Annotated in this window: 72 protein-coding genes and 2 pseudogenes; 34 read left to right on the top strand and 40 right to left on the bottom strand. The window is 60.9% G+C overall.

Annotated features, from left to right (window positions below):
- The 6 genes from EOS_RS24925 to EOS_RS24900 all read right to left on the bottom strand — a co-directional run.
- Positions 1-582, bottom strand: a 582-nt coding sequence (locus EOS_RS24925; RefSeq protein ID WP_268760354.1) for a thiamine pyrophosphate-binding protein, incomplete at its 3' end; no start/stop codon positions are given.
- Entirely contained in the window at positions 582-1439 is an 858-nt protein-coding gene (locus EOS_RS24920) for an HpcH/HpaI aldolase family protein (RefSeq protein ID WP_047849389.1), read from the bottom strand. The genes EOS_RS24920 and EOS_RS24925, both read right to left, overlap by 1 nt.
- Positions 1440-1507: 68 nt before the next feature.
- Positions 1508-2353, bottom strand: coding sequence for an amidohydrolase family protein (locus EOS_RS24915; RefSeq protein ID WP_047849388.1), 846 nt, complete (start codon positions 2351-2353; stop codon positions 1508-1510).
- Positions 2350-3405 (bottom strand): amidohydrolase family protein, encoded by a 1056-nt coding sequence (locus EOS_RS24910; protein ID WP_047849387.1) that lies wholly within the window; start codon positions 3403-3405, stop codon positions 2350-2352. The genes EOS_RS24915 and EOS_RS24910 overlap by 4 nt, the downstream gene beginning before the upstream one ends.
- Positions 3406-3427: 22 nt before the next feature.
- Positions 3428-4399: an ABC transporter substrate-binding protein gene (locus EOS_RS24905; RefSeq protein ID WP_047849386.1), complete on the bottom strand. Its 972-nt coding sequence runs from the start codon at positions 4397-4399 to the stop codon at positions 3428-3430.
- Positions 4400-4637: 238 nt separating this feature from the next.
- On the bottom strand, positions 4638-5648 hold the full coding sequence (locus EOS_RS24900) for a LysR substrate-binding domain-containing protein (RefSeq protein WP_082163509.1): 1011 nt from the start codon (positions 5646-5648) through the stop codon (positions 4638-4640).
- Positions 5649-6058: 410 nt separating this feature from the next.
- Here EOS_RS24900 and EOS_RS24895 point away from each other — a divergent pair, with 410 nt between their 5' ends.
- The gene (locus EOS_RS24895) at positions 6059-7075 is read left to right on the top strand and encodes an ABC transporter substrate-binding protein (protein ID WP_047849385.1); all 1017 of its coding nucleotides are present in this window, start codon (positions 6059-6061) and stop codon (positions 7073-7075) included.
- Between the two features lie 158 nt (positions 7076-7233).
- Here EOS_RS24895 and EOS_RS24890 read toward each other — a convergent pair whose 3' ends face one another.
- From EOS_RS24890 to EOS_RS24850, 9 genes are all read right to left on the bottom strand, one after another.
- A complete protein-coding gene (locus EOS_RS24890) occupies positions 7234-8373 on the bottom strand; it encodes a porin (RefSeq protein WP_047849384.1) in 1140 nt (379 codons plus the stop codon).
- 376 nt (positions 8374-8749) lie between these two features.
- On the bottom strand, positions 8750-9967 hold the full coding sequence (locus EOS_RS24885; RefSeq protein ID WP_047849383.1) for an ABC transporter substrate-binding protein: 1218 nt from the start codon (positions 9965-9967) through the stop codon (positions 8750-8752).
- A gap of 105 nt (positions 9968-10072) precedes the next feature.
- Positions 10073-10792 carry an ABC transporter ATP-binding protein gene (locus tag EOS_RS24880; RefSeq protein ID WP_047849382.1) on the bottom strand — a complete coding sequence of 240 codons (720 nt, stop codon included), beginning with the start codon at positions 10790-10792 and terminating at the stop codon, positions 10073-10075.
- Positions 10789-11577, bottom strand: a complete 789-nt coding sequence (locus EOS_RS24875) for an ABC transporter ATP-binding protein (protein ID WP_047849381.1) — start codon at positions 11575-11577, stop codon at positions 10789-10791. The genes EOS_RS24880 and EOS_RS24875 overlap by 4 nt, the downstream gene beginning before the upstream one ends.
- A complete protein-coding gene (locus tag EOS_RS24870) occupies positions 11574-13496 on the bottom strand; it encodes an ABC transporter permease (RefSeq protein ID WP_047849380.1) in 1923 nt (640 codons plus the stop codon). The genes EOS_RS24875 and EOS_RS24870 overlap by 4 nt, the downstream gene beginning before the upstream one ends.
- Before the next feature lie 367 nt (positions 13497-13863).
- Positions 13864-14346 (bottom strand): MarR family winged helix-turn-helix transcriptional regulator, encoded by a 483-nt coding sequence (locus EOS_RS24865; RefSeq protein ID WP_047849379.1) that lies wholly within the window; start codon positions 14344-14346, stop codon positions 13864-13866.
- Positions 14347-14402: 56 nt separating this feature from the next.
- The gene (locus EOS_RS24860) at positions 14403-17156 is read right to left on the bottom strand and encodes a c-type cytochrome (RefSeq protein ID WP_053064033.1); all 2754 of its coding nucleotides are present in this window, start codon (positions 17154-17156) and stop codon (positions 14403-14405) included.
- A 10-nt stretch (positions 17157-17166) separates the two neighbouring features.
- Positions 17167-17673, bottom strand: a complete 507-nt coding sequence (locus EOS_RS24855; protein WP_047849378.1) for a (2Fe-2S)-binding protein — start codon at positions 17671-17673, stop codon at positions 17167-17169.
- A gap of 71 nt (positions 17674-17744) precedes the next feature.
- The gene (locus tag EOS_RS24850) at positions 17745-18905 is read right to left on the bottom strand and encodes an FAD-dependent monooxygenase (RefSeq protein ID WP_047849377.1); all 1161 of its coding nucleotides are present in this window, start codon (positions 18903-18905) and stop codon (positions 17745-17747) included.
- 313 nt (positions 18906-19218) lie between these two features.
- Here EOS_RS24850 and EOS_RS24845 point away from each other — a divergent pair, with 313 nt between their 5' ends.
- The 4 genes from EOS_RS24845 (at position 19219) to EOS_RS24830 (ending at position 24188) form a co-directional block, all read left to right on the top strand.
- Positions 19219-20046, top strand: coding sequence for an alpha/beta fold hydrolase (locus EOS_RS24845; RefSeq protein WP_047849376.1), 828 nt, complete (start codon positions 19219-19221; stop codon positions 20044-20046).
- Between the two features lie 49 nt (positions 20047-20095).
- Positions 20096-21130, top strand: coding sequence for a M29 family metallopeptidase (locus tag EOS_RS24840; protein WP_047849375.1), 1035 nt, complete (start codon positions 20096-20098; stop codon positions 21128-21130).
- 25 nt (positions 21131-21155) lie between these two features.
- Complete coding sequence (locus EOS_RS24835) at positions 21156-21800, top strand: N-carbamoylsarcosine amidohydrolase (RefSeq protein WP_047849374.1); 645 nt, start codon at positions 21156-21158, stop codon at positions 21798-21800.
- Positions 21801-21914: 114 nt separating this feature from the next.
- Complete coding sequence (locus EOS_RS24830; protein ID WP_047849373.1) at positions 21915-24188, top strand: xanthine dehydrogenase family protein molybdopterin-binding subunit; 2274 nt, start codon at positions 21915-21917, stop codon at positions 24186-24188.
- Between the two features lie 40 nt (positions 24189-24228).
- On the opposite strand, the gene EOS_RS24825 is transcribed toward EOS_RS24830, so the two are convergent.
- From EOS_RS24825 to EOS_RS24815, 3 genes are all read right to left on the bottom strand, one after another.
- Positions 24229-24699 carry a MarR family winged helix-turn-helix transcriptional regulator gene (locus EOS_RS24825; protein ID WP_047849372.1) on the bottom strand — a complete coding sequence of 157 codons (471 nt, stop codon included), beginning with the start codon at positions 24697-24699 and terminating at the stop codon, positions 24229-24231.
- Positions 24700-24903: 204 nt separating this feature from the next.
- Positions 24904-25212 (bottom strand): hypothetical protein, encoded by a 309-nt coding sequence (locus EOS_RS24820; RefSeq protein ID WP_047849371.1) that lies wholly within the window; start codon positions 25210-25212, stop codon positions 24904-24906.
- Positions 25213-25464: 252 nt separating this feature from the next.
- Complete coding sequence (locus EOS_RS24815; RefSeq protein WP_047849370.1) at positions 25465-26475, bottom strand: hypothetical protein; 1011 nt, start codon at positions 26473-26475, stop codon at positions 25465-25467.
- Between the two features lie 429 nt (positions 26476-26904).
- Here EOS_RS24815 and EOS_RS24810 point away from each other — a divergent pair, with 429 nt between their 5' ends.
- Positions 26905-27888 carry a GlxA family transcriptional regulator gene (locus EOS_RS24810; protein WP_047849369.1) on the top strand — a complete coding sequence of 328 codons (984 nt, stop codon included), beginning with the start codon at positions 26905-26907 and terminating at the stop codon, positions 27886-27888.
- 127 nt (positions 27889-28015) lie between these two features.
- Here EOS_RS24810 and EOS_RS24805 read toward each other — a convergent pair whose 3' ends face one another.
- The 13 genes from EOS_RS24805 to EOS_RS24745 form a co-directional block, all read right to left on the bottom strand.
- Entirely contained in the window at positions 28016-29659 is a 1644-nt protein-coding gene (locus tag EOS_RS24805) for a glycoside hydrolase family 55 protein (RefSeq protein ID WP_235442956.1), read from the bottom strand.
- A 221-nt stretch (positions 29660-29880) separates the two neighbouring features.
- Positions 29881-30777 carry a WecB/TagA/CpsF family glycosyltransferase gene (locus EOS_RS24800; RefSeq protein WP_235442955.1) on the bottom strand — a complete coding sequence of 299 codons (897 nt, stop codon included), beginning with the start codon at positions 30775-30777 and terminating at the stop codon, positions 29881-29883.
- 86 nt (positions 30778-30863) lie between these two features.
- Positions 30864-32291 (bottom strand): mannose-1-phosphate guanylyltransferase/mannose-6-phosphate isomerase, encoded by a 1428-nt coding sequence (locus EOS_RS24795; RefSeq protein ID WP_047849366.1) that lies wholly within the window; start codon positions 32289-32291, stop codon positions 30864-30866.
- A gap of 301 nt (positions 32292-32592) precedes the next feature.
- Positions 32593-33528, bottom strand: a complete 936-nt coding sequence (locus EOS_RS24790) for a KpsF/GutQ family sugar-phosphate isomerase (protein ID WP_047849365.1) — start codon at positions 33526-33528, stop codon at positions 32593-32595.
- The gene (gene kdsB, locus EOS_RS24785; protein ID WP_047849364.1) at positions 33525-34325 is read right to left on the bottom strand and encodes a 3-deoxy-manno-octulosonate cytidylyltransferase; all 801 of its coding nucleotides are present in this window, start codon (positions 34323-34325) and stop codon (positions 33525-33527) included. Before kdsB ends, EOS_RS24790 begins: the two co-directional genes overlap by 4 nt.
- Positions 34309-34857, bottom strand: coding sequence for a KdsC family phosphatase (locus EOS_RS24780; protein WP_047849363.1), 549 nt, complete (start codon positions 34855-34857; stop codon positions 34309-34311). Before EOS_RS24780 ends, kdsB begins: the two co-directional genes overlap by 17 nt.
- Positions 34854-35702, bottom strand: a complete 849-nt coding sequence (gene kdsA, locus EOS_RS24775; protein ID WP_047849399.1) for a 3-deoxy-8-phosphooctulonate synthase — start codon at positions 35700-35702, stop codon at positions 34854-34856. Before kdsA ends, EOS_RS24780 begins: the two co-directional genes overlap by 4 nt.
- Before the next feature lie 127 nt (positions 35703-35829).
- A complete protein-coding gene (locus EOS_RS24770; protein ID WP_047849362.1) occupies positions 35830-38070 on the bottom strand; it encodes a polysaccharide biosynthesis tyrosine autokinase in 2241 nt (746 codons plus the stop codon).
- 53 nt (positions 38071-38123) lie between these two features.
- Positions 38124-38561 carry a low molecular weight protein-tyrosine-phosphatase gene (locus EOS_RS24765; RefSeq protein ID WP_047849361.1) on the bottom strand — a complete coding sequence of 146 codons (438 nt, stop codon included), beginning with the start codon at positions 38559-38561 and terminating at the stop codon, positions 38124-38126.
- Between the two features lie 3 nt (positions 38562-38564).
- The gene (locus EOS_RS24760; protein ID WP_047849360.1) at positions 38565-39725 is read right to left on the bottom strand and encodes a polysaccharide biosynthesis/export family protein; all 1161 of its coding nucleotides are present in this window, start codon (positions 39723-39725) and stop codon (positions 38565-38567) included.
- A 78-nt stretch (positions 39726-39803) separates the two neighbouring features.
- Positions 39804-42773 carry a YjbH domain-containing protein gene (locus tag EOS_RS24755; protein ID WP_082163507.1) on the bottom strand — a complete coding sequence of 990 codons (2970 nt, stop codon included), beginning with the start codon at positions 42771-42773 and terminating at the stop codon, positions 39804-39806.
- Between the two features lie 4 nt (positions 42774-42777).
- On the bottom strand, positions 42778-43503 hold the full coding sequence (locus tag EOS_RS24750; RefSeq protein ID WP_235442954.1) for a YjbF family lipoprotein: 726 nt from the start codon (positions 43501-43503) through the stop codon (positions 42778-42780).
- A 3-nt stretch (positions 43504-43506) separates the two neighbouring features.
- Positions 43507-43758, bottom strand: coding sequence for a hypothetical protein (locus EOS_RS24745; RefSeq protein WP_053064032.1), 252 nt, complete (start codon positions 43756-43758; stop codon positions 43507-43509).
- Between the two features lie 534 nt (positions 43759-44292).
- On the opposite strand from EOS_RS24745, the gene EOS_RS24740 reads away from it, so the two are divergent.
- The 11 genes from EOS_RS24740 (at position 44293) to EOS_RS24690 (ending at position 55913) form a co-directional block, all read left to right on the top strand.
- Complete coding sequence (locus EOS_RS24740) at positions 44293-45708, top strand: undecaprenyl-phosphate glucose phosphotransferase (RefSeq protein ID WP_075645395.1); 1416 nt, start codon at positions 44293-44295, stop codon at positions 45706-45708.
- Positions 45709-45842: 134 nt separating this feature from the next.
- Positions 45843-46745 carry a glucose-1-phosphate thymidylyltransferase RfbA gene (gene rfbA, locus EOS_RS24735; protein WP_047849358.1) on the top strand — a complete coding sequence of 301 codons (903 nt, stop codon included), beginning with the start codon at positions 45843-45845 and terminating at the stop codon, positions 46743-46745.
- Positions 46742-47317 (top strand): dTDP-4-dehydrorhamnose 3,5-epimerase, encoded by a 576-nt coding sequence (gene rfbC, locus EOS_RS24730; RefSeq protein ID WP_047849357.1) that lies wholly within the window; start codon positions 46742-46744, stop codon positions 47315-47317. The genes rfbA and rfbC overlap by 4 nt, the downstream gene beginning before the upstream one ends.
- Positions 47318-47348: 31 nt before the next feature.
- A complete protein-coding gene (gene rfbD / locus EOS_RS24725; protein WP_047849356.1) occupies positions 47349-48236 on the top strand; it encodes a dTDP-4-dehydrorhamnose reductase in 888 nt (295 codons plus the stop codon).
- On the top strand, positions 48236-49252 hold the full coding sequence (gene rfbB / locus EOS_RS24720; RefSeq protein WP_047849355.1) for a dTDP-glucose 4,6-dehydratase: 1017 nt from the start codon (positions 48236-48238) through the stop codon (positions 49250-49252). Before rfbD ends, rfbB begins: the two co-directional genes overlap by 1 nt.
- Entirely contained in the window at positions 49249-50376 is a 1128-nt protein-coding gene (locus EOS_RS24715) for an NAD-dependent epimerase/dehydratase family protein (protein WP_047849354.1), read from the top strand. The genes rfbB and EOS_RS24715 overlap by 4 nt, the downstream gene beginning before the upstream one ends.
- 59 nt (positions 50377-50435) lie before the next feature.
- A complete protein-coding gene (locus EOS_RS24710; RefSeq protein ID WP_047849395.1) occupies positions 50436-51320 on the top strand; it encodes a glycosyltransferase family 2 protein in 885 nt (294 codons plus the stop codon).
- Positions 51321-51374: 54 nt separating this feature from the next.
- Positions 51375-52652: a capsular polysaccharide export protein, LipB/KpsS family gene (locus tag EOS_RS24705; RefSeq protein ID WP_047849353.1), complete on the top strand. Its 1278-nt coding sequence runs from the start codon at positions 51375-51377 to the stop codon at positions 52650-52652.
- Positions 52649-54031 carry an oligosaccharide flippase family protein gene (locus tag EOS_RS24700; RefSeq protein WP_082163506.1) on the top strand — a complete coding sequence of 461 codons (1383 nt, stop codon included), beginning with the start codon at positions 52649-52651 and terminating at the stop codon, positions 54029-54031. The genes EOS_RS24705 and EOS_RS24700 overlap by 4 nt, the downstream gene beginning before the upstream one ends.
- A 3-nt stretch (positions 54032-54034) precedes the next feature.
- A complete protein-coding gene (locus EOS_RS48800; RefSeq protein ID WP_047849352.1) occupies positions 54035-54625 on the top strand; it encodes an acyltransferase in 591 nt (196 codons plus the stop codon).
- A 34-nt stretch (positions 54626-54659) separates the two neighbouring features.
- Positions 54660-55913, top strand: a complete 1254-nt coding sequence (locus EOS_RS24690; RefSeq protein WP_235442953.1) for a hypothetical protein — start codon at positions 54660-54662, stop codon at positions 55911-55913.
- Between the two features lie 30 nt (positions 55914-55943).
- On the opposite strand, the gene EOS_RS24685 is transcribed toward EOS_RS24690, so the two are convergent.
- The 3 genes from EOS_RS24685 to pdxR form a co-directional block, all read right to left on the bottom strand.
- A complete protein-coding gene (locus EOS_RS24685; protein ID WP_047849351.1) occupies positions 55944-56981 on the bottom strand; it encodes an acyltransferase family protein in 1038 nt (345 codons plus the stop codon).
- A 43-nt stretch (positions 56982-57024) separates the two neighbouring features.
- Positions 57025-57273, bottom strand: coding sequence for a hypothetical protein (locus tag EOS_RS24680; RefSeq protein WP_047849350.1), 249 nt, complete (start codon positions 57271-57273; stop codon positions 57025-57027).
- A 429-nt stretch (positions 57274-57702) separates the two neighbouring features.
- Positions 57703-59190, bottom strand: coding sequence for a MocR-like pyridoxine biosynthesis transcription factor PdxR (gene pdxR / locus EOS_RS24675; RefSeq protein ID WP_047849349.1), 1488 nt, complete (start codon positions 59188-59190; stop codon positions 57703-57705).
- Between the two features lie 123 nt (positions 59191-59313).
- Between pdxR and gabT the strand changes: the two genes are divergently transcribed.
- Positions 59314-60597, top strand: a complete 1284-nt coding sequence (gabT, locus tag EOS_RS24670) for a 4-aminobutyrate--2-oxoglutarate transaminase (RefSeq protein WP_047849392.1) — start codon at positions 59314-59316, stop codon at positions 60595-60597.
- The gene (locus EOS_RS24665; RefSeq protein WP_047849348.1) at positions 60594-62063 is read left to right on the top strand and encodes an NAD-dependent succinate-semialdehyde dehydrogenase; all 1470 of its coding nucleotides are present in this window, start codon (positions 60594-60596) and stop codon (positions 62061-62063) included. The genes gabT and EOS_RS24665 overlap by 4 nt, the downstream gene beginning before the upstream one ends.
- Positions 62064-62336: 273 nt before the next feature.
- Here the strand turns inward: EOS_RS24665 and EOS_RS24660 are convergent, their stop codons facing one another.
- On the bottom strand, positions 62337-63290 hold the full coding sequence (locus EOS_RS24660; protein WP_047849347.1) for an IS5 family transposase: 954 nt from the start codon (positions 63288-63290) through the stop codon (positions 62337-62339).
- A 499-nt stretch (positions 63291-63789) separates the two neighbouring features.
- Here EOS_RS24660 and EOS_RS24655 point away from each other — a divergent pair, with 499 nt between their 5' ends.
- The 12 genes and pseudogenes from EOS_RS24655 to EOS_RS49335 all read left to right on the top strand — a co-directional run bounded on the left by EOS_RS24655 (position 63790) and on the right by EOS_RS49335 (position 78001).
- Positions 63790-64944: a porin gene (locus EOS_RS24655; protein WP_047849346.1), complete on the top strand. Its 1155-nt coding sequence runs from the start codon at positions 63790-63792 to the stop codon at positions 64942-64944.
- 414 nt (positions 64945-65358) lie between these two features.
- Entirely contained in the window at positions 65359-66006 is a 648-nt protein-coding gene (locus tag EOS_RS24650; protein WP_047849345.1) for a cysteine hydrolase family protein, read from the top strand.
- Positions 66007-66136: 130 nt separating this feature from the next.
- Positions 66137-67063, top strand: coding sequence for an alpha/beta fold hydrolase (locus tag EOS_RS24645; RefSeq protein WP_047849344.1), 927 nt, complete (start codon positions 66137-66139; stop codon positions 67061-67063).
- Positions 67064-67514: 451 nt separating this feature from the next.
- A complete protein-coding gene (locus EOS_RS24640; protein ID WP_047849343.1) occupies positions 67515-68504 on the top strand; it encodes a LysR family transcriptional regulator in 990 nt (329 codons plus the stop codon).
- Positions 68501-69976, top strand: a complete 1476-nt coding sequence (locus tag EOS_RS24635) for an NAD(P)-binding domain-containing protein (RefSeq protein ID WP_047849342.1) — start codon at positions 68501-68503, stop codon at positions 69974-69976. The genes EOS_RS24640 and EOS_RS24635 overlap by 4 nt, the downstream gene beginning before the upstream one ends.
- Positions 69973-70947, top strand: coding sequence for an ABC transporter permease (locus EOS_RS24630; RefSeq protein WP_047849341.1), 975 nt, complete (start codon positions 69973-69975; stop codon positions 70945-70947). The genes EOS_RS24635 and EOS_RS24630 overlap by 4 nt, the downstream gene beginning before the upstream one ends.
- Positions 70944-71873, top strand: a complete 930-nt coding sequence (locus EOS_RS24625) for an ABC transporter permease (RefSeq protein ID WP_047849340.1) — start codon at positions 70944-70946, stop codon at positions 71871-71873. Before EOS_RS24630 ends, EOS_RS24625 begins: the two co-directional genes overlap by 4 nt.
- Positions 71870-72907: an ABC transporter ATP-binding protein gene (locus EOS_RS24620; protein ID WP_047849339.1), complete on the top strand. Its 1038-nt coding sequence runs from the start codon at positions 71870-71872 to the stop codon at positions 72905-72907. Before EOS_RS24625 ends, EOS_RS24620 begins: the two co-directional genes overlap by 4 nt.
- A gap of 24 nt (positions 72908-72931) precedes the next feature.
- Positions 72932-73945 (top strand): ABC transporter ATP-binding protein, encoded by a 1014-nt coding sequence (locus EOS_RS24615; RefSeq protein WP_047849338.1) that lies wholly within the window; start codon positions 72932-72934, stop codon positions 73943-73945.
- A 40-nt stretch (positions 73946-73985) separates the two neighbouring features.
- Entirely contained in the window at positions 73986-75554 is a 1569-nt protein-coding gene (locus EOS_RS24610) for an ABC transporter substrate-binding protein (RefSeq protein WP_047849337.1), read from the top strand.
- Between the two features lie 7 nt (positions 75555-75561).
- A complete protein-coding gene (locus EOS_RS24605; RefSeq protein WP_047849336.1) occupies positions 75562-76896 on the top strand; it encodes an acyl-CoA thioester hydrolase/BAAT C-terminal domain-containing protein in 1335 nt (444 codons plus the stop codon).
- Positions 76893-78001 (top strand): annotated as a pseudogene (locus tag EOS_RS49335) (CMD domain protein). The gene EOS_RS24605 and the pseudogene EOS_RS49335 overlap by 4 nt, the downstream one beginning before the upstream one ends.
- A gap of 74 nt (positions 78002-78075) precedes the next feature.
- Here EOS_RS49335 and EOS_RS24590 read toward each other — a convergent pair.
- The 4 genes from EOS_RS24590 to EOS_RS24575 form a co-directional block, all read right to left on the bottom strand.
- Complete coding sequence (locus tag EOS_RS24590; protein WP_047849333.1) at positions 78076-78732, bottom strand: DapH/DapD/GlmU-related protein; 657 nt, start codon at positions 78730-78732, stop codon at positions 78076-78078.
- A 61-nt stretch (positions 78733-78793) separates the two neighbouring features.
- Positions 78794-79594 (bottom strand): phosphonate ABC transporter, permease protein PhnE, encoded by an 801-nt coding sequence (gene phnE, locus EOS_RS24585; RefSeq protein WP_053064031.1) that lies wholly within the window; start codon positions 79592-79594, stop codon positions 78794-78796.
- The gene (phnC, locus tag EOS_RS24580) at positions 79591-80451 is read right to left on the bottom strand and encodes a phosphonate ABC transporter ATP-binding protein (RefSeq protein WP_235442952.1); all 861 of its coding nucleotides are present in this window, start codon (positions 80449-80451) and stop codon (positions 79591-79593) included. The genes phnE and phnC overlap by 4 nt, the downstream gene beginning before the upstream one ends.
- On the bottom strand, positions 80448-81347 hold the full coding sequence (locus EOS_RS24575) for a phosphate/phosphite/phosphonate ABC transporter substrate-binding protein (protein ID WP_047849331.1): 900 nt from the start codon (positions 81345-81347) through the stop codon (positions 80448-80450). Before EOS_RS24575 ends, phnC begins: the two co-directional genes overlap by 4 nt.
- Before the next feature lie 409 nt (positions 81348-81756).
- On the opposite strand from EOS_RS24575, the pseudogene phnF reads away from it, so the two are divergent.
- The 3 genes and pseudogenes from phnF to EOS_RS24560 all read left to right on the top strand — a co-directional run bounded on the left by phnF (position 81757) and on the right by EOS_RS24560 (position 85653).
- Positions 81757-82516 (top strand): annotated as a pseudogene (gene phnF / locus EOS_RS24570) (phosphonate metabolism transcriptional regulator PhnF).
- 133 nt (positions 82517-82649) lie between these two features.
- Positions 82650-84014, top strand: coding sequence for a TAXI family TRAP transporter solute-binding subunit (locus EOS_RS24565; protein WP_407639182.1), 1365 nt, complete (start codon positions 82650-82652; stop codon positions 84012-84014).
- 223 nt (positions 84015-84237) lie between these two features.
- Positions 84238-85653, top strand: coding sequence for a YeiH family protein (locus EOS_RS24560; protein ID WP_047849390.1), 1416 nt, complete (start codon positions 84238-84240; stop codon positions 85651-85653).
- 316 nt (positions 85654-85969) lie between these two features.
- Here the strand turns inward: EOS_RS24560 and EOS_RS24555 are convergent.
- Positions 85970-86813 (bottom strand): LysR substrate-binding domain-containing protein (locus EOS_RS24555; RefSeq protein WP_047849329.1); only part of this gene is annotated, 844 nt, incomplete at its 5' end.

Here is an 86813-nt window from a genome sequence, read left to right as displayed (position 1 = left end):
GCGGGCGACGTGCTCGATGCGCGCGGCGCTCGGGGTCTTGCGCGTGGTCGCAATGGGTGGCGGCAGCACCGGGGCACCGGTGACCTTCTGCCAGGAGGTATCGCCGGACAGAATCAGCGTGGCGATCTGGCCCGGATGCTCGCTGGCCCTGGCTACAGCCTGGGCGGCGTCCCAGGCGATGGCGTTCGACGATTCGGCGCGGCGCACCCAGTGGCTCAGCGGCCGCGCCAGCCCCTCGATGTCCGAGGTCAGCGGCGGGTCATACTTGAGGTGCGACACCGAATGCTCGCCGACGACGTTGACCATGCCCGACGAAGCGCGCTTTGCGTTGTGGATGTTCGCGAGACCATTGGCCAGGCCCGGCCCCAGGTGCAGCAGCGTCGAGGCCGGCTTGTCCTTCATCCGGTACCATCCGTCGGCGGCGCCTGTGGCCACGCCCTCGAACAGGCACAGCACGCTGCGCATTTTCGGGTTGTCACCTAGCGCCGCAAGGAAATGCATCTCGGAAGTGCCCGGGTTGGCAAAACAGATGTCCACGCCCTGGTCGACCAGGGTCGCGACGAGACTTTCCGCGCCGTTCATCAGTAACCCGCCATTTCGCGAGCGAGACCGACCACGCCATAGGTCCGCTGCGGCGCCGACAGAAGAAGGCGGTAGCCCTCGTCGATCAGGCGGCGATGATTCTTGGCCGTGACGTGCGGATTGCCGACGACAACCTTGTGCTTGTGGCAGGTCTCGACAATCTGGCGCATCGCATCGACGACCTCGGGGTGCTCATACTGGCGCGGGAAGCCCAACTCCTGACTGAGGTCGCCCTCGCCGATCAGGATGAAGCCGATGCCGGGTACGTTGGCGAGGATGTCATCGAGATTCTCAATAGCCAGCGTGCTTTCGCACATCAGCCCGGCGAGGATCTCGCCCTGCGGCGCCAGCGGCCAAACGTCAGCCTTTTCGTAGTACTCCTGCATCGAAAGCCCCCAGTAGCGCGCCGCATTGGCCGGGCCGTCGCCGCGCACGCCCTTGGGCTCGTACAGCGGCGCGTTCTTCGGCCGCGCATAACGGCAGGACGCGACAGCGTTGTAGGCCTGCTCGACGGTCGCCACATGCGGCCAGATCACGCCGTAAGCGCCGCGGTCCAGCACCTGCTTGGCAAAGCTCTGGTTCATCTCGACGCCGTTAGCCGGGATACGCGCCAGCGGCGTCACCTTGGCCGCCACCGATGCGGACTCGGCGATCTGCTTGCGGCTGAGCATGTACTGCAGAGCGTCGCCGAGCGCGCTCACGTCATACGGGTTGTGCTCCATCTCGAAGACGATGCCGTCATAGGGCGAATCGCTCATCTCGATGGCGGTCTGCTTATCGAGCTTGGCGAAGGCGGTATGCGCGGCCTTGCCCGATTCGAAGGCGCGAATGATGCTATTGAGGCGGATGGTCGACATAGGAATCTCTCTTTCTCGTTGCGGCGCCGCTTCAGCCGGCGGCACACGCGGTTGGCAAAATTCGAACCTCAGCTCAAGGCCGGGTACAGCTTCTGCGCAGTCTTGCCGAAGATCCAGGCGCGATCTTCCTCGCCGAGGCAGGCCAGCCCTTTCTCAGCCGTCGCCAGGATCTCCTTGAGTGCGCCGGGCGAGGTCGGGAAGTTCGAGCCCCAAGCCATGCGCTGCGCGCCAAACAACTCGACGACGCGCGGGAAGAAGGTCTCGGCACTGGCCCTCTCCTTCTTCACGTCGCCGAAAATGCGTGGCGTGAGTTTGAGGTAGACGTTGGGCAGGTCCGCCAGAGCGAACAAGCTGGCGGCGTTGGCATAGGGTGGGCCGTCGAGCACGTCAGGGCGGCCGAGGTGGTCGAGGATGATGTTCACGGCCGGGAACTTCCCGGCCAGCATACGCACCTGCGGCAGGCCAATCGGCCCGGTCTGTATGCACATGGGCAACTTCAGTTCGGCCAGCATCTCCCAAGCCTTAAAGGACTTGGGGTTGTCGAGCTCACCAGGGTCAAAGTCCTTGGTCGAGCCGCCGGTGAAGATGCGCAAGCCGGCGAGGCCCTTGCCGACCCAGCCCTTGATCACTGCCGGCACGTCGTCGGCCAGCATATCCACGGAACCGACGGCGATGAGCCGGTCCTTGTATTGGTCGCAGCCGTCCACGACATAGCTATTGTCGAAGCCGTAGGTCGTCGATGAATGCACGACGGCGGCCTTGGCGACGCCAGCCTCATCCATGGCCATGATCAGCGCCTCGACCGTGTTGGGCCGCTCCTGCGACCAGTCCGAGCGCTTGCCGAACAGCGGCGCGGGCGGGTAGCGCTTCTCGTCGTCCGAGATGATATGGGGATGAATATCGATGATGTTCATGGTGTCCGTCCAGCTATCGGCTTACTTACAGGCCCCGGGGCCTTGAGGTGCTTGTCCAGGCGCGGATAGACGCGGCGCGCATTGCCCTCGAAGATGGCATGCCGCTCGGCCTCGCTCAGCGCCGCACAGGCGTCGATGTAGCGCTTGGTATCGTCGAAGTACTCGCCGGTGTCCGGATCGCGGCCGCGCACGGCGCCGACCATTTCGGAGCCGAACAGCACGTTGCTCGCCGGCACAACCTTGGTCAGCAGTTCCACGCCCGGGTGGTGGTAGACGCAGGTGTCGAAGAAGATGTTGTTCAAGAGGCCTTCGAGCGGGCGCTTGGCGATCTCCAGCGACATGCCCCGGTAGCGGCCCCAGTGGTAAGGCACCGCGCCGCCGCCGTGCGGGATGATCAAGCGCAGCGTGGGGAAGTCCTTGAACAGATCGCCCTGCAGCAACTGCATGAAGACGGACGTGTCGGCGTTCAGGTAATGCGCGCCAGTGCCGTGATGGCACGGGTTGCACGAGGCCGCTACATGGATCATGGCCGGCACGTCCAGATCGACCAGCGCCTCGTAGAGCGGGTACCACTCGCGGTCGGTCATCGGCTTGCCGGTCCAGTAGCCGCCGCTCGGGTCGGGATTCAGGTTGCAGCCGACGAAGCCCATCTCCTCGACGCAGCGGCGCAGTTCAGCAACGCAGTTTCCGGGCGGCGCCAGCGGCGACTGCGGCAGCTGGCAGACGGGTACAAAATTGTCAGGGTAGATGTCGCAGACGCGGCGCACGAGATTATTCGAAACCTCCGCCCACTCAAGGCTCGTGCGCTCGTTGCCGAGGTGGTGGCTCATCAGGCCGGCGATTGGCGAGAACAGCGTGAGGTCGCCGCCGCGCTCCTTCTGCAGGCGAAGCTGGCCGTTGCCGACGCCCTCGCGGATCTCATCATCGGTGACCTGCGCACCCGAGATCGACGGCGCATTGGCCGGGTCGTTGGCAAACTCGATCTGCTTGGCGCGCCAGTCGCGGAAAGAAGCAGGGACGGTCGTGAAGTGGCCGTGGCAATCGATGATCATATTTCTTTCTTCCATGCGGGATTCAGACGCGGGGATCGACAAACAGCTCGCTCATGGACATGCGCCGCGGCGTCAAGCCTTGCTTGAAGGCGGTGGCTTCGAGCGCCTCGATAGTCTTGCGGTTCTCCTCAATGCCGTAGGGCAGCGGGTCGTGGCCGACGATCTTGCGCAACTCGAGATACTTCGTATTTTTCTTGTCGGTGAGCTCACCCGCATCGAGACGGGCCAGCCACTCCTTCTTGGCGCGATCGAAAGCGTCGTAAATAGACTTGGCCACCCAGGGATGCTCGGCGAGCACCGAATCCTTGACGACGATAGTGCCGTGCATCGGGTACACACCAGTGCGGGCGTAGTACTCGGCCTCCAGTTCGGCCGCATTCGGGAAGAGATCGGGATAGTCGGCTTCGACTTCCTTCCAACCACCCGTCGGCGCGCCGGTGCGGCCAATGCCGGCGTTGGCGCCAAAGCCCGCCGCCAGTTCGCCCTTCTCCATCATCTCTGCCAGCGAGCTGCCAGCGGGAGCATGGATTACGTTCGGCGGCAGCTTGAGCTGCGTGACATGCTCCTCGTCATCCACCACCCAGGTCACCTTCGACGAATCGAGGCCGAATTCGTCCATCAGGACCTGACGCGTCCATGCGCCAGTCGTGACCGAATAGGCGCGCACCCCTACCTTCTTGCCCTCAAGATCCTTGGGGGTCCTGATCCCCGCGTCTGGGCGTACCAACAGCCCGGCATGGTGGAAGCGCCGTACGACAAAGATGGGAAGCGCGACGAAAGGCGCGCCATATGCGCGGGCAATGATGTAGGTCGTCGGCGCCAGTTCGCACACGTCGAACTCGACGTCGCGAACCATGCGGCGAAAGGCGCCGATCTGCGGATGAACTGTGATGAACTCGGCGTCAACGCCTTCGATAGGGATGGAGCCGTCACGGATCGCAGAGGTGTGCGGATGCTCGGCAATTGCGATCTTGAGGTGCACTTTTTCGGTCAACTTAGTCTCCTTTGAACTAGACAAACTGATCAACCTGCTTCTGTTCACCACTTCAATGTCGAGTGCGACAAGTTGCGCGGCTGTTCAGGTGATTTCGTTGACTACATGATCTTTCCGCCATCGCTTTCCGTCTATTGAAATAAGCAGCGGATGCCTTAACCAATTGGTAAAACCATTGATGAGCCAGCGGGAGCGCCGGACCGCGTCATCGGCACTCAGTGCTGCGCCACGCCGCCCCTCACTGCGCGTCCGGGGTTTGATGGACCCGGTTCGCTTTGGCCGGGGAGGACACCACGCGTGACGTGGTGCCGTGGCCCTTCAGCAGACGTTGAGCCGCCTCTTCCAGGCACGAAACCATGAGTTGCGCGCTGGGCGTCAGGCCGCGGTTGCGATTCCACAGCACGCCGGCTGGGCGGAGCAGTCGAGGCAGGCTTAACGGAAGCGTATGAAGGGGCTGCGCGGTGTCGTTGGCGGACGTGTCGGCCATTACGGCAATGCAATCCGAGACTTGCAGGTGTGCACGCACGACGTGAATCGAGAGCGTTTCGATGTAGTTGTTGGTCAGCGGCACGTCGTGCGCTTCGAGTGCCCGCTCCAGGGGATCGCGCAGGATCGAACCGGGCGGCGGCAAGATCCACGGATAGGGGTGCAGGTCCGACCATGCCAGGGTTTTCCTGCGCGCCAACGGATGATGACGGCCTGTTACCAGCGTCACCGGTTCCTCGAGAAGCTCCTTCTCCTCGAAGCTGCCGAGCGTATCTGGCGGTGGTGGCAGCCGGCCCACCACCAGGTCGAGGCGACCTTGCCAGAGTTCAGGCAGCAGCGTGGCCGTCGTGCCCTCGATCACCACCACGTTGGTACCCGGCGACCGTTGCTTCAGCAAGCTCAGCGCCTGCGGCAGCAGCACGGAGGCCGAAGCAGGCAACATGCCGATGTGAACCTTGCCCTCCGTCCCCGAACTCAGGGCCTTCAACTCGTCGCGGGCCTGGTGCAGGATCGTCAACATCGCTCGCGCGTGACGAATGAGGCAATCACCATACGGCGTCGGGACCAGGCCTTGTGCAGTGCGCGAAAACAACGTGAGTCCGAGTCCCCGTTCGAGTTCGGCCAGTGACTTCGACACGGCCGGCACGGTCACATGGGTGACCTCGGCCACCTGGCTCAAATTACGGTACGTGTCGATCGTCACAAGCAGGCGCAAGTGCCGCGCCTTCAGGTTGATCTGAAGGTACCAGTCAAGCGCTGACACGTCGTGTGCCTCCCCGGGGTTTTACCAATTCGTTAAGTCTAAGGCAATTTTACTCAATCGACCGGAGGGCAACGCGCAGGCAAACTCTGGATGCGCGCGTCGAGCGATGCGCCGAAACATGCGCCAGTGCGGTTTCGCACCTGACAGTTTCGAGCCTTGCACGCACGCAATTGGCACTTGCCTCGCTCAGCATCTGGAAACCGCCTCAGCGGGCCGCTCCCGCCGCAACGCGTAAACCCTGGCAAGGGCGCCATCGCCGCTCGGCTGCACGCAATCCCACCGTCATTTAGCACTCCGGCGCGCAACTACCTCTTGATCAGCCGCGCGGGGCCACTCGCTGCGAGGGCTTTCACACAGGACTTTTGCATTCACTACAACTTGCCGGTTCGACCGGCGTACGGAGACAGCCGATGACCCACACCTTCGACCGCCGCCGCTTCCTGCGCAGCGCCGGGCTTCTCGGGCTGAGTGTTGCTGCGGGCGGACTCGCCGCGCCGTATCTCGCGCGAGCCGCCGCCGCCCAGATTCGGATCGTCAGCAACCCGGGGCTGGAGAACGCCACGCTGAACGCGCTCATGGACGAGCAGGGCTATTTCAAGCAATTCGGCGTTGATGCGGTGATTGTCCAGGTGCCCGGTGCCACTGGCCCCTTCGATGCCATCTCCGCCGGAGCCGCGGATGTCTGCATGGTATCGGGTTACAACATGGTGTTATCGCGAATTGCGCAAGGCGCCGACGTCAAGATCGTCGGCGCCGGTATGAAAAAGTGCGCGCTGACGGTCTTTGCAAGGCCCGATGGGATGAAGACGCTCGCCGATCTGAAGGGCAAGACGGTCGCGGTCGGCCCGAGTCTAGGTTTGCTCCATACCCTGATGCTGCAGCTCATGAGAGAAAAAGGCATCGACGCTTCGCAGGTGACTTTCGTCGACAAGGGAAGCAACGATCAGTGCCATGAGGCGGTCGTAAAGGGCGAGGCCGACGCCTGCTGCTCAAGCATCTCGCATCTGAACGACAAGGACGGGCTTGTAGTAATCAGCGAGGCCAACATGTGGCAGGCCTTACCAAAATGCATCTTCCAGACCGCCTATGCCTCCGATTCCGCGATCAGGGGCAAGCATGAGGGGATGGTCGCGGTGATGGCCGCATATGGCGCACTCTACGACTACCTGATGTCGCCCGCAGCGCACGACGCATTCTTCGAAGCACGTAGGCGGGCCCAGAAGAAATTCGACAAGGCTTCGGCTCAGGCAACCTGGGATTTCAATCAGGTGCAGCGGCCCTATTCCAGGGACCTGTCGCTCACCGGTGGTGACATCGGCTATCTGCAAGATATGTTCATTGGTCTCGGTAGCCTGAAGCAGAAACAACCCTTCGCCGCGGTGGCCGACATGTCGGCGGCGAAAGCCGCGGCGAAGCTGACCATCTGAGCGCTCGCCCGGGTAAGCCCGGACTTCCCTGCCAAAGCCGTGTCGAGGCGATATCCAACACTGAGAAGAGCCTCGGCCATGTAAATCACCCCAAGGCTTGGTGTCCAACGTTTGGGGTGCAAGTTCACCGGAGCCGTGCACGAACGCTCGCGCGGGAATCAGAATGTATGCCTGATACCGGCAATGATGGAGATCTGCGATCCGCCGGCAGTGGGGGTCGGGACGGGCGTAATGGTGGTCGCTGAAAGAGCGAGTTTGCCGTAGTTGTGAATGTGCTCACCCGTCAGGTAGAGAAATGTGCGCTTGGACAGCAGGTATTCGCCGCGCAATACGACAATCAGCGCCTTGTTGGGCGAATGGTCGTATTTAAGCTGCGCCAGCATGCTGTCGAAATAGATGAACGGGGTCACGGGCACTGTGCTTGTCAGCCAGAACAGGTTGCTCTTCGGTGTCGAGATGCCTTCGTCATCGCGCCTGATCCAACCCACGCCGACCTTGGCTTTGCTTATCTTGAAGTAGCCGCCCAAGGTGAACCGGCTGTCAGTGAGCTTCGGTGAGGTGAGACCGCCAAATGTTGCGGAGGTGCCGCCATAATTGCGCTCGTAGGAGCTGGCCACGCCCCAGGTGTGTCCCTCGTATTTGACCATTGCAGAATATTCCCGGCATTGGTTCGAGGGTGACGTGTCGCCTGGGCAATTCGACGCGGCGGCGCTATTTCCATTGACAGCATCGCGGCCGAAACTATAGTTCACTCCCGTTTCGAAATCGCCAAGGAAATAGCGGTAGCTGATGGAATTATCAGCCCGAGCATTAGCAATTCCGTTATCGAGCGTGGTGAGACCTTGCGCGCCCGTACCGAATGGATTAATGAACGAGGTGGCAAAAAACCGCATGGTGTATTGGCGGCCGAACGTCAGACGACCGAATGTTCCATCGAGACCAACGTAGGATTGCCGCCCAAACAGACGCCCGCCTTGCCTCGAGGTTCCGTTGTTTGGCATAAAGCCGCCTTGCAAGTCAAATATGGCCTTCGTGCCCCCGCCAAGATCCTCGCTACCGCGAATTCCGAAATAGGAGGTTGCAGTCCCGTCCCCCGTGCGAAAAACATTGGTGGTAGCGGTTTTACCCTTGGCTACGTTGTTGACGTACTCCACCCCTTGATCGATCAAGCCATATATAGTGACCATGCTAGGACCTGCGGCCTTACTGGGGGCCGCGCCCTCGTCTTCATCCTGCGCCCACGCTGGTGCAATGCATATCAACGCGGCGCAGGCACAAACTGCGGTCTTGTAATTCATGATCGTCGCTGTCTCCTGTAGTGTGTCCACGATTTGCCCTGGTAGCGAGCTCGAGACAGTCGCCGTCCCGGTGTGAACCACGTTTTTCGTTTGTTTGTAACGCACTGAAATTTTGACAGCACGTCGGCGCCGGTCTATTGAATAAAACTGCGTTTGGCTTGAGCGAATGGTTAAGGTTCGCTCGGCGCACGGGTATCTGGATCTGACTGGTCCAAGGATGAGCCTCTATCTTGTGTGGCCGCACCTTCGCCGACGACCGCCGCCAGGCGGCGAGGACCCACGATGCCAGAAACTTTCGAAATAAAGTCCCTCGTCGGACACCCCAATAAAAAAACGGCCCGCTAATGCGGGCCGTTGTCATTTTTAGCGCGACAGCTTAATCCACTGCCCGCAGCTTCGCCACTTCCGCGTCGGAAGGCTGGACGCTCGCGCCATCGATGTATCGATAGTTCGTCATGATGCCCTTGCCGTCCTTCAGCGCGGTCGTGCCGACATAGGCGCCCATCGTCGACTGATTGTCTTGCGCGCGATACGTGATCGGACCAAAAGGCGTGTCGACGGACAGGCCCTTGAAGGCCGCGGCAAGCTTGTCCGGATCGGTCGACTTGGCCTTCTTCAGACCATCCGCAATCGACATCAACGCGGAATACCCCACCACCGATCCAACGCGCGGATAGTCGTGATACTTCGTCTCGTAGGCCGCGACAAATTTACGGTTAGCGGGTGTATCGATCGAGTACCACGGATACCCCGTCACGATCCAGCCAACCGGCGCCTCGGCTCCCAGCGGATCGAGGTATTCCGGTTCGCCCGTCAGCAACGACACCACTGAACGATCCTTGAACAAGCCACGCGTGTTGCCCTCACGCACGAACTTGCCAAGATCGGCGCCGAACTCGACGTTGAAGATTGCATCGGGCTTCGCATCGGCAAGCGCTTGCGTAACCGCGCCGGCGTCGAGCTTACCGAGCGGCGCAGCCTGGTCGGCAACGAACTCGACATCAGGCTGGGCCGCCTTCAGCAAACGCTTGAACGTAGCCACGGCGGACTGACCGTATTCATAGTTCGGATACACCACCGCCCAGCGCTTCTTGTTCAGCTTGGCGGCTTCGGGCACGAGCATCGCGACCTGCATATACGTCGACGGACGCAGACGGTACGTGTATTTGTTGCCATCCTGCCAGACGATCTTGTCGGTCAGCGGTTCGGCGGCAAGGAAGAAAACCTTGCGCTGCTTCGCGTAATCGGCAAGCGCCAGACCGGTGTTCGACAGGAAACCGCCGAACAACATCGAAACCTGTTCGCCGGTCATCAGCTCCTGCGCCACGCGAACCGTATCGCCCGGGTTCCCGTTGTCGTCGCGCGAGACCACTTCGAGCTTCTTGCCATTGATACCGCCCGCCGCGTTGACTTCGTCGAGCGCCATGTTCCAGCCGTTCTTATACGGGCCAAGGAACGCCGGCTGCGCTTTATAACTGTTGATTTCGCCTATCTTGATGGTCTGTGCAGAAGCGCCCATCGACACCAAGGCGGCGGCCAGGGGCGCAACCATGAAGACGGTTAAGCGCAGCAACGATCCAACACGCGTGGTCATAGTTTTTCTCTCCGGATAAAGCGGCTAGGTTGAATGCTAATTGGCATGGCTAAGGTTGATGGAAGGATACCCCTGGTCGATCTTCCCTGACTGAACAGAACGCGCTTAAACACTCAGGTAAGCGCGCCTCACGGCTTCGTCGCGGGAGAGTTCGTCTATGGTGCCGCTAAAACGAATCTGTCCTTTTTCGAGCACATAGGCGCGGTCACTGACGAGCTCGGCGAAATGCATGTTCTGCTCGGACAGCAGGATCGACAGCCCTTCGCGCTTTAACTCGAGAATCATGTTCGCCATCTGCTCAACAATGATCGGCGCCACACCCTCCGACGGTTCATCGAGCAGGACGAGCGTAGGGTTCCCCATCAGCGTACGCGACACCGTCAGCATCTGCTGCTCACCGCCGCTCATCTGACTGCCTGGGCGATTCGGCATCTCGCCAAGGTTCGGGAACAAGCGGAACAGTTTTTCAGGTGTCCACCGGGGCGCGTTCTCACGCGGCGGCTGGCGGCCGGTATCGAGATTTTCCATCACCGACAGATCGCCGAACACGCGCCGGTCCTCCGGCACGAATCCCATGCCAAGTCGCGCGATACGGTACGGCGGCAGCTTGGCGATATCGTGCCCGCAGAAATTGATCGCTCCGTGCCGCGACGGCAGCATGCCCATCAGCGCTTTCATCGTGGTCGATTTACCCGCGCCGTTGCGGCCCATCAACGCGACGACTTCGCCACGCCCTACTTCGAGTTCAACGTCGTAGAGGATCTGCGCTCGACCGTAGAACGCGTTCAGGCCGGAGACTTTCAGCATTGTGTTGTCGAGCCTCATGGGGCCACTCCATCGGCAGCAAGCGATGCACGCGGCGTGAAGGATTTGCCCGTGCCGAAATACACTTCGCGCACGCGTGGATCGTTGCGAACCGTTTCCGCATCGCCCTCGCCTATCAGCTTGCCGCGCGCGAGCACGATCAGCTTGTCGGCATACGCGAACACCACGTCCATGCTGTGCTCGGTGAACAGCACGCCAAGCTTGTGGTCGACCACCAGTTGTTTTGTCAGCGCCATCAGGTCGTTGCGTTCCTTGGGCGCCATGCCCGCCGTCGGTTCGTCCATCAGCAGCAGTTTCGGTTTGTTGGCCAGTGCAATGGCCAGTTCGACGCGCTTCACATCGCCATAAGCCAGCACGCCGCAAGCACGCTTGGCATGCGCTGCCATGCCGACCTGTTCGAGCAGCGCGATCGCTTCATCGGCGTGAATGGACGATGCCGGTTTCCACAAGTTGAATAGCTGACGGTCCCGCGAAACGAGCGCCATCTGCACGTTTTCAATCACCGTCATCGAGTTGAAAGTCGCGGCAATCTGGAAGGTGCGGCCGACGCCAAGACGCCAGATATCGCGCGGACGTTTGCCGGCGATCTCGTGGCCATCGAAAAGAATCGAGCCGGAGCTTGGTTTCAACTGTCCGTTGAGCATGTTAAAGCAGGTCGACTTGCCGGCGCCGTTCGGGCCAATCAGCGCCAGCAACTGGCCCGCGTTCAGGTCGAAGGACACGTCGTCGACTGCCTTGACGCCGCCGAACGACTTCGCAAGATGGGATACGCGCAGAAGAGTCACAGGGCCTCCTTCGCAGGTTGTGAGGCCACGCCTGTATCCGCGGTTTTATGCGACCCGAACTTGTCCTGCACGAACCCTACAATCCCCTGCGGGAACGCAATCACCAGCAGCAGGATTGCCGCACCCAGCAGTGCTTCCCAGTAGTCGGTCTGACGTGCAACCGTATCTTGCAGCCATGTGAACACCGCAGCGCCGACTATCGGCCCGGTGAGCGTCTGCAAGCCGCCGAGCAGCACCATCACGAGACCATCGACCGAGCGCCCTACGCTGATCGCTTCAGGCGATATCGACCCCTTCGAGAACGCATACAGCGATCCGGCAAGGCCGCAGAACAATGACGCGATGATGAAAGCGACCCACTGGACGCGCTTCACATCGATACCGATTGCCTCGGCACGCAGCGTCGAATCCCGCGAGGCACGCATGGCATAACCGAGCGGCGAGAACAACATTCGCCGCAAAAGCCAGACGCCCAAAACCGCGAACAGCAAGGTCACGTAGTAATACGCGACGGTCGAACTAAGCCAGGTCGATGGCCACAAGTTGAGAATACCGTTACTGCCGCCGGTCACGGCGTCCCACTGGAACACGATCGACCAGACGATCTGCGCGAAGGCCAGCGTCAGCATCGCGAGATAGACGCCCGACAAACGCACGCAGAACCATCCGAACACGAGCGCGCCCACGCCCGCAAGCAAGGGGCCAAGTACGAGCGCCGCTTCCATCGGCAGGTTCAGGACCTTCAGGAACAGCGCTGCGCCATAGGCGCCCAAGCCGAAATACGCGGCGTGACCAAACGAATGCATGCCGCCCGGACCCATGATGAAATGCAGGCTCGTTGCAAACAAAACCGCAATCAGGATTTCAACGAGCAGCACAGGCATATACGGGAACACGCCTGACAGCAGCGGTGCGAGCACAAGCACGGCGAGAACAACGCCCGCGAATATCTTCAGCCGTGTATCGGCGGGACGCAGCGGCGTTTCTGCGGCCGCCATCGTGCGAACGGCAGCCTGGGCACGGCCAAGCAATCCCCAGGGCCGCACGACGAGCACGATCGCCATCACCACGAACTCGGCCACCAGCGTGAACTTGCTCAGCGAAAACACCACGCCGCCAATGGTTACGTCGCCTATGCCGATGCACAGCGCCTTGATCTCCGCGATCAGCAACGCCGCCACGAACGCACCCGGAATCGAGCCCATGCCACCAACCACCACTACGACAAACGCATTGCCAATGGTGTCTATATCCAGCGACAGATTCGCCGACATGCGCGGCACCTGCAGCGCGCCGCCGAGACCCGCGAGGAACGCGCCGATAAAAAACACGCCCGTGAATAGCCACGCCTGGTTGATGCCAAGCGCGCCGAGCATTTCGCGATCGCCGGTCGCCGCGCGCACCAGCGTCCCCCAGCGCGTTTTTGTCAGACCGAACCAGAGCACGGCAAGCACGATGGGACCGATCACGATCAATGCAATGTCATAGGTGGGCAGCGCATGACCGAGCAGATTGACTGCGCCGCCGAGAAGGGGTGCACGCGGCCCGAACAGATCTTCCGGGCCCCAGATGTACAGCGCGGCATCGCGAAAAATCAGCACCAGCGCGAAGGTTGCCAGCAAGTGGAATAACTCAGGTGCCTGATAGATCCGCCTGAGCACGATCATTTCGACCAGTGCACCAAGCACGGCGACGACGAGCGCTGCTGCAAGCATCGAAAGCCAGAAGCCCGCGACGGTCGAACCGAACCGGCTGGCGATGCTGTAGGCCACATACACGCCAAGCATATAGAACGAGCCGTGCGCGAAGTTGACGATCCGCGTCACGCCGAAGATCAACGACAAGCCGGACGCGACAAGAAACATCGCGCACGCGTCCGCTAGTCCGTTGATAAGTTGCACAGCCAGATTCGAAAGCATCGATGCCTCTATAGCTCGGGTTTCATCAAGGTGTTCGCGCCGACAAGGTTTCTGTCCGCCGCGCCGTCTCTGTCTACCGAGACAAAATGTACACACTCTAATTCTAGTCTTCTATGCAATGACCATGCCCACTTTACAGATAGAGACTTGTACTAGGTATCATGGTGTTTAACCCTTGTTTTATCCGGCCTTTCTGCTTACTCAAAGCTAACGACCGTGCAATAACACTTGCTCGACTGCACCTTATAAAATCAGCGTACACACCATAATCGCTTTTCCGGTGCGATGGTCCCGCTATTGGTGCAACGCAATCAGGTGCGTCAGACGGAGTGGCTAATTAACAAGAGGCGCATCGCGCGAGCCGCGCTTACTCAGGCTCGGTCGCACTTAGCTTACGCAGCAAATACAGCACGGCCACGCGCTCCGCTTCATTCAGCTCACCCATGGTCAACTCGCTGATGCGCAAAGCGGTTGGCGTCACTTGTTCGACCAGGCTTTCGCCCGCTTGCGTCAGTTGAACCGTCACCTTTCTGCGATCGTCGGGATTCGTCTGCAACTCAATCAACTCGCGCGCTCGCAAGCGTTCAATGATGCCGCGCACCGTCGCCGCATCTATCGCGGTCGCTTTGCCCAGGTCGCTCATGGAAGACGGCCCGAGCCGCCGGCTGGCGCTCAAGACCGCAAACTGCACGGCGGTCAGTTGAGGATCCGCGATGGTCTGGCTGAAGATGGCGAGATGGCGCTGATAAGCCTTGCGAAGAAGATGCCCGATCTGCTCCGACACCTCATAGCGGGACACGGCGTCCTGTGCAGCTTGCGATGAATCGGAAGGAAGCTTCGACGGCGCCATGATAGTTCGAATGTTGGTGTTGGTGGAATGGGAACGGGCGTCGCCCGGAGTAGCCGCTAATGCGCGTGTTTTCGAATTCGCGCCGATGCTTGCTCAAGGTCTTTCCACGGCGCTTCGTTCGGTGCGAAGTTCGAGCGGATATAAGACACAAGGTCGGCAATCTGACGGTCGTCGAACGAATCCTTGAAGCCCGGCATGTAGCCGAGCGCATCGGTGGCTGGGGCGTCGATACCGTTCTGAATCACCTTCAGCAGATTATCCGGTGTGGCTTCGCTCACGCTCGTGTTTAGCGCGAGCAGCGGACGTACCCCGAAGTTGCCGACACCGCCGGTCGCGGCATGACATACCGCGCATGCGCCTTCGAAAATCCGACGGCCGCTGTCGAGTCCTTGCAGCGTCACTGCGTCATGTTCATGCACCGGCAGCGGCTCGGCCGGCTTGACCAACCCAGGCTGCGGTGACAGCGACGCCACGTAGTGCGCCATCGCGCGCACATCCTCTTGCGGCAGCGTCGACAAGCTTGCGACGACAGGCGCCATAGGACCGGCCGCGACGCCATGCTCATGCGAGAAACCGGTCTTGAGATAGTCGAAGAGCGCCTGTTCGGTCCACTTCACCGGCGCTTTCGAATTGGCGACGAGCGACGGCGCCACCCACCCCTCCGCACTCCCGCCAGTCAGGTACAAGCGCCCACCCTTCTCCGCCCCGAGTGCATTGCGCGGCGAATGACAGGCGCTGCAATGCCCTACGCCATCTACGAGATACGCGCCGCGATTCCACAACGCCGAGCGCGTCGGGTCCGGCTTGAACTCGCCCTGCTTCAGATACAGCGCGTTCCATCCCGCGACCAGCCCGCGCTGATTCAGCGGAAACGGCAGGCGCGTGGCCGGCGGCGTATTCTCGACCGCCGGTTGCGACATCAGATACGCGTACAGCGCGGTCATGTCGGCATCGCTCATCTTCGTGAACGCGGTGTACGGGAACGCGGGATAGAGATGATGGCCGTCGCGCGAGATGCCTTGGCGCATGGCCCGATCGAATGCAGCGAACGACCAGTTGCCGATGCCGGTCTTCGGATCAGGTGTGAGATTGGTCGTGTAGACCATGCCGAAAGGCGTTTCAAGGCCGAGGCCGCCGGCATTGATCATGCCGCCGGGAGCGGTATGGCAAACCGCGCAATCGCCGAACTCGGCGATCTGGCGGCCGCGTGCGATGGTGGCGTCGGACCACGTCGATGCAGCCGGCCGGGCGATCGGTTCAATCGGGGCACGCATGGGCCACAGCGAGCACGCCAGCCCGATCAGGCTAAGTGTGCCGCCGGCGGCGAGCGCGGTCCAGAGAGAACGTTTGGTGCGCCTTGGCGCGCCCGCAGCCGACCCCTTCGTCCCTTCAAGCGCCGCAAGCACGCGCTCCGGCGTGAACGGCGGCGCTCGAAAACGCACGCCGGTCGCATCGTAAAGCGCATTGGCGATAGCCGCAGCGGCCGGAGAGACGTCGATTTCCAAACGCTCCGTGGCCGCGCCTTGCGTAGCAACTTCGCTACTCGCGGCCGCCGTGGGCGCAAGCTCATGAGACACCGCCTGGGCGTCCTGCGTCTCGTCGTGCGAGGGCCGCGCGGTGAGTGGCAAGCCCAGGGCACGCGAAGCCGCAGCAGCGATCTGCCGGGCCGACACTCCACTGATGCGCCCAATCCTGCGCCGTCCGCTTGCTCGCCCCGCTACCACGCGCTTGAGCTCAACGTCGCCGGTCAGGCGGTTCACATCGAGATCGACGATCCACGCCGAATAGTCGGGCGTCGGGTTATCGCCGGATGCTGTGTCGTGTTTGTCGAACGCAAACCCGCGGCCATGGGTGACGTCTCCGTTAGCGCGGCGCGTCTTGCGAGTCTGCTCATGCGAGTCCCACGCTGCCCGCTCCGCCACCGTGCCGATCAACTCCCTCGCGCCGGCGTACTCCACCGGGTCGAGATGATCGAGACGAAACGAAACCGGATCGCGATGGTTCCCGCGCGCAATTTCGTCGACGAAAGATTCGCGCGCGAAGGTATGCGCCGCGCCGGGAATCAACGCGGCGGCATCGTCGACCAGCGACGTCGAATGGGATGACGAATAGGGGCTCGGATCTTGCGTGACTGCTTCACCGGCCGTAAAGCCGGGCGTTCGCGCGACATAGCGCCAGTCGAGCAGCGCGCCTTCATCGTCCAACGATGCAGCGACGGAAACCGTAGCTTCCCTAACCGGTGATACCGCCATATAACCGTCAACGCACACAGCACGGCCGGTCGCCGCCATCAACGCGACCGCGGCGAGCGCGGCGCGTGGGGCGATCAACGGATCGGTGGGGTCATCGAGTGAATGCAGCGTGAAACGATCGGCCGGGAGGCCCGTCATGCTCACAAGCTTCGCCAGCAGATCGGCGGTCACAGGAGCACCGCTCCATACCGCGATGCTGCCGTTGTCATCACGCGCAATGGCCTCGCACGGCAAGAACCTTTCCGTCGGAATAGGCCAGACGTATTGCGCTTCCTGCTGCAAACCGGAGGGGTGCACGGGTAACGCAAGCGTATCGCCGGATGACTCCACGCGGGCCGACAGCATCAGCCGGCAAGCAGCATCGCGTGCAAGCTCGAAGCGCTCTGCAACGAATGCAGCCACGTTCCCCGCGACCACCCAGCGCACGCCCGCCTCGACCTCAAGCGCATGCCCGCGCGCGAGCAACGCAGCGCCGGAATCTCCCAGAACGCATGCGTGAAGCATCGACTCGGGCATCAGCACGGGTCCGTCGGAACTTCCTTCGCGCATGGCGTCCATTGAATCAGCGTTATTGTTCGCGTTTCAGATAGTCGGCAGCGCGATGCACTGCCTTCATGATTTCAATGTGCGTGCCGCAACGGCACAGGTTGAAGCGCAGCGCGTCGCGGATATTGTCGTCATCAGGCGCAGGGTTGCGATCGAGCAGCGCTTTCGTGCTCATGATCATGCCGTTGAGACAGTAGCCGCATTGCGCCGCTTGTTCGTCGATAAAAGCCCGCTGGATAGGATGCAGCGCGTCCAGCGTTCCAAGCCCCTCCAGCGTGAGCGTTTCCCGTCCTACCGCCGCCGCAACCGGCACGACACAGGAACGTGCGGGACCACCATCCAGCAACACCGTGCAGGCCCCGCACTGGCCCAGGCCACAACCGTATTTCGGCCCGTTCAGCTCGAAGTCGTTGCGTAACACATAGAGCAAGGGGGTGTCGCGGGTCACGCCCGTGATCGTGCGTGTACAGCCGTTGACGGTCAGCGTCAACGGTTCGGAAGCCTGTGCTGCGGATGCGGACACGCTCATTTTTCAGTCATCGAATCAAGACCGCACGGGGCAACCATCCAGGCACCGCCGCGCGCGATCGGGTCGAAATATCAAGCCGCCGTTGCCGAAGCCTGCTTCGCCAACGGCGACTTCAACGGCTCGTTGAATACGTCGTAAGCGAACACCCACGCCGGATCTTCGTTGGTGCGCAGCCACGTGTTGTTGTGCGAGACCAGTTGCACCTTCGAAGCACGCTCAGCGCGGTTCGCCTCGTACAGCGCGAACGCGTTGGCGTAATCGGTCGCGCCGACCTCGTCCAGGCAACGCGTAAGCATGGCTGCATCTTCAATCGCCATGGCCGCGCCCTGCGCCATGTGCGGTTTCATCGGATGACAGGCGTCGCCGAGCAGGACCAGGCGGCCACGGCTCCACAACGGCAGCGGATCGCGCTCCAGCAACGGCCACTTCGTGACTTCGGGCGTGGCGTCGATCAGCTTCTGCACCGACGGATGATAGCCCGCGAACGCCTCGCACATTTCGTCGCGGCTGCTCGGCGCAACCGACTGCCCGGCCGGCCACTCAGCCTGCGGAACGCCGGTCACGTAGTAGATTTCATCGCGCTTGGAGGTCACGTAATACACCATCATGTGGCGGTCTTCCGACCACCACTTTACACACAGATCGAAAGGATCGGTGCCGAGCAGCGACGCGGGAAACACCGCGCGATGCGCAACATAACCCGTGTAACGCGGCGGTTCCGCACCCAGCAGATGGTCGCGGATCTTCGAGTTCACGCCGTCCGCGCCAATCACGATATCCGCGGTCTCGACGCTGCCGTCGGCAAACGTCAGGCGCACTTCGTTGTCGACCTCTTCAATCCCGCTCAGGCACTTGTTGAACTCGATCGTGCCGGGCGCGACGGCCTCGGTCATCAGCGCATGGAAGTCGCCGCGATGCACAGTCAGGTACGACGCGCCGTATTCTTTCAAAGCGAAATCCCCGAACGGAATCTGCGCGATGGCTTCGCCCGTTTTCCAGTCGCGGCTGTACCAGTAGTCCGGGTGCGAGCCCATGACATTCAGCGCGTCTTCGCAGTCCATACGGCGCATGATCTTCATCACGTTGGGACCAAGGTGAATCCCCGCGCCGAGACGCGAAAACGCGGGAGCCTGCTCGTACAGACGAACCGAATAACCGGCGCGCTGCATCAGCGCCGCCGCTGCCGTTCCTCCAAGGCCCGCGCCAACGATCGCGATACGGGGTTTGCTCATGATGACCTCTCCATGTCTGGCGCTCGCCGAAAGTCGTTCAGCCGAGCCTGTTAAATGAACCTATATCGAGTGTACACATTGAATTTTTTTGAGTAAAGAAAATTTGCATTGAGTCGAATGAGGTGCGATTAATCCCTTTATATGTGCATTTTATAAGGGTTTTCACCAATCTAAAGCACACTTGCACCATTAAAAAATGTTTTCGGAATCTTGTTAAATTCAAACGTGTACACTAGACTTGATCGAATCAATCTGCCGCATCGTTTGCCACAAAGCTTTACTGATAGCTTTCGACTCATCAACGGACTCCGCGATGAACTCAACTTTTCTCTACGGCGCGAACGTCAACGCCAACGGCATCCGCCAGCATTACCTGCGCTACGGCGGCACGGATGGCGTGCGCGCCGGCCGTCCCGCCGTGATCCTGATTCCGGGCATCACCAGCCCGGCGGTCACGTGGGGTTTTGTCGGCGAGACGCTCGGCCGCCAGTTCGATACCTACGTGCTCGACGTCCGCGGCCGCGGTTTATCGGAAGCGTCGGCCACGCTCGACTACAGCCTCGACGCCCAAGCCGCCGATGTCATCGCGCTCGCGAAAGCGCTCGGCCTCGAACACTATGCGCTCGTCGGCCATTCGATGGGTGCGCGAATCGCGATCCGTTCTGCACGCAGCGCGCCGAAGGGCCTGACGCGCACGGTGCTAGTCGACCCGCCGGTGTCCGGTCCGGGCCGCCGCGCGTATCCTGCGAAGCTGCCGTGGTACGTCGATTCGATCCGCTTGGCTTTGAAAGGTATTGACGCCGACGGCATGCGAGCTTTCTGTCCGACCTGGACCGAAGACCAGTTGCGTTTGCGCGCGCAATGGCTGCATACCTGCGATGAACGCGGCATGCTCACATCGTTCGAAGGGTTCCATACCGACGACATCCACGCCGACCTGCCTCTGCTTCGCGTGCCTTCGCTGCTCATCACGGCCGCTCGCGGCGACGTGGTGCTGGACGAAGACGTGCAGGAAATGCAGACCCTGGCACCCGGCATGCTGCATACCCGCGTGCCCGATGCCGGCCACATGATTCCGTGGGACAACGAAGCCGGCTTCTATGAAGCATTCGGCGATTTCCTCGGTGCAAAGCTCGTCTAAAGCCAAGCACGACCCAAGACGAGCCGACACTCACTCTTCAGGAGTCAACATGCCAATCAGCGATTACGAAATGATCGCCGCATGGAAGCAGGTACTGACGTTGTCGAAGCTGCAGGCCGGCCAGACCGTCACCATCCTCACCAGCGCGTCCACGCATCCGCAAACACTTTCAAGCGCTTTGATCGCCACGCAGTCGATGGGTGCGATCGTCAACCGGCTCGACCTGTTGCCGGTGAACGGCGAAAAGGCTCTGAGCCGCGACTCGCTCGCGTATCTCGGCACCACGCCGCTGACCGGCAATCAGGCCGCCATTGCTGCGTTGAAAGCGAGCGATCTCGTGCTCGACCTGATGACCCTGTTGTTCTCACCCGAGCAGCACGAGATCCTCGCGACCGGCACGAAGATCCTGCTGGCCGTCGAACCACCCGAAGTGCTCGCGCGGCTCGTGCCGACCGAAGCCGATCGCACCCGCGTGCGGGCTGCGGCTGCGCGGATCGTGGCGTCGCGGGAGATGCGCGTGACATCGAAGGCAGGCACGGAACTCGTATGTCCGCTGGGAGAGTTTCCCGCTATCTCCGAGTACGGTTTCGTCGATGAACCCGGTCGCTGGGATCACTGGCCGAGCGGCTTCGTGCTGACGTTCCCGAACGAGGGGCAAGCAAGCGGTCAGATCATGATCGACCGCGGCGACATCTTGCTGCCGCAGAAAAAGTACGTGAATGACCCGATCACGCTGACGGTAGAGAATGGTTATGCAACACGCATCGATGGCGGTGTCGACGCGGCCTTGCTGAGCGACTACATGGCCTCGTTCAACGATCCCGAAGGTTATGCGATCTCGCATATCGGCTGGGGGCTGCAACCTCGCGCGCGCTGGTCGACGCTCGGCCTGTATGACCGCGAGGCGACTATCGGCATGGATGCCCGCGCGTTCGAAGGCAACTTCCTGTTCTCGCTTGGGCCCAACAACGAAGCGGGCGGCAAGCGCACGACTACGTGTCATATCGACATCCCGCTACGTCATTGCGACGTGATGCTCGATGGCGAAGCCGTGGTCCGCGATGGCGTGGTGATGGACCGATAGCTATTGACCCCTTGGAGCAATCTGAATGAGCGACATCCAGAGCCACGCCGAATCGGGCGTGTACAAGCAGCAGGGATTCGGCACGCCGTTACCGGTGCAAGGCAATATCGGCTTGCTGATTGTCGACTTCGTTGTCGGCTTCGCGGACCCCAAGACCTTCGGCGGCGGCAACATTGCACCGGCTATTGAACGCACGGTGCATCTGCTCGCCGCCGCGCGCCGGCATGGCTGGCCGGTTGCACATAGTCGCATTGTGTATGCAGCCGATGGCAGCGACGACAACGTATTTTCGCTGAAAGTGCCGGGCATGGCGACACTCACCGAAGACCATCCGAACAGCGCGATCGTGCCGGAGCTGACACCTGCACGCGGTGAGCTCGTTGTGCGCAAGACCGTGCCTTCGGCGTTCTTCGGCACGCAACTCGCGCCGTGGTTATCGCAGCGTGCCGTGCAGACGTTGATTGTGGCGGGTGCCGTCACGAGCGGATGCGTGCGTGCAAGCGTAGTCGATTCGATGTCGCACGGCTTTCGTCCACTGGTTGTTTCGGATTGCGTCGGCGACCGGGCGATCGGACCGCACGATGCAAATCTCTTCGACATGCAACAGAAATACGCCGCTGTCATGACGCTCGACGAAGCGCTTTCGACGATCGAAAAACGCCAGGCCTGATCACCTTCGGCATCTGCATGCTGGCGGGCTGCCTCTTGGTATTGGCGATGCCGAAGCGTATCGTCAATGGTTGAAGCGGTTTAGTCGAACAAAGCGGCATTTTCAGGAATCGTCATGCCTACCGCAGCAGCGCTCACCCGAAATGAACTGCTCGCGCGCAACGGCTGCCTGACCATCTTCAGGCAACCGCTCGCGCCGGTAAAGCCCGCGCCCGGTCAACCGGGCAGCGGGTCTTCTTACGTTCAGGACACGCCGGAGATTTTCGTCGCGGTGCTGGACGATGGCCGCATCCTCGCGTTCAACGGCCACGTCGATCTCGGCACCGGCATCCGCACCTCGCTCGCGCAGATCGTGGCTGAGGAACTCGACGTACCGGCCGCGCGCGTCCAGATGATCCTCGGCGACTCGGCCGACGTGCCCAACCAGGGGCCGACCATCGCGAGCGCGACCATCCAGATTTCGGCCGTGCCGCTCAGGTTCGCCGCGGCGCAAGCGCGGCTTGCATTGATCGGGCTCGCTGCAGAGCGCTGGGGGTTGGAAGCCTCTCGCCTCACGACCGACGACGGCTGCGTCATTGCCCCCGACAACACCCGACTCACCTTCGGCAGCCTGCTTAAAGAGCGGCGTCTCTCGCTTCCCATCGACCATTCCGTTGCAGTGAAGGACCCGTCGACCTACCGGATCGTCGGCCGGGCGACACCGCGCGTCGATCTGCCCGCCAAAGCCACCGGCACGCTGACCTTCGTTCACGACATGCGCGTGCCCGGCATGCTGCACGGCCGTGTCGTGCGGCCGCCGTATGCCGGGCATGATTGCGGCGCGTTCGTCGGCAAAACACTGATCGACGTGGACCGGTCATCGGTCGAGAGGCTACCGGGCGTGCGCGGCGTGGTCGTCATCGGCGACTTCGTTGGCGTGGTGGCCGAGCGTGAGGAACAGGCAATCCGCGCGGCGCGTGCGCTACGCGTCCGGTGGCGCCCCCTGCCGCCGCTGCCGTCCCTCGATAACCCCGCCGAAGCTATTTCTAACGCTCCGGCTCGGCGTCGCCTTCTGCTGGAGGAAGGCGACGTCGAGAGCGTGCAGGGACAGGTGGGCACGACCACGCTGACACGCAGCTATGTCTGGCCGTATCAGATGCACGGATCGATCGGGCCGTCCTGCGCCCTCGCGGACTATCGGGACGGGCGCATTACGGTATGGTCCGGCACGCAGAACCCGCAGACCTTGCGCTACGACTTGTCGCGCCTGATCGAGCGCGCTGAAGCGGATATCGATGTGGTCCGCATGGAAGCCTCCGGATGCTACGGCCGCAATTGCGCCGACGATGTCGCCGGCGACGCGCTCCTGCTCTCGCGTGCAATGAGGCAGCCGGTGCGGGTCCAGCTATCGCGCGCCGACGAACATCAATGGGAGCCCAAGGGCACCGCGCAGGTCGTCGATGTGACCGGCACCGTGTCCAGCAGCGGCGACACGCTGGGTTATACGTTCGCTTCCCGCTATCCATCGAACGACGCGCCCATGCTTGCCCTTCTGCTCACCGGCACGACGCCGGCCGAGCCGCGCGTCTTCGAAATGGGCGACCGGACCGCCGTCACGCCCTACACATTCGCGAATCGCCGCTTCGTCTGCCACGACCTCGCGCCGCTGGTCCGGGCGTCGTGGTTCAGAGGCGTGTCGGCGCTGCCGAACTCGTTCGCTCATGACGTATTCATCGATGAACTCGCGTTCGAGACCGGCGCCGATCCGCTCGCATTCCGGCTGCGGCATCTCAAGGACGAGCGGGCGGTGGAGTTGCTAAAGGCGGTAGCGGAACGCGCAGGCTGGCAAGCCCGCGCTGCTGGCAGCCGCACAGCTCGCGATACCGGCGAACGGGTGCTTCAAGGGCGCGGCGTTGCGTACGCACGATATGTGCATAGCCGCTTCCCTGGTTTCGGCGCAGCATGGTCGGCGTGGATCGTCGATCTTGACGTCGATAAAGTCAGTGGAGAAATCCGCATCAGGCGAGTGACGGTCGGCCAGGACACCGGCACCGTGATCAATCCTGACGGCGTGCGCCATCAGATCCACGGCAATGCCATCCAGACCCTGAGCCGCACGTTGAAAGAGCGTGTGCGCTTTACTGACGGTCTGGTGGCAAGCAGGGAATGGGGCAGCTATCCGATCCTGACGTTCCCCGAATTGCCTCCCGTCGACGTGGTGCTGGTGGACCGGCAAGGAGAACCGCCGCTTGGCTCCGGCGAGTCCGCGTCGCTTCCCGGTGCGGCCGCCATCGCCAATGCGTTATTCGATGCAACCGGTGTGCGATTCCGCTCACCGCCATTCACGCCGGACGCGGTCAGGGCCACGCTACAGGCCGTTGCGACGTTGACGCCCGCCGAGCACCGATGACCGCGTAGCAGCGTCGCCATCGGCCTATACGCGCTTTGAATCAGCTATCTTCCGCGCGCGTCATCGCGCGTAGAAGATAAACGATGGCGACGCGCTCGGCCGGATTCAGCCCCGCGTAAGTCTGCTCGCTGACCTGCCGCGCAAACGGCACGGTCTGGTCGATCAACGCCAGGCCTTCCGGTGTTGTGCGCACCAGCAGCTTGCGACCGTCGAGCGGGTCGGGCGAGACCACGATCAGCGAGCGTGCTTTCAAGCGCTCGACCACGCCGCGGATGGTGGCCTGGTCGATTGCCGTGGCCTTGACGATGTCGTTGAGCGAGCAGGACTGCTGCTGCTTGACCGCGCACAGCGTGACGAATTGCGCCGCGGTCAGATCCGAGTCCGGTATGGCCGCCTGGAAGATGGCGACGTGGCGCTGGTATGCCCGCCGCAGCAGGTGGCCGATCTGTTCGGAGAAGTGATACTCCTCGCTGCCGGGATCAACCGGAGGGTGGGATGGCTTTTTGGGCATGGGAAGAATTGTAGGGTACACGTTCTATTATGCTTCGATTACGGTCACGCACCGCGTTCCTCAGTCCTACCGTGCTTCCCTTTTTATCATAGTCCGCAGCGTGCCCTCCGCGGTCTTGCGAAGCGCCGGACGGCCTTGGCGCTTGCTATACCCTACCCTGTCTTCCCTCCAGTCAGCCGGCCGCTGAGCCCGGCTCCCACGCGCCTAGTCGCGAAGCCGGCTTCTTTCCATCATGACGCGGCCCGCCAGATCGGAGGCGAAGGTGTCGCGTCCATCCGCGTCCGCATTGCAGCCGTTCGCGACGCACCAGTCGGGGAACAGATCCGGATCGATATACGCCTGGATTACGCCAATGCCCTGGCTGACACACCGTTCGCGAAAGCGTTCCACCTGATTCTTCCAGTCCATATACGAAAACGGCAACACCTCCCCATCGATGAACATGGCACGGCATCGGTCATAGTCCTCCTGCCTGTACCACGCAACGCCCAACAAACGGAACTGCGAGTTCATGGATTCCTTTTATACATACAAGCTCACAAGGGAGCGGGAGCAATTCACGCGGGTTGAAGCAAGCGTCGATCACCCGAACAAGGGCCGCCATCGGCGATGGCGTGCCCCGTCAGCCAGACTCGACGTTGGCAGGACTGCATCGGCGATACAAGGGACGCACTCGACAGGACCGGATGGAGAAAGCACCGGTGGGTTGGACCACCCGGCCGCGGCCGGACAATCGCGCTTAACTAGCCTGCTTATCTAACTCGCTTATTCAACCTGCTCACTGACCTGCTTAACTGCGTAGTACAAACTTCTTCCGAACCGCAAATCCATCTTGGCTTGCAGGGTCTTGATCAACGAACCCCGAAGCATCTCTACCTCCCGGCTCGCCCGCGAAGGCAGAAGACCCACCGCCAGGATGAAGTCGTCCACATCGTGCGTACCCATGTATTCCTCCAGCACGATCCTTCGATGTCCTTGCTCAGCAGGCATCGTTGCTTCCTCAGCGCTTGCGGCGCAAGGCAGCGAAGGCGCTGTGCCGTGCTCGCCTCCCGGCATGAGCAATACATCCGCGGCGTCGGTGTCGCACGCACCGGCCGCGCACGCACCCATGATCCGCACCCGGCCGGGAAACGTTGCCGACAAATCGGCGAGCCATGACGCTGCCGGTTCGTGCCCGATGCCTGCTATGAGCAGCCGCGAGCTTTGCGCCTGCATCAGTGCGCGAATCAGCGCAGCCTGCCGGACACTGCCAGCCGATGAAACGTCGTCACTGATCACCGCCAGTGCGAAGTCGTGGTCCGACACATTCATCCTGGCGCGAGCGCGCTGCCTTGCTGCGAGCGAGACTTCACCACGCCGCGGATCCGGCAAGACCTTGACCGGTGCACCGCCAACCGTCCCGGCGTCGAAGCGCGAATCGAACGTAAGCAGGGTCGCACGCGACGCGAGAGAGCGACGGGCACTCCATTCGCTATCGACGGGAAACGCGGCGGGGTTCTCGGGGCGCAGGTCCAACGCAAAGACCGATGCAGGCCCGAACCATCGTCTCAGCGCGAACGCACACTCGGCGAAGGCATCGCCATAAGCCTCGACACCCACGAAGACATAGAAATTGCCGGCAGCGCCCGCCGGGCTACCCGCATGCGCCCGCTGCACCATCGCAAGCAGATAGGCCGAGCTAATGGCCGTTGCCTTTTGCGAGCCCCCGCGCGGCTCGACATCGATGAACTCGACGTTCGCAAACGTGTCGGCCCGCACGCCCCGCCATAGCGCCATCGACCTGCTCAAGGGTGCGACCACCTTTATCGCCACGCTCGAAAGCGAGCGAATGCCATTTACTGAGTCGACAATGATTTTTATCGATTCTGGCTGTGTTACCGGCGTTAACAAAACGATAGACGAATGCAATGCCATCCCAATTAGTATGAGGATATTAGAACCATATCGAATGTTGCTTTACGCCTTGATAAACAACATCTTTAGTCGATTTTCTTATTGTCAAGTTGTGACCCATTAAGTAGCAATTATTTAAGCATTTTTTATCATTATAGATACGTCTCCTTAACCAATTCAGACAATACATATCCCTTTTGAGACAGCCGGCAAAGGAGCTTTTCATTGTTGGCTAGAATGATTTTTAGGGCACACACAAACGAGAAAAAAATGAACTTAGAGGGTGCAAGATCCTGGACTAACTCGAGGCGAGTGGTCTCGATCGAGCAAGGGAACCGCCGGCACGGACACGCGACCAAGAAACGAATCGCGATCCTGGTCTACGAGAACTGCTCTTTCGTGGAGGTCGCATTGATTGTAGAGACCTTCGACCTCGCCAATTTGGCCGCGACGACCGAGTACGGTCAGGCCCCACATTATTCGATTTCCTTACTGTCGAGCAGGGGCGGTCGTGTGCAGTGTTCCAACGCCATCAGCATGGACACCCATCCGCTGGACGCTTCGTCATCGTCCGGGTACGACGCGCTGTTCATTGCAGGGGGTGAAGGCGCCGCAGCGGCAGCTCACGACAGCAGGAACACGGACTGGCTCAAGCGCGTGTTCCAGACTGTCCGCGTGGTACAGGCGGCGGGCAACGGCACGCTTCTGCTCAAGGGCGCCGACCTGCCCAACGCGCGCGGCATGATCATCCCGATACGGCCGTCCGGTAAGCAGCACAGCCAGGCGCCGAGCAACGATGTGGTTATCGACGTCAACGCGGGTTCGCCAGTCATCACCGCCCTCTCGCTCATCAAGAGCGACTTCGATTACGAAACCGCGGAGAGCATTGCCGAGCGCCTCATGCCCTTTTCCGGCCGCTGGCTCGAGCCGCTTCTCGGCGATCCGCCCAACGCGAACGTTGCCTCCACGATCAAGGAAGCGACTCGCTGGATCGAAGAACATTGCGCCCGTCCGATCACGGTAGATGATATTGCCCAGAGCGTGTCTATGGGCGAGCGCACATTTCTCCGGCATTTCAAGGCCGAAACGGGCATGCCACCGTCCGAGTATCTATTGCGTACCCGCCTCGACATTGCGTGCAGGTTATTGATCACCACGACCCTGCCTATCGATAAAGTGGCGCGCCGGTGTGGCATGCGCAGCGGCACCCGGCTGGCGAAGATCTTCAAACGACGCTTGGGCATTTCCGCCAGCGACTACCGTAACTGCGCACGTGCCGACTTCAGCAATACCTGAAGTAAATATCAGCAAAATAAGATCAGGTTAAGGAATGCCGCGCCGGGAGACACGCGGTATATCCAGGTGTGTCGTAACGTGTCGTGGCGTCAGTAAGCCTGCCGAGCCCTTCGCCGGGAAACAAAGGTCAACCCATATACCAGTTTCCACCGTATTGCGTGAAGGCGTACACGGTGTGATTCGCCAGCACGACACTCTTGCCGGTCGACGTGACAATCCCTGCGCCGGGTACGATCGTTACCTGAGAATTGCCAAGTACGCGAATGCTTGCGCCGTCTACGCCGCCGGTGAAATTTCTAATGTTGGCGGGCGCGCTGTAGCCTTCGAGCACGATCAGGCTATTTCCGGTTATATCGACCACGGCTGTGCCGTCGGCGGGACGGATTGCCTGCGGCGCCGCCAATACGCCGGAACCGCCTCGCTGCTGAGTAAGAAACAAACCGGACTGGTTATACGCGCCGCTGCAACCGGTATAAGTATTACGGAGGTAAGGGTCCGAGCGGCTTACGTGATCTTCAAAGCCATATTTTTGCAGGCGGTCGGACGTTCCCTGCGAGCGGCACCCGGTAAGCAAGTTCTCTCTCGACAATGCCGACATGTAGAAGCCGCTGTACTGCCCTACGTTTCCCGAGCTATTGAAGTACGCGAAGCATGCAGCCCACAACGCACTGCCATCGACGTAAAAACCATGGCCGACATTGGAGTCCCCGCGACACAGCGAGATCCGGTGCTGCGACCCTCTCAGCGGCGCGACGTAGATCCCTCGCTCGGCGTCCTCGCCAATGCAGTTGGACAGAAAGTTGTTCGCACCGCCGACCAGGATCCCGCAGATATACAGGTCGTTGCTCACCACACCGTCGGATGCAATCAGCGACGGATTGGCTTCGATCCGGTTCAGGAAGTCATCGGTGCCGAATGTCTCGACACACCCCGAAATCTGCGTGCGGTGACGGTTCAGCAAAACGTTCGTCGTGAGAATGTCCTCAAAGACAATCCCGAATCCTGCGATGTGCTGGAAACCCTGATCGGCAAAGTTGTTGGCCGTGCATCGTTTTACCGCTCCCCACTTTGCGTTTCGCAACCGGACACCGCCGCCCTCATAACTCGCGCCCAGACCCGCAAAATTGATACCGTTCACCGCCGTGCCCCGGATCAGGGTTCTGGGCGAATCAACCACGAAACCGGGCTTCGCCTGAGACAGGGTGACACCGGATACGCGCCCCGGAAGGTATCCAAACATTTCACTGCCGGATACCAGGGACACGCCATCCTTGAGCACTACATTGCACCGGTAATTACCGGCTGGAAAACGCACGACACCTCCGCCGCGCGCTTCGAGAAGATCGATCGCGGTCTGGATCGCGGCGGAGTCGTCCGCGCTGTCATTGCCCTTCGCACCGAAGCGTTTCGGATTGATGTCGGCATCGTTTAGCTCGTCGGCGACCGTTCTGACCACGCTCGACGCGGGCAACGATTTGAATCCGACGAGCGACGATCCGCCGGGCGCCGCCAAGGCTTCGCGGGCGAATGCCGCTATCGAACCGACCTCCGTTTGCAACAGCCCTGCTCCCCGGCTCGCGGGCAGCGTTTCCGTACCCGTCAGCTTGCCCGCGTCGGGTGAGATGCCTTTCGCCATGGGAGCCTGGACATAGCTTGCCAGTTGGGCGATCGACAGTTTTTTTTCGGCGCCGTCCTGCGCCGCGTATATCAGGTCATCGTTCGCGAGGGTTCCTGCCAGGTCCAGGTCCTTGAGTTGTTTGTGCGGACGCAAGCTCGGCTCTTGCCGCTCTTGCGATCGCAACGTCCCTCCTCCTGTTCCAAGCAAGCTGGCCGCCAGGAAAGTTTTGATCGCGTAACGTCTATTAGACACTGCAAGACCCCATAGTGGCCAGGTAATTGCGGACGGAAATGCCGCGCACCGTCGCGTTGTTCCGTCTGCCAGTTCTAAGGCAAGCCGAAGCGACTGCCATGGGAATTCGAAGACGAGAAATTTCAGCCTTTTTCATTGACGCCGCTGCTGAATATTTCACGCAGCAGAACAGTCGGAAAGACTAGCGCGTCGTGAACATATCTGCCCAGAAGACGCCTTGGCTCGCACACGATCCGATGCAGCCATTCGAGCCCCGCCTGACGCATCCATACCGGCGCCCGCGCTTTTGATCCCGCGATAAAGTCGATCGTCGCGCCGGCGCAAATAACGACCTTCGCTTCAATCCGCTCTTTATGCGCGTGAACCCACAACTCCTGTTTAGGCGCCCCCAAACCAACGATCAAAAGATCAGGTTGACAGGCCGAAATCTGCGCGACGATACGATCGCATTCCTCGGGTACGTGTTCGAAACCGAAGGGCGGGCTATGAGTACCGGCAACCATAACGTGAGGCCATCGACGCGCAATGATCGATCCCGCCCGGTCGGCTACGCCTGGCGCTGCACCAAGCAGGAATACCTTCACGGGCTGCTGCATCACGCTCGCTTTCTCAAGCAGACGCGGCACCAGGTCACTGCCCGGCACCGTTTCTGGAAGCGGGCGACCCAGCAACCGAGAAGCCAGGACCAGCGGTTTTCCATCCGCCACGACCATGGAAGCCGCCTTGTAGGCGTCGCGGAAAAGCGCAAGCTTTTTCAGTTTGACAATGTGATCGACGTTTGGCGTAACCACATACCGGCACGCCACCAATGGCGATTCAAGCCACTCAACGAGTCTGCCGACGGCGACCTCCATTGGAATAGCGTCGATGTCGATTCCGAATATCGTGTGTACTTTCTTCATCTTTGTTGTCGCCATGGTGGTCAAGAGGATTTCGTCATGAGAGACGTTACTGACGTAGTAGTCCGAATCAATTTGTAATCGACATGGGTCACGAGATGCTTGCAAACGGACGCGCATTCGCGCTTACATTCTTCTAGCGCGCGCCACTGAGTCCCCTATGGCTCACCGGGTCACGACACGCCAACGCGTGCATGCCGTTTCGGTCATATGTGAACCCGGCCGTAGCTGTCGTCGAAGCGAACGATGTCGTCTTCCGCAAGATAGGAGCCGGACTGGACTTCAATAAGTTCCAGGGGAATCTTTCCAGGGTTAAGAAGGCGATGTGTCACACCAAGCGGAATGTAGGTCGACTGGTTTTCCGTCAGCATGATTTGCTTGTCGCCGTTCGTAACCAGCGCGGTCCCTTTCACGACGATCCAGTGCTCCGCGCGATGGTGATGCATCTGCAAGCTCAACTGCGCGCCCGGATTCACCACAATTCGTTTAACCTGGAAGCGCTCGCCCTGGTCGATAGATTCATACGACCCCCATGGCCTCACCACTCGCCGATGCGTAACCGATTCCTGACGCCCCGATCCGTTAAGCTGTTCAACGATCCTCTTTACGCTCTGCGTCTTATCGCGATGCACGATCAGGACGGCGTCGGCCGTTTCCACAATCACGACGTTGTCCAGGCCGATAGCGGCGACCATCCGGTGTTCCGCGCGGACGTATGAGTTCGACATATCCTCCTGCAGTACATCGCCGAGAAGAACGTTGCCATTCGCATTGGCTTGCGCAATGTCAGCAAGTGCGGCCCACGAGCCTATGTCGCTCCAGCCGAGATCCACCGCGGCGATCACCGCCGCACGATCCGTCTTCTCCAGCACCGCATAATCGACGGAGATACCTGGGCACCCGGCGAAAGCAGCCTCGTCGAGGTTCACGAAATCGCCGCTGCGAGTGGCCGCTTTGAGCGACAGCTCTGCGAGCTGTGCGATCTCCGGTTCATGGCGGCTCAACTCTTCCATATAGGTTGATGCCTTCAGCATCAACATGCCGCTGTTCCAGTAATAACCACCATGTTCGACAAAACGCGTCGCTGTAGCGGCATCCGGCTTCTCGACGAAGGCCTCGACCGCAAAAGTGCCCACGGTGTTGACAAGCCGCGCACCCCTGCGGATGTAGCCGTAGCCCGTATGCGCCTCGGTCGGGCTGATACCGAAGGTGACCAGATAGTTGTCGCTAGCGATATCAGCGGCATCCTCGATCAGTCGCTCAAAAGGCGCCTGATGCTTGATCACGTGATCGGATGGCAAGACCAGTAGAAGCGCTTCAGGAGACTTGTGCATCGCCAGCAAAGCCGCCACCGCGATTGCCGGCGCAGTATTACGAGCTGCCGGTTCGAGCACGATCGTTGCGGCGTTCTCCCCCACCTGACGCAGTTGTTCGGCGATCAAGAACCGCTGCTCCTTGTTCGACACAATGATCGGCGCCGTCATGTCCGCCATGCCGCGCAAACGCAGCAGTGTTTCCTGAATCAGCGAGTGGTCCCCTGCGAGCCGGAGATACTGCTTCGGATATCCGCCGCGAGACATCGGCCATAGACGGGTTCCGCTGCCGCCGCACAGGATCACCGGAAAAATGCTCATTACCCTCATCCCTGGTCAAATAATCGATACCGGTTACGCTTCGTCCTTGAAAGTCCAGGCGTTCAAGACGGCGGTATGACTGGAGTGAGTTGAAAATAGCGGCGTCTTGTCGACGTAAAATCACTGTACACGCGGCTAAAAGCGATGCGGCCCGCGTGTCCGACTGCGACACGCTTTTGTCAGCTCTGGATAGAGAAACAGAAGGTGCCAGGGACGAAAGAGCTGAAAACTCGTCGATCCACGAATAACTTCGCAATGCTTAATACGTGTCTCGATGGATATTCACTATCCTAATTGCCCGTTACTTCTTGAACACACCAACAATGCCCGCGTGATCAACCACGAGCAGCGAAGTGATCTTGTGCCGCTCCAGCAGCGCCAGTGCATCTTCCACTCGTGTGCCGATCCGGGTGGTAACCGGGTTATGCGACATGAATTCGCTTGCCGACTTGCCGAAGGCATCCTGTCCATGCACCTCGATCACACGTCGAATATCGCCGTCGGTCACGAGACCATGACCGTCCCCGGTTCTGACGATCGCGATGCCCAGGTTGCTTTTTGTCATCACTGACACGACTTCCATCACCTTCGCCGCGCCCTCTACAAACGGTAGCGCGTCGCTGACCATTTCGTCCTCGACCATCCGCAGCAGCCGTCGGCCAAGCGAGCCGCCGGGGTGAAACCGGGCGAAGCTCTCGGGCCGGAAATCGCGGGCTTCCATGAGCGTGACGGCTAATGCATCGCCCATTGCGAGCGTCGCCGTGGTGGACGCGGTCGGCGCGAGTTGCAACGGGCACGCCTCGCGTTCGACTGCGACATTGAGGTGGCAAAACGCTGCGTTCGCCAATGTCGAGCCGGGCTTGCCGGTCATCGCGATCACGGCGTTACCGTTCTGCTTGAGGAATGGCAAGAGCTGGATGACCTCATGCGTCTCGCCCGAATTCGAAATGGCTATGAAGACGTCGTTACCCTTCACCATGCCGAGATCGCCGTGATAAGCCTCACCGGGATGCATGAAAAAGGCGGGCGTGCCGGTGCTTGCCAGCGTCGCGGCAATCTTTCGCCCGACAATGCCGGACTTGCCCATGCCGCACACGATCACCCGCCCCGTCGACTCCAGGATGGTCCGCACCGCGCGCGAATAGTCCTCGTCCAGCCGCGCCGCAAGTGCAGCCACAGCGCGGGCTTCGATGTCGAACACGCGCCCGGCAGACGCGATAAAAGGGGAATCGTTCATGAACACGCTCCGTTACTGGCGATTAGAAAATCGGACACCCGCTTCACGTCGTCCCACGTATCGACGCCGTGCGGCGGCGCTTCTGGCCAGGTCATGACCTTGATCGGAATGCCGAGCCAGATCGCCCGCAACTGCTCGAGTTTTTCCCGCTGCTCGAGTTCGCACATGGGTTCCTGCGCCAGCGTGCCGATCACCGAGCGGCGATACGCATAGATCCCGATATGACGCAGGAACGCCGGCAACGGCCATTGGCCGGTGGGAACATCGCGGCAAAAGGGGATGGGCGAGCGGGAGAACAGCGCGGCGTCGCCGGCTGCATTGACAACAAGCTTCACGATGTTCGGATCGTGCAGGTGGGCCGCATCCGTGACAAGAGCGGCGACCGTCGCCATGCGCAATTGCGGATCGTCGTTACAGAACGCAATGAACGCCGTGAGCAGCGCGGACGGCAGCAGAGGCTCGTCGCCCTGCACATTGACGATGAGATCGTCGGCATGCCAGCCGAGACGCTCCGCCACTTCGGCGCTTCGATCCGTACCCGAGCGATGCTCAGGATCGGTCAGCAGCGCCGGAACGTTATAGGCGTCGAGCACGGCGGCAATCCGCTCGTCGTCGATCGCCACGATCACGTTCGTGTCTGCGTCGAGCGCATCCAGCGCGGCCCTGACGCGCCGGTAGACGCGCACGATCATCGGCACGCCCGCGAGTTCGATCAGCGGCTTGGCAGGCAGCCGTGTCGATCCGTAGCGAGCGGGGATGACCACATGAACCCGCGGCCGGTCATTGCCTGACGTCATGTCGGCTCCATTTCTTGATAAGAGGCGCGTACGCGGTGTCGAGCGTCAGGCCGCCGAGCGCGAGAAGATGGTCGGCTACGTCGCGGGCGACACCGTGGCCGCCGTCGCATTGAGTCACGTACGCGGCAGCCCGCAGCACGAGCGGATGTGCGTCCGCCGGTGCGCACGAATATCCGGCGATCGCCATGGCCGCGAGGTCGATCACGTCGTCGCCTACGAATGCAATCTGCGCGTCCTGCAGCGCATGCTGCGCCCTGATACGTTCGTACGCCGACAGCTTGTTGTCGCAGCCGGTGACGACGACATCGAACTTGAGTTGCCTCGCGCGTAGCGTCAGCGCGGGGCTCGAGCGCGCGGACACGACGCCCGTCGCAATGCCATGCGCGCGCAGCAACGCTACCGCCACGCCATCTTTCACGTTGAACGGCTTGATGCATTCGCCCTCGCCGTCCAGATAGATCGACCCGTCCGTCAACACGCCGTCGACATCGAACAGAACGAGCCGGATCGCCCCGCGATAGCCGCTCTTCACAACAGGCCTTCCTCGACAGGCGTGAACGACTTGACCAGATCGTCGACCGCTTTCATCTGGACAAGAAACGGTTCGAGCAGCGCAAGCGGCAGTGCACTTGGACCGTCGCAGCGTGCCTGATCCGGGTTCTCATGCGCTTCGAGAAAGAGCCCCGCCACGCCGGCGGCAAGACCTGCGCGCGCGAGTTCGAACACTTGTTCGCGGCGGCCGCCGGACGCTTCGCTGCCGGCGTCGCGGCGTTGCAGGCTGTGCGTGACATCGAAGATCACCGGGCAGCCGCCCGACGCTTCGCGCATGGTCCGGAAACCGAGCATGTCGACGACGAGATTGTCATAACCGAACGAACTGCCGCGTTCGCACAGGATGACGTTCTGGTTGCCCGCCTCGTGGCACTTGTTGACCACGTGCCTGACCTGGGCCGGGCTCATGAACTGCGGCTTCTTGATGTTGACGGTCCGGCCGGTCTGCGCGATCGCAACGACCAGATCCGTCTGACGCGCGAGGAACGCGGGGATCTGCAGCACGTCGACCACTTCGGCAACCGGCTTGGCCTGTGCAATCTCGTGAACGTCGGTCAGCACCGGGACGCCGAAGCGCAGCTTGACTGCTTCGAAAATCCGCAAGCCTTCTTCCAGCCCGACTCCGCGGTATGAATGCATGGACGAGCGGTTGGCCTTGTCGAACGATGCCTTGAAAACGAATGGAATGCCCAGGCGTTCCGTGACGTCGACGTATCGCGCGCAGGCAGCCAGCGTCGAGTCGAGATCTTCGAGTACGTTGATACCGCCGAACAACACGAACGGCGCTTGATTGGATACGAAAATGTCGTCTGAAATCACCAACATTTGTTGACTGGCAGTCATGTCTATTGTCCAGGTAGCAATACATCGGGACCCGTCACCTTGACGGGCAGGATTGGTTCAACGGCATCACGCGCTCAAGACTACAACATGGGCCACTGCACTCACACGCCTACTTTTTCGCGTCGCTTTCATACGCGTAAGCCGCGTACCGGTAGGCGCCGTACTTCGAACCATAGCCGTACTTCACATGCATCAGGTTCAGGCCATTGAACAGCACGCCGGTCGGCTCGACCCCACTCTGCGCCAGCCGCTTCACCGACTCCGTAATCTCGCCCATCTTGGTCACGCTCGCCCAGGCGACCAGGAACACGGTGCCCGCAGCGGGCGCGAGAATGCCGGCATCGGCGGCGACCAGTACCGGCGCCGTATCGATCACGACGATGTCGTACGCCTCCGAAACCTCTTGCACCAGCTTGAGCAGCCGGTCGTTAAGCAGTAGTTCGGCCGGGTTGCGCGGTTGCGCGCCCGTGGAAATGAAGTCCAGATCCGGCACGACACCCCGGTGCAACGCCGCCTCCACGCTGCTTTGGCCCGAGATGACCTCCGACAGCCCGACACCGCGTTCCAGACCGAAATACTGGTGGAGATACCCTTTCCGCAAGTCGGCGTCGATCAGCAGCACACGTTTTCCGGCGGTGCTCAGCACCGTAGCGAAGTTCGCCGAGACGAACGATTTGCCGACTGAAGGCGCCGGCCCCGTGATCAGCACGACGTTATTCTTCGCGTTGAACATCGTGAACTGAAGCGCGGTCCGAAGGCTGCGGAAGCTTTCGATGGACGGGTCTTCCGGCGCATCCAGCGCCAGCATCTTCACGCCCGGCGCCTTGGCGCGGATCCGCTTGGATAGCGCCTGCTGCCGTTCGCTCAACGGGATGGTCGAATAAACATGCAGGCCGCTGCGCCGCTCTATTTCATTAGGATCACTGATGCCGCGAAACAGCATGTTTCTGACGAACGCCACGACTACACCGAGAAATCCGCCCGCCAGCAGCGAACCGAGCACGACGAGCAAACGTTTCGGTTTTACCGGATCTTCGGGCGTGACGGCCGTGTCGACCAGCCGCACGTTGCCGGTCTTGCCCGCCTTGACCAGCTGCAATTGCTGGAAGTTGTTCAGGAGCGAGGTATAAAGATCGGTATTCACCTGGACATCGAGCATCGACCTGACAATGTCCTGTTGCGCATCGGGCAGCAGCTTGATCTGGGCTGCGGAAGTGTCAGTGAAGCGGCGCAGGCTGGCAAGCTGCTCGTCGATTGCACGAATGGCCGGATGCGTCGGGTTGAAGCGCAGGATCAGTTCGTCGCGCCGCTGCTGCAACTCGAGCAGCCGCGTCTTGGCATCGGCGGATTGGGCCAGCGCAAGCTTGGCTTCCTCGGTCATGTCGATCGATCCGCGCCGGTCGCGCATGGCGGTGTAGCGCGCCTGCGCCACTTCAAGCCGCGACTTTATTTCAGGCAACTGGGTATCGAGGAACTGGAGCGACTGCGCCGCTTCAGCGGACTTGCGCGCCACGTTCTGAGCCACGTACAGCGTGGCGATCGCGTTCAGCAGGTCGGCTACGCGCCGCGGCTTGGTGTCCTGCAGGCTCGCGATCAGGATGCCCGACTGCTTGACCTTCTCCTGCACGTCGAGGTTGTCCTGCAGTTTTTCGATGGTCTTGAGCTTCGAATAACGCCTCAGGACGAACTCCGCGCCGGCGTTGCCGTGCAAGCTGTTGACCAGCAGGCTCAGGTTCCCGTAGGACGAGGGAATCGTTTCGAGCCGGCCGACCTGGCCCGTGAACGGCTGGTCCAGATCGCTGCCCGACAAACGGTAGTGGGTAGCGTCGGTGACAGCCAGCGTGAATCGTTTGCTCTCGAGATCCTGCGGCACGTCGAAGCGTTGCACGTCGATGCGTTCATTGCCCCATCCATAACCACCGAACCCGAACAGGCCGGGTGTGGACAGATTGTCGTTCTGCCGCGCCAGCCAGTTGCCGATGACCGGAAAGCGCCTGGGGCCGGCTTCTATGTAGGTCCGCAGCTGCTCCACCGCCCGCGTGACAACGAGGCGGGAGGCCAGGATCTGGCTCTCCGCGGCGGCCGTCGACTTCACGTCGAAGAGGGACGACACGTCGCCCAGCATGCTCTTGGCCGCCGACGAGTCGGGACTTTCTTCTACCTGGATCATGATGTCCGTCTGATAGACGGGCTCGGTAGCGAACGCGTACAGGAGGCCGAGCGCCAGGAAGGCGCCGGTCACCAAAGCGATCAGCCAACGGCTTTCGATCATGACATCCAGGATCGTGACGAGATCGAGATCTTCTTCTTTATCGACCGGAGGCGATGGAGGACGTGTCATTAGATTCATTCAATTGCGCCAAGGTAAGCAATGCGCCAGCAAAGAAAAAGTGCCTGCATCAGTCAGGCCGTGAGGGCGATGCGTTGCGCCCATTCGTCGACGCCCACTTCGATCAACGCCAGGCATTGCTCGAAGTCCACGCGATTACCGCCGTAGGGATCGAAGATGTCGCGATCCTGAAACTCGCCGAGACGAAACACCTTGCCGCGCGTCGCCCGGTAGGTTTCCTCGATCACGCGCTTCTGGTCCGCTTCCATGACAAGGATCATGTCGACGCCGGAACAATGCGACGCGCTGAGCTGGATCGCCCGGTGCGCTGCAATGTCGATGCCGCGCTCGAGCATCAACTGGCGGCCAAGCGGGTCCGCCGGCTTGCCCGAGAGCGCCCCCAGGCCCGCCGAGAGCACCTGGTACTCGGGCAGGCGCGTGCGCAGTAGTCCCGCGGCCATCGGACTGCGGCAGATGTTGCCAATGCAAACGGTCAGGATCGAACGGATCATGCGTCAGTTGCCTCGTGCGGTACGTTGCAGGTAATAGGCCCCCGTGGTGCTGCCCACAAGCGGCGTGATGAAGCGATCCCAGCGGATCACACCCGGTGCGTCGACATACACCACGTCGTCGCTCCGAAGCTGGAAACTGCTCGCGAGCGACATAGCCGAAGGCGACTTGCTGTCGAGGTGGTACACAACCGGCAGCGCGCCATCCACTCGACGCCGGATCACGTAGATCTCGCTTGCGTCGGCGGTGACCTGACTCACGCCGCCAGCGTCGCCCAGGGCGTCGCTCAACGAGAGGTGGCCGTCGCTTCGAAACGGCACGGGACTCGGCTTGCCTACTTCGCCCATCACGACCACGTTGTGTTCGAGCAGCGGCGGCACGCGGATCACGTCGTCGTTCTGGATCGCGATGGCGGTCGGGCTCAGGCCTTTCGCGCGCATCTCGGCCAGGTCGATGTCATAGGTCGCCGCGCCGCGCGTCAACTGAATCCGCGACGGGTCGCCGGTCGGCACGATACCGTCCGCCTGGTTCAGCATCTCGGCAAGCGTGGCGGGCACGTCGGTGATCGGCTTCACGCCAGGCGTGCGGACTTCACCCTCGACGTACGCTTTCTGGCTGCGATAGCCGACCACCCGCACCGTGACCTGCGGATCGGCGATCACGCCGGTCAGCTTGCGCGTCACCGCTTGCTGCAGCTCCTGCTCGCTGAGCCCTTCGGCACGCATGCCCTTGACGTAGGGAAACTGCAGCAGCCCATGTTCGTCGACGACAAACCCCGGCACGCTCTGCGATGCCATGCCGGCGCTGCCGGGCATGGCGCCAGTGGTGCGATCGATGTCGTAGGTCAGGTTCGGCATGACCAGTTCCGGGTGGTCCCATACGATGATCGACAGCACGTCGTGACGGCCGATCCGGTAAGGCTTGGGTTTGCCGAGGAGCGGTGCATAGCGGCTATCGGCCGCGAGCCGGTCGCGCCGGTCCAGCAGGTCGCGCTGGATCAGCGCGTAGGTGATCGGCGTCACGACCGGCACGGAGTTTGGATCGCCCGGATCGACCGGGCGGGACGCGTCGAACTTCATGCCGGGTGCAAACATGCACCCGCCTAGTAACAGGCAGGTGGACGACAGGACCGCGATCAGTTTCGACGACACAGCAATTTTTTTCATAGTCAACAGATTGGATGGTGCAACCGATGCACGCGGCCGGTCGGCCGGGCCTGCATCGGCGACAAGGACCCCGTGCGTTCATTCCGGACCAGCGGTCGCGGGCGTTGGCGGTGAAAACCACAGGTTGCGTGGGTTGCTCTCGTCCGTGAGGTCGTAGAGCGGAAACTGGCGCGCCAGCTTGGCGCCGCCGTCGCGGGTAAGAGGCGACCAGCGGATGGCCGCGACACCCGCCGTCGAATGCGTGAACAGTGCATCGAATGGAATCGTCACGTAGATGCCTTTGTCGAAACTCCCTTCGCCGAACTGGCTGGCCGATACATTGGTCTTGGTTGCATAGGCGCCGATGCGCACACCGTTGCGGAACACGCGGCTGACATCGAGCGTTGCGCCGCGGTCCTTCGCGAGATACTGTCCAACGCTCAGGTCGACCTGCACGCCGTGCCAGCCGGTGTCCCAATAGAGCGTTACGTTGCCCGTGGTGACCGAATAATCCCGCAGCGCAAAGTCCTGCCGGAAACCGCGCTGACGGACCCGGTTCACATCGACGCCGAGCGCAAGCGGACTCGACCATGGCCGATACAGCCACTCGCCGCCCACCCCCGCAAACATGCTCTCCAGATACCCGCCGTAGACGCTGTAGTACTGATCGCGGCCGAGCGCGCCCACGTGCGTCAATTGCAGCAGCGGCATGGTGAAGCGCGACGTCGTCAGATACTCGCGAAGATAAGTCCGCACGCGCGGCAGCGAACTCGGCGCCGTGTAGGTGAACTTGTCGTAGTTGTCGACGAGGCCGAGATTCAGGTCGCCGGCAAGCCATGTATCGCGGCGCAGACGCGCTTCGGCATACGCGTTCACTGACAACTGGTAAAGCACAAAGGCGTTCGGCCCGCCGAGCGTCTGCTGATACGCCGGTCCCACCGACAACGTGAAGCGTTCCGGCGCCTGCCGGTAGATGTCCGTATCCCCGTCCTTGCCCGGCACGCTGTCCGGCGCGGCGGCGGGCGGCATGGTGAACACTGCCTGCTGGCGATCGATAGGCGCCAGCAGGGTCGCATGGTTGCGCACCCAGGTATCGCGCTCGATCGCATAACCCGTCACGGGCAGCCCCCGCGACACCAGGGTCACGCGAAACACGCGAACCTCCGGCGGTGCATCGCGATTCAACACAGCGGCAATGCGGTCGATCTTGCCGCCGAGATAAAACGCGTTGGTCTCGTCGAAAGCGACCACGAGCTGCGAGCCATTACGATAGATGCTCTGCACCCGGAAGCCCGTTTGTTGCTGCAAGTCTTGCGTGGTCCGGCTCCAGTCCATCGCAGTTGCGACGGGTGCTGCCTGTTGCGTGACAGGTGACGCCACGGGCTGCAGGACGGGCTGTACAACGGGCGGCATCAAGGCCGGCAGCGGCGCCGGATCGCTGACCTTCGGCGTTGCGATATCACCTAGCTTTCCATGCAACGTAATGCCCAGCATCGCCCGGTTGCCGCGTTCCAGCGCGGCGCTAACGTCGACGTGAGACGACACTCGATACACCGCGCCAATGTTGAAACTCGATCGGGTCGTGAAGTGCTGGTGAAGCGGTTCGTTCTGGTAGTTGTTGCCGTCGTACTCGAGCTTCAGGATGAGCGGTGTCCAGGGCGTCTGGTACTGCACGCCGCCAAACAGCGACATCGGCCCCCGGAAGTACGCCTTGGAAAACGTCCCTGCATTGACCACGTTCGAATCCGATGCAGGCCGGTTCTTGAATTTGTCGCTGATGATGGACAAAGGATTCGAGATGTTGCCGCGCGCGCCCAGATAACCCCAGCCCAGGCCGAGGCTCCAGTCGAAGTCGCCGGTGCGTTTGTTCGCTACCAGGTACTCGCCTGAAAAAAGCCCCGTGCCGCCTATATCCCTCATCCCCAGCGCAACCGCCGGCAACGTCGCCGTCTCGGACAACAGCCGGACCTTGAAGTCGATGCTCTTGTCCTTGTAGCTCTGCGTGCCGCTTAACGATGCCGGCCCGTACTTCTCCGAACTGATGTCCGTATAACGAAAACCGAATTCCAGCCAGTCGAGCGGCTGCAGCATCACGTTCAGCCGCGTGTACGGCGACGTAGTCGAGATGCCGATCGACGCTTCGCCCGCCTCGCCCATGCGCGCGGTCGGTGTCTGCAACAAGCCCACCGTGCCCCAGTCGCTCGCGGTGACCGGCAAGTCTCGGGCATGGAATTGCGCCGATGCGGCCGCCTGCTTCTGATCCCGCTCCTGCTCTTGCCCTTGTTGCACGGACGGTTTGAGCGGTGCGTCGTGCCCTTGGTCGTCGAGTCCCGACGGACCCTGCGTCGCGAAGAAACTGGCAAGACGCGCTGACAATGACTCAGGCCATCCCGCTCCTCTTTCCGGCGCCCAGATCCATGCACCGGGTGCGGGCGGCTGTTGCGCCATCCGGTCCCACAACCCGACCTTCACTTTCTGCACGACACCGTCGGGCTGCACGACCCACGCCTCCTCAGGCGCTGCTTGCGGATCGCAGGCCCGGATGTAGTAGCTCGCTTCCGCCTGGGCTACGTGAGTTACTTTGCATAGCGAACCATCTCGGTGGATCACGGTAACACTCGACGGCCGCTCGGGAATCACAACGTCATCGCCCGCATTCAGCACCGGATCGTCTGCGGGATTCGCCTGCAGCCAGCGCGGATCTGCCTCCTTGAGCACCACGCGTCCCGTCGCCGGGTGCGCGGCGATCAGCGCGCTCAAACCCTCGCGATCCGGCGTCGCCGGCGCAGCCGGACCAGACAGATACCGAATCTGGTCGAGCAGCGTCTGCCGGGCGCCCTGTTGCAACGTACGCTCGCGCGCCGACTGCCACTGGATGCCGGTGACATAGACGTCCCGTTCACGCTGGGCAGGCGCCCCCAACTGGCCGGCAAGCCAGTCGCCCAGGCGCACAGGTGCTCCGATGGTCACGGCCTGTGCTCCCAAGACCTGCACCGGCGTGCACGACAGCAAGCAATAGAGCGCATAGCTTCTTCCGCGATCGAGCGCGTCTTTAACTGCAGTCGCCATAACGTCAGACTTCGGCCGGCCAACGCTGCCAGCTCAGACAGAGCCGCTCATCGAGACATTGTTCGCCGTACACGACTACCGCATGGCCATCCCTTTGCGCGACGCCATAACGGGAATCGCGCAAGGCGATGCGCCCCCGCGTGCGCTCCGCGAACCAGCGCAAGCCCGGCACTTTCGGCCCGGTGTAATGCGTATTCACGGGCATGTCGATCGGCGTCACGGTAACGACGTCCACCTCGCCGAAGTCATAGGCCGGCATCACGTCGCGGCGGCGTGCATAGGACATCGGCTCCTCGATCGAGAGCCAGTCCGGAGGAGCCGACAGACGCACGTTCAGCCACTCGGTCGAAAGTCCGGTCGCGCCGATGAGACGGCCGCCCTGGATCCGCAACACCTCGCCCGCGCCCGAGTACCACACCTCGACCGGCCCGGCCGCATTCTGCTCGACGTTACCCAGCACAAGCAGTGCCGAGCGTCCCAGTAACGACACCTTCAGGTACTGATGTCCTTTGGCGGGAACGGTACGCTCGATTTGCGAATCGCTGTTCTGGCGTAAAAAGGAATAGCCGTTGGAGAGCGCGCGCATCGGTTCCGAGCAAGCGCCCAGCAGGGTCATCGCGGCGCAGGCGAGGCAACGTGCGAGCACCGGTGAAAACCGGCGGTGCGGCGCACGGCCACGATGGCCGTCATGATGCGAGTGGGCACGGAACACGGATTCGAGCGCGCGCAAAACTTAGCGGACCGTGCCGGTGGTCCCGGTCGTACCGGTGGTCCCCGTCGAGGCCAGTCCGTTGCCGCCGCCGCCCGACACCGCCGCCACCACGACCGCGGTCACAATGACTCCGCCCACCACGAGCGCGGTGGTACTGATACCACCGGCAGTCGCAGCGGCAACCGCAGCGGCGGCGCCCTCTTCACCCTGCGCATGCGACAGCGAAGGCATTGCTAGTGCTGCGACCGTCATCAAAACAGGAAGAGCTTTCATACACCACCTCGTTGGAGCGCGGCGCTAGCCGCATGAAAAGACGCAAGACCTGTCCTGATGCCTCGGGCACAACCTGAGGCAATGGGCGATCTGCTCTTGAGAATCGACACGAATCACAACGGAGAACCACAACTAATGAAGCTGGCTAAATTCAAGGCGGATAGTACATTTGCTGCATCGCAGTGACTGCCCGTGACTTCAAACGGCAAGACTTTGACGCTAATGGGAAAGCGTTATTGAATTGGTGTGAATGTAGTCTGATCAATAGCTGCACGCCTTGATTCGATTTATTGACCCGTTCCGTCAACATCGTGTTCTTTTACGCCAGACAGCTTTCGTCCGCTTTTCGCCTATGTATGATGCAACGCAAAAGAGGCATTGCTTGCTTGTTCATCGAAACATTATTCAGATGTTTTTATATGGGAATTCGCGCCGCTCTTCCTTATCTGGAGAAGCATCCGGCGTGTTTAGACGATAGCGACCAGAAAATAAAACACGGGTGAAGACCAGTATCGACATTCATTGGGGAATATCATGCATTCGGCCCGACTTCTCGAAACGGACGGTGTTACGTACCGGCTTGGTTTTTTATCACGCACAGTAGACGCCTGCATGATTCTGATTGGCGCGGCTATTGCCTTTGCGCTGCGTTTCGACGACTTTCATTCGTGGACCGAGCCTATTGTCATTCTCGTCGCATTTAATTCCCTAATGGTCGCCAGTTTATTTCCGTCACTTGGATTTTATCGCGTATTTCGCCGCGATTCTTTATTCAAGATCGCAATGCGCGTGACAGCGGGATGGACAACGGTATTCACGCTCGGCATTGCATTCATGTTGTCGGTCCAGCAAATGTCTTTAATTTCCCGGTTATGGGCCGGAGCGTGGTTCCTGATCTCCCTGGCGCTGTTGATCGCCGCCCGGGCGGGCGGGCATCGCCTGTTCGGCGTGTCGCATTCGCGGCGTGCGGGGGCGAAGTCCGTCGCCATCGTCGGCGCCAGCGCGTACAGCATGCAACTGATCGAAAAATTGCAGCGTTCGCCGACTAGCGGCCTGCGGCCCGTCTGCCTGTTCGACGAGCACCCGGACGCCGCAACCTTCTCTTGCGGGCTGCCGGTCATCCTTTCGCTTGCCGCACTCGCCGAAGCCGTCCGGCATCGCGCCATCGACGAGTTATGGCTGGTCCTGACCTTCAAGGAAGAGGAGCGGATTCACGCGATCCTGCGCGAGTTCAAGCACGAGTTCGTGAACATCCGCTTCATCCCGAATGTCCACGACTTCGCGCTGTTCAATCACGCCGGCGACGGAATCATCGGCGTGCCCGCCATCAACCTGCTTGCTTCGCCGCCCGCGGATCACCGTTTCGTGCCTAAGGAAATTTTCGACCGGCTGTTCGCGGCACTGGTGCTCCTCTGCATCCTGCCGCTCATGATGGTGATCGCGCTGGCGGTCAAGCTGTCGTCGCCGGGGCCGGTATTTTTTAAGCAATGGCGCAAGGGCGTCAACGGGACACAGTTCCAGATCTACAAATTCCGGACCATGGTCGTGCATGCTGAAGAACCGGGAAAACTCACCCAGGCAAAGCGCCGCGATCCGCGTGTGACTACCGTGGGAGCGTTCCTGCGCCGCACCAGCCTGGATGAATTGCCGCAGTTCCTGAACGTCCTGCGTGGCGAGATGTCCGTGGTCGGGCCCCGTCCTCACGCACTGCAGCACGATGAGCAGTACAAAGACCTCGTGCATGGCTATATGTGCCGGTACCGGATCAAGCCGGGGATTACCGGGTGGGCGCAGATCAACGGATACCGCGGCGAGACGGAAGCCATCGACAAGATGCAGGGCCGCGTCGCGCTCGATCTCAACTACATCGAGAACTGGACCTTTGGCCTCGACCTGAAGATCGTGCTGATGACAGTCGTGAGCGGATTCAAGGGACTGCATGCGTACTGATGCGGTCGCACGCGAACAGCAGAAAAACATCCTTTCAAGTTCCACAGGATGCCTGATTTATTCATCTCGCCCAAGCCACGCCACAACATGCAAGCGCGCGTTTTTCCCAGAACATCTCCCAGCATGAGAGTGACATGACAGTCTCAACCCTCGTCGCCCGAAAGGGCTTGATCCTGGCCGGCGGCACCGGCTCGCGCCTGCATCCGCTGACACGCTCCGTCAGCAAGCAGCTCATGCCGGTGTACGACAAGCCGATGATCTATTACCCGCTCACCACGCTGATGCTGGCGGGCATCCGGGACATCCTGATCATCACGACGCCGCAAGACAGCGAGGCCTTCGTGAACCTGCTTGGCGACGGATCGAGCTGGGGTTTGAACCTGTCTTACGCGGTGCAGGCGCGGCCAGAAGGACTCGCCCAGGCGTTTCTGATTGGCGAGCATTTCCTCGGCAACAGCCCGGCCGCATTGATCCTCGGCGACAACATCTTCTATGGCACCGGTCTCTCGGGGCTGCTGCAAAGCGCGTGTGCGCGCAAGGACGGCGCGAGCATCTTCGGGTACTACGTGCGCGACCCCGAACGATACGGCGTCGTGACACTCGACCAGCACGGCAATGCAGTCGACCTGGAAGAAAAACCACGCCACCCGCGAAGCCACTACGCCGTGACCGGTCTCTATTTCTACGACCAGGACGTCGTGCCGATGGCACGTGAAATCCGGCCTTCGGCGCGTGGCGAACTGGAGATCACCGACCTCAACCGCGCGTACCTGGAGCGCGGCGATCTCAAGGTAGAACTGATGGGCCGCGGCTACACATGGCTCGACACGGGCACCCACGAATCGCTGCTGGACGCGGCCAACTTCGTTCATCTGATGCAGGTGCGCCAGGGGCTCCAGATCGCCTGCCCTGAAGAGATCGCGTGGCGCCTTGGCTGGATCGGCAGCGAGGACATGCACCGTCTCGCGTCGCCGTTGCTGAAGAGTGGCTATGGACACTATCTGGTGGAACTGCTGCGTCGCGAGGTAGCACTGTGAACATAGTCGAAACGCGTCTTCCCGGCGTCCTGATCCTCCAGCCAAAAGTATTCGGCGACGAGCGTGGTTTTTTCGTCGAGACCTTCCGTGAAACCTGGCTTGCCGATGCCGGCGTGAACGTCAGCTTCGTTCAGGACAACCAGTCCCGTTCGGCCCGCGGCGTCCTGCGCGGACTTCATTATCAGCGGCGCAATCCGCAGGGCAAGCTCGTGCGGGTAGCGCGCGGCGCGGTCTTCGACGTGGCCGTCGACGTCCGTCTCGGCTCGCCGACCTTCGGCGACTGGGTCGGCGTAACGCTGGACGATGTCAGCCACGAGATGCTGTGGATTCCGCCCGGCTTCGCCCATGGCTTTTGCGTAGTTTCTGAACAAGCGGACTTTGTCTACAAATGCACCACTTACTACGATCCCGATTCCGATGCGGGCGTTCGCTGGGACGACCCGGCCATCGGCATCGAATGGCCGGCACTTGCGGCCGGCGTCACCACGATGTCCGCCAAGGACCTGGCGTTGCCGCTGCTGTACGAGCAAAAGTCGAACAAGCTGCCGCTCTTCGACGAGGTCTCTGCATGAGCTCGCGAGATTCTGCAGGGGGTCACGCACGATGACGATTCTCGTCGTTGGAGCCGGCGGTCAAGTGGGCCGCGAACTGGTGTTGCGCTCTCACGGCCGTGAACTGATCGGACTCGACCGGCAAGCGCTCGATATCACCGATCACGACGCGGTCGAACACGCCATGCACGAGTACGAGGCCGAGCTGGTGATCAATGCCGCGGCGTACACGTCTGTCGATCACGCGGAGACCAACGTCGAACAGGCGTTCGCCGTGAACCGCGACGCCGTTGAAATCCTGGCTTGCGCGTCGGCACAGGCGGGCATCCCGTTGTTCCACCTGTCCACGGACTATGTATTCGACGGCAGCAGCAGCACGCCCTACGCACCGGGCGATCCTGCATCGCCGCTCGGTGTCTACGGCCGCAGCAAATGGGCCGGTGAGCAGGCCATTCGCGCGCTGCTTCCGTCACATCTGATCCTGCGGGTGTCGTGGGTGTTCGGCGCGCACGGCAACAACTTCGTGAAGACAATCGTGCGTCTTGCGCGCGAGCGCCGCGAGCTGCGGATTGTCGGCGACCAGTACGGCGCGCCGACACATGCCGGCGCGATTGCCGAGGTGCTGCTGTCGCTCGCAGACAGGTATCTGCGGGCTCCCGGCAACCGGTCGCTGCCATGGGGCACCTACCACTACACGGGGAGCACCGTGACCACGTGGTGCGGCCTGGCGCAGGCGACAGTTGCCCAGGCGGCGGCGCGCGGCATGCTCGATCACCCGCCCACGGTGCGGCCGATCACGACAGCCGACTACCCGCTGCCGGCAGCGCGTCCGAAGAACTCCGCGCTCGACATGCAAATGACCCGCAACCTGCTCGGTCTCGAGCCGCGGCCATGGCAGGAAGGGCTTGCCGAAGTACTCAATCACTGGGCTGAAAATTGATGGGCTATCGACCCTCTACTCTCCTTGTCACGGGCGGTGCCGGCTTTATCGGCTCGAACTTCGTGCATCACATGCTGCGTGCCGACACCCGTGTGCGGATCGTCAATCTCGACCTGCTCACGTATGCCGGCTCGCTGGACAACCTGTTGGACCTGCCCGATCACAGCCGCCATGTGTTCGTGCACGGCGACATTTGCGACAGGCCGCTGGTGGACCGGCTCCTCCACGAACACGCGATAGATACCATCGTCCACTTCGCGGCGGAAAGCCATGTCGACCGCTCGATCGCCGATCCGCGCGACTTCATGCGAACCAATGTGGAGGGTACCTTCACGCTGCTCGAAGCCGCCCGCGCCGCATGGCCGGAACAAGACAGTGCGGCCCCCGCTCGCACATGCCGTTTCCATCACATCTCCACCGATGAAGTGTTCGGCTCGCTGCGCCCAGGCGATCCGGCTTTTGTCGAGACCACACCCTACGCGCCGAACTCGCCCTACTCGGCCAGCAAGGCCGCGTCCGATCACCTGGTGCGCGCCTATTTTCATACGTACGGGCTGCCGGTTGTCACAACCCATTGTTCGAACAACTACGGCCCGCGCCAGCATGCCGAAAAATTCATCCCGACCGTCATCCGCAACTGCCTCGCCGGCACGCGTATCCCGGTCTATGGCGATGGTCAGAACGTGCGCGACTGGCTCTACGTCGACGACCACTGCGACGCGCTCCAGCGCGTGCTGACGCAGGGCAAGGCCGGCGAGACCTACAACATCGGCGGTTGCAATGAATGGCGCAACAGCGACGTAGTCGCGCTGATCTGCCGCCTGCTCGACGAAAGGCTGCCCGAACGTGCGCCGCATAGGCGGCTTGTCGAGTTCGTGAAAGACCGCGCCGGCCACGACCGCCGCTACGCAATCGACACCGCAAAAATCGGCGATGAACTGGATTGGGGTCCCGCGGAAGACTTCGAGACAGGCATCGCCAGGACGATCGACTGGCAACTCGGATTGACGTTATGAAAATATTGATTACCGGCGGCGCGGGTTTTATCGGCAGCTCGCTTGCCAAGGCACTTGTTGTTCGCGGCGACACGGTTACCGTACTCGACAACCTGTCGCCGCAGATACACGGCGCAAGCCCGTCTGAGTCGCCGCTTCTTGGCGAACTTCCCGACGACGTGCGTTTTATCAAAGGCGATGTCCGCAGTGCGGACGACTGGGCCAAGGCGCTGGAAGGGCAAGAAGCAGTCGTGCACCTCGCCGCCGAAACGGGCACCGGGCAGTCGATGTATCAGGTCGACCACTACGTGGAAACGAATATCCGCGGCACGTCGTTGTTACTGGATCATCTCGCCCATCACCCGCATTCCGTCCGGCGCGTGGTTGTTGCGTCGTCACGGTCGATCTATGGCGAGGGCAAATATCGCGGCCCATCCGGCCACGTCTATCCCGGCATGCGCAACGCCGACGACATGCGTCGCGGCCAGTTCGAATGTCTGTGCGCAGACACGGGTGAACCGCTGCAGGTCGTGGCTACGGACGAAGCATCGAAAACCCATCCGAGTTCCGTCTACGGCATCACCAAGCTGGTTCAGGAACAATTGGTCCTGATGACATGCGGCGCGATGGGCATTGGTGCGGCGGCGTTGCGCTTCCAGAATGTGTATGGACCCGGCCAGTCGCTGCGCAATCCCTACACCGGCATCCTGTCAATTTTTTCGACGCTGCTGCTGCAGGGCAAGGACATCAATATTTTCGAAGATGGTGAGGAGACACGCGACTTCGTGTATATCGCCGACGTGGTTGAGGCCATCGTCCTCGCGATGGACGCAGAGCACGCGCAGCAAGCGGTCTACAACGTCGGCTCGGGCGTGGCGACAAGCGTGCTCGAAGTCGCGGAAACACTGAAACGAATTTATGGCGCCACGGGCCAGTTGAAAGTCACGGGAGACTTCCGGCTCGGCGATATCCGTCACAACTTCGCCGACGTCAGCAAGATTCGCGACGAACTCGGCTTCCAGTCGAGCGTCTCGTTCCGCGACGGCGCCACGCGTTTTTGCGAGTGGGTCAAGAGCCAGACCATTGAAGATGCGGGTTACGAACGCTCGGTCGCCGAAATGCGCGCGCGGGGTTTGATGAAGTGAAGCAAGCAGCTTACAGGCAGGCGCGCACGCGCTTCACCGGCGTCGAAAGGATCGAGACAATGAAAATTGGTATTGTGACCGTCCTGTTCAAATCGGACAACGTGATCGACGGGTTTATCGACAGCATGAACGCCCAGACGTTCGAGAATTTCCATATCCTTTTCGTGGAAAACGACGTCGCCAATCCTCATTGCGAACGGGTGATTGACGAGATGCTGACGACACCCTTCACATTCGTTCGCAACTACGAAAACACCGGCGTGGCGGCGGGAAACAATCAGGGCATCGACTTCTTTCTATGCGACCGTTCCTACACGCACCTGCTGTTCCTGAACAACGACATCGAGGTCGATCCGGACTTCCTGCAGAAGCACGTCCAGATCCTCCAGTTGCATCCCGAGGTCGATGCACTGGCGCCGAAGATGTTCTATTACAAGCCCGAGGACAAGGTCTGGTACGCCGGTGGCAAGCTCAGCTACCTGAAGGGGGGAAGCCGGCACTTTGGCCACAACAAGCCGGACCGGTTGACGACCGACGCGCTGTATCGCGTGGACTATGCCCCGACTTGTTCGCTGATCGTGAAGACCTGGCAACTGCGCAAGGCCGGCATTCGCATGTGGGAAGAACTGTTCGTGTATTACGACGACACCGTGTTCTGCCACGAGCTCAATCAGGCTGGGTTCAGAATGTACTTCACGCCGACCATTCGTCTGAGGCACAAGATCAGTTCGTCGACGGGCGGGTCGAAATCCGATTTCTCCCGCTATTTCATGACGCGCAACTGGCTGTACTGGGGGCTCAAACGACGCAACTACGCCGTGCTCACGTCCGCGCTCGCGCTAAGCGGTTTCCATTTCGTCGCACGCAACAAGATCGAGATCCGTGCAATGCGCGACGCGCTTCAGATGACACGCGCATTGCCTCAACAAGCCGTGGCGGACTGAGACAAACGCTTGTTAGCGCGGCGCGCCTCTCCCCTGACCACTCTTCCCAAGCGCATGACAAAAATCGTAACGCTGGTCTATTACCATTCGATGGCGCGGTTCTTTTGCGGCATTGAAGACGCGTGGAAACAATTGGAGCCAGATGCCGAGTTTCTGCATCTGGCAGTATTCCCGAGCGCGTGGGCCTACTTGACGGTGCATCGCCGAAAGACGGTTTCGCTTTCCTGGCGTTCGTATCTAAGCGGCACGGTTGCCCCGAACGTATCCGGTGACGAGCTCGAGGCGATGATCCGGTTTCACGCTTCGGACCCGAACATCGACCCTTCGCAAGTAGCCCGGCTTCAGCGGCAAGCGCGAAAGATGCTGCACGTCTGCGCGTCGCTAGTGAAGCAGTTCAATCCCGACATCGCGATCATCAGCGGCGACACCCGGCTTCCTGCCGAGTCGCTGATCCGCGCACTCAAGGGCCAGCAAACCGTCTCGTGGTATTTCGAGCAAGGCCCATATCGCACTACAGTTCTGGACCGTCAGGGCGTCAATGCGAACTGTTCGTTTCGCCGGGAACTCGCGCGCCTTGAGGCGTCGGGGCCGCCGTTTCAGCCTCGTACGAATTCAGGCCGTTGGACCAACAAGCTCTATACCTTGCTGGACCGCCTTACGTTCGCCCAGGCAAGCGTCACGCGCCTGATGCCACCCGACCTGATGCCCTATAGCCTGCGCAAGTGTCCGCAAGCGCTCTACGCCAGACTGAGTTCGAAGGTGCTGCAGCAGCCCGACACACGTAAGGTCGTGCTGATCGCCATGCAGGTCCCGGAAGACGCGAACAATATCTACCACAACCCGCTCGGCCTCGATGACGTCGGCCTGCTCCGGCTTGTGCTCGATAACGTCGAATCCGGCTGGACCGTCGTGGTCCGCGAGCATCCGCTGTATCGGCGCAAGTATTCACCGTCCTTCTATGCATTGATCGAGGCGTCGGACAACGTGATCCTGAGCCAGGCATCGCTACAGCAGGATCTCGACAGAAGCAGGACCACCGTTACGGTCAATTCGCTGACCGGACTCGACGCCTTTGCACGGGGGCATCGCGTGATCGTGCTGGGGGAGTCGTTCTATGATCATCTCCCGGGAATCGAGACCCTCCAGTCCGGTTCGTCGCTGCGGGCGTTGCTGATCCGGGAACACCAGCCGTCAGTCGATCGACCGGCGTCGCTGCTGCTGGGGCCATTGATCGACAAGTACTTCTTCAAGGGACACTTCACGGACGTGGACCTGTCGTTCACCCGCACTATCGCGAGCCGGATCGCCGCCACGTCGCGGGCCGCTCAATGAGTCAGACGCGGTTCGTACACATCGCCGGGGCGATCAGACGCAACGCCATGCTCCGGCGCATTGCGTCCAGCCTGCTGTCGCGGGTACTGGGCGCAGTCGTCAATTTCACGCTGGTGATCTATCTGGGCAGGTATCTGGGCGCCGCGCAGACCGGCCTGTACATGATCGGATTCGGCGCGGCCACCTTGCTCTCCACACTGGCGCGCCTCGGGCTGGAACAGATCGTCATTCGCGAAGGCGCACCGCTGATACGCGATGCGCACTGGCACGCACTGCGGCGTCTCTACCGGCGCGCCTTGTTGACGTCCCTGTGCGCCGGCATCGCTATCGCTGTCGTCATGCTTGCGCTCAACGGCCTCATCGCTGTCCATATCTTTCACAAGGCGGAACTCGGCGACGTGATGCCATGGTTTGGGATATCCATCGTGCCGCTGACCTTTGCGCTGATCCATGTCCCGTTCTTGCAGATCGCCGACCGTCCCGAGAGCAGCATCGCCATCCTGAGTCTCTGGATACCGTTGTTCTCGCTGCCTGCACTGCTGCTGGTTCGGCCGCACACCGGCGTCGCCGGCGCGCAAGTTTTTCTGGCCGCTTGCGTGGTCAATGCGTTGATCGCGTTCGTTCAATGGCGCAGGTTCATTGCGCGTAAGGACGCCCGGAACGCGCACGGCTCCACCCTGCCCGACCCCGCCTTGCTCACGCCCGCCATGCCGCTTCTTGTGGGCAACATCTGCCAGATGGCGTTGCTGTGGATCGCAGTGTTCGCGGTGGGCATGACCGCCTCGCCGAGCGCAGTCGGTGCCTATTCGGTTGCGCAACGCGTTGCCTTGACGTTGTCCGGATTCCTCGTCCCGCCTATCGATGCACTTGTCGGCCCCCGGCTCGCGACCATGCGGGGAGACAAGACACGCGAGGAAATCCAGTACCTGATCCAGAGCATCTCGTCGGTGCTTTTCCTTTCCGCGACCGGGGTATTTATCGTCATCCTGCTTTACGGTTCCGAGATTCTCAAGCTGTTCGGTGGTGATTTCCGCGAAGGATACGGCGCCCTCGCCTGCCTCAGTTTCGGTCAGCTCGCCATTGTCGCAAGCGGCTCGATACGGCCCCTGCTGATTGTCTACGCCCATGAAAAAATGATCCGGAATACGATGATGGGCGCAGCCCTGCTCTGTGTCATATCGTGCGCGGTGCTGATCCCGCTGATCGGCCCGCTGGGTGCTGCGATTGCCACGTCGCTGGCGCTTGCAGGCGAGAAAGTGATCGAAGGAATCATTGCCCGGCGCAAACTCGGCATCTCGGTGTTCCCGTCGGCGAGCTTCTACGCGCAGCACCTCAAGGTCTGGCTGAATCACAATGCCGGACAACGGCGAGGCGGCTGAACCATGGAGCTCGGCATCTGGTTCAAGGTTCGCAACCGCATCAGCACCTCCCTTCAGGGCGTGCTGTTTCCACTTTTCTTCGCCAGCTTCGGTCGCGGTGCGAGAATCCTTCGTCCGTTGCGGATCAACGGCTCAGCCAACATCACGATCGGGCGCGATGTCTTCATCAACAATTTCGCGTGGCTCGAAACCATCGCCAGCTTTCAGGAAACACCGGCGCTCGAAATACAACGCGGCGCTTACATAGGCAACAGCGCTCATATCATTGCGACTCAATCGATCGTGATCGAAGCGGATGTCCTGATCGCGGATCGCGTCTATATAGCCGACTACGCTCACGGTTACCGGAACGTTAATACACCGGTGAAACTTCAGCCGTTGACGCCTCGTGCGCCGGTCAGGATAGGAACCGGCACGTGGATTGGGGAGAACGTCGCGGTGATCGGCTGCACGATCGGACGCAACTGCGTGATCGGCGCCAACGCCGTGGTGACCACCGATATTCCGGATTACTGCGTCGCCGTGGGCGCGCCCGCCAAGGTCATTCGCCGATGGAACGCACACACAAAAGAATGGACGGTGGCAGAAAGATGACCGGACTCTTCATCAGCATGAGCTTTCTTCCGTTATGAAAATTCGTTTCAATAACCGCATGATACAAGGGCTTTTGCTTCTCGCGATCCTGCTGGCGAGTGGCGGCTGGATTGTGGTCGTGCGAGTAGGCAACGGACCCTTGATCGCTGCAATCACGCTAATCCTGTTCTGCGGTTTCCTGGGTTCGGCGCGCATTCCGCGTGGGGTCAGCTTCATGTTCGCGCTGCTCATCGGGTTGATTTTCGTGGTGAGTTTCGTACAGGATTTCACCATCGACGACAAGGAACTGTTTGTTATCCTGAAGACCCTGATAGCGCTCCTTGCGTGCATTCATTTCAAACGCTCAGGTCTCGACTTCCGCGAGCTGTTTGTCGATGTCATGTACTACACGGCCATCGTTTCGCTGGTTCTTTACCCGCTTGCGTATGTCGCGCCGGGTATCGCCCGGCTCATCGACGGCGAATACAGTACCGTGTTAGGTCTGCTGTATGTACGCTCGTCGGACCTCGAACGGTTCCATCACTATCGCAATCAGGGCTTTTTCTGGGAAGCCGGTGTGTATGGGGTGATGCTGACCATCGCGTACACGTATAACGTCCTGAAGTTTCGCAAGCGGCCAAGCGCGGTATTTCTGCTAGCCGCGCTCACCACCCAGTCCACGGGCGCACTCTCGATCCTGCTGCCGTTCGCTGGGTTCTGCTACGTGTACGCAAGGCAGCCGAAAGTGGCGAAGCTTCTGGCCGGCACGGTCGTCGTGCTGGTGGTCATGGCGGTGTCGGCTCCCAGCATTCTCGGCGACGCATTCACGGTGCTCTTCGGCCGCAACCTGCAGGACGACTCCAGTATCCTGGTGCGCGTCAACGACCTGACACTCGGATTGCGCGCCGCCTCGGACAGCCTGATGCTCGGCAGGCCCAGCGGCGATATGGACGCCTACAACGCACTCGCCCTCGATGAATTCGGCTACGTCAAGGTCGACGACAGCGGCATCTCGAACTCCATGACGTGGCTGGTCTACAAGTACGGAGTGCCGGTCGCGCTGCTCTACTGCGTCGTCTTGTGGATGCGTGTGAGAAAGGACTTCGGCAGTCTGGCGCCGCTTGTCTTCCTGGTGTTTTCCGGCTTGCTGATGATCGAGCCGCTAGGCGCATCCATCTTCGTCTTTATGTTGCTGGGGTATAGGGACGGTGTAGCCTCGGCAACGGACGCAACGGTGGCGGAAGACCTGTCCACCAACGCGCCGGGCGCGTCCGACGGAACTCGTGTCGTGTCTCAACAAGGGGCGTAATGCAGCGGCACGCAACCGCTGCATTACGGGCTAAACCCGCGGCATTGATACGGGTCTTGCCGAACGGCGCCGCCCATTGACGAGATCGCCCATTGCTCCCATGCGGTCGATGACCCACGCGGTCGCCGTCAGCAGCATCGCCTGGACGACAAACGACAGCAGCCAGTAGTTCGCGTGAGCGGCATCGAGCGCGTGTACAACGGCAGCATTCACCAGATAGTTAAAGCCCAGAATGGGCAGCGTGTGCGTCCCGAGCCAGTGCAAAAGGCGAACGTCAGGAAGCGCCACGGCGAGATGACCGAGCATCAGCGTACCGGCCAGCGCCGCGGCAACGTCGAGTGTCAGTTTCAGCGGACTAGAGCCGAAAATACTGTCCGACATGTTTAGCGCATCTCCCGACCTGTACGCCAGCATCCCCCATACCGCGGCGGCACTGCAAAGCAAAATCACGCGACGCGCAAGCGAGCCGCGTTCGTGGAAGTCGAACCAGTCCCTTTGCCTGACCATGTGTCCGATCGCGAAGAAGAATGCGGCTGATGTCGCAATGTCGAGATCGAATGGAACGAACGGCAAACGCGCCGACCACGCTATTCCAGCAACACCGGTCACCATCAGCAGAGGCACGACCGCTTTACCGACAAAGCGCGCGAGGCACGCTGCCGCCGTCTCGAGACTGAACAGGCAAAACAGAGACCACAACGGTGTGGAAAGGAAATTGCCATCGGCGCGCGGGAAGCCGACTGCGGTACCCCATGCGAGTCCGAGGAACGCGGCGAGCGTGATCCTGTGGAGCAGCAGCTTGGCGACGAACACAAGCCCGCACACGGCGCCCATGCACCAGGCAGGAATGATCAGCCGATGAAATTTGCCGTTGATAAACGACCCCGGCGAACGCTGCACGCGGTCGAGCTGGAAGAGATAGCCCGACAGGAAAAAGAACGCCGGCATATGAAAGGAATAGACATAGCGGTGGACTTCGCCTGGAAGTCCTGTCGTATGTCCCAGGACCACCAGCAGGATTCCCAGACCGCGGAACATGTCGATTTCCGTGTTGCGTTCAGTGCTCATGCTTGTCGTTCCCTCGAAAGTACGAGTGCGCATAGGTGAGGTTTCAGGAAACCCCTTTTGCGATCGCGCATACCAGCATGACTACAAGCGCCAAAGCCGCTAGCCGGCGCAGCCTTAAAAGAAGCATCAAACGTCGCGGGGTCCACTTCCCGAACTTGCGCCACTTGGCCGTGCCATATTCAATGTGTGCGTATACGCCATAAAACAGGCACATCCGCAGTGCGGAAACAAAAGAAGCAACCACATAGACGGCAATAACCAGCCCCGCCAAATAGATGATCCCGGATAGCATCACACCCCCGTGCGCTGGTTGGGATTGGTCGAACGTTCTTGAACTGGTCTGAGTTGATACCGCACTGTCCCGGCGGCTTGGAGAATTCGAATTGTTTCACTTAGCACCGGTTGCCATCGGTCAAAACGAGTTGCTTTTCTGACACGAAAGTTACTGGCGTAATGATTTCTGGAACAACTCGTTCAGACGAACGCATCGTTCTTGTCCATGCGCGTCAAAAGCTTTCCTTTTTTCGTAAGCGTTTTTGTTGGCCTTAACGAGCCGTTATCATTTGTCCACTTGCTCTCTCAGGGCAGGTTTATACCCCGGAACTTGCCTGCTCTCCCTAGTTGGGGGAGCAGGTTTTTTTTATCGACACGAGGTGACGAGATTAATCAGGTATCCGACCTAATCTTGACAGCTTGCTTTTCTCAGTATCCGGACCGCCCGTCACCCCCTGATCCCCAGTGCCGGATCAAGCACCGCCGCCAGCTTCTCAAACGCCGGCCCGATCTCCTCCTCCGGCACGCATCCATAACCAATCAGCAAACCCGACATGTCTCTGCCCGGCCGCAGGAAATAGCCCGACAGCGGCCGCACGACAATGTTGACGCCGAGCGCCGTCTTCGCCACTTCCCGGTCATCCACGCCATCGGGCAAACGCAGCACGAGATGCAACCCGGCATCGCCGCCAACAATCTCCAGTGCATCGCCATAACGCTTCCTGATCGTGTCCAGCAGTATCTGGCGACGCTGCCCGTAGATCCCGCGCATGCGCCGGATGTGCGAGGTGAAATGCCCCTCCGCGATGAACTCCGACAGCACCGCCTGCTGCAACAACTGCCCCTCTCGATACAACTCGGCGGAAGCCGTCGCAAAGCTCGCCGACAGCCCTTCCGGAACAACGATGTAGCCAATCCGCAGCCCCGGAAAAAGCGTTTTCCCGAAGCTGCCGACGTAGATCACCTGACCCGCTGTATCGAGTCCTTGCAGCGACGCGAGCGGCCGGCTGCCGTATCTAAACTCGCTGTCGTAATCGTCCTCGATGATCCAGCAGCCGTTTTGCCGCGCGAATTCGAGCAGCATCCGCCGCCGTGCGAGACTCATCACCATGCCCAGCGGATATTGATGCGACGGCGTAACCAGCATCAGCTTGGGCGGGTCTGCCAGATCGTCGGCGGACGGATTGATGCCCTCTGCATCCACGGGGATGGCCTTGAGCGATAGCCCGGACACTTGCAACACGCTGCGCACGCCCCAGTAGCACGGGTCTTCTGTCCAGATGACATCGCCGGAATCCGACAGCAGGCGCACGGCGAGATCGATGGACTGATGAATCCCCGTAGTCACGATAATCTGCTCCGGCGTGCAATGCACCGAACGCGAGGTCCGCAGATAATCGGCAAGCACCTGGCGCAACTTCGGCAACCCGCCTCCGGGTGCATAGGTCAGCAGATCCGGCCTCAGGCGGCGCCAGTATTTGGACTGCAAGCGGTTCCAGACAGCCGCAGGAAACCGCGACGCATCGGGTACGCCCGGCATGAACGCGCCGCCTTGCCGCTGCGACACCCCCGCACCCTGCAACAACCGTGCGCCGCGCGCGGACAGCACACGTGGCTCCGCAGGCGCTGCGTTGCGCGCCGCCGATTCCGCCCCCACGATCTCATCCGGCGCGCTGTCCGAGACGAACGTGCCCTGTCCCGTCGCCGACCACACATACCCTTCCAGCGCCAGTTGCTCGTACACCTGCGTGACGGTATTGCGGCCGAGGCCCAGCTCGCTCGCGAGCAACCGGGACGACGGCACCTTGGTTCCGGCCGGCAATTCCCGCGACAGGATGGCCTGCTGCAACAAGCCATATAACTGTCGGTAAATCGGCTGGCCGCCCGTCCGTTCAATCCGCTGAGCCAGCCAGTCGGACAACATACTTGCACGCATCGCCGAAATGGCTCCTATAAAAATACGGAAATGGCTCTGATTGAAAGAGCCAAATCTTACTATAGTCGAGGTACCGCCTAAAAACCGATCAACCCTCCAAGGAGCGATGCCGTGAGCCAGACCCTGAACAACGCCGACCTCAAGACCCGCAAGGATGCCGCGACCCCGCGCGGTGTCGGCGTGATGTGCGATTTCTACGCCGAACGCGCTGAAAACGCGGAGTTGTGGGACGTGGAAGGCCGCCGCTTCATTGACTTCGCGGCGGGCATCGCGGTATGTAACACGGGGCACCGGCACCCGAAGATCGTCGCGGCAATGCGCGCACAACTCGAGCGCTTCACGCATACCGCCTATCAGATCGTTCCTTACGAATCGTATGTCTCGCTCGCCGAAAAGATCATCGAGCGCGCGCCCGGCGATTATGCAAAGAAGGCAGCATTCTTCACGACCGGCGCGGAAGCTGTCGAGAACGCCATCAAGATCGCGCGCGCCGCGACCGGCCGGCCGGGCGTGATCGCGTTCAGCGGGGGATTCCACGGCCGCACGTTCATGGGCATGGCGCTGACCGGCAAGGTCGCGCCGTACAAGATCGGCTTCGGGCCGTTCCCGTCCGACGTGTTCCATGCCCCGTTCCCGAACCCGCTGCGCGGCATCACCACCGAGGACTCGCTGCGGGCTATCGAACATCTTTTCGCGGCGGATATTGAAGCGAAACGGGTTGCTGCGATCATCTTCGAACCGGTCCAGGGCGAAGGCGGTTTCTATCAGGCGCCCGTGGAATTCGTGCGCGCCTTGCGCAAGCTCTGCGACACGCACGGCATCCTGCTGATCGCCGATGAAGTCCAGACCGGCTTCGCGCGCACAGGCAAGATGTTCGCGATGCAGCACTACGACGTTGCGCCGGACCTGATGACCATGGCCAAAAGTCTGGCGGGCGGCATGCCGCTGTCGGGCGTAGTCGGCCGCGCCGAGGTGATGGATGCAGTCGCTCCCGGCGGGCTCGGCGGCACGTATGCCGGCAATCCGATGGCCGTGGCTTCGGCGCATGCGGTGCTCGAGATCATCGATGAAGAGAAGCTCTGCGAGCGGGCCGTATTGCTTGGCGACAAGCTGAAGTCGCTGCTGACAACGCTTAAAGCAGACGTGCCGCAGATCGCCGATGTGCGCGGCCCCGGCGGCATGGTCGCAGTCGAATTCTGCAAGCCCGGGACCGGCGAAGCCGACGCCGCTTTCGCCAAGCGCGTCCAGACCCTGGCGCTTGAACGCGGCCTGCTTTTGCTGATCTGCGGTGTGCATGGCAACGTGATCCGCTTCCTGTTCCCGCTGACCATCCAGGACGCCGTGTTCGATGAAGCGCTCGGTATTCTCGAACACGTCCTGACCGCAGAAGTGGGTGCGACAGCATGAGCACGCAGCATTCGTCCATGCAATTGAAAGACCCCACGCTGCTGCGTCACGAAGCGTTCATCGACGGTGAATGGCAAGCCGCCGATGATACCTCGAGCTTCGACGTCATCGATCCCGCAAACGGCCAGTCGCTCGGCCACGTGCCGAACCTGGGCGCGGCGGAAACGCATCGCGCGATCGATGCGGCCAACAAAGCGTGGCCCCTCTGGCGCAAGAAAACCGCGAAGGAACGCGCGGCCGTCATGCGTCGCTGGTATGAACTGATGCTGGAAAACGCCGACGATCTCGCGATGATCCTCACTCGCGAGCAAGGCAAGCCGCTCGCCGAAGCCAAGGGTGAGATCGTCTACGCGGCGTCGTTCATCGAGTGGTTCGCGGAGGAAAGCAAGCGCGTCGCCGGTGATACGCTTGCGTCTCCTGCCGCCGATAAACGCATCGTGGTGACGAAGGAACCTATCGGCGTCTGCGCGGCCATTACGCCGTGGAATTTTCCCGCCGCGATGATCACGCGCAAGGTCGGTCCGGCGTTGGCTGCGGGTTGCCCGATCGTGGTCAAGCCCGCGGAAGCGACGCCATTTTCAGCGTTCGCGATGGCCGTGCTGGCTGAGCGTGCGGGACTGCCCAAGGGCGTGCTGAATATCGTGACCGGCGATCCGAAAGCGATTGGCGCGGAGTTGACGAGTAATCCTGTCGTCCGGAAGCTGTCGTTCACGGGGTCGACGCAAGTCGGCCGTTTGCTGATGGCGCAAAGCGCGCCGACGGTCAAGAAGGTGTCGCTGGAACTGGGCGGCAATGCGCCGTTCATCGTTTTCGACGATGCCGATATTGATGCCGCGGTTGAAGGCGCAATTGCGTCGAAGTACCGGAACAGCGGGCAGACTTGTGTCTGTACAAACCGGTTCTATGTTCATGACCGCGTGTATGACGAGTTCGCCCGGAAACTGGGTGCGGCCGTCGCGAAGCTCAAGGTCGGCAATGGGCTCGAGAGCGGCGTTTTGCTCGGGCCGCTGATCAACGACGCCGCCGTGCAAAAGGTCGAATCGCATATTCACGATGCGCTCGAGAAAGGCGCTCAGGTTGTGATCGGCGGGAAGCGGCACGCGCTTGGTTTCGGCTTCTTCGAACCGACGGTGTTGTCAGGCGTGACACCTGAGATGAAGATTTCGAAGGAGGAAACCTTCGGGCCGCTCGCGCCGTTGTTCCGGTTTTCATCCGACGAAGAAGTCATACGGATGGCTAACGATACGGAATTCGGTCTCGCCGCGTATTTTTATAGCCGCGATATCGGGCGTGTCTGGCGCGTGGCTGAAGCACTGGAATACGGCATGGTCGGGATCAATACCGGGCTTATCTCGAACGAGGTGGCGCCGTTCGGCGGGGTCAAGCAGTCAGGTCTCGGGCGCGAAGGTTCGCGGTATGGAATCGATGACTATCTGGTGATCAAGTATTTGTGCATGGCGGTTTGACTCAGACTGCCGGGCGGGTGACAAAGTCAAGCCCTGCATTAACGGTAATGGTCATGCCGTTCACTTAAGTGCTTAACGCTGTTCTTCGCGCGATAGACAACACCTGCAAACCAAACATGGCGACAGAAGTTAAGGAAGGTCTGAACAACGCGCTTTTAAGCACGACATTTTGTTTCAAGGACGGTTTGTCGTGGCGAAGGTCGGTAGGATGGGGAGCATTGCCCAGGTAACCGCGACGAGTCCTGATCCAAGCTCATCGCATGCTGCATTTTTTCACGCTTTTCGCAACGACTTACGTGCCATCCACAGATTGCCCAACGCAAACAGCGTCGTGATTTGAGCGGTGTTTTTGGTCAGCCCCCGGTATCGCGTTTTCATGTAGCCGAACTGTCGCTTGAGAACTCGGAACGGATGTTCCACCTTCGCGCGAATGCCTGCTTTCAAGCGCTCGATCTGATCGTATATCGCATCAATGGGGTCCTTCAGGTTTAGCTTTCTTCGCTTACCGGGCCGCATCGCGACGTGCCATCGTACTGGGCGTGCGTGCTCACGCTTCTCGATACCCTGATAACCCGCGTCAGCGTACACATCCGTTTCTTCGCCGTGCAACAACGCCTGCGCCGCGTTGATGTCGTGCACGTTTGCCGCCGTTCCGATGACGGTATGCACCAGGCCCGACTCCGCGTCCACGCCAACATGGGCCTTCATTCCGAAGTACCAGTTGCGGCCTTTCTGCGTTGGCTGCATCTCGGGATCTCGTGTGCCCGAGCCGTTCTTGGTCGAGCTCGGCGCTGCGATCAAGGTGGCGTCAACGGCTGAGCCTGCCTTGAGCATCAACCCCTTATCAACCAGAATCTCATTGACCAGTGCAAGCATTTGGGCAGCGATTCCATGCGTTTCGAGAAGATGCCGAAATCGAAGAATCGTGGTCTCGTCTGGCAAGCGGGCCATGCCACCATCGAGGCCCGCAAATTCGCGATATAGTGGCACGTCGTACAAAGCTTCTTCCATCGCCGGGTCCGACAGCCCGAACCACTGTTGCATGAAGTGGATTTGAAGCATCGTCGCCACAGGAAATGGCGGTCGCCCCGTCTTACCTTTCGGGTAATGTGGCTCGATTAAGGCAATCAACTTTGACCACGGCACGACTCCCCTCATCTCGTCGAGAAACTCACGTTTGCGCGTGCGCTTCGTCGACAAATTCAATCCAAGATGAAGTTGCGTCATCGCATTACCCCGTTTCAGTCACTGCGTTTAGAGTAGTACACGCCGCCCCCGATTGCAGCAGTTTTGCAGACCTTCCTTAACTTCTGTCGCCATGTTTGCCATTGGTCTCGACGATTCTATCGAACGGTTAAAGTCAGTTGATTCAAACCTCCTGGGGTGATCTTGGTCAGCTCAAACATCTGATGGTATTTTCGCGGGGATCGGTTGTTGCCTGCAAAAAGCTGAGTCAGTTCGCATGTTGTAAAACCATTCTTAAATCAAGACGGGAGCAAATACAAAGGAGACCGTCGCATAGTTGCCACGGCACCGATTCACGCCGATCGTCACACGTCTCGTCAAAGGTACGTCCAGTTTGGAAGAGCACGGTCAATGACACTTAAATGAATAATCATTGTGGAGTGCCAAAAAAAATAAACGCGGGCTTACGAGTAGGGCCAAAGCGGAAACCCTAAAATTCCAGGCAGCTTTAGCCCTTCCAACTAAACCCTGTGAGCGCGCCATGAAGAAAATCCTCCATTTATCTTTGGCTTCCCTCGGCTTTGCAGCGGTCTCGGCAGCTCACGCACAAAGTTCCGTGACGCTGTACGGCGTCATCGACGCTGGCCTCATGTACACGAACAATGTATCGAAGAGCGGCACGAGCGGCCCGTTGTTCCAGGCTACAAGCGGAAATATCAACGGTAGCCGCTTTGGCTTTCGTGGAGCGGAGGATCTCGGTGGCGGCCTGAAGGCTGTCTTCGTGCTCGAAAACGGTTTCAACGTTCAGTCAGGCAAGCTCGGCCAGGACGGTCGCGAGTTCGGTCGTCAAGCCTATGTCGGCCTGGCAAGCAGTCAATATGGCGCGGTCACGCTGGGTCGCCAGTACGACTCACTGGTTGACTTTGTTGCACCATTGTCGGGAACGGCGGGTACGTTCGGTGATACCGGTTTTGCACACCCGTTCGACAATGACAACTTGAACCACTCGGTACGCATGAGCAACGCGGTCAAGTATATGAGCAGCAACTATGCGGGCTTCAAGTTCGGCACGTTGTACGCATTCTCCAATTCCACCAACTTTTCGCAGAATCGCGCGTACAGCTTCGGTGCAAGCTACAACTACGGTCCGTTGAATTTCGCCGCGGGCTATTTGCAGACCAACGGCTCGAACAGCACAACGAACACGGGCGGCGCGATTGACACGGCTGAGTCAACGGCCAACGGCACGGGTGGTTTTCTGGTTGGCTCCAATCGAACGCGCATATTTGGCGGTGCCGTGAACTATGCATACGGTCCGGCACTGGTCGGTTTCGTTTATACGCACAGCCAATACGCGGGCACCAACTCGTTCGGTCTGAAGAATGGCACGATGCGTTTCGACAATTTCGAATTGAACGGCAAATACGCTTTGACTCCGGCGCTTAGCCTCGGGATCGCGGATACGTACACAGACGGGCACCTTTCCGGTGCAACGACGTTTGGCCCCGATCCGAAGTTCAATCAGATTAACGGACAAGCTGTGTATTCGTTCTCGAAGCGCACGGACGTGTATGCGGAAGCGATGTATCAGCACGCGATTGGAAACAAGTTCGTCGCTTTCATCAATACGTCCGGTGGCGCCTCGTCGACAGCGAATCAAGTCGTTGCTACCGTTGGGATCCGTACCCGCTTCTAAGAAGTTCCGCGAACGCCATATCTATCCAGACTTGTTAGGGACGCATCATTGACGCCAATAACATGGAGCCCGTCCGTTTGGAAAAGTGACGTTGAGCATCGGATGCCCTGGACCATAGCCCGACGGAGGACAGTGGCCCCTTTATCGCTTGTGCACCGTTAGCTTAATCTCTGCACAATTCCATAAGAGACGATCGTCGGAAACTTCATCTACCACCTACTACATCCTCTATTGAAAAACGCCACTAAACGCGCGCATGTAGCCGTCAGGAGTGACGGCGTTGCGTCTGTCGTGATATTCAAACGAGCAAAGAAATTCTGCATTGCTAAAGGCTGGTTCCTAACCTAACCTTCCAATCACGCTATCCAAACGGAGGCTCAAAGAGCCTCCCTCCTGTTCCCAAAAGGCCTCAGTATGAACTGTGATCCATCCGATACGGCCGTGGTCTTCATCGATCCGCAGAACGACGTGCTGAGCCCGAAGGGCAAGAACTGGGGCGCGGTGGGCGCTAGCGTCACGGAGAACAGAACCGTTGAAAACATGTTGAGGATCTTCAAGGCCGCCAAAGCCGCGAAGGTCAATGTATTCATATCCCCGCACTACTTCTTTCCGACCGATCACGCGTGGAAGTTCAACGGCCCGCTGGAAGCGGACGAGTTCGCAACCGGTACGTTCGCGCGAGAAGGCGCTTTGGACCTCCAGGGATTTGAAGGCTCAGGCGCAGACTGGCTGGCAGAATTCAAACCTTACATCGACGACGGTCAAACCATCGTTGTAAGTCCCCACAAGGTCTTCGGTCCGCAAACTAATGACCTCGTACTGCAATTGCGCAAACGCCACATGAGCAAAGTGGTGCTCGGCGGCATGCTCGCCAACATGTGTGTGGAGGCTCATTTGCGGGACTTGCTCGAGCAGGGCTTCGAAGTTTCCGTCGTAGCCGATGCGACCGCAGGGCCTCGTCATCCCGTGTGGGGTGATGGCTATAAAGCCGCGATGATCAACTATGCGTTTCTCGCGCACGCCGTGGTATCCACTGACGACGTCATCGCGGCGATGACTTGAGTCTGTGTTCGTTGGCGTCCGAACTCCCCATGCCGTTCGGTGCAGCTTATGCACGCAACGCTGAGCCGCGGCTCGATAGCCTCGAGCACATGTAATCGCGGATCAGCCATCCGACCCAAGGAGCATCGCAATGACCAGTTCGGCGTCGAGTACTTCGTCTGCTACCAACCTCATCAGTCCGGCCATTCCCGTTACGCATCATCGAACGGCGGTCGTCGACGGATTAAAGATTTTTTATCGTCAGGCCGGGCCAGCAGACGCTCCCGTTATCCTGCTTCTGCATGGCTTTCCAACGTCGTCGCACATGTTCAGGAACCTGATCCCTGCACTCGCCGATCGCTACCACGTGATTGCACCGGACTATCCCGGCTATGGTCAGAGCGACATGCCGGATCGCGCGGAATTCGCCTACACGTTCGACCGCTATGGCGAACTGGTAGACGGCCTGCTCGACCAACTCGGCGCTCGCCGGTACACGATGTATGTCATGGACTATGGCGCGCCCGTCGGCTGGCGACTCGCTCTCAAGCATCCGGACCGTGTGGCGGGCTTCATCGTGCAGAACGGTAATGCCTACGACGAAGGCCTCAAGGCGTTCTGGGATCCGATCAAGGCCTATTGGGCCGACGGCTCGGACGCCAGCCGGAAAGCGTTGCTGCCGCTCCTCACGCTCGAGACGACCATTTTCCAATATACCGATGGCGTGTCCGACCGCACGCGTGTTTCCCCGGACAACTGGGTCCACGACCAGGCGCTGCTCGATCGCCCCGGCAACAACGACATCCAGCTCGACCTGTTCTATGACTATAGAACCAATCTGCCGCTCTACCCGAAGGTGCAGACGTATTTCCGGGAGTTCAAACCGCCGATGCTGATCGTGTGGGGCAAGAACGACGTCATCTTCCCGGCGGACGGCGCGTATCCGTACAAAGAGGATTTGCCGGATGTTCAGACTCATTTGCTCGACACAGGCCATTTCGCGCTGGAAGACAAGGCGGACGAGATGGTGCCGCTGATACGTGAATTCCTTGCTCAAAAGGTCGATCCAAGACTGTGATTGAATCTTATGGCGATGCCTGTGCTGACGGCGAATTTCGCGGGCGTTAACCGCGGACGTTAACGATGACGCTCCCGAACCGCCGCATGACTTGGGGTGAATCTGTTTTGCAAGGTGCCTTGTCGTAATTGCGAAGGTGGATATCCAGGCATCGTCTTCCGGACAGGGTAGGCATTGGCTGATCTATCAATTTGTAATCCTAACTTAAGGATAGCTTCACCATCTCGCGCGCAGTGCGCTAACCACTGCGCGGGCGCGCGCCTCAGTCCCCAACAAACGTACTAACGTGGCGCTTCAGGGCTGGCGCGTACTTCCAGGGCCATGCTCACTTGGCCCCTTCCCACTCCCCGCACTATTCATATCATTTTTGATCATTTGCATTTCACATGCTAGATGCGCAAGAATGCGTTTTATGCATTCATCGATCTAATCGATCAGGTTCGCGTACCTCATGGAAATCCGCCAGCTGGAAGCGTTTGCCGCTGTCATGTCCGCCGGGAGCGTCACCGCCGCCGGGCGTTTGCTCGGGCGCTCGCAACCCGCGGTTTCGCGCTCGATCCAGGAACTGGAGGCCGAAATCGGTTATCCGCTGTTCCAGCGTTTCGGGCCGCGCGTCGCGCCCACCCGTGAGGCGTCCGAGCTTTACCAGGACGTCGAACGCACGCTCGCCAGTCTGCGCCAGGTCAAATCCCGCGCCGAACAAATCGCGCGGCAGGCGCCGCCACCGCTCACCGTCGCTGCAACCTCGGCGCTTGCCGCCGGCCTCGTGCCCCGCGCGCTCGCCTTGCTCGATCAGGGCCATCCGGTCGAATCCGTCCATTTGCGCAGTGCCGCCCCCGAACAAGTAGTCGATGCCGTGCTGAACGGTATCGTCGATATGGGCGTTTCGAGCTTGCCGCTCGAACACCGCGGCGTGCTTGTGCACTGGATCGGCGAAGCGGCGTGTGTCGCCGCCGTGCGCGCCGACGACCCGCTGGCGCAAGCGCCGCGCATCGCGTTGAGCGACTTCGCAAACCGTCGTCTTGTCACGATGCAAAACCCCTACCGGCTGCGACCCCGGCTCGATTCGGCGTTCGCGCAAGCGGGCGTGCGCACGGCCGGTGTGATCGAAACCAACTCGTCGCTGAACGCGCTCGGCGCCGTGCGCGAAGGACTCGGGCTTGCCGTGCTGGAACCGGTAACGGCGTTTGGACTGCCCGTCGAGGGCGTGGTGATCCGTCCGCTCGATATCCGCATCGCGTTCCTGTTCGGCGTCATCACGCCCGAATTTCGTCCGCCTAGCGCCGCGACCCTCGCCGCGGCACAAGCGCTGGCGCTTGCAGCCGCGCAGATCCTTCCCGACTTCGTCCTGCACGACGCAAGTCAGCACGGCGCGATCCTTCAGGCGCTCTACGGCCTATCCGACGACCTCCTCAATCCGACCGAAGAGCACGCCACGTGAGCCTCGACAATACCGTTTCATCGAATCAACCGACAGGCCTCGTGGCGCTCGAAGCGCGGCTTAACGAAGACCTGTCCCTGCTCGAATTGCCTGCGCGCGAATGGGTGATCGGCAAAACGCATGAGGGTCAGGAAGTGCTGGACGTTGCGGTGATCGGCGGCGGCATGGCGGGGTTGGCGGCATCGGCTGCGCTGAAAATGCTGGGCGTGCACGCACACATCTTTGACCGCTCGCCACAGGGGTTGGAAGGCCCTTGGGCCACGACCGCTCGCATGGAAACGCTGCGTTCGCCCAAGCAACTGACGGGTCCCGCATTGGGATTGCCCGCGCTGACATTTCGCGCGTGGTTCGAGGCTCAGTTCGGCACGGACGCATGGCAAGCGCTTGACAAGATCGACCGCCTGCAATGGATGGACTATCTGATCTGGTATCGCCGCGTGCTCGCGCTCGATGTTCGCAACGGCCATACGATAGAAGCCGTCACGCCGCGTGCCGATGGTCTTGTCGTGCTGAGCGTGCGGACACGTGACCGACGCTTCGATGTCTACGCACGACGCGTCGTGCTCGCTACGGGTCGCGACGGATTGGGCGGACCTGCGTTGCCGGGGTTTGTCGAAGGATTGCCGCGTTCGCGCTGGGCGCACTCGTCGGACACCACCGATTATTCCTCGCTCGCCGGTAAGCGCGTGGCAGTGGTAGGCGGTGGTTCATCGGCTATGGATAGCGCGGCGACCGCGCTCGAAGCGGGCGCAGCGAGTGTCGATTTGTTGATCAGACGTGCGGATTTGCCACGAGTGAACAAGGGCAAAGGGGCCGGCAATCCGGGCCTGACGCATGGTCATCATGCTCTACCCGACGAATGGAAATGGAAGATTCGCCACTACATCAATACCGTGCAAGTGCCGCCGCCGCGTGGCAGTACATTGCGGGTATCGCGTCATCCGAATGCGCGTTTCAACCTGGGATGCCCGGTGTTATCCGTGGAAAGCACGGCGAACGGTCTCTCGATCCACACACCTAAAGGTATCTTCACCGCCGACTTCCTCGTGGTCTCCACAGGCTTCAAAGTCGACTGGACCGCGCGCCCGGAATTCGCTGCGTTTGCACCGGCTATCCGCAGCTGGGCCGATCGCTACACACCGCCGCCCGGCGATGAAGACGCCGAGTTATCCGACTCGCCCGACGTCGGTCCCGCGTTTGAATTCCTCGAGAAATCGCCCGGCGATTGCCCCGGCTTGTCGAACATCCACTGCTTCTGCTATCCCGCAACGCTCTCGCACGGAGCGGTCTCCGGCGACATCCCCGCGATCAGCACCGGTGCAAAGCGACTCGCCCAGGGCATAGCGAGCTTGCTGTATCGAGAGGATGCGGAGGAGCATTACGCGGCGCTGGAAGCGTATGCCGAGCCCGAGCTCAACGGCGATGAATGGCAACCCGCCGAAGCACCGCCCCAGTACGCGGAGGACCGATGAGCCGCTGGCTCATTCGCCGCATCGCGCAGGCGGCGTTCGTCGTGTTGCTGATGACACTGATCGTGTTCATCGGTTTGCATGCGATCGGGAATCCCATCGATATCCTTATCGGGCAAGACGTCGATCAGGTCGACCGGGTGCGCATCATCGCGCAACTGGGCCTCGACCAGCCGCTCTGGAAACAGTACCTCGCGTTCCTCGCGGGCGCAATGCACGGCGATCTCGGCAACAGCTTCGTCTATAACGAACCCGCGATCCGCCTGATCCTGCAGCGCCTTCCCGCGACCTTCGAACTCGCCGTTTCAGCGCTGCTGCTGGCACTTGTGATCGGCATCCCGCTAGGGCTATTCGCGGGCCTGCATCCGCGCAATCCGCTGTCGAAGATGCTGATGACGGGCAGTATTGTCGGCTTCTCGCTGCCGACCTTCTGGGTCGGCCTGATGCTGATCATGCTGTTCAGCGTGAAGCTCGGCTGGCTGCCCGCTAGCGGACGTGGCGCGACCGCAAACCTGTTCGGTGTCCAGTGGTCGTGGCTCACTCTCGACGGCCTGCGACACCTGATCCTGCCTGCGCTCAACCTGTCGCTCTTCAAGGTATCGCTTGTGCTGCGCCTGACCAGCGCCGGCGTGCGTGAAGTCATGCCGATGGAACATGTGCGCTTCGCACGCGCCAAAGGTCTGTCGCCCACGCGTGTCGTGCTCGTTCACATCTTGCGCAATACGCTGATTCCGCTCGTCACGGTGATCGGCCTGGAGTTCGGTTCCACCATCGCATTCGCGGTCGTGACCGAGACCGTGTTCTCTTGGCCCGGTGCAGGCAAACTCATTCTCGACAGCATCAACGCGCTCGATCGTCCGGTGATCCTGTCGTACCTGATCGTGGTCGTGTGCATGTTCGTCTCGCTGAACCTGTTCGTCGATATTCTCTACAAGTTCCTCGATCCGCGCGTGCGGCTGGAGGGCGCGCGATGAGCACGACGCCTCTCGTTCCCGAAACGCCCGTGCCTGCCGCACCGAAACGCCGTCAATCACCATGGCGTCAACTGGTCGCGGATTTCGGCCGCTCGCCCGCGGCGCTTGCTGCATTGATCGTCGCGATACTGCTCGTGCTCGCCGCCATTTTCGCGCCCTATATCACCCCGCAAAATCCCTACGACCTTTTGCAACTCGACGTCCTCGACGCCCGCCTCCCACCCGGTTCGATGAACGGCACCGGCACGCATGCGTACTGGCTCGGCACCGACGGCCAGGGCCGCGATCTTTATTCGGCAATGCTCTACGGCCTGCGCCTGAGCTTGTCCGTAGGCCTCGGCTCGGCGGTGATCGCGGGCGTGGTCGGCACCGTGTTCGGCCTGATCGCAGCTTACGCGGGCGGCAAGGTCGATAGCCTCATCATGCGGCTCGTGGACTTGCTGCTCGCCTTCCCGTCCATCCTCGTCGCCATGATGCTGCTCGCTTTCCTCGGCAAAAGCGTGACGAACGTCGTGCTCACGCTGGTGCTGATCGAGTGGGCGTATTACGCACGGACCGCTCGCGCGCAGGCGCTGGTCGAAGCGCGGCGCGAATACGTTGAAGCAGCGCGCAGTCTCGCGATTCCGAACTGGCGCATCGTGCTCGTTCATATCTTGCCGAACTGCCTGCCGCCGCTGATCGTCGTGGGCACGCTGCAGGTCGCGCGCGCGATCACGCTTGAAGCAACGCTGTCGTTTCTCGGACTCGGCGTGCCGATCACCGAACCGTCGCTCGGGCTGCTGATCGCCAACGGTTACCAGACCATGCTTTCGGGCGAATACTGGACCAGCGTTTATCCCGGTCTTGCGCTGCTGGCCATGCTGGTATCGATCAATATGGTCGGTGATCGTCTGCGCGAATTGCTCAATCCGAGGTTCGTGAAATGAGCGACGCTGCTTTCCATACCGCGGACAACACGCTGGAAGTCCGCCACTTGCGAACGCGCTTCTTCACGCGCGAAGGCGAGTTGCCTGCTGTGGAAGATGTCTCGCTGACGCTGGCCCGAGGCCGCGTGCTGGGTCTTGTCGGTGAATCGGGATCGGGTAAATCGGTGACCGGGTTCTCGATCATGGGACTCATCGATGCACCCGGCCGCGTAGTCGGTGGCGAGATATTGTTCAAGGGCAAGAACCTCGTCGGCTTGCCCGAAGCCGAGATGCGGCGCCTGCGCGGCAGCCGTATTGCGATGGTGTTCCAGGACCCGATGTCCACGCTCAATCCCGTCCAGCGCGTGGATGCGCAGATGATTGAAGCCGTGCGGGCACATCGCGACGTGAGCCGGGGTGCGGCGCGCGAGCAGGCAAGCGAAGCACTGGCGGCGATGGGCATCGCCAGTCCCGATGAACGCCTGCGCGCGTATCCGCATCAGTTGTCGGGCGGCATGCGCCAGCGTGTGGCAATTGCTATAGCGATGTTGCACAAACCCGATCTGATCATCGCCGATGAACCGACCACCGCGCTCGACGTCACCATCCAGGCGCAGATTTTGTCGGAAGTGCAGGCGCTTGTGCGGACACAGGGCACCTCGCTGATCTGGATCACGCACGACCTGTCGGTAGTGGCCGGCCTTGCCGATGACATCGCCGTGATGTATGCGGGCAGGATCGTCGAGCAAGGCACGGTAGACGCCGTGTTGGACCATCCGCAGCATCCCTATACGGCTGGTTTGATCGACAGCTTGCCGAGCCTCAATACGCGAGGCAAACGGCTGACGCAGATTGCAGGCATCACGCCCGATCTTCGATCATTGCCGCCGGGTTGCGCGTTCGCCGCGCGCTGCACGCGGGCCACGGCGGTCTGCTCCACTCCCCCGGCGCTCGGACCCTCGCCCGCAGCGAAGGCCTCTGAACATGGTACGCATCTCGTGCGCTGTTTTCATCCCGGCCGGCAAACCGATGTGTGCACGGAGACAACCGCATGAGTCAAGTCCAATGAGTCACGTCGAATGAGTCACGTCGATACGCGCGCTCTTATCGAACTCCGCGGCGTTAGCCAGCGGTTTGGCGAACGCAACGAGAACGCCGCTGCGCGCTGGCTGCGCGAGCGCAAGCTGCTCGCCGCGCAGGCGGTCACGCGAGCGGTCGACTATGTCGATCTCGCGATCATGCCGGGAGAAGTGGTTGGACTCGTCGGCGAATCGGGCTGTGGAAAATCCACGCTTGGCCGCATTGTTTCAGGCCTCATCGCACCGACTGAGGGCGACGTGCGGGTGGACGGCCAGGAGCGTGCCTCCATGTCCCCCGCAGCGCTGCGCGCCGCCCGGCTAGCAATCCAGATGATCTTTCAGGATCCTTATTCGAGCCTGAATCCGAGAAGGCGGATTCGCGATATCGTCGGCGAGGCGCCGCTCGTGCATGGCATGGTCGAACGCGCCGATCTCGACGCTTATGTGGCCGCGCAGTTAAAGCGCGCCGGCCTTGATCCATCGCTTGCGGACCGTTATCCGCACGAGTTCAGCGGCGGTCAGCGGCAGCGCATCGGCATTGCAAGAGCGCTCGCCGTCAATCCGTCCATGCTCGTTTGCGATGAAGCCGTGGCTGCGCTGGATGTATCGATACAAGCGCAGATCCTGAATCTCTTCATGGACCTGCGTGAGCAACTCAACCTCACGTACCTGTTTATCAGCCACGATCTGGGCGTGGTCGAACAGTTGTCGGATCGCGTGGTGATCATGTATCTCGGGCGCGTGGTGGAAAGCGCGCCTGTTGAAGAAATATTCCGGCATCCGAATCATCCGTATACGCAGACGTTGCTGGCGGAAATTCCTCGTATCGATGCACGCAAGAAGCACTTCACCGCCATCCGCGGCGAGATGCCAAGTCCGCTCGCGCCGCCTTCGGGTTGCCATTTTCATCCGCGCTGCCCGCACGCCATGCCGCGTTGCAAGACGGAAGTGCCGAGCTTGCGCGGCATCGCCATCGAGCATGTCAGCGCGTGTCATCTGAACGACGTCCACTAAGTTTCAATTCAAAACACACTCAATAAAAAGGAATTGCATCGTGAAACGCCTGATCCTTTCCACGCTGACGACCACCCTCGTAAGCGCGGCGTTGTTCAGTTCGGGCGCGTCGGCGCAGACGCTCAACATGGCGTTCGCCGATCCGCTCTCGTCGCTCGATCCACAACTGAACAACTACGCGGGCGACCGCTCCGTCGATCTGCACTTCTGGGATCTGCTGGTCGAGAATCACGACAACACGCTCGCGCCCGGCCTCGCGACAAGCTGGAAGGCAACCGGCAACGACACGTGGGAATTCAAGCTGCGCCACGACGTCAAGTGGCAGGACGGCACGCCGTTCACCGCCGACGACGTGATCTATTCGTATCAACGCGCCCGCAGTGTGCCGGGGACGATCGCCACCTTCGCGGGTTATCTGCGCACGATCGCTTCCGTGACTGCGCCCGATCCGTACACGCTGATCATCAAGACGAGCACCCCGACGCCGGACCTGCCGCTCAATTTGACGTCGGTGCATATCGTGAGCAAACACGTTGGCGAAAAGTCGTCGACGGAAGACTACAACGCAGGCCGCGCGATGGTCGGCTCGGGACCGTACAAGTTCGTCTCGTACACGCCGGGCGACCGCGTAGTCATGACGCGTAACGACGCGTACTGGGGCGCGAAGTCGATCTGGGACAAGGTGAATTACCGCTACATCAGCAACGCGGCGGCACGCACGGCGGCGTTGCTGTCAGGCGATGTCGATGTGATCGACAAGGTTTCCGTCTCAGACCTGCCGCGTCTCAAGCAGTCGCCGCAGGTATCGGTATTCGCGTATCCGGGCCTGCGTGTGCTGCTGCTTCAGCCCACTTTCCGTGAAGGCCCAAACCCCTATATCACGGACAACGCCGGCAAGCCCTTGCCCAAGAATCCGCTGCTCGACGTGCGCGTGCGCCATGCGTTGTCGCTGGCGATCAATCGCCCCGCCATCACCGACCGCATCCTGCAAGGCGCGGCAACGGTCGCCAACCAGTGGATGCCGGCGAAGACCTTTGGTTATAACCCGGACGTCAAGGACATCCCCAACGATCCGGCCCAGGCGAAGAAACTGCTTGCCGAAGCCGGGTTTCCGGACGGCTTCCAGTTGACGCTCAGCGTCCCGAACGACCGTTATCCGCAAGCGCCCGAAACGGCGCAGGCCGTTGCGCAATTCTGGACGCGCATCGGCGTGAAGACGAAGGTCGAGGTGATGCCGTGGGCAAGCTACGCGAGCCGCGCGAACAAGAACGAGTTTGCGGTGAGCATGATTGCGTGGGGTAACGGCACGGGCGAAGCGAGCTATGCGCTCGTCAACGTGCTCGGTACCGTCGATACGAAGAAGGGCATTGGCGCGTCGAACTGGGGACGCTATAGCAACGCGGCCGTCGATCACGCGCTCGACGCGGCCACCGCCGAATTCGATACTGCGAAGCGCGAAGCTATCCTGCAGCAGTCGGTGAAGGTGGTGAGCGACGACGTCGGCGTGATTCCGCTCTTTCACTACCAAAACATCTGGGCTGCGAAGAAAGGTCTGAAAGTGACACCGGCGGTCAGCGACCGGACGACCGCGATGATGGTTACGCGCTGAGGCCAGCATGATCGACATCACGGCTACACCGGGCGATGATCTGATCGACGTGGTGCGCCGCATCACGGTGAGCGGCGCGCAAGCGGGTGCGTTGTTGACCCTTCGCACGCAGACCGTGCGCGGCGCGGGCACGGTCTGGACCAGCCGCGCGGTTTTCCGGGTCGATGACCATGGCGTCATCGATCTGTCTCGCGATGCGCCGGTCGAAGGCGATTATGGCGGTGTATCGCCGATGGGGCTTATCTGGTCGCAAGTGCCTGTGGAAGCGGGAAAACGCGAGGTGTTCCCCCCGGATGTCTCTAAAGCGTTGACGACCTGCATCGAGGTGATCGATGAAGACGGACAGGTGCTGACTGCCACGCTGCTGATACAGCGGCTAGTGGCGCCCGGCGTGCAGCGGCACGATATGCACGTTGACGGCTGTGTCGGTACGTTGTTCCTGCCCGCGACCCCGGGACCGCATCCCGTCGTGCTGGTGCTGAACGGATCAGGCGGAGGCATCAACGAACCGCGCGGGGCACTATATGCATCGCGTGGATATGCTGCGCTCGCGCTTGGTTACTTCAAGACACCGGGGCTGTCCGACTACATCTCCAACACGCCGCTCGAATACTTCGGCCGTGCACTCGACTGGATCGCGCGCGAGTTGCAACCGGCGTCTGGTTTTATCGCGGTAAGCGGGCAATCGCGCGGCGGCGAACTCGCGCTGCTGCTCGGTGCCACGTATCCGGATCGCATCAAAGCGGTGATCGGTTATGTGCCGGGCGCGGTCATTCACAGCGCGCAGAACGCCGCCGATCCCGCAACGGGTCGCGAAGGCCCGACCTGGCTGCTCGATGGCAAACCGCTCCCGCATCTATGGGAAAACAATCGCACGGCAAGCTGGCAACCCTTCGACGACGGCCCGCCGCCGCATCGTCACGAACGCGCGATCCGAACGGCGTTGCTCGATAAGGAAGCGGTGGAGCGGGCGCGGATTCATGTCGAAAATATCGATGGCCCGGTCCTGCTGATCTCCGCGACCGACGACGGTTCGTGGCCCTCCTCCGACTACTCGCGCATGGTGGTCGAGCGGCTCGAACGGGAAAAGCATGCTTACCCCGTGCGCCATCTCGACTTCGATAACGCCGGCCACGCGATCGTTTTTCCTTACGTGCCGACTACGCAACTCGTGTACGCACACCCCGTGTCGGGACGCATCAGCACGGGCGGTGGCGAACCCGCAGCGAACGCGCGCGCCGACGAATCATCGTGGCGCGAAGTGCTGGCTTTCCTCGACGCTGCCGTCCATTCCCGCACGTCAAACACCGCTGGCGACTCTCTCAGGCAGGAGCAACCATGACAGACACCTACGATCTCAGCACCGATATTGTCGACCGGATTGCGGGTCTCTCGCCCGGCTCGCCGACACATGCAACAAGGCACAAACGCGACAAGGTCGCCGCTGCAACACAGCGCAGTTACGAAGCATTGTTCGACCCTGCGCTGCCGGACTTGTCGCTAACCGAGCGGTTGCTGGTCGCGTTGTACGCATGCACGCTATCGAATGCGCCTGCATCGGCGGAGCATTATGCGGAACGGCTTGCTTCGAGCAACGCGGACCGTGCCGTGATCGACCAGATCGTGCAAGGTCTGTTGAACGAGAGCGACATTCAGGAGCCACGCTTGCGCGCGATGCTGAGCTTTACGCGCACGCTGATCGAATCCCCAATCGACGGCGATAAAACCGCGCTCGAACGCCTTCCCGCCGCGGGCATATCGACACCAGCCGTGGTCGCCCTCGCGCAATTGATCGCGTTTCTTTCTTATCAGATTCGCCTGACGGCCGGCTTGCGCGCGCTGCAGGTGTTGAATGCAACGGAGGCCGCATGAGCCGGGCAATCGAAGCGCATGGCTTTACGAATCGCGTGCTGGGATGGGACGCGTGGCTGGACGTGGTGCAACTCACCGATGCCTCCGACGAGCAGATTGCCGTGCTCGAAGAGAGCCATCCGAAGGCGAAGGAATCCGACTACTACCTGTTCCTCGTGCATCAGCCGGAGATCCTGCGGCAGCGCTCGGCAGCCTTCAACGCGATCATGTATGCGCCAGGCGGCCTGCCCCGCGCGGAACGGGAATTGGCGTCGACGGTCGTATCGCGAATCAACGGCTGCGTGTATTGCGCATCCGTGCATGCGCAGCGTTTCGAGCAGCTGGCGAAGCGTGATGACGTGATCGAGCAGGTTTTCAACGATCCGGCGACCGCTGGCACCTCGCCACGCGAGAAGGCAATCGTGCAGGCGTCGATCGACCTGACACTCGCACCGGGTCAGGTTGACCCGGCGCAATTGCGTGCTCTGCGCGAAGTGGGATTGAGCGACGACGAGATCCTCGATCTGATTCACTCCATCGCCATTTTCGCCTGGGCCAACCGCCTGATGCTCAATCTCGGTGAACCAGTGGGGTAAGCAAGCGTTCGGGGAACTTGATCTACCCCGACGACCGCCCGTCCGTTACCGCAAAACGGCCCCCGCTCTCGGCGCTACCTGCCGTACTTCTCCGCAAACTCGGCCGCATCGAGCGAGCGGAAGTCAGCTAACGCCGCGTCGATCTGCTCGGCGTTCCAGTCCCACCACGCTATCTGCAGCAAGCGTTCCGCGATGTGCGGCTCGACGCGAAAGCGCAGCACGCGCGCCGGCACCCCAACGACAATCGCAAAAGGCGGTACGTCTTTGGTCACGACCGCTCCCGAACCGACGGCTGCACCGGTGCCAATCTTCACGCCAGGCATGACGATCGCATTGTGGCCGATCCATACATCGTGACCTATCTCAACCCGATCCTGTGCTCGCCATTCGAATATCGCGGCGTCGTCGTCGAGCGAGAGTCCGTACGAGCGTGAGCGATAGGTAAAGTGGTGATGGGTCGCGCGCCACGAAGGATGGTTCGGCGGGTTGATGCGAACGCCGGTGGCGAAGTTCGCGAACTTGCCGACCAGTGCGTGGGCAATCTGGTTGTCGCCCATCGCGTAGCCGTAGTCGCCAATCACCGAATGGGCAACATGGCTGCGCGGGCCGAGGTAGGTGTAGCGGCCAAAGTCGCTGGCGCGAACCACGGCCGTTGGATGAATCTCCGGTTCTATCGACAAGGTGCGGCCGAGCGTCCAGGGGTCGACCCCGACGCCATGATTAATCAGCATAAGATTCTCGTAGTTCGATGATGAGCTGTGGGCGCCGGCTATGCCAATGGCTGGCCTACGCTCACATGAAAAGCTTGCGCAGATAAGCTGAGACGCGCTCCGCACCTGTGACCAGTACGAAGGTAGCGATCAACAGGAACGACACGGTCTGATACTGGAACAGGTTCATTGCGGTCAACAGCTGAAAGCCGATCCCGCCTGCGCCGACGAAGCCGAGTACGAGCGACGAGCGCAGGTTCTCGTCGAAGCGGAAGAGGCCGATGCCGAGCAGCGACGGCAACACGCCCGGCACCACCGCTTGGGTCAGCACCTGCACGCGGCCGGCGCCGGTCAGCGTCAGCGCTTCGACAGGACCCATGTCCATGTCTTCGATCACTTCCGCGAACAGTCGCCCGAGCATGCCGACCGAATGGACCGCCAGCGCGAGTGCGCCCGGAAACGGCCCCAGCCCCACCGCGGTGACGAACAGCAGCGCCCACACCAGATCCGGCACCGCCCGGGTGACGCCAATCAGCGCTCGCGCGCCGTAGTAAAGGGGCAGCGCCGGCGTGACGTTCGCGGCCGCGAGGATTGACAGCGGGAACGCGAGCAGCACCCCGAACACGGTACCGAAAATTGCGAGGTCGATCGTCTCGAGCACCGGCCATAGATTCGGGACGAACTGATCGAACGCAGGCGGCATGGCGCGCGAAATGATGTCGGCCATACCGTGCGCGCCGGTAAGCAGGTCCTCCGGACGCGCTTGAACGACGACCCACGCCTGTACAAACAGCGCGAGGAAGACGACGGCGGCACACACCGACCAGAAAGTGCGCGCGCCCGACGCGCCTGGCGGTGTGTGCAGTTCAATAGCCTTGCTCATGACGCCTCGGCGATATAAAGACTCGCGATTTGCTGACTGGAAACTTCCGACGCCGGCTGGTCGAATTCCAGCAGACCGCTGCGCAGTCCGACTAGTCGGTCGGCATAGCGCGCCGCCAGTTCGGGCTGGTGCAGCACGCATACCACGGCGAGGCCGTCCTCGGTGGCGAGGCGGCGCAACAACCGCATGACCTCGTCAGCCGCTTCGGGATCCAGACTGGCAACCGGCTCGTCGGCAAGCAGCACGTCGGGACGTTGCGCCAGCGCACGGGCAACCGCGACGCGCTGCGCTTGTCCGCCGGAGAGCGTACCGGCACGCTGGCGAGCAAGGTGCAGCAAGCCGACTTCGTCCAGATAGCCCAGCGCTGGTTCGATTTCCTTGCGTGGCAGTCGCCCCAGCGCGGTCGCCAGCGTCCGGTGCCGCCCCAACGCGCCGCAGCAAACGTTCGCAAGTACGCTGCGCCGCTTGACGAGATTGGCATGCTGCGAAATAAGTGCGAGCGGCAGACGCGCTCGCCGCAGGGCTTCGCCGGAGAGCGCGGCGAGATCTCGTCCTGCAACTTTGACTGAACCGCCGGTCGGCCGATTCAGTCCGACCACGCACTTCATGAAGGTCGACTTGCCGCTGCCGTTACTACCAAGCACCACCACCATCTCGCCGGCACTGACCGACAGATTCAGGTTGCTCAGCGCGGTATGGCCGTTCTCGTAACACATGGTCAGATCGCGGACAGCTAACTTCACACCTGAGGCGCGCACGGCAGGCCGCGCCGCCCCCGGCATGTCCGACCCGGCGGCCGGGAATGCCGCCGCCGGGCTTAGCGGGATATCCCCTGACGCGCTGAACGGAGTACTCACAGCTTTGCCAGGTCGATGTGGAGCGTAGAGACCAGATCACGAATCTGGTCATAAGCAGAATCCGTTTGGGGCACGGTCCTCAGCTCCGGATTTTCATTCGACGCCAGGAACTTCTGATCCGCCTCCGGCAATTGGTGCAGATCGAGCGTGCTCAGTACGCTTGCCAGACGAGCCTTGAAATCAGCGGGCAAGTCGCCGCGCACCGCCAATGGGTCGATGGGAATCGGTTCCGATTTCCACAACGTTATGTATGCCGAAGGGTCGTACTCATTGTGCAACTTGGCGCTCGAAATTTCTTCGCTGTTCAGTTCGCCCGCATCGACCTTGTGGTTGCGCAGCGCTTCGAACGATGCTGTGTGACTGCCTGCATAAATCCCCTTCACGCCCTTGTCCGGATCAATGCCGTTCTTGCTCATGCCGAACGCCGGGAACAGGTGGCCGGACGTGGAAGCCGGATCGGCGTAGGCGAACGAACGGCCCTTGATGTCGGCCAGCGTCTTGATGCCCGAGCCGGGCCACGTGACGATGGAGGCGTAGTAGGTAGCCGGCTTGCCTTGCTCGCCAGCGAACGTAGCGACGGCTTCGGCATGCGCGACCTGATGGGCGAGCACGTAGCCAAGCGGGCCGAACTCACCGAATTCGAGCTTGTTGTTACGCATCGCCTCGATTTCCGCGTTGTAGCTGGTTGCGACATAAAGCTGTACCGTGCAGCCAATCTTGTCGCCGATCATCTTCGCGAGATCCTGATAGACCGGCAGCATACGTTGCGCAGATTCGTACGGCTCGACGCCAAAGCGAACTACGCCATTGTTCGGACAAGTGCCGGCTGCATGGGCGGTTATGGAGACGAGACCCGCTGCAAACGCCACGGCGACCAGAACTTTGGATAACTTCATAATTTCCTCAACTAGAATTTCGTGCGTACCGAGCTGTTCAACGACGAATTCAAGGTTATAAGCCTGCCCGCGCAGGTGGTCAGTGCGGCTGGACTGTCATCAAGCGAATCCATTCTAGAAACCTCGTATGACACATCGGTGTATTTATCGAGACGTCTAGATGAATCTGTCGTAGGCATGTTGTAAGAAGCAGCGGTGGCTGTCGGCCGAGGCGACGAGCAGCGATTTTTTGCACGCGCACTGCAAAGTGCCGTCGGGTCGAGGAACATACGTTCATCTGAACGTCTAGACGTATGAGGACGTGTTGAACCTTACCTTCATGCAAGGAATACCCTTCATATTTCCATCACAGGCCGCCCTCTACAATCACGATGGCCACTTCATTTGAACCGCCCGGAATGACGACACAATGACAGCGATCGATAACGCCACACCGGATACCCCGCTCGCACGCGTGGCCGGCGTTGCAATGTGGAGTCAGATCGAACAGATACTTGCTGCCGAGATCGGATCGGGCCGGTTTGGCAAGGACGGGCGCCTGCCGACCGAAGGCGAACTGGCTAAACGGTTCGACGTCAATCGCCACACGGTGCGGCGCGCAATGATCGGGCTAGCCTCGCTCGGCCTCGTCAGCGTCAGGCAAGGGAGAGGTACGTTTGTGCGGCCGGGCGCGATCGACTATACGATCGGGCGCCGTACGCGCTTCTCGGAAAACCTGCGCCAACAACATCACGCAACCGCCACTACGATGCTCTCGGCGTTCAAGGTTGGCGCTGAGCCAACCGTCGCGAAGGCGCTGGCATTGCGCACCGGCGCACTTGTCTACCAGATCGAGTCCCTGCACGAGTCGGACGGCGTGCCACTGACTTTTGCGCGCAATTGGTACCCGGCAAAGCGTTTCGCGGAGCTGCCGCAGGTGTTGGCGCCCAACGGCAGCATCACGCATGCAATGGCCAAATTTGGCGTGACCGACTATCTACGTAAGTGGAGTCGGATCGGGCAGCATGCTGCCCGATCCGGAAGTCACGCGGCGGCTGGACATCAACCGCCAGCAACCGGTTCTGTGGGTCGAGAATGTCGACGTCGATCTTCAGGGCACGCCGATCAAATATGGTGTTACGCATTTCGCCTCCGACCGCGTGCAGCTCATGGTGGGAAGCGACTTATAAGCGTGGCTGAATGGCGCACCGCCTACCCCCTTACAGATCCCTGCCGATAACTTTATGAAAACGCAGACTGAGCGCTGCCCAAATACGGCATCATGTCATTCTTAAAAGTGTGAGGTTATTCCGACAGGGTCTCGTGAAACAACATCGACCGCATCCTCCGCGTTTTCCGCATTCGCCGCGAGACCACCACGCTCATGTGGCCTGGCGCGACCTTTCATTGACGTCCGCACCGTTCGCCCTGCTTTTTGTCATCATGGTCGGGCTGATCGTGTGGCTGGCGGACCCGGCTCCGCCCAGAACCATCACGATCAGCGCGGGCCCTCACGACAGTTCGCTTCTGCATACCGCCGACGAGTATAAAAAGATCCTGGCGCGCAATGGTGTCACGCTCAAGGTGCTGGAATCGGATGGTTCGGTGCAGAACCTGCAACGGCTGATGGACCCCAAGAGCCATGTCGATCTCGCGCTGGTGCAAGGCGGTGTTTCCGATGCGGCGGCAAGAGCATCGCTCATGTCGCTCGGCAGTGTCTTTTACGTCCCCACCGTGGTTTTTTATCGCGGCAAGGGCATGACGCAGTTGTCGGAGCTCGAGGGCAAGAGAATCGCGATCGGCCGCGAAGGCAGCGGCACACGCAGGCTTTCGCTCAACTTGCTCGAGGCCAATGGCATCACGCCCGGCGGCGACACCCAACTGGTGCCGCTCGACGGCATGGACGCTGCGACGCAACTGGTTGCGGGGAACGTGGATGCAGCGCTGCTCAATGGCGACTCCACCACGCGCGGGCTGATGCTCAGGCTGCTCGGCATACCGGGAATTTCCGTCATGGATTTCGCGGAAGCGAGCGCTTATACGCGACTGTTTCCGTATCTCGACGAAATCGACCTGCCGCCGGGCGTGCTCGATCTCCGGCGAAAGGTACCGCCGCAGACCTTGCATTTGATCGGACCGACTGTCGAAATCCTGGCGCGGCCGAACTTGCACCCGGCCATATCGGATCTGCTTATTGAAGCTGCGCAGGAAGTTCACGGGATGCCGGGGCTCCTGCAAAACGCCGGGCAATTCCCTAGTCCCATCGCGCGGGAATACCCCATTAGCGAAGAGGCCACGCGCTATTACAAGTCGGGGAAAAGTTTCCTCTACCGAATCCTGCCCTTCTGGGTCGCCAGCATGGCGGACCGGATACTTGTTCTGCTGTTGCCGGTCGCGGTGCTGTTGATACCGGCCTTGCGGCTAATCCCGGCGCTCTATGGCTGGCGGGTGCGATCGCGAATCTATCGGTATTACGGCTCGCTGATCGCGATAGAACGCGGAGCGCTGAACGGCGCGACGGAGGAAGAGCGGAAGGCGCTCGTGGCGGAACTCGATCAGATCGAGGAGTCGCTGAATACCTTGCGGATGCCCCTTGCGCACGCGGATGCTTTTTATGTACTTCGCGAACACGTTGGATTCGTGCGTGCGCATCTGGGCGAAGCGTCCCGGCAGAATGTGCACGAGTAAGGCTTGGTTTGCGAACGGGAAGCGCCGCCCTAATACACAATTTCGGATTTAGAAATAGCGAATCGATATTGGCGCGAGTCATGTCTCCCTGCCAATAATTCGATCGTGGAATTCCGTGCATTGCGATGCGCGCGACGCCATTCATTCTCCACGCCGGCGTGCACCGCAAAGTCCACCTGCGCTCGCACACACCCACTTCAACTACAACGATCCCGGGGCGACGATGAGCGATACACATGCAACTACTCCAGCTTACGAAACCGAACACCGGCCCGACCGGTCCAGCAGCGGCCCTTTCAAAACGGAAGACTGGTGGGCTGTCTGGATCGGTCTGGCCATCATCGTGATCGCGTACCTGCTGTTCGCGTCCGGCACGAGCATCAAGTGGCTGGCGGTCGCGCCCGCCAGGTGGTCGAGCGGCGCACAGGCGGCCGCGGACCTTGGACATCATCTCCCGAACTACATCGCACTCTTTATTGTCTTCGCGATTCTGTTCGGGCTTGCGGTCGCGGCTCTCGGGCAGCGGGTTGCGCAGTTCGTGCCCGGCTTTCTTGCCGTGTTCGTGGTTTCAACGCTGATCTTTGTTGCCGGGGCCTGGACAAGCTCATCGATGTATAACCTCGAGCCGCCACTGATCGCACTCGGGCTCGGGCTGCTCGTCTCGAACTTGACGCGGCTTCCGGCGTGGCTTTTGCCGGCGTTGCGCGTCGAGTTTTACATCAAGGTCGGGATCGTACTGCTCGGCGCTACGCTGCCCTTCACGTTGCTCGTGTGGGCTGGCCCCGTAGCGGTCGGCCAGGCGACTGTCGTTTCCCTCGTTACCTTCTTCGTCATCTTTCTAGTCGGCCGCGCGCTCGGACTGGACAAGCGTTTTGCGGCGGTGCTGGGTGTCGGTGGCGCGGTGTGCGGGGTGTCCGCGGCCATCGCCATTGCGGGCGCAGTCAGGGCCAAGCGCGAACAAGCGTCGGTGGCGATCACGCTCGTGGTGGTCTGGGCAATCGTGATGGTGTTCGCGCTGCCGTTCGTATCGCGCGCGCTAGGCTTGCCGACCGGCGTAGCCGGCGCGTGGATCGGGACATCGGAATTCGCGGATGCCGCCGGTATTGCCGCAGCGCAAGCGTATGGCGACCTCGCGAAACATGCGGGGAACGCGATTGCCGGTGCACCGGAAGCGTCGCTGCAAGCCTTCACGCTGATGAAGGTGGTAGGGCGCGACATCTGGATAGGCATCTGGGCATTCGTGCTCGCGATTGTCGCGACAACACGTTGGGATCGCGATGAACCCGGCGCCGTGAAAACGCAGACGACCGCGCGCGAAATCTGGACCCGCTTTCCCAAGTTCGTGATCGGCTTCCTGATCGCTTCGGCACTCGTTACGTGGATCGGCAGCCATTACACACTGACTGAATACCGGAGCGTCGTGACGCCCGCCTTCGTCGCGCCGATCACCGCACTGCGCACCTGGGCGTTCACCTTCTGTTTCCTGAGCATCGGCTTGACCACGCGGCTCGGCAGCCTGTCCGCAACGGGTGCGAAGCCTTTCATCGCTTTCACGGCAGGCGTTGCCGTGAATGTGGTGATCGGCTACCTGCTGTCGGTGCATGTGTTCGGGGAGTATTGGGCCTCGCTCGGACAATGAAAATGCGCGATGTCGCCAAGCTTGATGACGCGGGTGCTTCCCGCGCCGTCTGCGCAGCTTGCCGGCATTGTGAACACGATCGTCATGCACTAGAGGCGACGATTCCCGGGCTGATTTCGTTCAGCTCGGGATTCGGAGCGAGTGTGGGAGACACACGTCTTTGCCGACGCCACGATCAGTTGGTATCACCGGGCGATTCGTGCATTGAATTCGAGGCCGTGCTTGAGGGTCGTGACGCCGTCACTACCCGTTAAAACTCGTCCTTGCTATACACAAGGCGGAGCAGAAGAAAGGTCGAGCAATTGCCCAGTGGCAATCACGCAATAACCAAACGTGGGTCTAGCTTAGCCAGGGCGTAAGTCCTGATATGTGCCACGAAGGAAGGTAGCAGGAGGGCTGGTGGCCGTTGGGAAGGAATCAAGACGGAAAAGTGCGTGGCCACAGTCGAGTCAAAAGGACGAAAAACAACCCGATCCCCTCTATAAGCAAGCGCTGTGATTGCGTCAATGATCGCTACGCCAGCGCCCGCTTCAACGAACGAACAGACTACGTAGGAAACCTGCGTTTCGATCTGGACCTCCAGACTGACGCCATGAGATGCGAACAAGGCATCTAACTCAAGGCGCGACTCCAAATCACGTGGATAAGCAATGAGTTGCTCGCCGGCGAGATCCTTCGGCGCAATTTGTGAGCGCGAGGCTAAACGATGGCCGCTCGGCATCGCACACACCATCTTCGTCGAAAACAAGCGTTCACCATGTGTGCTCGGCTGGTCCATCCTTAAGATGGCAAAGCCTACATCGCACCGTTGTCCCACCACCATGTCGACCACGGTACGCGACGAATGCGCAAGAAGCGAAACGTGAGCGCCAGAATGCGTCTTCAAATAGTCTGCCGTGGCGTGAGGGAGAAACGAATGCGCTAGCGCAGGTGCGGCTACGATTTGCAGCGTTCCGCGCTGCAACGCTCGTATCTCGTCCGCTGCTCGCGCGATTCGATCCATACCCGACAATGACCGTTGCACTTCTTCGAAAAGCGCTTGAGCCTCTGCCGTCGGGTGCAGACGTTTCTTTTCCCGCTTGAACAGTGGAAACCCCAAGGAAATTTCCAGGTCAGCGAGCAGGCGCGTTGTCGCCGGCTGAGAGATATGAAGCATCTCG

Source organism: Caballeronia mineralivorans PML1(12) (genome assembly GCF_001028175.1).
Classification (GTDB): domain Bacteria; phylum Pseudomonadota; class Gammaproteobacteria; order Burkholderiales; family Burkholderiaceae; genus Caballeronia; species Caballeronia mineralivorans.
This window is presented reverse-complemented; position numbering and strand designations above follow the sequence as displayed.

Coding starts and splice junctions, on each gene's coding strand:
- EOS_RS24920 (WP_047849389.1), bottom strand. CDS start 1,439: ATGTCGACCATCCGCCTCAATAGCATCATTCGCGCCTTCGAATCGGGC.
- EOS_RS24915 (WP_047849388.1), bottom strand. CDS start 2,353: ATGAACATCATCGATATTCATCCCCATATCATCTCGGACGACGAGAAG.
- EOS_RS24910 (WP_047849387.1), bottom strand. CDS start 3,405: ATGATCATCGATTGCCACGGCCACTTCACGACCGTCCCTGCTTCTTTC.
- EOS_RS24895 (WP_047849385.1), top strand. CDS start 6,059: ATGACCCACACCTTCGACCGCCGCCGCTTCCTGCGCAGCGCCGGGCTT.
- EOS_RS24890 (WP_047849384.1), bottom strand. CDS start 8,373: ATGAATTACAAGACCGCAGTTTGTGCCTGCGCCGCGTTGATATGCATT.
- EOS_RS24885 (WP_047849383.1), bottom strand. CDS start 9,967: ATGACCACGCGTGTTGGATCGTTGCTGCGCTTAACCGTCTTCATGGTT.
- EOS_RS24880 (WP_047849382.1), bottom strand. CDS start 10,792: ATGAGGCTCGACAACACAATGCTGAAAGTCTCCGGCCTGAACGCGTTC.
- EOS_RS24870 (WP_047849380.1), bottom strand. CDS start 13,496: ATGCTTTCGAATCTGGCTGTGCAACTTATCAACGGACTAGCGGACGCG.
- EOS_RS24865 (WP_047849379.1), bottom strand. CDS start 14,346: ATGGCGCCGTCGAAGCTTCCTTCCGATTCATCGCAAGCTGCACAGGAC.
- EOS_RS24860 (WP_053064033.1), bottom strand. CDS start 17,156: ATGGACGCCATGCGCGAAGGAAGTTCCGACGGACCCGTGCTGATGCCC.
- EOS_RS24855 (WP_047849378.1), bottom strand. CDS start 17,673: ATGAGCGTGTCCGCATCCGCAGCACAGGCTTCCGAACCGTTGACGCTG.
- EOS_RS24850 (WP_047849377.1), bottom strand. CDS start 18,905: ATGAGCAAACCCCGTATCGCGATCGTTGGCGCGGGCCTTGGAGGAACG.
- EOS_RS24845 (WP_047849376.1), top strand. CDS start 19,219: ATGAACTCAACTTTTCTCTACGGCGCGAACGTCAACGCCAACGGCATC.
- EOS_RS24840 (WP_047849375.1), top strand. CDS start 20,096: ATGCCAATCAGCGATTACGAAATGATCGCCGCATGGAAGCAGGTACTG.
- EOS_RS24835 (WP_047849374.1), top strand. CDS start 21,156: ATGAGCGACATCCAGAGCCACGCCGAATCGGGCGTGTACAAGCAGCAG.
- EOS_RS24830 (WP_047849373.1), top strand. CDS start 21,915: ATGCCTACCGCAGCAGCGCTCACCCGAAATGAACTGCTCGCGCGCAAC.
- EOS_RS24825 (WP_047849372.1), bottom strand. CDS start 24,699: ATGCCCAAAAAGCCATCCCACCCTCCGGTTGATCCCGGCAGCGAGGAG.
- EOS_RS24820 (WP_047849371.1), bottom strand. CDS start 25,212: ATGAACTCGCAGTTCCGTTTGTTGGGCGTTGCGTGGTACAGGCAGGAG.
- EOS_RS24815 (WP_047849370.1), bottom strand. CDS start 26,475: ATGGCGCTATGGCGGGGCGTGCGGGCCGACACGTTTGCGAACGTCGAG.
- EOS_RS24800 (WP_235442955.1), bottom strand. CDS start 30,777: ATGCGCGTCCGTTTGCAAGCATCTCGTGACCCATGTCGATTACAAATT.
- EOS_RS24795 (WP_047849366.1), bottom strand. CDS start 32,291: ATGAGCATTTTTCCGGTGATCCTGTGCGGCGGCAGCGGAACCCGTCTA.
- EOS_RS24790 (WP_047849365.1), bottom strand. CDS start 33,528: ATGAACGATTCCCCTTTTATCGCGTCTGCCGGGCGCGTGTTCGACATC.
- kdsB (WP_047849364.1), bottom strand. CDS start 34,325: ATGACGTCAGGCAATGACCGGCCGCGGGTTCATGTGGTCATCCCCGCT.
- kdsA (WP_047849399.1), bottom strand. CDS start 35,702: ATGTTGGTGATTTCAGACGACATTTTCGTATCCAATCAAGCGCCGTTC.
- EOS_RS24770 (WP_047849362.1), bottom strand. CDS start 38,070: ATGAATCTAATGACACGTCCTCCATCGCCTCCGGTCGATAAAGAAGAA.
- EOS_RS24765 (WP_047849361.1), bottom strand. CDS start 38,561: ATGATCCGTTCGATCCTGACCGTTTGCATTGGCAACATCTGCCGCAGT.
- EOS_RS24760 (WP_047849360.1), bottom strand. CDS start 39,725: ATGAAAAAAATTGCTGTGTCGTCGAAACTGATCGCGGTCCTGTCGTCC.
- EOS_RS24755 (WP_082163507.1), bottom strand. CDS start 42,773: ATGGCGACTGCAGTTAAAGACGCGCTCGATCGCGGAAGAAGCTATGCG.
- EOS_RS24745 (WP_053064032.1), bottom strand. CDS start 43,758: ATGAAAGCTCTTCCTGTTTTGATGACGGTCGCAGCACTAGCAATGCCT.
- EOS_RS24740 (WP_075645395.1), top strand. CDS start 44,293: ATGCATTCGGCCCGACTTCTCGAAACGGACGGTGTTACGTACCGGCTT.
- rfbA (WP_047849358.1), top strand. CDS start 45,843: ATGACAGTCTCAACCCTCGTCGCCCGAAAGGGCTTGATCCTGGCCGGC.
- rfbD (WP_047849356.1), top strand. CDS start 47,349: ATGACGATTCTCGTCGTTGGAGCCGGCGGTCAAGTGGGCCGCGAACTG.
- rfbB (WP_047849355.1), top strand. CDS start 48,236: ATGGGCTATCGACCCTCTACTCTCCTTGTCACGGGCGGTGCCGGCTTT.
- EOS_RS24715 (WP_047849354.1), top strand. CDS start 49,249: ATGAAAATATTGATTACCGGCGGCGCGGGTTTTATCGGCAGCTCGCTT.
- EOS_RS24710 (WP_047849395.1), top strand. CDS start 50,436: ATGAAAATTGGTATTGTGACCGTCCTGTTCAAATCGGACAACGTGATC.
- EOS_RS24705 (WP_047849353.1), top strand. CDS start 51,375: ATGACAAAAATCGTAACGCTGGTCTATTACCATTCGATGGCGCGGTTC.
- EOS_RS24700 (WP_082163506.1), top strand. CDS start 52,649: ATGAGTCAGACGCGGTTCGTACACATCGCCGGGGCGATCAGACGCAAC.
- EOS_RS48800 (WP_047849352.1), top strand. CDS start 54,035: ATGGAGCTCGGCATCTGGTTCAAGGTTCGCAACCGCATCAGCACCTCC.
- EOS_RS24690 (WP_235442953.1), top strand. CDS start 54,660: ATGAAAATTCGTTTCAATAACCGCATGATACAAGGGCTTTTGCTTCTC.
- EOS_RS24685 (WP_047849351.1), bottom strand. CDS start 56,981: ATGAGCACTGAACGCAACACGGAAATCGACATGTTCCGCGGTCTGGGA.
- EOS_RS24680 (WP_047849350.1), bottom strand. CDS start 57,273: ATGCTATCCGGGATCATCTATTTGGCGGGGCTGGTTATTGCCGTCTAT.
- pdxR (WP_047849349.1), bottom strand. CDS start 59,190: ATGCGTGCAAGTATGTTGTCCGACTGGCTGGCTCAGCGGATTGAACGG.
- EOS_RS24665 (WP_047849348.1), top strand. CDS start 60,594: ATGAGCACGCAGCATTCGTCCATGCAATTGAAAGACCCCACGCTGCTG.
- EOS_RS24660 (WP_047849347.1), bottom strand. CDS start 63,290: ATGACGCAACTTCATCTTGGATTGAATTTGTCGACGAAGCGCACGCGC.
- EOS_RS24655 (WP_047849346.1), top strand. CDS start 63,790: ATGAAGAAAATCCTCCATTTATCTTTGGCTTCCCTCGGCTTTGCAGCG.
- EOS_RS24650 (WP_047849345.1), top strand. CDS start 65,359: ATGAACTGTGATCCATCCGATACGGCCGTGGTCTTCATCGATCCGCAG.
- EOS_RS24645 (WP_047849344.1), top strand. CDS start 66,137: ATGACCAGTTCGGCGTCGAGTACTTCGTCTGCTACCAACCTCATCAGT.
- EOS_RS24640 (WP_047849343.1), top strand. CDS start 67,515: ATGGAAATCCGCCAGCTGGAAGCGTTTGCCGCTGTCATGTCCGCCGGG.
- EOS_RS24630 (WP_047849341.1), top strand. CDS start 69,973: ATGAGCCGCTGGCTCATTCGCCGCATCGCGCAGGCGGCGTTCGTCGTG.
- EOS_RS24625 (WP_047849340.1), top strand. CDS start 70,944: ATGAGCACGACGCCTCTCGTTCCCGAAACGCCCGTGCCTGCCGCACCG.
- EOS_RS24620 (WP_047849339.1), top strand. CDS start 71,870: ATGAGCGACGCTGCTTTCCATACCGCGGACAACACGCTGGAAGTCCGC.
- EOS_RS24615 (WP_047849338.1), top strand. CDS start 72,932: ATGAGTCACGTCGATACGCGCGCTCTTATCGAACTCCGCGGCGTTAGC.
- EOS_RS24605 (WP_047849336.1), top strand. CDS start 75,562: ATGATCGACATCACGGCTACACCGGGCGATGATCTGATCGACGTGGTG.
- EOS_RS24590 (WP_047849333.1), bottom strand. CDS start 78,732: ATGCTGATTAATCATGGCGTCGGGGTCGACCCCTGGACGCTCGGCCGC.
- phnE (WP_053064031.1), bottom strand. CDS start 79,594: ATGAGCAAGGCTATTGAACTGCACACACCGCCAGGCGCGTCGGGCGCG.
- EOS_RS24575 (WP_047849331.1), bottom strand. CDS start 81,347: ATGAAGTTATCCAAAGTTCTGGTCGCCGTGGCGTTTGCAGCGGGTCTC.
- EOS_RS24560 (WP_047849390.1), top strand. CDS start 84,238: ATGAGCGATACACATGCAACTACTCCAGCTTACGAAACCGAACACCGG.